This window comes from Herbaspirillum sp. CAH-3 (assembly GCF_009668275.1).
Lineage (GTDB): Bacteria > Pseudomonadota > Gammaproteobacteria > Burkholderiales > Burkholderiaceae_D > Herbaspirillum > Herbaspirillum aquaticum.
The window spans coordinates 1-112,967 of sequence record NZ_VSWE01000018.1 but is presented as its reverse complement, the minus strand read 5'-3'; the positions used below and the strand labels follow the sequence as shown (position 1 = coordinate 112,967).

The 112,967-nt window shown below is 65.0% G+C and carries 102 protein-coding genes (1 of these 102 running past the window's edge); 60 read left to right on the top strand and 42 right to left on the bottom strand.

The features are described 5' to 3' along the window. Both FYB76_RS22070 and FYB76_RS22065 read left to right on the top strand, forming a co-directional pair. On the top strand, positions 1-306 hold the 3' end of the coding sequence (locus FYB76_RS22070) for a PAS domain-containing sensor histidine kinase (protein WP_154135056.1). The gene continues 1,152 nt to the left of window position 1, outside the view; 306 of the gene's 1,458 nt are visible here — the last part of the coding sequence; its start codon lies off the left edge, out of view; the stop codon is at positions 304-306. Continuing rightward, positions 291-1,634, top strand: a complete 1,344-nt coding sequence (locus tag FYB76_RS22065) for a sigma-54 dependent transcriptional regulator (RefSeq protein ID WP_154135055.1) — start codon at positions 291-293, stop codon at positions 1,632-1,634. The genes FYB76_RS22070 and FYB76_RS22065 overlap by 16 nt, the downstream gene beginning before the upstream one ends. Before the next feature lie 22 nt (positions 1,635-1,656). Here the strand turns inward: FYB76_RS22065 and FYB76_RS22060 are convergent, their stop codons facing one another. The 5 genes from FYB76_RS22060 to FYB76_RS22040 all read right to left on the bottom strand — a co-directional run bounded on the left by FYB76_RS22060 (position 1,657) and on the right by FYB76_RS22040 (position 8,390). Further along, positions 1,657-3,468, bottom strand: coding sequence for a sensor domain-containing phosphodiesterase (locus FYB76_RS22060; RefSeq protein WP_229297062.1), 1,812 nt, complete (start codon positions 3,466-3,468; stop codon positions 1,657-1,659). After that, positions 3,461-5,191, bottom strand: a complete 1,731-nt coding sequence (locus FYB76_RS22055; protein ID WP_154135053.1) for a methyl-accepting chemotaxis protein — start codon at positions 5,189-5,191, stop codon at positions 3,461-3,463. Before FYB76_RS22055 ends, FYB76_RS22060 begins: the two co-directional genes overlap by 8 nt. 214 nt (positions 5,192-5,405) lie before the next feature. Further along, on the bottom strand, positions 5,406-6,626 hold the full coding sequence (locus FYB76_RS22050) for an MFS transporter (protein ID WP_154135052.1): 1,221 nt from the start codon (positions 6,624-6,626) through the stop codon (positions 5,406-5,408). A 58-nt stretch (positions 6,627-6,684) separates the two neighbouring features. Continuing rightward, positions 6,685-7,443: an SDR family oxidoreductase gene (locus FYB76_RS22045; RefSeq protein WP_154135051.1), complete on the bottom strand. Its 759-nt coding sequence runs from the start codon at positions 7,441-7,443 to the stop codon at positions 6,685-6,687. Between the two features lie 116 nt (positions 7,444-7,559). After that, positions 7,560-8,390: an SDR family oxidoreductase gene (locus FYB76_RS22040; protein ID WP_154135050.1), complete on the bottom strand. Its 831-nt coding sequence runs from the start codon at positions 8,388-8,390 to the stop codon at positions 7,560-7,562. A gap of 109 nt (positions 8,391-8,499) precedes the next feature. On the opposite strand from FYB76_RS22040, the gene FYB76_RS22035 reads away from it, so the two are divergent. Then, the gene (locus FYB76_RS22035) at positions 8,500-9,441 is read left to right on the top strand and encodes a GlxA family transcriptional regulator (protein WP_154135049.1); all 942 of its coding nucleotides are present in this window, start codon (positions 8,500-8,502) and stop codon (positions 9,439-9,441) included. Here the strand turns inward: FYB76_RS22035 and FYB76_RS22030 are convergent. Continuing rightward, positions 9,438-9,770, bottom strand: a complete 333-nt coding sequence (locus FYB76_RS22030) for a multidrug efflux SMR transporter (RefSeq protein ID WP_145605627.1) — start codon at positions 9,768-9,770, stop codon at positions 9,438-9,440. The genes FYB76_RS22035 and FYB76_RS22030 overlap by 4 nt on opposite strands. 59 nt (positions 9,771-9,829) lie before the next feature. Then, positions 9,830-10,420 carry a spermidine N1-acetyltransferase gene (gene speG, locus FYB76_RS22025; protein WP_154135048.1) on the bottom strand — a complete coding sequence of 197 codons (591 nt, stop codon included), beginning with the start codon at positions 10,418-10,420 and terminating at the stop codon, positions 9,830-9,832. An 89-nt stretch (positions 10,421-10,509) separates the two neighbouring features. On the opposite strand from speG, the gene FYB76_RS22020 reads away from it, so the two are divergent. The 4 genes from FYB76_RS22020 (at position 10,510) to FYB76_RS22005 (ending at position 13,953) form a co-directional block, all read left to right on the top strand. After that, complete coding sequence (locus FYB76_RS22020; RefSeq protein ID WP_154135047.1) at positions 10,510-11,409, top strand: LysR family transcriptional regulator; 900 nt, start codon at positions 10,510-10,512, stop codon at positions 11,407-11,409. 159 nt (positions 11,410-11,568) lie between these two features. Beyond that, positions 11,569-12,300 (top strand): hypothetical protein, encoded by a 732-nt coding sequence (locus FYB76_RS22015; protein ID WP_154135046.1) that lies wholly within the window; start codon positions 11,569-11,571, stop codon positions 12,298-12,300. A gap of 79 nt (positions 12,301-12,379) precedes the next feature. Continuing rightward, positions 12,380-12,727 carry a DMT family protein gene (locus FYB76_RS22010; protein WP_034335429.1) on the top strand — a complete coding sequence of 116 codons (348 nt, stop codon included), beginning with the start codon at positions 12,380-12,382 and terminating at the stop codon, positions 12,725-12,727. Further along, positions 12,724-13,953 (top strand): MFS transporter, encoded by a 1,230-nt coding sequence (locus FYB76_RS22005; protein WP_154135045.1) that lies wholly within the window; start codon positions 12,724-12,726, stop codon positions 13,951-13,953. Before FYB76_RS22010 ends, FYB76_RS22005 begins: the two co-directional genes overlap by 4 nt. A 5-nt stretch (positions 13,954-13,958) precedes the next feature. On the opposite strand, the gene FYB76_RS22000 is transcribed toward FYB76_RS22005, so the two are convergent. Beyond that, entirely contained in the window at positions 13,959-14,702 is a 744-nt protein-coding gene (locus FYB76_RS22000) for a helix-turn-helix transcriptional regulator (protein ID WP_154135044.1), read from the bottom strand. A 202-nt stretch (positions 14,703-14,904) separates the two neighbouring features. Between FYB76_RS22000 and FYB76_RS21995 the strand changes: the two genes are divergently transcribed. The 5 genes from FYB76_RS21995 (at position 14,905) to FYB76_RS21975 (ending at position 18,474) form a co-directional block, all read left to right on the top strand. After that, positions 14,905-15,315 (top strand): hypothetical protein, encoded by a 411-nt coding sequence (locus FYB76_RS21995; protein ID WP_154135043.1) that lies wholly within the window; start codon positions 14,905-14,907, stop codon positions 15,313-15,315. Between the two features lie 21 nt (positions 15,316-15,336). Next, entirely contained in the window at positions 15,337-16,128 is a 792-nt protein-coding gene (locus FYB76_RS21990) for a DUF2145 domain-containing protein (RefSeq protein ID WP_154135042.1), read from the top strand. A 32-nt stretch (positions 16,129-16,160) separates the two neighbouring features. Further along, positions 16,161-16,538 carry a cytochrome c family protein gene (locus tag FYB76_RS21985; RefSeq protein ID WP_195724697.1) on the top strand — a complete coding sequence of 126 codons (378 nt, stop codon included), beginning with the start codon at positions 16,161-16,163 and terminating at the stop codon, positions 16,536-16,538. Positions 16,539-16,645: 107 nt separating this feature from the next. Beyond that, positions 16,646-17,575 (top strand): hypothetical protein, encoded by a 930-nt coding sequence (locus FYB76_RS21980; protein ID WP_154135041.1) that lies wholly within the window; start codon positions 16,646-16,648, stop codon positions 17,573-17,575. Then, the gene (locus tag FYB76_RS21975; protein WP_154135040.1) at positions 17,572-18,474 is read left to right on the top strand and encodes a hypothetical protein; all 903 of its coding nucleotides are present in this window, start codon (positions 17,572-17,574) and stop codon (positions 18,472-18,474) included. The genes FYB76_RS21980 and FYB76_RS21975 overlap by 4 nt, the downstream gene beginning before the upstream one ends. A 7-nt stretch (positions 18,475-18,481) precedes the next feature. Here FYB76_RS21975 and FYB76_RS21970 read toward each other — a convergent pair whose 3' ends face one another. Continuing rightward, positions 18,482-19,360, bottom strand: a complete 879-nt coding sequence (locus FYB76_RS21970; RefSeq protein WP_154135077.1) for an oxygenase MpaB family protein — start codon at positions 19,358-19,360, stop codon at positions 18,482-18,484. A 410-nt stretch (positions 19,361-19,770) separates the two neighbouring features. Here FYB76_RS21970 and FYB76_RS21965 point away from each other — a divergent pair, with 410 nt between their 5' ends. The 4 genes from FYB76_RS21965 (at position 19,771) to FYB76_RS21950 (ending at position 27,397) form a co-directional block, all read left to right on the top strand. Next, positions 19,771-22,959 carry an efflux RND transporter permease subunit gene (locus tag FYB76_RS21965; RefSeq protein ID WP_154135039.1) on the top strand — a complete coding sequence of 1,063 codons (3,189 nt, stop codon included), beginning with the start codon at positions 19,771-19,773 and terminating at the stop codon, positions 22,957-22,959. A gap of 3 nt (positions 22,960-22,962) precedes the next feature. Next, the gene (locus FYB76_RS21960) at positions 22,963-24,186 is read left to right on the top strand and encodes an efflux RND transporter periplasmic adaptor subunit (RefSeq protein ID WP_154135038.1); all 1,224 of its coding nucleotides are present in this window, start codon (positions 22,963-22,965) and stop codon (positions 24,184-24,186) included. Then, entirely contained in the window at positions 24,183-25,667 is a 1,485-nt protein-coding gene (locus FYB76_RS21955) for an efflux transporter outer membrane subunit (protein ID WP_154135037.1), read from the top strand. The genes FYB76_RS21960 and FYB76_RS21955 overlap by 4 nt, the downstream gene beginning before the upstream one ends. Before the next feature lie 179 nt (positions 25,668-25,846). Next, complete coding sequence (locus tag FYB76_RS21950; protein ID WP_154135036.1) at positions 25,847-27,397, top strand: methyl-accepting chemotaxis protein; 1,551 nt, start codon at positions 25,847-25,849, stop codon at positions 27,395-27,397. A gap of 125 nt (positions 27,398-27,522) precedes the next feature. Here the strand turns inward: FYB76_RS21950 and FYB76_RS21945 are convergent, their stop codons facing one another. Both FYB76_RS21945 and FYB76_RS21940 read right to left on the bottom strand, forming a co-directional pair. Next, positions 27,523-28,266: a response regulator gene (locus tag FYB76_RS21945; protein WP_154135035.1), complete on the bottom strand. Its 744-nt coding sequence runs from the start codon at positions 28,264-28,266 to the stop codon at positions 27,523-27,525. Then, positions 28,263-29,717, bottom strand: coding sequence for an ATP-binding protein (locus FYB76_RS21940; protein WP_088755509.1), 1,455 nt, complete (start codon positions 29,715-29,717; stop codon positions 28,263-28,265). Before FYB76_RS21940 ends, FYB76_RS21945 begins: the two co-directional genes overlap by 4 nt. A gap of 226 nt (positions 29,718-29,943) precedes the next feature. Between FYB76_RS21940 and FYB76_RS21935 the strand changes: the two genes are divergently transcribed. Genes FYB76_RS21935 through FYB76_RS21925 form a run of 3 tightly spaced genes read left to right on the top strand, consistent with a single transcriptional unit; the run spans position 29,944 to position 35,890 of the window. After that, positions 29,944-31,224, top strand: coding sequence for an efflux RND transporter periplasmic adaptor subunit (locus tag FYB76_RS21935; RefSeq protein ID WP_229297061.1), 1,281 nt, complete (start codon positions 29,944-29,946; stop codon positions 31,222-31,224). Positions 31,225-31,235: 11 nt separating this feature from the next. Further along, positions 31,236-34,391, top strand: a complete 3,156-nt coding sequence (locus FYB76_RS21930; protein ID WP_154135034.1) for an efflux RND transporter permease subunit — start codon at positions 31,236-31,238, stop codon at positions 34,389-34,391. Then, positions 34,391-35,890 carry an efflux transporter outer membrane subunit gene (locus FYB76_RS21925; RefSeq protein WP_154135033.1) on the top strand — a complete coding sequence of 500 codons (1,500 nt, stop codon included), beginning with the start codon at positions 34,391-34,393 and terminating at the stop codon, positions 35,888-35,890. The genes FYB76_RS21930 and FYB76_RS21925 overlap by 1 nt, the downstream gene beginning before the upstream one ends. 15 nt (positions 35,891-35,905) lie before the next feature. Here the strand turns inward: FYB76_RS21925 and FYB76_RS21920 are convergent, their stop codons facing one another. Continuing rightward, positions 35,906-37,543 (bottom strand): methyl-accepting chemotaxis protein, encoded by a 1,638-nt coding sequence (locus tag FYB76_RS21920; protein ID WP_154135032.1) that lies wholly within the window; start codon positions 37,541-37,543, stop codon positions 35,906-35,908. A gap of 492 nt (positions 37,544-38,035) precedes the next feature. Here FYB76_RS21920 and FYB76_RS21915 point away from each other — a divergent pair, with 492 nt between their 5' ends. From FYB76_RS21915 to FYB76_RS21895, 5 genes are all read left to right on the top strand, one after another. Next, on the top strand, positions 38,036-38,890 hold the full coding sequence (locus FYB76_RS21915; RefSeq protein WP_154135031.1) for an NAD(P)-dependent oxidoreductase: 855 nt from the start codon (positions 38,036-38,038) through the stop codon (positions 38,888-38,890). Between the two features lie 248 nt (positions 38,891-39,138). Continuing rightward, positions 39,139-39,972 carry an amino acid ABC transporter permease gene (locus FYB76_RS21910; RefSeq protein WP_154135030.1) on the top strand — a complete coding sequence of 278 codons (834 nt, stop codon included), beginning with the start codon at positions 39,139-39,141 and terminating at the stop codon, positions 39,970-39,972. Beyond that, the gene (locus tag FYB76_RS21905) at positions 39,969-40,622 is read left to right on the top strand and encodes an amino acid ABC transporter permease (RefSeq protein ID WP_088755514.1); all 654 of its coding nucleotides are present in this window, start codon (positions 39,969-39,971) and stop codon (positions 40,620-40,622) included. The genes FYB76_RS21910 and FYB76_RS21905 overlap by 4 nt, the downstream gene beginning before the upstream one ends. Then, the gene (locus FYB76_RS21900; protein WP_195724696.1) at positions 40,606-41,400 is read left to right on the top strand and encodes an amino acid ABC transporter ATP-binding protein; all 795 of its coding nucleotides are present in this window, start codon (positions 40,606-40,608) and stop codon (positions 41,398-41,400) included. Before FYB76_RS21905 ends, FYB76_RS21900 begins: the two co-directional genes overlap by 17 nt. A gap of 51 nt (positions 41,401-41,451) precedes the next feature. Further along, positions 41,452-42,255: a transporter substrate-binding domain-containing protein gene (locus tag FYB76_RS21895; protein WP_088755516.1), complete on the top strand. Its 804-nt coding sequence runs from the start codon at positions 41,452-41,454 to the stop codon at positions 42,253-42,255. Positions 42,256-42,329: 74 nt separating this feature from the next. On the opposite strand, the gene FYB76_RS21890 is transcribed toward FYB76_RS21895, so the two are convergent. Then, a complete protein-coding gene (locus FYB76_RS21890) occupies positions 42,330-43,052 on the bottom strand; it encodes a FadR/GntR family transcriptional regulator (RefSeq protein WP_154135029.1) in 723 nt (240 codons plus the stop codon). Between the two features lie 448 nt (positions 43,053-43,500). Here FYB76_RS21890 and FYB76_RS21885 point away from each other — a divergent pair, with 448 nt between their 5' ends. Continuing rightward, complete coding sequence (locus FYB76_RS21885; protein ID WP_154135028.1) at positions 43,501-44,757, top strand: MFS transporter; 1,257 nt, start codon at positions 43,501-43,503, stop codon at positions 44,755-44,757. Positions 44,758-44,849: 92 nt separating this feature from the next. Here FYB76_RS21885 and yfcF read toward each other — a convergent pair whose 3' ends face one another. Then, positions 44,850-45,500 (bottom strand): glutathione transferase, encoded by a 651-nt coding sequence (gene yfcF, locus FYB76_RS21880; RefSeq protein WP_154135027.1) that lies wholly within the window; start codon positions 45,498-45,500, stop codon positions 44,850-44,852. A 433-nt stretch (positions 45,501-45,933) separates the two neighbouring features. On the opposite strand from yfcF, the gene FYB76_RS21875 reads away from it, so the two are divergent. Both FYB76_RS21875 and FYB76_RS21870 read left to right on the top strand, forming a co-directional pair. Then, on the top strand, positions 45,934-46,230 hold the full coding sequence (locus FYB76_RS21875) for a type II toxin-antitoxin system MqsR family toxin (protein ID WP_034331747.1): 297 nt from the start codon (positions 45,934-45,936) through the stop codon (positions 46,228-46,230). Between the two features lies 1 nt (position 46,231). Further along, complete coding sequence (locus FYB76_RS21870; protein ID WP_154135026.1) at positions 46,232-46,714, top strand: type II TA system antitoxin MqsA family protein; 483 nt, start codon at positions 46,232-46,234, stop codon at positions 46,712-46,714. A gap of 60 nt (positions 46,715-46,774) precedes the next feature. Here the strand turns inward: FYB76_RS21870 and FYB76_RS21865 are convergent, their stop codons facing one another. Next, positions 46,775-47,509: a GntR family transcriptional regulator gene (locus FYB76_RS21865; RefSeq protein WP_154135025.1), complete on the bottom strand. Its 735-nt coding sequence runs from the start codon at positions 47,507-47,509 to the stop codon at positions 46,775-46,777. 404 nt (positions 47,510-47,913) lie between these two features. Here FYB76_RS21865 and FYB76_RS21860 point away from each other — a divergent pair, with 404 nt between their 5' ends. The 3 genes from FYB76_RS21860 (at position 47,914) to FYB76_RS21850 (ending at position 51,712) form a co-directional block, all read left to right on the top strand. Next, entirely contained in the window at positions 47,914-49,155 is a 1,242-nt protein-coding gene (locus FYB76_RS21860) for an MFS transporter (RefSeq protein ID WP_088755523.1), read from the top strand. Continuing rightward, positions 49,152-49,988, top strand: coding sequence for an amidohydrolase (locus FYB76_RS21855; protein ID WP_370516394.1), 837 nt, complete (start codon positions 49,152-49,154; stop codon positions 49,986-49,988). Before FYB76_RS21860 ends, FYB76_RS21855 begins: the two co-directional genes overlap by 4 nt. A gap of 173 nt (positions 49,989-50,161) precedes the next feature. Continuing rightward, a complete protein-coding gene (locus FYB76_RS21850; RefSeq protein ID WP_088755524.1) occupies positions 50,162-51,712 on the top strand; it encodes a methyl-accepting chemotaxis protein in 1,551 nt (516 codons plus the stop codon). A 104-nt stretch (positions 51,713-51,816) separates the two neighbouring features. Here the strand turns inward: FYB76_RS21850 and FYB76_RS21845 are convergent, their stop codons facing one another. Further along, positions 51,817-52,443 carry a cysteine hydrolase family protein gene (locus FYB76_RS21845; RefSeq protein ID WP_088755525.1) on the bottom strand — a complete coding sequence of 209 codons (627 nt, stop codon included), beginning with the start codon at positions 52,441-52,443 and terminating at the stop codon, positions 51,817-51,819. A 241-nt stretch (positions 52,444-52,684) separates the two neighbouring features. Between FYB76_RS21845 and FYB76_RS21840 the strand changes: the two genes are divergently transcribed. Beyond that, complete coding sequence (locus tag FYB76_RS21840) at positions 52,685-54,352, top strand: phosphoethanolamine transferase (RefSeq protein ID WP_154135024.1); 1,668 nt, start codon at positions 52,685-52,687, stop codon at positions 54,350-54,352. Between the two features lie 79 nt (positions 54,353-54,431). Then, positions 54,432-55,718 carry an FAD-binding oxidoreductase gene (locus FYB76_RS21835; RefSeq protein WP_154135023.1) on the top strand — a complete coding sequence of 429 codons (1,287 nt, stop codon included), beginning with the start codon at positions 54,432-54,434 and terminating at the stop codon, positions 55,716-55,718. A gap of 9 nt (positions 55,719-55,727) precedes the next feature. Here FYB76_RS21835 and FYB76_RS21830 read toward each other — a convergent pair whose 3' ends face one another. Next, complete coding sequence (locus tag FYB76_RS21830; RefSeq protein WP_154135022.1) at positions 55,728-56,258, bottom strand: cysteine hydrolase family protein; 531 nt, start codon at positions 56,256-56,258, stop codon at positions 55,728-55,730. A gap of 168 nt (positions 56,259-56,426) precedes the next feature. Between FYB76_RS21830 and FYB76_RS21825 the strand changes: the two genes are divergently transcribed. Both FYB76_RS21825 and FYB76_RS21820 read left to right on the top strand, forming a co-directional pair. Next, complete coding sequence (locus tag FYB76_RS21825; RefSeq protein ID WP_034331740.1) at positions 56,427-56,606, top strand: hypothetical protein; 180 nt, start codon at positions 56,427-56,429, stop codon at positions 56,604-56,606. Between the two features lie 57 nt (positions 56,607-56,663). Continuing rightward, on the top strand, positions 56,664-59,153 hold the full coding sequence (locus tag FYB76_RS21820) for a DEAD/DEAH box helicase (protein ID WP_154135021.1): 2,490 nt from the start codon (positions 56,664-56,666) through the stop codon (positions 59,151-59,153). Between the two features lie 42 nt (positions 59,154-59,195). Here the strand turns inward: FYB76_RS21820 and FYB76_RS21815 are convergent, their stop codons facing one another. Continuing rightward, positions 59,196-60,629, bottom strand: coding sequence for an MFS transporter (locus FYB76_RS21815; protein ID WP_154135020.1), 1,434 nt, complete (start codon positions 60,627-60,629; stop codon positions 59,196-59,198). Between the two features lie 176 nt (positions 60,630-60,805). Further along, on the bottom strand, positions 60,806-62,005 hold the full coding sequence (locus tag FYB76_RS21810) for an ATP-binding protein (RefSeq protein WP_088755530.1): 1,200 nt from the start codon (positions 62,003-62,005) through the stop codon (positions 60,806-60,808). Between the two features lie 276 nt (positions 62,006-62,281). Here FYB76_RS21810 and FYB76_RS21805 point away from each other — a divergent pair, with 276 nt between their 5' ends. Further along, positions 62,282-62,563 carry a hypothetical protein gene (locus FYB76_RS21805; protein ID WP_154135019.1) on the top strand — a complete coding sequence of 94 codons (282 nt, stop codon included), beginning with the start codon at positions 62,282-62,284 and terminating at the stop codon, positions 62,561-62,563. A 42-nt stretch (positions 62,564-62,605) separates the two neighbouring features. On the opposite strand, the gene FYB76_RS21800 is transcribed toward FYB76_RS21805, so the two are convergent. Further along, on the bottom strand, positions 62,606-64,480 hold the full coding sequence (locus tag FYB76_RS21800) for a sigma-54-dependent Fis family transcriptional regulator (RefSeq protein WP_154135018.1): 1,875 nt from the start codon (positions 64,478-64,480) through the stop codon (positions 62,606-62,608). Positions 64,481-64,775: 295 nt separating this feature from the next. Here FYB76_RS21800 and FYB76_RS21795 point away from each other — a divergent pair, with 295 nt between their 5' ends. The 7 genes from FYB76_RS21795 to FYB76_RS21765 all read left to right on the top strand — a co-directional run bounded on the left by FYB76_RS21795 (position 64,776) and on the right by FYB76_RS21765 (position 69,661). Continuing rightward, positions 64,776-66,245, top strand: coding sequence for a benzaldehyde dehydrogenase (locus tag FYB76_RS21795; RefSeq protein ID WP_154135017.1), 1,470 nt, complete (start codon positions 64,776-64,778; stop codon positions 66,243-66,245). A gap of 64 nt (positions 66,246-66,309) precedes the next feature. Then, entirely contained in the window at positions 66,310-67,077 is a 768-nt protein-coding gene (locus FYB76_RS21790; protein ID WP_154135016.1) for a coniferyl-alcohol dehydrogenase, read from the top strand. Between the two features lie 100 nt (positions 67,078-67,177). Further along, complete coding sequence (locus tag FYB76_RS21785) at positions 67,178-68,140, top strand: transporter (RefSeq protein ID WP_154135015.1); 963 nt, start codon at positions 67,178-67,180, stop codon at positions 68,138-68,140. 155 nt (positions 68,141-68,295) lie between these two features. Continuing rightward, a complete protein-coding gene (locus FYB76_RS21780; RefSeq protein ID WP_195724695.1) occupies positions 68,296-68,577 on the top strand; it encodes a hypothetical protein in 282 nt (93 codons plus the stop codon). A 16-nt stretch (positions 68,578-68,593) separates the two neighbouring features. Continuing rightward, positions 68,594-68,797: a hypothetical protein gene (locus tag FYB76_RS21775; protein WP_088755536.1), complete on the top strand. Its 204-nt coding sequence runs from the start codon at positions 68,594-68,596 to the stop codon at positions 68,795-68,797. Positions 68,798-69,060: 263 nt separating this feature from the next. Continuing rightward, positions 69,061-69,321 (top strand): DUF4148 domain-containing protein, encoded by a 261-nt coding sequence (locus FYB76_RS21770; protein ID WP_088755537.1) that lies wholly within the window; start codon positions 69,061-69,063, stop codon positions 69,319-69,321. 115 nt (positions 69,322-69,436) lie between these two features. Continuing rightward, on the top strand, positions 69,437-69,661 hold the full coding sequence (locus FYB76_RS21765; RefSeq protein ID WP_154135013.1) for a hypothetical protein: 225 nt from the start codon (positions 69,437-69,439) through the stop codon (positions 69,659-69,661). 96 nt (positions 69,662-69,757) lie between these two features. On the opposite strand, the gene FYB76_RS21760 is transcribed toward FYB76_RS21765, so the two are convergent. Continuing rightward, on the bottom strand, positions 69,758-70,420 hold the full coding sequence (locus FYB76_RS21760; protein ID WP_154135012.1) for an NUDIX domain-containing protein: 663 nt from the start codon (positions 70,418-70,420) through the stop codon (positions 69,758-69,760). A 211-nt stretch (positions 70,421-70,631) separates the two neighbouring features. Here FYB76_RS21760 and FYB76_RS21755 point away from each other — a divergent pair, with 211 nt between their 5' ends. From FYB76_RS21755 to FYB76_RS21720, 8 genes are all read left to right on the top strand, one after another. Further along, entirely contained in the window at positions 70,632-71,495 is an 864-nt protein-coding gene (locus FYB76_RS21755) for a cysteine hydrolase (RefSeq protein WP_154135011.1), read from the top strand. Positions 71,496-71,521: 26 nt separating this feature from the next. Next, the gene (gene pncB / locus FYB76_RS21750; RefSeq protein ID WP_154135010.1) at positions 71,522-72,724 is read left to right on the top strand and encodes a nicotinate phosphoribosyltransferase; all 1,203 of its coding nucleotides are present in this window, start codon (positions 71,522-71,524) and stop codon (positions 72,722-72,724) included. Between the two features lie 28 nt (positions 72,725-72,752). Then, entirely contained in the window at positions 72,753-74,450 is a 1,698-nt protein-coding gene (locus FYB76_RS21745; RefSeq protein WP_154135009.1) for an NAD+ synthase, read from the top strand. A 63-nt stretch (positions 74,451-74,513) separates the two neighbouring features. Beyond that, a complete protein-coding gene (locus tag FYB76_RS21740) occupies positions 74,514-75,563 on the top strand; it encodes a bifunctional nicotinamide-nucleotide adenylyltransferase/Nudix hydroxylase (protein ID WP_154135008.1) in 1,050 nt (349 codons plus the stop codon). A gap of 4 nt (positions 75,564-75,567) precedes the next feature. Further along, on the top strand, positions 75,568-76,755 hold the full coding sequence (locus FYB76_RS21735; RefSeq protein WP_229297060.1) for a hypothetical protein: 1,188 nt from the start codon (positions 75,568-75,570) through the stop codon (positions 76,753-76,755). Further along, a complete protein-coding gene (locus FYB76_RS21730) occupies positions 76,752-77,906 on the top strand; it encodes a TRM11 family methyltransferase (RefSeq protein ID WP_154135007.1) in 1,155 nt (384 codons plus the stop codon). Before FYB76_RS21735 ends, FYB76_RS21730 begins: the two co-directional genes overlap by 4 nt. A gap of 200 nt (positions 77,907-78,106) precedes the next feature. Continuing rightward, a complete protein-coding gene (locus FYB76_RS21725; protein WP_088755545.1) occupies positions 78,107-79,045 on the top strand; it encodes a LysR family transcriptional regulator in 939 nt (312 codons plus the stop codon). A gap of 33 nt (positions 79,046-79,078) precedes the next feature. Then, on the top strand, positions 79,079-79,999 hold the full coding sequence (locus FYB76_RS21720; RefSeq protein WP_088755546.1) for an ornithine cyclodeaminase family protein: 921 nt from the start codon (positions 79,079-79,081) through the stop codon (positions 79,997-79,999). A gap of 75 nt (positions 80,000-80,074) precedes the next feature. Here the strand turns inward: FYB76_RS21720 and FYB76_RS21715 are convergent, their stop codons facing one another. Further along, positions 80,075-80,974, bottom strand: coding sequence for a DMT family transporter (locus tag FYB76_RS21715; RefSeq protein ID WP_145605494.1), 900 nt, complete (start codon positions 80,972-80,974; stop codon positions 80,075-80,077). A gap of 204 nt (positions 80,975-81,178) precedes the next feature. Here FYB76_RS21715 and FYB76_RS21710 point away from each other — a divergent pair, with 204 nt between their 5' ends. After that, on the top strand, positions 81,179-81,802 hold the full coding sequence (locus tag FYB76_RS21710) for a glutathione S-transferase family protein (RefSeq protein WP_088755547.1): 624 nt from the start codon (positions 81,179-81,181) through the stop codon (positions 81,800-81,802). A 385-nt stretch (positions 81,803-82,187) separates the two neighbouring features. Here FYB76_RS21710 and FYB76_RS26720 read toward each other — a convergent pair whose 3' ends face one another. Then, on the bottom strand, positions 82,188-82,340 hold the full coding sequence (locus tag FYB76_RS26720; RefSeq protein WP_167386300.1) for a hypothetical protein: 153 nt from the start codon (positions 82,338-82,340) through the stop codon (positions 82,188-82,190). A gap of 179 nt (positions 82,341-82,519) precedes the next feature. Beyond that, entirely contained in the window at positions 82,520-83,608 is a 1,089-nt protein-coding gene (locus FYB76_RS21705; RefSeq protein WP_154135006.1) for an NADH:flavin oxidoreductase/NADH oxidase, read from the bottom strand. A 125-nt stretch (positions 83,609-83,733) separates the two neighbouring features. On the opposite strand from FYB76_RS21705, the gene FYB76_RS21700 reads away from it, so the two are divergent. Beyond that, positions 83,734-84,066 (top strand): helix-turn-helix transcriptional regulator, encoded by a 333-nt coding sequence (locus tag FYB76_RS21700; protein WP_154135005.1) that lies wholly within the window; start codon positions 83,734-83,736, stop codon positions 84,064-84,066. A gap of 15 nt (positions 84,067-84,081) precedes the next feature. Here the strand turns inward: FYB76_RS21700 and FYB76_RS21695 are convergent, their stop codons facing one another. The 4 genes from FYB76_RS21695 to FYB76_RS21680 form a co-directional block, all read right to left on the bottom strand. After that, positions 84,082-84,513, bottom strand: coding sequence for a hypothetical protein (locus tag FYB76_RS21695; RefSeq protein ID WP_154135004.1), 432 nt, complete (start codon positions 84,511-84,513; stop codon positions 84,082-84,084). A gap of 156 nt (positions 84,514-84,669) precedes the next feature. Beyond that, complete coding sequence (locus tag FYB76_RS21690) at positions 84,670-85,953, bottom strand: cytochrome c (protein ID WP_154135003.1); 1,284 nt, start codon at positions 85,951-85,953, stop codon at positions 84,670-84,672. Positions 85,954-85,967: 14 nt separating this feature from the next. After that, on the bottom strand, positions 85,968-87,740 hold the full coding sequence (locus FYB76_RS21685) for a GMC family oxidoreductase (RefSeq protein WP_154135002.1): 1,773 nt from the start codon (positions 87,738-87,740) through the stop codon (positions 85,968-85,970). A 53-nt stretch (positions 87,741-87,793) separates the two neighbouring features. Beyond that, a complete protein-coding gene (locus tag FYB76_RS21680; RefSeq protein ID WP_088755553.1) occupies positions 87,794-88,507 on the bottom strand; it encodes a gluconate 2-dehydrogenase subunit 3 family protein in 714 nt (237 codons plus the stop codon). A 445-nt stretch (positions 88,508-88,952) separates the two neighbouring features. Between FYB76_RS21680 and FYB76_RS21675 the strand changes: the two genes are divergently transcribed. After that, a complete protein-coding gene (locus FYB76_RS21675) occupies positions 88,953-89,474 on the top strand; it encodes a GNAT family N-acetyltransferase (protein ID WP_154135001.1) in 522 nt (173 codons plus the stop codon). A gap of 90 nt (positions 89,475-89,564) precedes the next feature. Here FYB76_RS21675 and FYB76_RS21670 read toward each other — a convergent pair whose 3' ends face one another. Both FYB76_RS21670 and FYB76_RS21665 read right to left on the bottom strand, forming a co-directional pair. Then, positions 89,565-91,241 (bottom strand): DUF3300 domain-containing protein, encoded by a 1,677-nt coding sequence (locus FYB76_RS21670; RefSeq protein ID WP_195724694.1) that lies wholly within the window; start codon positions 91,239-91,241, stop codon positions 89,565-89,567. A 137-nt stretch (positions 91,242-91,378) separates the two neighbouring features. Beyond that, a complete protein-coding gene (locus FYB76_RS21665; RefSeq protein WP_154135000.1) occupies positions 91,379-91,711 on the bottom strand; it encodes a hypothetical protein in 333 nt (110 codons plus the stop codon). Positions 91,712-91,719: 8 nt separating this feature from the next. Between FYB76_RS21665 and FYB76_RS21660 the strand changes: the two genes are divergently transcribed. Then, complete coding sequence (locus FYB76_RS21660) at positions 91,720-92,607, top strand: LysR family transcriptional regulator (RefSeq protein ID WP_088755555.1); 888 nt, start codon at positions 91,720-91,722, stop codon at positions 92,605-92,607. A gap of 9 nt (positions 92,608-92,616) precedes the next feature. On the opposite strand, the gene FYB76_RS21655 is transcribed toward FYB76_RS21660, so the two are convergent. The 7 genes from FYB76_RS21655 to FYB76_RS21625 form a co-directional block, all read right to left on the bottom strand. Further along, entirely contained in the window at positions 92,617-93,627 is a 1,011-nt protein-coding gene (locus tag FYB76_RS21655) for an SIS domain-containing protein (RefSeq protein ID WP_195724700.1), read from the bottom strand. Next, a complete protein-coding gene (gene nagA, locus FYB76_RS21650) occupies positions 93,620-94,747 on the bottom strand; it encodes an N-acetylglucosamine-6-phosphate deacetylase (RefSeq protein WP_154134999.1) in 1,128 nt (375 codons plus the stop codon). Before nagA ends, FYB76_RS21655 begins: the two co-directional genes overlap by 8 nt. Then, complete coding sequence (locus FYB76_RS21645) at positions 94,744-95,661, bottom strand: BadF/BadG/BcrA/BcrD ATPase family protein (RefSeq protein WP_154134998.1); 918 nt, start codon at positions 95,659-95,661, stop codon at positions 94,744-94,746. The genes nagA and FYB76_RS21645 overlap by 4 nt, the downstream gene beginning before the upstream one ends. Positions 95,662-95,664: 3 nt before the next feature. Beyond that, a complete protein-coding gene (locus tag FYB76_RS21640) occupies positions 95,665-96,798 on the bottom strand; it encodes an ABC transporter ATP-binding protein (protein WP_088755558.1) in 1,134 nt (377 codons plus the stop codon). Positions 96,799-96,813: 15 nt separating this feature from the next. Further along, positions 96,814-97,668, bottom strand: coding sequence for a carbohydrate ABC transporter permease (locus FYB76_RS21635; RefSeq protein ID WP_154135070.1), 855 nt, complete (start codon positions 97,666-97,668; stop codon positions 96,814-96,816). Between the two features lie 73 nt (positions 97,669-97,741). Further along, positions 97,742-98,656: a carbohydrate ABC transporter permease gene (locus FYB76_RS21630; RefSeq protein WP_370516393.1), complete on the bottom strand. Its 915-nt coding sequence runs from the start codon at positions 98,654-98,656 to the stop codon at positions 97,742-97,744. Positions 98,657-98,744: 88 nt separating this feature from the next. Further along, positions 98,745-100,052 carry an ABC transporter substrate-binding protein gene (locus FYB76_RS21625; RefSeq protein WP_229297059.1) on the bottom strand — a complete coding sequence of 436 codons (1,308 nt, stop codon included), beginning with the start codon at positions 100,050-100,052 and terminating at the stop codon, positions 98,745-98,747. Positions 100,053-100,466: 414 nt separating this feature from the next. Here FYB76_RS21625 and FYB76_RS21620 point away from each other — a divergent pair, with 414 nt between their 5' ends. The 4 genes from FYB76_RS21620 (at position 100,467) to mgrA (ending at position 105,276) form a co-directional block, all read left to right on the top strand. Next, positions 100,467-101,798: an ABC transporter substrate-binding protein gene (locus FYB76_RS21620; RefSeq protein WP_154134997.1), complete on the top strand. Its 1,332-nt coding sequence runs from the start codon at positions 100,467-100,469 to the stop codon at positions 101,796-101,798. 24 nt (positions 101,799-101,822) lie between these two features. Continuing rightward, a complete protein-coding gene (locus FYB76_RS21615) occupies positions 101,823-102,536 on the top strand; it encodes a response regulator (protein WP_034331706.1) in 714 nt (237 codons plus the stop codon). Next, a complete protein-coding gene (locus FYB76_RS21610; protein ID WP_370516392.1) occupies positions 102,520-104,067 on the top strand; it encodes an ATP-binding protein in 1,548 nt (515 codons plus the stop codon). The genes FYB76_RS21615 and FYB76_RS21610 overlap by 17 nt, the downstream gene beginning before the upstream one ends. Positions 104,068-104,241: 174 nt before the next feature. Further along, positions 104,242-105,276: an L-glyceraldehyde 3-phosphate reductase gene (gene mgrA / locus FYB76_RS21605; protein WP_154134995.1), complete on the top strand. Its 1,035-nt coding sequence runs from the start codon at positions 104,242-104,244 to the stop codon at positions 105,274-105,276. A 59-nt stretch (positions 105,277-105,335) separates the two neighbouring features. On the opposite strand, the gene FYB76_RS21600 is transcribed toward mgrA, so the two are convergent. From FYB76_RS21600 to FYB76_RS21580, 5 genes are all read right to left on the bottom strand, one after another. Further along, positions 105,336-105,782, bottom strand: coding sequence for a YbaN family protein (locus tag FYB76_RS21600; protein WP_088755564.1), 447 nt, complete (start codon positions 105,780-105,782; stop codon positions 105,336-105,338). A 4-nt stretch (positions 105,783-105,786) separates the two neighbouring features. Further along, the gene (locus FYB76_RS21595) at positions 105,787-106,380 is read right to left on the bottom strand and encodes a biliverdin-producing heme oxygenase (RefSeq protein ID WP_370516391.1); all 594 of its coding nucleotides are present in this window, start codon (positions 106,378-106,380) and stop codon (positions 105,787-105,789) included. Positions 106,381-106,608: 228 nt separating this feature from the next. Continuing rightward, positions 106,609-108,405 (bottom strand): methyl-accepting chemotaxis protein, encoded by a 1,797-nt coding sequence (locus FYB76_RS21590; protein WP_154134994.1) that lies wholly within the window; start codon positions 108,403-108,405, stop codon positions 106,609-106,611. A gap of 303 nt (positions 108,406-108,708) precedes the next feature. Next, complete coding sequence (locus tag FYB76_RS21585) at positions 108,709-109,401, bottom strand: GntR family transcriptional regulator (RefSeq protein ID WP_088755566.1); 693 nt, start codon at positions 109,399-109,401, stop codon at positions 108,709-108,711. Positions 109,402-109,490: 89 nt separating this feature from the next. Further along, positions 109,491-110,822, bottom strand: a complete 1,332-nt coding sequence (locus FYB76_RS21580; protein WP_284077897.1) for a C4-dicarboxylate transporter DctA — start codon at positions 110,820-110,822, stop codon at positions 109,491-109,493. A 167-nt stretch (positions 110,823-110,989) separates the two neighbouring features. Between FYB76_RS21580 and FYB76_RS21575 the strand changes: the two genes are divergently transcribed. Both FYB76_RS21575 and FYB76_RS21570 read left to right on the top strand, forming a co-directional pair. After that, the gene (locus tag FYB76_RS21575; protein WP_154134993.1) at positions 110,990-112,243 is read left to right on the top strand and encodes an allantoate amidohydrolase; all 1,254 of its coding nucleotides are present in this window, start codon (positions 110,990-110,992) and stop codon (positions 112,241-112,243) included. Between the two features lie 39 nt (positions 112,244-112,282). Then, positions 112,283-112,967, top strand: a 685-nt coding sequence (locus tag FYB76_RS21570) for an aromatic amino acid lyase (protein WP_195724693.1), incomplete at its 3' end; no start/stop codon positions are given.

Below are 112,967 nucleotides of genomic sequence, written 5' to 3'. Positions count from 1 at the left end.
CGCGCCGTGGACAACCTGCTGCTCAATGCACTGGCCCATTGCACGGCCGGCGGCCACATCGAATTGGGGGCAAGGCGGCGCGAGGACGGACGGCTGCTGCTGTGGGTAGCCGATGATGGTCCGGGCGTGCCGGCCGACTTGCGTGATAGCCTCTTTGATCCTTTCGTCAGCCAGCGCAGCGGCGGCACCGGCCTGGGCCTGGTGCTGGTGCGCGAGATCGTGCATGCGCATGGCGGTGTCATCCACCTGGCCGCCAGTGAGCGCGGCGCCCGTTTTGAGATGGAGTTGCCATGGCGCGCATCCTGATCGTCGATGACGATGCTGCCTTTCGCGGCAGCCTCGCCGAGACCGTCGGCGACCTCGGCCACGAGGTGCTGGAAGCCGGCAGTACCGCTGCCGGCCTGACCCTGCTGGCAGCACATGCGGTCGATGCGGCCATCGTCGACCTGCGCATGCCCGACGAAGATGGCCTGGTCTTCCTGCAGCGCGCCCCGGCCATCGCCGCCATCCCCTGCATCATGCTGACCGCCTACGCCAGCGGCGACAACACCATCGAGGCCATCCGCCTGGGGGCCTTCGATCACCTCACCAAACCGGTGCCGCGTGCGGCCCTGGTGGAGACGCTGGAACGCGCACTGCGCCAGAGTACGGCCGGAACGGCAGATACCTGCGGCACGCAGGATGCAAGCGGCGGCGAACGCAATGCATTGGTGGGCGACAGCGAGGCCATGCGCCAGGTCTTCAAGCAGATCGGGCGCGCTGCCACCAGTGACGCCACTGTACTGATCCTGGGCGAGACCGGCACCGGCAAGGAGCTGGTGGCGCGCGCCCTGCATCGCAATGGCCTGCGCGCCGCACGTCCCTTCGTGGCCATCAATTGCGCGGCCATTCCGGCGGAGCTCATCGAGAGCGAATTGTTCGGCCACGTCAAGGGCGCCTTCAGCGGCGCCACCGCGCCGCGCCTGGGCCGGTTCCAGGAAGCCCATGGCGGCACGCTGTTCCTGGACGAGATCGGCGACATGGCCTTGCCGACCCAGGCCAAGATCCTGCGTGTGCTGCAGGAACGCGAACTGACGCCGGTCGGTGGCCAGCAGGCCGTCAAGGTGGATGTTCGCGTGATCGCCGCCACGCACCGCGATCTGCCGCAGGAAATCAGCGCGGGACGTTTCCGCGAGGACCTGTGGTATCGCCTGCAGGTCCTGCCGATCAAGGTGCCTGCGCTGCGCGAGCGCCCCGGCGACATCCTGGCCATTGCCGAACACTTCCTGCGCCAGCAGGGCGGCGATGCTCCCAAGCGCATCAGCCCCGCCGCCGCGCGGCGCCTGTTGCAGCACACCTGGCCGGGCAATGTGCGCGAACTGCGCAACACCATGGAACGTGCGGCCGTGATGAGCCACGGCGCTTGCATCGAAGCCGAAGACATCGCACTGGCCGACCGCAACGTCGCCGACAGTGCCGGTGAGTTGTCCATCGATTGGGATGGCGAGCTGGCCGTGGCCGTGGCGCAAGTCGAACGCGTGATGCTGCAGCGGGCGCTGGCTGCGGCCAACGGCAACCGTGCCGAAGCCGCGCGCCGGCTGGGCATCTCGCGCCAGCAGCTTTACCGCAAGCTGGACGAAACGGGCAACGGCTGACGCCGCCCCGCGTCCTCACGCATCAGGCCGCGCGCAGGTGTGCGGCGAAGGCCTCCGGGCTCAGCGGGCGGGCCATGTAGTAACCCTGCGCTTCGTCCACGCCCCATTCGCGCAGCAGCGACAGCGTCTGCGCCGTCTCCACGCCTTCGGCCACGATGTGGTACTCCAGCTCCTTGGCCAGGGCGATCAGCGACTGCACGATGCGGCGGTCGCGCGGACTGGTGTCGAGATGGCGCACCAGTGACTGGTCGATCTTGACCACCGAGGCCGGAACCTGCTGCAGGTAGGCGAAATTGCTGTAGCCGGTGCCGAAGTCATCCAGCGCCAGGCCCATGCCCAGCGCGCGGATCTCGTGCAGCAGCTTGAGTACTGCCGGGCTGTGCATCCACAGGCCTTCGGTGCATTCGATCTCGATCATGGACGGGTCGATCCCGGTGTCGCGGCAAGCCGCTTCAAGCCGCTTGATCAGGTCGGCCTCCTCGAAATTGGGCGCGGCCAGGTTGATGGCGAGTTTGACCGGCATGCCCTGGTCCTGCCATGCCGCCATCTGTTGCAGGGCTGCCGCGATGACCCACGCCGACACGGGGCGGATGAGCGCGGTGCGCTCGACCAGCGGGATGAATTCTGCCGGCGAGATCGGTCCCAGTTCGTGGTGCTGCCAGCGCAGCAGTGCTTCGCCGCCGTGATAGCGGTTGCTGCGCAAGTCCAGCTTGGGCTGGTAGGCCAGCGTCAGTCCGCGTCCCTGGGCCTGATTGGGCAGGAGCGCATCCGGGATGTCATTGAGCAGGCGGAAACGCCGCTGGTGCAGCTCATCGGCCTGGGCATCATAGTCGGACCAGCGCTGGCGCCGTGCCAGCGCCTCGTGCAGCGCGGCCACCGCCTTGCGCGGGGCGTCGCGCAGGCTCTCGCGGGTCTGCTCCACGCGGACGATGCCGCCATAGCTGGGCAGGTTCAGCGGAACGGCCATGCTGTCGACCGGCTCTTCCAGCGCCGCCGTCATGCTGCGCAGGTGCGGCCCCAGGGTATCGGCCTTGCCCGCGTGGGAGAGCAGCGCGAAACGCCCGTCACTGATGTGATAGACGTCGGCCTGGCCCTTGAGCAGGGTCTGCAGCCGCTGCCCGACCTTGCGTATCAGTTCGTCATGGATGCGCGAGCCCAGCACGCTGGCGATCTCGAAGGAGGTATGGGCGTCGGGCATGTCGATGTAGGCCAGCGCGCGATGGCCCGCGGGCGTCTCCTGGCCCGGTGCATCGATCGGTGCCAGCGAGACCAGGTCCTCGCGCAGCTGGTACTTGTTGGGCATGGCCGTGAGCGGATCGACCCGGCCGATGGCACGGCGCAGCAGCATCTGTGACATGGCCAGGGCGGCCAGTTGCTGCAGTTGCCGGCGCTGGGCGGCGTCAAAGCTGCGCGGCCGGGTGTCGGTCACGCATAGCGCGCCAATGGCGTGGCCCTCCGGCGTGAGCAGCGGCGCCCCGGCGTAGAAGCGGATGTAGGGCGGGCCTGAAACCAGCGGATTGTCGGCAAAGCGCGCATCGGCGGCGGCATCCTCGACCACCATCAGCGCACGCTGGCTGACGGTATGGTCGCAGAAGGACTGCTCGCGCGAGGGCGCGCACATGTCGGGGCCGCTTTGCGACTTGACCCATTGCCGCTGTGCATCGATGAGCGAGACATAAGCGCCGCTGGCCGCAAACAGCGTATGGCAGAGCCGCGTGATGTTGTCCAGGTCTTCGGAGGCGCCGGTATCGAGCAGGTGCAGGGCGTGCAGTGCGGCCAGGCGTTGCAGTTCGTCGTTGGGCCGGGCCGCCAAGGCGATGTTGTCTTCAGCCATGGGCATGCTCCCGCACATCGGCCAGGCGCGGTGCAGCCGGCGGGACCAGGGCTAGGATGGGCGTGGCGGGCGTGGCAGGCGCGGACACTTCCTGCGTGGCCGACGGGGCGGCCGCCAGGCGCGAGGGCGGGGCCAGTTGGAACACGCCGACGGCCTGGGTCAGGTGCAGCGCCTGGTCCTGCAGGCTGCCCACGGCGGCACCGGCTTGTTCTACCAGGGCGGCGTTCTGTTGCGTGACCTGGTCCATCAGGGCGATGGCCTTGTGGACTTCTTCGATGCCCAGGCTCTGTTCATGGCTGGCGGAGGAAATCTCGCCCATCACGTCGGTGACCTGCTGCACGCTCGCCACGATTTGCTCCATGGTCTCGCCGGCGCGCTCCACCAGGCGCGTGCCGTTCTCGACGTTGTTGACCGAGGCATCGATGAGCTGCTTGATTTCCTTGGCGGCGGCGGCGCTGCGCTGGGCCAGGTTGCGCACTTCGGTGGCCACCACCGCAAAGCCGCGTCCCTGTTCGCCGGCACGGGCCGCTTCCACCGCCGCGTTCAGGGCCAGGATGTTGGTCTGGAAGGCGATGCCGTCGATCACGCCGATGATGTCCACGATCTTGCGCGAGGAGGTGTTGATGGCCGCCATGGTATCGACCACTTCGTCCACGATGGCGCCGCCTTGCTTGGCGATGTCGGAGGCATTGCGCGCCAGCTGGTTGGCTTCGCGGGCGTGGCCGTCGTTCTGCTTGACGGTGGCGGTGAGCTGCTCCATGGCCGAGGCGGTTTCTTCCAGCGAGGCGGCCTGGTCTTCAGTGCGGGCTGACAGGTCGCCATTGGCAGCGGCAATCTGGGCGCTGATGCTGGCCACCCCGGCAGCGGCATCGCGCACCTCGCTGACGGTACTGCGCAGGTTGCCGCTCATCTCGGCGAGCGCGGCCATGATGCTCTGGCGCCGGCCGGACTCGACGCGCCGCAGGGCCACCGTGTGGTACAGCTCGCCGCGATCGACCGCCAGGGCCAGCTGCTTGACTTCGTCCGGCTCGGCGCCCAGGGCGCGGCCGATGCTGCGGGTGATCAGCATGGCCAGCAGCGCGCCGGCGGCCATGGCCGCGGCCAACAGCACCAGCATGAAGGCCTGGAAGCCGCGTGCCGTCGAGCGTGCCTTGGTCGACTCGGCTTGGCTCATGCTTTCCTGCAGGTCGATGAAGGCGTTGACCGCCGCCAGCCAGTCGATGAAGGCCGGCTTGGCCTCGGCCAGCATGAGCCGGCGTGCGCCATCGGTATCACCGCTGGTGCGCAAGGCGATGATGCGCGCCACCAGCGGCATGGTGCGGGCTTCGACCGCCTTGATCCGGGCCAGGGCCGCGCGCTCGTTCGCATTGGGGGCGTGGGCACCCTGGGTGGAGAAGATCGCATCGAGGGGCTTGGCCGACTGCTGGTAGTCGACGTCGAGGCGATTGATCAGGGCGACCACCTCCTTGAGTTCGCTGTCGGCTACCAGGGTCAGGTCGCGCAGGGCGATGGCGCGGTCGTGGACGCTGCCACGGAAGTTGATGGCATAGCGTTGCTTGACGTTGTTGTTTTCGCTCACCGTGGTGAGACTGCCCTCGATGGCATTGACCTTGCTGATGCTCACCACCGTCAGCACCAGCATCATCGCCAGTACCAGGGCAAAGCTCAGTCCCAGTCGTACGGCGACGCTGAGCGATTTTTGTTTCTCATGTGCACTGTTCATCATTTTCCCCTGTTGTATAAATTGTCCGGACATCGGCCGTCCCGGTGGGATGGCCCCCGCCATCCTGTCCGGAACGTGCTTTGTGTAGCGATGAGGCATTGGCCGCCTGCTGCTGCTGGCGGCCGTACTGGAGCTCTGCAGGGCCCGAGCCTTGCATGTCCACGCGGCTTTGTATTGGATATTCCAGCACGGCGCGGCTGGTGTGCTGCGCGACTCAATGCGGGGCGTTCGTGCGTCCTTCCAGCAGCAGCCCGGTCAGTGCGCAACAGCCGGCGAACAGGCCGATGCCCGCGATCCATCCACCGGCCAGGATGCCGGCGCCGACAGCGCTGCCCAGCGAAAATCCCAGGTACATGGTCGACGTATTGAGCGACAGCGCCACCGGTGCCTGCGCCGGCGGACCTGCTGCGATGAGCCGCGCCATCTGCGCCGGGAAGAAGGCCCACACCGCAAAGCCCCACACCGCCACGGCCACCAGCACCGGTACCAGCGCAGTGTGCGGCGCCAGCAGCGTGGCCACACCCAAGGTCCAGAACGCCAGTGTCAGCAGCAGCAGCGACAGTCGCACCACGCGGCGTGAGCCGAAGCGGTCGTTGAGGTGGCCACCTACCGTCACGCCGGCGGCGGCGGCAGCGCCCCACAGGCTGACGGTGAGGCCAATGCCGCGTTCGGCGAATGACAGCGTATGCGCCAGGTAAGGTGCAATGTAGGGATAGGCCGCATACGCACCGACCGACCAGAACAGCGTGATGCCCAGGAGGCGCCGGATCTGCGGTTGCCCGACCACACCCAGCCGCTCGCGCAGGCCGGCGACATGGAGATGTCCCCCGGCCTGGCGGTTCACTCCCATCCAGATGCCGGCCACCGCCACCGCGCCCATCACGGCCACGGCACCAAAGGTGGCGCGCCAGCCGAAGGCATGCCCGACCACCGAGCCCAGCGGCAAGCCCAGCGCAATCGCGATGGTCATGCCGCCGCTGACGATGGCCAGTGCCCGTCCGCGTTGTTCGGGTTTGACGATGGCGCCGGCCAGCGCGCTGGCATTGGGCGTATAGAGCCCGGCGGCCACGGCCATGAGCAGGCGTGAGGCCAGCAGGCTGCCAAAGCCGGTGGAGAACGCCGCCAGCACATTGGCCGCGGTGAAGATGCCCATGGCGCCGATGAGTACCTGGCGCCGGTTGAGGTGGGCCGAGAGCACCGTGGTGATGGGCGAACTGATGGCAAGCACCAGCGTGAAGACGATCACCAGGCTGGCCACGGTGGAGACGCTCATGCCGAAATCGGCCGCCATGCGCGGCAGCAGCGGCGCGATCATGAAGCCTTCGGTGCCGATGGCGAAGGTGCCCAGGGCCAGGAAGCCGGCCGTCAGCAGCGAGCCCGATGGGGAAGACGATGCAGGGGGCGCGGAAGCCGGGCCCAGGGGAGTGGATGTCATGCTGTCCTCGACGATAGGTACGATGCGGTGCGCTGCATGGCAGCGCACCGCAAGACGATCAGACCGGAATGGGATTGGCGATCAGCGCCGCATTGAAGCCGTTGACCAGCGCGTGTTCATTGGCACCGGGGTTGTCGCGCAGTGGCTTGACGGACTCGACGATGATCTCTTCATCATCGCTGGCCAGCTTGGCCATGGTTTCGGCGATGAAGGCATCCAGCGGCATGGCGCGCGGGTCGCCGCTCTTCTTGACCAGGTCGGTATCGACCCAGGGCGGAGCGATCTCCTGCACCCGAACCGAGGTCTCGCGCAGCATGAAACGCTGCGACATCGCATACGAATGCAGCGCCGCCTTGCTGGCCGAATAGACGGCAGTCACGGCCAGCGGGACATAGGCCAGCACCGACGTGTTGTGGATGATGGTGGCGCGCGGCTGGGCCTTGAGCAGGTCGATCAGGGCCGAAGTCAGGCGGATCGGGCCGAGCAGGTTGGTGTCGAGGATGCTGCGGCTGACCTGGTCGTCGATGGTGCCGCCGGCGTCGTCGAAGGGCATGATGCCGGCATTGTTGATGAGCACGTTCAGCGTGGGGAAGCGCGCCTTGATCGTGGCCGCGGCAGCGTCGATGCTGTCCAGGCTGGAGACGTCGAACTCGATGGCCTGCATGCCCGGGTTGGCGGCGGTCACTTCGTCCAGCAGTGCCTTGCGGCGGCCGCCAATGATGACCTGGTTGCCCAGTTTGTGGAAGGCTTCGGCCAGTGCGCGGCCGATGCCGGAGGTGCCGCCGGTGATGAAGATGGTGTTGTCGGTCAGTTTCATGGTATTTCCTTCACTAGGTCAGTAGAGTGGGGCCGCACAGGCCCGCCCGCAGGGGGCCGTGGCGGCAGGTTTCATATCAGGACAAAAAGAACGGGATCCGGGGCCTTGCCTGCCGCTCAGTGCAGTTCGGTACGGACGTAGCGCGGCGCCGGGGTGTTGGCGGAGAGCTGGGTTGCCATCTGCTGGCGCGCGCCTTCGAAGCGGGTCCAGGCCGCTTCGTCATGCAGCGAGGGGATGGTGACCAGTTCGCCGCGCTCGAAGCCGACCAGGGCGGCATCGACCATCTGCTCGGCCGACATCACGATGGCCGGGTCCAGGTGTTCCAGCGGCAGGCCGCCGATGGCCCAGAAGTCGGTGGCGGTGGCACCCGGCAGCACGGCCTGCACCTGTACCCCCTGGGCGCCCAGTTCATGGTGCAGCGATTGCGAGAAGGCCAGCACGAAGGCCTTGCTGCCGCCGTAGACGCCATTGAGCACTTCCGGCGCCACGGCCACGATGGAGGAAATGTTGATCACCGCACCCCGGCCACGGGCCACGAAACCAGGCACGGCGGCATAGGTCAGGCGGGTCGGCGCAGTGACGTTGAGGGCGATCATGTCGGTCATGTGCTCGACCTTGCTTTGCAGCAAGGGGGTGTGGGTGCCGATGCCGGCGTTGTTGACCAGCAGCGTGATGCTGGCATCGCTGCGCAGTTTTTCTTCCACCTGGGCCAGCGACGCGGCCTGGCCGAGATCGGCTTCCAGCACTTCGACGTTGCGGGCGGTCTCGTTGGTGATGCGCGCGGCCAGGGTGTTGAGGCGCTCACGGTTGCGGGCCACCAGGATCAGGTCGTAGCCCAGGCGGGCCAGGCGGTCGGCGTAGATGGCGCCGATGCCGGACGAGGCGCCGGTGACGAGCGCAGTGCCACGATGGATTTGCGACTGGACTTGGGTTTGCGGCTGGTTCATGATGTTCTCCTTCGGTGTGGGTTGTCGATGGAGTGAATCTTAGGCCGCTTGCGGACTTCCGGAATGACGTATATGGTAGTGTTTTAAGACATCGTTACGGAGTCCGGACATGCACCACATCGGCTACCTGCTCACCGAGGGCTTCCAGGTCATGGGCCTGGCCACCCAGTCCGTCTTTGAATACGCCAACAAGGTCGTGGGACACGACTTCTACCGCATGCACAACTACTCGGTTGCAGGGGGCGAGACCATGTCGTCCCTGGGCATGCGCGTGGACACCACCAAGGCGGCTGCCACGGCCACCATCGATACCTGGGTCGTCTGCGGCGTGGGCAATCCGCTGGAGTCGCCAGCCAGCCAGGAGGAGCGCGCCTTCCTGCAGCGCGCGGCGAAGAAGGCCAGGCGTATTGCCGGTATCTGTACCGGCGGCTTCGTGCTGGCCGAGTCAGGCCTCCTGGCCCGCCGTCGTGCCACCACGCACTGGGCGTATGCCACGGCGATGCGTGCGCGCTTTCCCGACATCCAGGTGGAAGACGACCGCATCTACATCGTCGATGGTCCGCTGTGGACGTCGGCCGGCATGACCGCCGGGCTGGACCTGGCGCTGGCCATGGTCGGCAAGGACCTGGGCGAGGAAGTGGCGCGCAGCGTGGCGCACAAGCTGGTGATGCACCAGCACCGCGCCGGCGGCCAGTCGCAGCATTCGGAAATGCTGGCCCTGGCACCCAAGACCGATCGAATCCAGGATGCGCTGAATTATGCGCGCCGCCATCTCAAGCGCGCGCTGACGGTGGAAGAACTGGCCGAGCAGGCCAACCTGAGTGCGCGCCAGTTCACCCGCGTGTTCACGGCCGAGACCGGGCAATCCCCGGCCAAGGCCATCGAGGGGTTGCGGCTGGAGGCGGCCCGCCTGATGATCGAGCAGAGCCGCCATCCGCTGGAAGTGGTGGCGCGCGAGACCGGTTTCCGGGATCGTCGCCACATGCGTGAAGTCTTCCTGCGCGGCTTTGGCGTGGCACCGCAGTCGATGCGGCGTGAAGTGCGCGCCTAGTGCGCCGCGCTGGCCGAGAACAGGTTGATCACCATCACCCCGGCGACGATGAGCGCGATGCCGGCCACGGCCGGCCAGTCCAGCCGCTGCTGATGGATCAGCCAGGCGGCCAGCGTGATGAGCACCAGCCCCACGCCGGACCAGATCGCGTACGCCACGCTGGTCGGCATGGTGCGCAGGGTCAGCGACAGGCAATAGAAGGACACCCCATAGCCCAGCACCACGATGATGCCCGGCAACAGGCGCGTGAATCCCTGTGAGGATTTGAGGGCGGTGGTGGCAATCACCTCGGCCACGATGGCCACCGCCAGGGTCAGGTAAGCGGACATGCTGGATTCTCCTGTGGATAAATCAATTCGACGCACTCATTGAATTCAATGAGCGCAGTTCAATGCACCGCCGTCTCCACGGTGGCGGGTGCGGTGTGTTCCTGCGCCGGTGCGGCCTGCATGCGGCCCAGGTGGTCGCGCTGGAAGATGCCCATGCGGATCACGTCGCGGTACTGGCCGTTCATGAAGAATTCCTCCTTGAGCACACCCTCCGGCCGGAAGCCCGCCTTGGTGTAGACATGGACGGCCTTCTCGTTTTCGCGGTCGACGATGAGGTAGATCTTGTGCAGGTTCAGCACCGAGAATCCATAGTCCAGCGCCAGCCGCGTCGCCTGCACGGCCAGCCCTTGCCCCTGGCAGGCGGGCGCGATGATGATCTGGAATTCGGCACTGCGGTGGACGGTGTTGATCTCCACCAGTTCCACCAGGCCGCTGCTGTCGCCATCGGCATCGATGATGAAGCGGCGCTCGTTCTGCTCGTGGATGTGGGCCTCGAACAGGGCCGAGAGTTCGGCGAAGGTTTCATAGGGTTCTTCGAACCAGTAGCGCATCACCGTCGCATTGTTGTTCAGGTGATGGACGAAGCGCAGGTCCTCGCGCTCCAGCGGACGCAGGCGCACGGTCCGGATCGGTTCATGTGATTTCTGCATGGGATCTCCTTGTGGGAAAACCAGTATGATCCACCGTCAGGACAGATCGACCAAGATAAGGTCTATCGATCATTCAGATGGAGCGCCACATGCAATGGAATCTCGATCAACTGCGCCAGTTCGTCGCTGCTGCCGAACAGGGCTCCATCAGCGCTGCCGCACGTCACCTGGGCCGGGCCCAATCGGCGGTCAGTACGGCCATCGCGCTCTTGGAAGTCGATCTTGGCGTCACGCTCTTTGACCGCTCGGCCCACAAGGCCGGTCTCACCGAGGTCGGCGCGGCCATGCTGCAGGAAGCGCGCGAAGTACTGCGCCAGGCCGATGCGCTGGAAGAACGCGCCCGCTCCTTTTCGGCAGGCGATGAAGCCAGCCTGACCATGGTGCTGGACGAAGCCTTGCCCTATGCCGCCTTGCGCGTGCTGCTGCGGGAATTGTCGGCGCGCGCGCCAGCGCTGGAACTGACCCTGCTCGATGGCACCCCGGCCGAAGTGGTGGCGGCCGTGCAGCAGCGCCGTGCCGACATCGGTTTTCACTTCGACCGGGGACGCGTGGCCAGTGGCTTCGACCAGCGCCATATCGGTTCCGTGGCACAAGGCATCTTCGTCTCGCCGCGCCATCCGCTGGCCGCGCGTGAGCGCCTGCGCAAGACCGACCTGGCGCAATACCGGCAACTGATCCTGCAGGCCGATGGCGTCGAAGAACCGGTGTACAGCCCCAAGCTGTGGCGCTCCGACAATCACTACAGCATCGCCGAGATGGTGGCCGACAACCTGGGTTGGGCCATCCTGCCGGTCAACGTCGCCGAATATTTCGATCACGCCAAGGCGCTGGTGCCGCTGCGCTGTCCGGCGCTGGCCTTGCCGCTGTTGTCGGTGCAGATGCTGTGGCTGCCCGGCCGCCCGCTGGGGAGTACCGCGCAATGGACAGGCGAGCGCTTCGGCCAGTTGTTGAGCAGCCAGGGACAGGCCGTGCTCGGTGAAGACATGTGAGGGCGCCGCGGACGGTGTCCGCCAGCGGACGCCAAGGTGTCACGGGAACGGACACATGTCGGCCTGACGCAATCTGCAAGTCATTGATTTTAAAAGGATTCATGGCAGGCACGGCGTTTGCAAAAGAGGGTGTGCCCCTCTCACCCCAAAGGAGTTGTCATGAACCGTTCCACTTTCCTTCCCCGTTCGCTGGCCGCGATCTCGGCCCTGGCCCTGTTGGGTTCCATGATGGCCACGCAAGCCCAGGCCTTGCCGCCGGCCCCGTCGCCGGGGGCAGCTCCGGCGGCCGGCCCGCTGGCACCCCCGGCTCCGCCCGCCACTTACGACGCCGCCATGACCGCCCAGGCCCCCATCACCGAAGGCCGCGTGAGCCGCTTGTTGATCAATCCCTATGGCGAGGTCGATGGCCTGATGGTGGGCGAACGCACCGTGATCAAGTTCCCGCCGCACCTGTCGCAGACGCTGCAGAACGCGGTCAAGCCGGGCCAGTCGGTGCGCGTCTTCGGCCAGGGTGAAGCGGCCGGCGTGATCAAGGCCGATGCCATCGTCAACCTGGCCAGCGGCCAGACCGTGATCGACCGTCCGCCCGCTTTCGATGCCAATCCGCCGCTGCCGCCCCACCTGCGCGCTGCCCAATTGCGCCAGCTCTCGGTACGGGGCAAGATCGCCATGGTCCTGACCGGCCCGCGCGGCGAAGCCAATGGCGTCATCCTGGATGACGGCAGCATCGTGCGCTTCGCCCCTGACAGTCTGCGCACCCCCCTGGAACCTGGCGCGCCGTTTGCTGCCAATGGCTTGGGGACCCGCAACAGTATGGGGACCGCCATCGAGGCCATCGATGTCGGTGCCAGCGCGGATTCCCTGCAACCCTTGTACAGCCGCGTCCGATAAGGGCTTGCGGCAAGGGCAGGCGGCCGGCCTGCCCGATTTCCCGCGTGTCATTTCATCCACCTGATAAAGAAAAAGAACCATGTCGCCGAAAATCCTTCCCATCGTCTTCCTGATCATCTCCAATGTCTTCATGACCTTTGCCTGGTACGGCCACCTCAAGTTCGAGAACCGGCCGCTGTACCTGGTGATCCTGGTCAGCTGGGGCATCGCCCTGGCTGAATACTGCTTCGCCGTGCCCGCCAACCGCATCGGCCACTCCGTCTACAACGCCGCCGAACTGAAGACCATGCAGGAGGTCATCACGCTGGTGGTGTTCTCGATCTTCTCGGTGCTGTACCTGGGCGAACAATTCACCATCAATCACCTGGTTGGCTTCGGCTGCATCTGCCTGGGCGCCTTCTTCATCTTCAAGGGGCCCATCGGATGAACGCCAAAGCGGGCTCGATCGCCTGGCTGTCCAGGCTGAACTTCTTCCTGGCCGATGTGCGCGACGGGCTCGGTCCTTTCCTCGGTGTTTTCCTGATGGGCCACGGCTGGGCCGCGGACGACATCGGCTACGTGATGACGCTGGGCGGCATCGCCGGCATGCTGGCCACCACGCCCGCCGGGGCGTTGACCGATGCGGTGCGCGCCAAGCGGCTGGTGGTCGGGATCGGATCGGTACTGGTGGTGGCGGGCTCGCTGCTGTTGCTGGTCTCGCCCAGTTTCACGATCACGGCGGTGTCGCAGGTTGGTACCGGCATCGTCGGGGCCATCATCGGACCGGCCATTGCCGGCCTCACGCTGGGCATCGTCGGCCAGCAGGGCCTGCCTTCGCAGCTGGGAAACAATGAGGCCTGGAACCACGGCGGCAATGTCTTCTCGGCGGCACTGGCCGGTGCGCTCGGCTATTTCTGGGGCTTGCCGGCGGTGTTCTTGCTCATGGCGGTGATGGCGGTGGCGTCGCTGCTGTGCCTGTCGCGCATCCGTCCCGAGGACATCGACCACGATGTCGCCCGCGGCCTGGATCCCCAACGCAGCGCTGACCAGCCGCAGGTGTCCACCTGGCGGGTGCTGGCCGGGTCGCGTCCGCTGATGTTGCTGGCGCTGGCGATGATGCTGTTCCACCTGGGCAATGCCGCCATGCTGCCCTTGCTGAGCCAGTCGGTGGTCTCGCGCGGCCATGCCGATCCGGCGCTCTACACGGCGCTCACCGTGATCGTGGCGCAACTGGTGATGATTCCCACGGCGCTGTTGGCGGGCCGTTTCGCCGACCGCAAGGGCTACTGGCTGCTCATCACCGTGGCACTGCTGGCCTTGCCGGTGCGCGGCCTGGTGGCCGGGGTCTGGGATTCCCCCTGGGCGCTGCTGCCGGTGCAGATGCTCGATGGCGTGGGCGCGGGTTTGCTGGGGGTGGCCTTGCCGGGCTCGGTGGCGCGCATCCTGCAGGGCAGCGGCCACATCAACATCGGCCTGGGCGCGGTGACCACGATCCAGTCCATCGGTGCGGCCCTGAGTCCGGCGCTGGCCGGCGTGGTGGCCAAGCATTACGGGTATGGCGCGGCCTTTGCGGCCCTGACCGCGATTGCCTTGCTGGCACTGGTGGTGTGGGGTGTGCTGGCCGAGCGGCGTGAGCATGCGCCGGGCAGCGCTCCGGTGGCCGTGGCGAAATAATTTTCCTAGTCGTCCCCGGCACGGCGCAGGTCGCGGAACTGCGCCGGTACCCACGGCCGCAGTGCCACGATCAGCGCCGTGCCATGACGGCGTTCCAGCGGCAGCGACAAATCCTGCTGATGCGCGCTGAGGAAGTCGGAGGACAGCCGGTTCATGGCGCGTTGCACGGCGGCATTGCTTTCCTCGGAAAGCGTGCCGCTGACCATGATCATCTTCTCGCCCGCCTTGTCGAAATGGGAGTTGAAGAAATCATTGCGTAACTGCGCGCGGAAATACTGCTGGATCGGACCGCCCGGCAGCCACGTGAAATCCGGTGCGACCCGCACGCGAATGCGGTTGTTGGGCAGCAGGTCGAGGATGCCCAGCTTGTCCAGGCGCGCCAGCAGGCGGATGCATTCCGCCTTGCTCATGGCAAAACTGGCGAGGATGTCATCCAGCGTCCACTGGTGCAGGGCATGCACGGCCACCAGCAACAGCTTGGGATCGGCCACCAGTTTCTTTTCCTGTTCTTCCGTCAGACGCGAGGGCACCGGCTGCTCGGCCACCACCATGCGCGCCAGGTCGCTGATCTGGATGCCCAGCAGGGTGCAGACCTGGTCCAGTCGCTCCAATGTGAAGCTGCGCTCGGCGAAGATGCGTTTGACGCTGGCCTCGCTCAGGCCCAGTCCCTTGGCCAGTTGCGCATAGGTGATGCCGCGCGCCTTGAGCAGGTTCTTCAATGCATTGACCAGCGATTCGGCCTGGGCCATGTCCATCCTCCGTGTGATGCGCACTGCGCGTGATGTTAGGCCGGTATTGTATTTCGATACCGGATGCGACAGGAACTGCGCTTTGCGATGCGGTGATCCGCGTTCTGCGGCGGGGTTGCTACAGTGCGTCCCGCTGGCCCGCCGAGGCGGACCGGCAAGCAGGAATCCCATCCATCATCAGTCAAAGAACAAGGAGTCCATCATGAACAGCCCGCTGCTGCATCGCCTCACCTTTTCCTTCGCTTTGGTCGCCGCCCTCCTGGGCGCTCCCGCGCATGCCCAGTCGCACAACAGCAATGCGTCCACCGTCTCGGTGGTCGTCTCGGTGATGCTGCCTGCCGCCTTCGTTTCGGAAGGCGGACGCTATGTGGTCAAGGGCGTGGAAGCCTCGGCCGATGGCACGGTCTATGTGCTGGAAAAAGTCGGCGAGGGCATCCGTGGCTCGGTCACGGTCGGCGCCAACGTCAGCGGTGCGACCTCGGTCGGCCTCGGTGAATCGGTGACCTTCGTGAGCTCTGCTTCGGGCACGCTGCTGGTGGCCTCCGGCAAGGTGCTGGCGATCATTCCCAATGCACTGGGCCGGGCGCTGCTCAAGAGCGAGAAGCTGTCCTGACCGGCAGCAGGGGAGATCGCCATGGCTTTGTTTCAACTTCGTATCAAATGCCTGCTAGCCAGCCTGGCCCTGGCCATCGCTGTACCGCTGGCGGCCCATGCCGGCCAGTCCTGCGAGCAGGCCATCCCTGAGGCCACCGCCGTGCAAGCCCAGCTGGAAATGGCCGTGCGTACCGTCGAGCGGCTCAATGACAGCGGTGCCGACGTGGTCATCATCGGCCGGGTCGGGCAGGACCTGAGCAAGTACAAGCAACGCTATTCGCACCTGGCGTTTGCCTATCGCGAGGGCCAGCAGTGGGTGGTGGTCCACAAGCTCAACGAATGCGGGACGGCCGTCAGCAATCTTTATGAACAGGGGCTGGGGCAGTTCTTCATGGACTCCCCCTTCCTGCTGGAGGCCTATGTGGCCGTGCCGCAGCCGGAGGTGCAACAGCGTTTGCGAGCGATCCTCACGCGGCCGCAGGTCACGCGCCTGCACGAAGCGCAGTACAACATGCTGGCGTATCCGTGGGCGACGCGCTACCAGCAATCCAACCAGTGGGTCAACGAAACCCTGGCCATGGCGCTGGAGCCGCAGATCACCACGCGCGAGCAGGCGCAGGCCTGGCTGAAGTTCAAGGGCTACGTGCCGGATACCCTGAACCTGGGGCCGATGACGCGCCTGGGCGGACGGATGTTCAAGGCCAACATCGCTTTTGACGATCATCCCAACGCCTTGCGCTTCAGCGATAGAATCGAGACCACCACAGCGGACTCCCTGCTGGCCTTCCTGCAGAAAGCCGGTCTCGAAGCCCGCCACTTCGTGATCCAGTAATTTCCTGATGCCGGCGTTGGCCGGAACGACCCATGCGCCTGAATCATTGCCTGGCATTTGCCCTTGTCATTGCTGTTGCTCCCTTGTCCGCACTGGCGGCGGGAGATGTCGCGGCCGGCCGCGCCGCCTTCGCCAAATGCGCGAGCTGTCACGCAGTAGGCCCTTCGGCGCGCGCCGGTTTCGGTCCGCAACTGACCAACGTGATCGGGCGCAAGGCCGGTTCCACCGCTGACTTCAAGTATTCTCCGGCGATGTCCGCGGCCGGTTTCACTTGGACCGAAGACAAATTGCGCGCTTTCCTCAAGGCCCCCAGCGATGTGGTACCGGGCAACAAGATGCGGTTCTGGGGCATCGGCAGCGACAAGCAGATCGACGACATCCTGGCCTATCTGCGAACTTTCCAGCAATAAGCGCGGTCTAGGCGCCAGACGCATCAGCGTCTGCATTGGGGCCTGTTCACATTCAATCCGCGAATGTGAACAGGCACTGGCCATAACGACAACAAGAGCGCTGCGCCATGTCCGAGCTGTTCGTCATCACTACCTATTTCAATCCGGCCGGCTATGCCAGCCGGCGCCGCAATTACGACCTGTTCATGCTGGGCATGCGCCAGGCCGGCGTCGCCTGCCTGACCGTGGAATGTGCCTTTGGTGATGCGCCCTTCGATCTGCCGCCCAGCCTGGACGTCATCCAGATACGCGCCGAAACCCTGCTGTGGCAAAAGGAAAGACTGCTCAACCTCGGCGCGTCCTGGCTACCTGCGAACTGCCGCTATGTCGCCTGGATCGATTGCGACATCCTGTTCGACAATCCGCGCTGGCCGGCCGACCTGGTGCAGGCCCTGCAACGGCATCGGGTGGTGCAGCTCTTCGAGACCTGCACGCGGCTGGATCGTCACGGTCATGCCGGTGCCACGCCGGACCTCTGCCATTCCTTTGCCAGCGTGATGGCCAGGGATCCCGCGACGCTGGATGCCGGGCGCTACGACCTGCATGGCCACACCGGCTACGGCTGGGCCATGCATCGCCAGATCTTTGATCGCGTGGGCCTCTACGAAGGCGCGATCTCCGGCAGCGCCGATCATTTCATGGCGCATGCCATCTTCAACGACTGCAATTTCTGCATCCGCAATGCGCTCAAGCATGAGCCGCGCCAACTGGCACACCTGCGCGCATGGAGCGCGCGCTTCCACGAAGAAGTACGCGGCAGCCTGGGCGTGGTACCCGGCCACATCCGCCACCTGTGGCATGGCGATGCGGTCAATCGCCGCTATTTCCTGCGCATGCACGACATTACCGACCTCGGCTACGACCCCTGGAACGACCTCGCCATCCACCCCGGTCAGCCGCTGGAATGGGCCGCGACGATGGACAAGCCGGGCCTGCGCGACTATTTCGCGCGTTACTTTGCCAGCCGTCATGAAGACGGCGAGGAGCTGGCCGCATGAGCATCCCTCCCTTGACCGACGCCCAGCGCGCCGAATTGCGCGCAGCCCTGCCGATTCTTGAACAGGCCGACGCCGCGCTCACGCCGCGCCTGAAGAAGACCCGGCACGATATCGAGATCGCCGATCGCCAACGCCGCCGCTATCGCATCCGGCTAGTGGAAAAACAATTGCTGCCGGCCATCTCGCGCTCCACGCTGGCGCGCCTGCAGCGGGAAGTCCCCGACTTCGTCGATGAACTCATCCTGGACAGCTTCGCCCGCCATCAGCGCCGCTTCGTGTGGTTCGGCTGGATGGCGTGGCTGGCCGGTCCCGCCTATGGCGAAGCGCTGGCCCTGATGCGCGTGCGCCTGACCCGTCACATCGACCGCAAGCGCCATGGCCAGCTCGCGGCCTTGCGGGCGGAGCTGGATCGTTTGGATGAGCAACGGCGTGCACTGCTGACCGCGTCCCGTGCGCTGGTGGCCCTGGTGCGGCTGATCCGGCAGTCGCTGCACAGCGGTAGCGGGATGGAGGAAGCCCGCTGGACCCAGCTGCGTGCGCTGCTGGCGCAACTGCCGGCAGTGCAGCCGGTGACGCGACGCCGCGCGCAGCGTCGCGATGAGCAAGACCATGCCGCCCTGTTCAGCTTCACGACGTCCAGCCAGGGCGTGAGCCTGTTGCGCGAGCTCAGTGAGCGCAGTCCCGATCCGGACGCCTTCCAGGGGCAGTTCGACGGCGGCGGTGCCAGCGGGGATTGGGACAACGGCGCTGATGGCAGGGGCGACACCAGTGGCCCGGAAGGCCGCAGCGAAGCAGCGGGCAGCCGCAGTCAGCGCGATGCCACCGACCTGGCCCCCGTAGCGGCGGCGGCAGGCGCGGTGGCCATCGCCACCGATGACAGCCTGGGCCTGTTTTCCTGAAGGATGGTCAGGGCTGCGGCGGCAAGCCCATGCGCCTGCGTGCCAGGTGGATGGAGCCGTTGCGCATGGCCCAGCGGATCGGCTGCGCGGCCAGCCATACCGAACGCCGCAGCAGTTCGCGCCGTAGCGGTCCGCGCGGGGTCACGCCCAGCATCTCCTGCGCCCAGGGCGGCAGCAGGTCCACGCCACCGCGCATCATCAACCGCGTCCACGGCTGTGCTACCGCGTTGGGAGCAGGCGCATTCAAGACCAGTTGCAAGGTCGCGCGGGTGCGATCGTCGCAGCGCAATTGCGGCCGCATGCGCTCGATGTAACCGGCGATGGCCGCCCTTGAACGCGGGACCTCGCGTGCGCCCAGCGCTTCAGCCACGCAGGCGATCTCATCCAGGTACTGGTCCTGGCGCGCCGCCGGGAAATCCGGACGGCGATAGCGCAGATAGCCCTGCAGGAAGCAGTGCACCTCGGCCACGTGGACCCAGGTGAGCAGGTCCGGATCGCTGGCCGCATAAGGGCGTCCGTCAGGTGCCACGCCGGTGATGCCAAGATGAATCCGTTTGACGCGGTCGATCAGGCGCTCGGCGTCCCCCCGGCTGCCGAAGGTGGTGCCGGCCACGAACTGCGCGGTGCGGCGCAGGCGGCCCAGCATGTCAGCCTGGAAGTTGGAGTGGTCCCACACGCCGGCCAGGGGCAGGGGATGCAGCATCTGCAGCAGCAATGCAGCGACGCCGCCGGTGAGCATGGCGGTGAAATCGCTGTGGACCTGCCACGCCGCCGAGTCCGGACCGAACAGGCCGGGATCGCCCGGTGGCTGCAGGAAATCGGCACTGCCGTGGCCACGGCTGATGGCGAGGACGTTGGCTTCGATGCGCTGGCGCAGGAATTCCATGATGCAGAAAAAGCGGAAGGGAAGGGCAGTGTGCCATAGCGACTGCATTCCTGCCGGCGCCGCCATGTGGACATTTTTCCGGTTGGGTTTGCAGCCCGCGAGAAGCGTTTCGCTGACATTTCTGTCAGAAAGCGATTTGTCGCAACGCCCCCTGCACGCGGCCTGCGGGGCCGTTACAATAGCCACGCCGTACGGTCCCAGAAGAACAACATCGGGGCCGCAGGACAGGGAACAGGACGGCGCAATTCAGGCAACGCGGTCGGGGCACCGGGGAAGCACGCCAGGCCGCGCAACACGAACTACAGCATTGCGGGAGAGGACGGCAGGCATCGCACGGGATGCCGGTCGCGGGCATGGGTGAGCCACAGCACGCCTGGTCCGGCCTGCCCGTTTCACAGGGATAGCAGTTCATGAACATGGTCGCGCTGGCCTTGCGCCGCCCGTACACCTTCATCGTGATGGCCTTGCTCATCGTGCTGGCCACGCCGTTGACGCTGAAGAACATGGCCACCGACATTTTCCCCGAGATCAATATCCCGGTGGTCTCCGTGATCTGGAACTACAACGGCCTGTCGGCCCAGGAAATGGGCCAGCGCATCGCCGCCCAGAACGAGCGCGGGCTGACCACGGTGGTGAGCGACATCGAACACATCGAGTCGCAATCCCTGGCCGGGGTGGCCGTGATCAAGGTGTTTTTCCAGCCCAAGGCCAACATCCAGACCGCCATCGCCCAGGTGGTGGCCTCGGTGCAGTCGCAGTTGCGCCAGCTGCCGCCGGGCATCACGCCGCCACTGGTGATCAAGTACTCGGCCTCGAGCATCCCGGTGATGCAACTGGCGCTGTCCTCGCCCACGCTGCCCGAGCAAACCGTCTTCGATGCCGCCGTGCAGACGCTGCGCCCGCAGCTCATCACCATCCCCGGCGTGGCCGTGCCCTTTCCCTATGGCGGCAAGACGCGCCTGATCTCGGTCGACCTCGATACGCCTGCGCTGCAGTCGCGCGGCCTTTCGCCCATCGACGTGGTCAACGCCATCAACACCCAGAACCTGATCCTGCCCTCCGGTACGGCCAAGTTCGGGGGCACCGAATATTCGGTCAAGATCAACGGCTCGCCGGAGGCGGTGGCCGGCTTGAATGAACTGCCGGTGCGCACCGCCAACGGTGCCACGATCTACCTCAAGGACGTGGCCAACGTGCGCGACGGCTTCTCGCCCCAGACCAACGTGGTGCGCCAGGATGGCGCGCGCGGCGTGCTGCTGTCCATCCTCAAGAATGGCGGCGCCTCCACCCTGGACATCGTCGACAACCTGCGCAAGCTGCTGCCCACCGCCGCCCAGACCCTGCCGGAAGACATCAAGATCACGCCGCTGTTCGACCAGTCGCTGTTCGTGAAGGCAGCCGTGACCGGCGTCATCAGCGAGGCGCTCATCGCCGCCGGGCTGACGGCCGCCATGGTGCTGCTGTTCCTGGGCAACTGGCGCAGCACGCTCATCATCGGGCTGACCATTCCGCTGTCCATCATGGCGGCCATCCTGATGCTGGCCGCGCTGGGCGAGACGCTCAACCTCATGACCCTGGGCGGCCTGGCGCTGTCGGTGGGCATCCTGGTGGACCAGGCCATCGTCACCATCGAGAACATCGAGCGCCACCTGCACCTGGGCAAGCCGCTGCATGACGCCATCATCGTCGGGGCCGGCGAGATCGGCGTGCCGGCTTTCGTGGCGACGCTGTGCATCTGCATCGTGTTCGTGCCGATGTTCTTCCTCTCGGGCGTGGCGCGCTTCCTGTTCGTCCCGCTGGCCGAAGCGGTGGTGTTCGCCATGGCCGCTTCCTACCTGCTCTCGCGCACCCTGGTGCCGACCCTGGTGATGCTGCTCATGGGCAGTCACGGCCAGGTCGACAGCGCCAAGGCGAGCCTGCTGCAGCGGCTCTATCGCGCCTTCGACAACCGCTTCGAGCGCGTGCGCCATGGCTATACGCTGGTGCTGTCTTCGCTCTTGGCGCACCGTCGCCGTTTCGCGCTGGGCTTCCTGGGGTTCTGCCTGCTGTCCTGCCTGCTCTATCCCTTCCTCGGGCGTGATTTCTTCCCCAACGTGGATGGTGGCCAGATCCGCCTGCACATGCGCATGCCGACCGGTACCCGCATCGAGGAAACCGCGCGCGCCGCCGATGAGGTCGAGCGCGTCATCCGCTCGCTGATCCCGGCGTCCGAGCTGGAGACCATCCTCGACAACCTGGGCGTGCCCAACTCCGGCATCAACCTCTCCTACAGCAACGCCGGCACCATCGGCACGCTCGATGGCGAGATCCTGATGGCATTGAAGGAGGGCCATCGTCCCACCGAGGAACTGGTATCGCTGTTGCGCGAACAGTTGCCGCGCCGTTTCCCGGGCATCGAATTCTTCTTCCAGCCGGCCGACATCGTCACCCAGATCCTCAACTTCGGCCTGCCAGCGGCCATCGACGTGCAGTTCACCGGCCCCAACATGGAAGCCAATGCGCGCCTGGCCGCCGAACTGACCAAGCAGATCCGCCAGATTCCGGGCGCGGTCGACGCCCACGTGCACCAGCGCCTGGATGGTCCCTCGCTGGACCTGCGCATGGATCGCACGCGCCTGCAGCAGTTCGGCCTGTCGGCGGCCAACGTCGGGCAGAACCTGCTCATTGCCTTGTCCGGCAGCTCCCAGACACAGCCGGCCTTCTGGCTCAATCCCAACAATGGCGTGGTCTACAGCATCGCGGTGCAGTCGCCGCAATACCAGGTCGATTCACTCGATGCCCTGCTCAACATCCCGGTCGGTGCCGGTGCCAACGCCACCACTCCGCCGCAGCTGCTGGGCAACCTGGTCGATGTGCATGCCGGACGCCAGATGGCGGTGGCCTCGCGCTACAACATCTCGCCGGCCATCGATGTCTATGTCAGCGTGCAGGGCACCGACCTGGCCAGCGTGGCCGGCAAGGTCGCCAAATTGGTGGAGGAGATCAAGCCCAAGCTGGCGCGCGGCAGCCAGGTGGTCATCCGTGGCCAGGTGGAGACCATGCAGTCCTCCTTCATCGGCCTGGGCGTGGGGCTGGCCATGGCCATCGTGCTGGTCTACCTGCTGGTGGTGGTGAACTTCCAGTCGTGGATCGATGCAGCCATCATCATCGCCGCCTTGCCGGCCGCCCTGGCGGGGATTGCGTGGATGCTCTTCATTACCGGCACCACGCTGTCGGTACCGGCCTTGACGGGCGCGATCATGACCATGGGGGTGGCCACCGCCAACAGCATCCTCATCGTCGCCTTTGCCCGGCAGCGCCGCGAGGAGGGCGCGACCCCGCTGGCCTCCGCCCTGGAAGCGGGTTCCACCCGTATCCGTCCGGTGCTCATGACCGCGCTGGCGATGATCATCGGCATGATCCCCATGGCCCTGGGCCTGGGCGAGGGGGCCGAGCAGAACGCGCCGCTGGGGCGCGCCGTGATCGGGGGCCTGCTGCTGGCCACCGTATCGACCTTGTTCTTCGTGCCGGTGGTGTTCGCCGGTGTGCATCAGCGGCTGGCCCGCCGCGCCGAAAGGCGACGTCATCTGGCGGGCGGGCCCGCACATCAGGAGTCTTGAACCATGTCGCATGACCGTCATTCCGAACTCGGTATCCACCCCCTGGGCGAGGGCGAGCCGCAACAGCGCCAGCAGATGATGAAACGCGCCCGGCTGGTGCTGGTCGTGGTGCTGGTATTGCTGGCCGCCGGTGCCGCGCGCACCCTCATCAGCCGCGCTGCCAACGCCCGTGCGCTGGAGGCCGGCACCGCTGAACGCGCCAAGATCTTCGTGCGGGTGGCGCCGGCCCGCAGCAGCGCCGACGGCCAGACGCTGGCCCTGCCGGGCAGCCTGCAGGGCTTCGTGCAGTCGCCCATCTCGGCACGCTCGGGCGGCTACCTCAAGCGCTGGACCAAGGACATCGGATCGGAAGTGAAGAAGGGCGAACTGCTGGCCGAACTCGATACGCCTGAGATCGACCAGCAACTCTCGCAAGCCCTGGCCGCACGCCAACAAGCGGCCTCCAGCATGGAGCTGGCAAGGAGTTCGATGGCGCGCTGGGAAGCCCTGCGCAAGAAGGACGCCGTCTCCCAGCAGGAACTCGATGAACGCCGCAGCGCCTTTGCCCAGGCCAGTTCCAACCTGGCGGCGGCCGACGCCAACGTCGAGCGGCTGCGCCAGGTGGAAGGGTTCAAGCGCATCGTGGCACCGTTCTCGGGCATCATCACGCGCCGCAATGTGGATGTGGGCGACCTGATCGACCCGGGCGCGGGCCGTGCGCTGTTCGTGCTGTCGCAGACCGATCCGCTGCGGGTCTACGTCAATGTGCCGCAGGCCTACGCCAACCTGGTCAAGACGGGCCAGCAGGTGACGGTGACCCAGTCCGAACTGCGGGGACGCAAGTTCGAGGGCAAGGTGGCACGCACCGCTGGCTCCATCGATGCTGCCACGCGCTCGATGCAGATCGAGGTCACGCTCTCCAATGCCGACAACGCGCTGCTGCCCGGTGCCTTCGTGCAGGTGCAGCTGCCGTTGAAGCCCAGCGGCACGCTGCTGGTAGCGGCCGATACGCTGATGTTCCGGCGTGATGGCTCGCTGGTGGCGGCCGTGGATGAGCAGAACAATGTGCGCCTGAAGACGGTCAGGCTGGGGCGCAATTTCGGCCTGACGGTGGAAGTGCTGGAGGGCTTGAAGGGCGATGAAAAACTGATCCTCAATCCTTCCGATTCGCTGGCTGAAGGCGACCAGGTCGAGCCTACACTGGAGCAGCCCAAGGACAAGGCCGCCGACAAGAAGGCCGCCTCATGAGCCTGCCGCGCCGCCACAGCATCGCTCCAGCCTTGGCCCTGGCCAGCACCCTGCTGCTGGCCGCCTGCGCCAGCGGTCCGGACTACGTGCGCCCGCAGCTCGACATGCCCGCCGCCTGGACCCCGGAAGCCCCGTGGCGCGCCATGCAGCCGCAGGACGCCGCCCCGCGCGGGCCGTGGTGGGAGCGCTTCAACGATGCGCAACTCAATGCCCTGCAACAGCAGGCCCTGGCCGGCAACCAGACGCTGGCCATCGCCAGTGCGCGGCTGGCGCAGGCGCGTGCGCAGCTCGATGTGGCGGGCGCGGCGCAGTCGCCCCAGCTGGGGATCAATACGCGTGCGGCACGCGCCCGCATCTCGGCCAACAGGCCGCTGACCAACTACAACTCGCCCAACTTCTCGACCGTACAAAACGATTTCGCGCTGGGCTTGAATGTCAGTTACGAACTGGATTTCTTCGGACGCGTGCGGCGTTCAGTAGAAGCGGCCACGGCCTCGGCCCAGCAATCGGCAGCGGACCTGGAAAATACCCGCCTGCTGCTGACGGCTGAACTGGCCAGCAATTACTTCAACCTGCGCGAGCTGGACATCGAGCTGGACGTGGTCAGGCGTGCCATCGCGCTGCAGCGCAAGGCCCTGGAACTGGCTACCTCGCGCCACGACCTGGGCGCCACCTCGGGGTTGGACGTGGCCCAGCAGCAAGCCCTGCTGGACAACACGCTGACCCAGGTGGACCTGCTGGGCCGCCAGCGTGCGCAATACGAGCATGCCATCGCCACGCTGACCGGCACGCCGGCACCCGCCTTCAGCCTGCCGCCGTCGCTGGCGCCCATCGCGCTGCCCGACATTCCGCTGGGCATCCCGTCGGACGTGCTGGAGCGCCGCCCGGACGTGGCTGCCGCAGAGCGCTCCATGGCCGCGGCCAATGCGCAGATCGGGGTGGCCAGCGCAGCCTTCTACCCCAGTTTCATGCTGCAGCCCGGTTATGGCGTGGACAGCCGCAACTGGGCCACGCTCTTCAATGCCCCCAGCGTGCTGTGGTCGCTGGGCGTGTCGGCCTCGCAGAGCCTGTTCGATGCCGGTCGCCTGCGCGCCGGTGTGGACTTCACCCAGGCCGGCTACAACGCCACCGTGGCGACCTATCGCCGCACCGTGCTGACCGCGATGCAGGAAGTGGAAGACGGCATCACCGGTATCGCTTCACTGGACCGCGCCTGGCGGCAATCGCAATCGGCCATTGCCAGTGCCCGCCGCGTGCTGGACATCGCCACCAGCCGTTACGAAGGCGGTGCCACGCCTTATCTCGATGTCATCACCGCCCAGCAGGCCCTGCTCAACAGCGAACGCCAGGCCGCGCAATTGATGGGGCAGCGGCTGCTGGTGTCGGTGTTCCTGATCAAGGCGCTGGGCGGGGACTGGCATGAGCGCCGTGAGCAAACGCCTCTTGTGCAATCGAAAACTTTATCGCCTGAAGAGAGGTAGTGATCAGGTGGCCTGACCAGTTTGCACCATGAGCTATGCCTTTGCTGTCTGGCTTGTCAGCTTCAGGCAGGAAGCGGGCAATTGCCCCGTAAACGCCCGTGTAATCGGCGTTATGGCCGCTTTCAGACCTGCCTAGAATCGCTGGTGGAATCCATCACCAGCAGAACAACGAGGCAGACATGAACTGGTTCAACAACCTGAAGATCGCCAAGAAGCTCATTCTTTCCTTTGCGGCCGTCATCATCCTGACGGTCATTCTCGGCGTGTTTGCGATTCGCGAGTTGAAGGCGGTGAACCAGGCTTCCACCGACATGGCCACCAACTGGCTGCCCACGATCAAGGCGGCGCAGTCGATCCAGGCCTCGCTGCCGCGCATGCGCATTTCCGAGTTGCAGATGATCACGGCAGCCACTCCGGCCGAGCGTGAAGATGCGCTCAAGGCCATCAAGTCGCGCCTGGAGATCCTGGCCAAGCAGCGCGCCACTTACGAAGCCCAGATTTCGGAAGCGGAAGAGAAGCTGGCCTACGAAAAGTTCTCCAAGAGCTTCGCCACCTACCTGGAGATCGACAAGAAGCTCGCCGAGATTTCCGGTGAGGGCAAGGAAGAAGAAGCGCGTGCGATCTTCAAGGGCGACTCCAACAAGACCTTCCGCAGCATGCTGGAAAGCATGGACGAGATCATCAAGATCAACGACGCCGGCAGCACGCGTTCGGACCAGGCTGCCACCGATGTCTTCAATGCTGCGCGTGCCTGGATCATCGGCCTGCTGGCCGCCATCGTGGTGATCGCCTTCGGGCTGGCGCTGGCAGTGGCCCGCGCGGTGTCGCGTCCGCTCAATGAGGCGGTGAGCGTGGCCGAGCGCGTGGCACAGGGTGACCTGACGGTGGACATCCGTTCCGACAGCAAGGATGAAACCGGCATGCTCATGCATTCCCTGCGCGCCATGAACGACAGCCTGCACAAGATCGTCAGCGAGGTGCGCTATGGCACCGATGCCATCACCACGGCCTCGCAGGAGATCGCCACCGGCAACCTGGACCTGTCCTCGCGCACCGAAGAGCAGGCCGGCTCCCTGGAAGAAACCGCCTCGGCCATGGAAGAACTGACGGCCACCGTCAAGCAGAACGCCGACAACGCGCGCCAGGCCAACCAGCTGGCCGCCTCGGCCTCGGACGTGGCCAGCCAGGGCGGTGAAGTGGTGGGCCAGGTGGTGCAGACCATGGAAGGCATCACCGAGAGCTCTAACCGCATTGCCGACATCATCACGGTGATCGACGGCATCGCCTTCCAGACCAACATACTGGCCTTGAATGCCGCCGTGGAAGCGGCCCGTGCCGGCGAGCAGGGACGCGGCTTTGCGGTGGTGGCCTCGGAAGTGCGTTCACTGGCGCAGCGTTCGGCGTCTGCCGCCAAGGAGATCAAGCAGCTCATCGACGACTCGGTACAGAAGGTCGGTGCCGGCAGCGAGCTGGTCGAGCGTGCGGGTGCCACCATGAGCGAGGTGGTGGCCAGCGTCAAGCGCGTCACCGACGTGGTGGCCGAGATCAGCGCGGCCAGCAGCGAGCAGAGCACCGGCATCGAGGAAATCAACCGCGCCATCACCCAGATGGATGAAGTGACCCAGCAGAATGCGGCGCTGGTCGAAGAAGCCGCCGCCGCCGCGCAGTCCTTGCAGGACCAGGCCGGGCGCTTGTCGCAGGTGGTGAGTGTGTTCAAGATCCAGCGTTGAGGCGGGTTCGGCGGGGCGTGCTTCAGCAGGCTCCGCCAAACGTATTTTATGGTTACGCCGTCCATATATACCGTATATGCCGCACCCTCCATTCATTCCAATCCGGAATGAATGGAGGGTGTCTTTCATTCCGGTGGAAACGCGAAGCAATAACCCACGCCATACACCGCCTGGATGGCATTGTGTCCGGGGAAGCAGGGTTCGAGCTTGCGGCGCAGGTTCTTGATGTGGGTGTCGATGGCGCGATCGGTGACTGAGCGGTCGTCATCGTGCAGGTGATTGAGCAGCTGTTCCCGCGAAAACACCTGGCCCGGCGCGGCGGCGAAGGTCTTGAGCAGCCGCAGTTCCAGCGGCGTCAGGTTGAGCGGCTCGCCGCGTACGCTGGCCTGGTGGCGGGTCTCGTCGATGACCAGCGGCGAGCTGCCCTGCGGCGGCGGTTCCGCTTGTGCTGAACGCTGTACGGAGGCATTGCGCCTGAGCATGGACTTGACCCGTGCCACGATCTCGCGCGGCGAAAACGGTGTCTTGCCGATGTAGTCATCGGCCCCCAGCTCCAGGCCGCGCAGGCGGTCTTCTTCCTCGGCGCGGGCCGTCAGCATCAGTACCGGCACGTCCGAGAAGGTGCGCAACTGGCGGCAGATTTCCCACCCATCCATCCCCGGCAACATGATGTCGAGCAGGATCAGGTCCGGCCGCTGCGCCCGGACTGCATCCAGCGCCGCATCCCCGCGCGCCACATGGCGTGAGTCATAGCCGGCCACCGCCAGGTATTTCTGCAGCAGTTCAGCCAGCTTGGGCTCGTCCTCGACGATGAGGATGTCGGCCCGCTCGGGCGCGGTGAACAGGAAATCTTCGTTGGGCCCGCTCATGCCATGTCTCCCTCATCGTCCAGGCGGGCCGGCAGCACCACCGCGACCCGCAGTCCGCCCAGGGGGGATGCCGTGGCCCCGATGGTCCCCTGGTGCGCATCAACGATGCGGCGGCAGATCGCCAGGCCCAGCCCGGCGCCGCCACTGGCACGGTTGCGCGAGGCCTCGACCCGGAAGAAGCGCTCGAACAGGCGCGCCATCACCTCAGGGGGCACGCCCGGTTCGCTGTCATCGAAGACCAGGTGCCAGTGCTGTTGCAGCAGTTGCGCATGCACCTGCAGGCGGCCCCCGCTGTCGGTGTAGCGCAGGCTGTTTTCGAAGAGGTTGTTGAACAGTTGCTGAAGACGCGCCGCGTCGGCATGCACCGGCATGGCGGCGGGCAGGGTGCAGCTCAGCGTCATGCCGCGCTGGCTGAAGCGCTCGGCATAGATCGCCGCGCTGTCGCGCAGCAGCGGCGCCAGGTCGATGTCGGTGCGGCGATAGGTGAGGGCACCGGCATCGGCCAGCGACAGATCGTAGAGGTCGCCGACCAGCTTGTTGAGATGTTCGACTTCGCTCTTGAGCGAGCGCAGGGTTTGCGCATCCGGCTGCAGTACGCCATCTTCCAGGGCCTCGAGCTGGCCGTTGAGGATGCCCAAGGGGGTGCGCAATTCATGCGAGACATCGGCCATGAACTCGCGCCGCAGTTTCTCGTTGCGTTCCAGGGTCATGGCCAGCTGGTTGAAGTCCTGGGCCAGCATGCCCACTTCGTCGCCCGATTCCACTTCCACCCGGATCGCGTAATCGCCGCCGGCCAGCCGGTGCGTGGCACGCGCCACACGGGTGAGGGGACGGGTCAGCACCCCCGAGATGCGCACCACCAGGAAGGCGGCCAGCATCACGGCTACCACCGCAATGATGATCTGCGCCAGGAACTGGCTTTGCTGGAACCGCAGGTCGATGGAGCCGATGACGCTCTCGAAGGGCGTCTGCGCGACCCAGCCGACGATGACGTCATCCTGCAGCAGCGGGCTCAGCCGCGCATCAGGACCGACCGCGGGATAGCCGATCACCAATTGGCGGCGGGCATCAAGCAGCGAAAAGCGCAGGGTTGCACCGGTCAGGTCGGAGGGGGTGAAGGTGGGGCCTGAAGCGCGTACTGCACCGCCATGTTCGACGATGGCCGGCTTCATCAATTCGAACCAGGCGCGCGGATTGTCGCGCAGGAACTCCCAGTTGCCGTGCTCGCGATAGGCCTGCTCCAGGCGCGGCACCATGTCTTCCATGCGCTGCTGGGCCTGCTCGTTGAGATAGCCGAGGAAGTCGCGGTTGAAGATGTAATGCCCCGCGCCATTGATGGCTGCGATCACCACCACGATCAGGGCCAGCATCGCATAGAAGAGCTTCAGGCGAATGTTGGCGCGATAGAAGAAGCGGTCGGTCAGCTCGGCGATCGAGTGGGCGATGGACATGGGATGCAGCAGGCGGTCGGTGGAATCAGGCCAGAGCTTATCAAGAACGGGGCCGGTGGTGGTGCATCAGGGGCCGATGTGACGCGCGCTGTTGCAGGGCGGACATACTGCCGCGCTTGCTCATTTTTCCCTCACATTTGTTGCCGATAATCGCAGGTCCGATAGCTCATTGCGCCCGGAACCCGCGCCCATGGCGGCTGGCGGACGGGCAGAAAGCCACCCGATCATGCAAGAAAACCTCTCACTTCCGCGTCGTCCGGGGCGCAGTTCCTCCACCGCAGCCCGCCTGGCGCTGTCGCTGGTGCTGGTGGCCGTCCTTGGCGCCTGCTCCAAATCCGGCGACCAGCCCAAGCCTGCCGCCCAGTCCGAAGTCGGCTACATCGTCGTCAAAGCCCAGCGCCAGGCGCTGACCACCGAGCTGCCCGGCCGCACCACGGCCTACCTGGCGGCCGATATCCGTCCGCAGGTCGGCGGCATCATCCAGAAGCGCCTGTTCAAGGAAGGCAGCAACGTCAAGGCCGGCCAGCCGCTGTACCAGATCGATCCGGCCAGCTACCAGGCCGCCTACGACAGTGCCAAGGCTTCCCTGCTCAAGGCACAGGCCACGCTGGCTTCCTCGAAGCTGAAGGCAGACCGTTATGCCGAGCTGAACAAGATCGACGCCGTCTCCAAGCAGGACAATGACGACGCCCAGAGTACGTTGCGCCAGAACCAGGCCGACGTGGAAGTGCAGAAGGCCGCAGTGCAGACGGCGGCCATCAACCTGCAATACACGAAGATCCTCTCGCCCATCTCGGGCCGCATCGAAAAATCCAGCGTCACCCCCGGCGCGCTGGTGACGGCCAGCCAGACCACCGCACTGACCACGGTGCAACAGATCGATCCGATCTACGTCGACGTGACGCAATCCACCGTGGACCTGCTGCGCCTGCGCCGCGAACTGGCCAGCGGCCAGATCAAAAGGAGCGGTGACAATGCCGCCCAGGTCAAGATCCTGCTGGAAGACGGCTCCACCTATGAGCGCACCGGCAAGCTCGAATTCACGGGCCTGTCGGTCGATACCGGCACCGGCATGATCACGCTGCGTGCGGTGGTCCCGAATCCGGACGGGGTGCTGCTGCCCGGCGCCTACGTGCGTGCGGTGCTGGAAGAAGGCGTGGATGAACACGCGCTGCTGGTGCCGCAGAAGGCCGTCAGCCGCGACCAGACCGGTGCGGCGACGGCCCTGGTACTGGGGGCCGACGGCAAGGTTCAGCAGCGCCTGGTGACCGTGGCGCGTGCCGTGGGCAACAACTGGTGGATCAGCCGTGGCTTGCAGCAAGGCGACAAGCTCATCGTCGATGGCTTGCAGAAGGTACGCACCGGCGACACACCGCGCGCCATCGACATCACCGACAGCCTGCAAAAGGACCTGGCGCGTGAAGCCGCTGCGGCGGCCGCCGATCCCTCGCTGGGCGGTGATGCCGACCCGGCCGCTGCCCCGGCCACCAGCGCCCCGGCGAAGTAAGCGAGGCACACATGGCACGTTTCTTTATCGACCGGCCCATCTTCGCGTGGGTCATCGCCATCATCATCATGCTGGGCGGGATGATGTCGATCCGCTCGCTGTCGCTGGAGCAATACCCGGACATCGCCCCGCCCAAGGTCAACATCAAGGCCACCTACACCGGTGCCTCGGCCAAGACCCTGGAAGACTCGGTGACCCAGGTCATCGAGCAGCAGATGAAGGGCCTGGACAACCTGCAATACATGTCGGCCAGCTCCAGTTCGGCCGGCAGCGCCACGGTGGCGCTGACCTTCACCGCCGGTACCAATCCGGACGTGGCCCAGATGCAGGTGCAGAACAAGCTGCAGCAGGTCACGGCACGCCTGCCGCAGGCGGTGCAGAACAATGGCGTGACCGTCACCAAGGCGTCGACCGACATCCTCATGGTGCTGTCGCTGACCTCGGATGATCCGCGCATCACCAGCATCGACATCGGCGACTTCATCAGCAGCACGCTGACCGATCAGATCAGCCGCGTGGAAGGCGTGGGCGACGTGACCGCCTTCGGCACCAATTACGCGATGCGCATCTGGATCGATCCGGCCAAGCTGCAGAAGTACGCGCTGATGCCGTCCGACGTCACCAGTGCGCTCGAAGCGCAGAACACCGAAGTGTCGGCCGGCGAGATCGGCGCATTGCCGGCGCAACCGGGGCAGCAGATCAATGCCACCATCACGGCGCGCAGCAAGCTGACCACGCCGGATGAATTCCGCAACATCATCGTCAAGTCCTCCGCCGATGGTTCGGTGGTGAAACTCTCTGACGTGGCCCGCGTGGAGCTGGGTGGCGAGAGCTACCAGGTGGCCTCGCAGCAGAACGGCAAGCCGTCCTCGGCGCTGGCGATCCAGCTGGCCACGGGCGCCAATGCACTGGCCACGGCGGATGCGGTCAAGAAGAAGATGGCCGAGCTGGAGCCCTACTTCCCGGCCTCCATGAAGCTCAAGACCAACATCGCCTACGACACCACGCCCTTCGTGCGCGTGTCCTTGGAAGAAGTGGTCAAGACCCTGATCGAAGCCATCGTGCTGGTGGTGCTGATCATGTACCTGTTCCTGCAGAACATCCGCGCCACCTTCATCCCGGCCATCACGGTGCCGGTGGTGCTGCTGGGGACCTTCGGCATCCTGGCCATGTTCGGCTATTCCATCAACACCCTGACCATGTTCGGGATGGTGCTGGCCATCGGCTTGCTGGTGGACGATGCCATCGTGGTGGTGGAAAACGTCGAGCGTCTGATGAGCGAAGAAAAGCTCAGTCCCAAGGAAGCCACGCGCAAGTCCATGCAGGAAATCACCGGTGCGCTGGTGGGTATCGCCATGGTGCTGTCGGCGGTGTTCATCCCGATGGCCTTCTTCGGCGGATCGACCGGCGTGATCTATCGCCAGTTCTCCATCACCATCGTCTCGGCCATGGCCTTGTCGGTGATGGTGGCGCTGACCCTGACGCCGGCCCTGTGCGCCACGCTGCTCAAGCCGCATGCGGCTGGCCATGTGCAGCAGGGAAAATTCTTTACCTGGTTCAACCGCACCTTTGACCGCAGCGCGACCCGCTACCAGGGCGGCGTCGGCGGCCTGCTCAAGCGGGGCAAGCGCGGCCTGCTGATGTATGCCTTGATCGCCGTGGCGATGGCGGTGCTGTTCATGCGCCTGCCCACTTCCTTCCTGCCGGAAGAAGACCAGGGCGTGCTGATGGCCCAGATCCAGCTGCCCACGGGCGCGACCGCCGAGCAGACCGCCACCGTCGTGAAGACCGTGCAGGAATACTTCATGAACAAGCCCGAGTCGGTCGAATCGGTACTGGCCATCGTCGGTGCCGGTGTGGGCGGCAACAGCCAGAACGGTGCGCGTGCCTTCATCCGCTTGAAGGAGTGGGACCAGCGTACCGGTACCGGGCAGTCGGCTTCCGAACTGGTGCGCATGGCCAACGCCGACTTGTCCAAGATCCGCGGCGCGCGTGTGTTCCTGATGAACCCGCCTGCGGTGCGCGGCCTGGGACAGAGTTCCGGCTTCGACCTGGAATTGAAAGATGTGGGCGGTGTGGGCCACGATGCGCTGTTGAAGGCGCGTGACCAGTTCCTGCAACTGGCGCGCGGCAATGCGCTGCTGGCCAACGTGCGCACCACCGGCCTGGACGACACGCCGCAATTGCGCGTAGCCATCGATGATCGCAAGGCCGATGCGCTGTCGATTGCGACCGCCGACATCAACTCGACCTTGGCCACCGCCATGGGCGGTACCTACGTCAATGACTTCCTCAGCAATGGACGCGTCAAGAAGGTCTATGTGCAGGGCGACTCGGCCTTCCGCATGCAGGCCGAAGACCTGAACCGCTGGTACGTGCGCAACTCGGCCAGCCAGATGGTGCCTTTCTCGGCCTTCATGAGCAGCAAGTGGACCTATGGCCCGTCGCTGCTGGAGCGTTACAACGGCGTATCTTCCTTCGAGATCGTCGGTGAACCGGCAGCGGGCGTGAGCTCGGGCACGGCCATGGCCGAAGTGGAAAAGCTGGTGGCGCAACTGCCGGCCGGCATCGGCTTCGAGTGGACCGGTTCGTCCTACCAGGAGCGGCTCTCGGGCAACCAGGCGCCGATGCTGTATGCGATTTCCATCCTCTTCGTGTTCCTCTGCCTGGCCGCCCTCTATGAGAGCTGGTCGGTGCCCTTCGCGGTGATCCTGGCGGTGCCGCTGGGCATCGTCGGGACGGTGCTGCTGACGGGCATTTTCGGCATGTCCAACGACGTGTATTTCCAGGTGGGGCTGCTGACCACCGTGGGCCTGTCGGCCAAGAACGCGATCCTCATCGTGGAATTCGCCAAGCAATTGCACGAGTCCGGAAAGAGCCTGCGGGACGCGACCCTGGAAGCGGTGCAGCTGCGCCTGCGCCCCATCCTGATGACCTCGCTGGCCTTCATGTTCGGCGTGCTGCCGCTGGCCGTGGCCAGCGGTGCCGGCTCGGCCAGCCGCCGCGCCATTGGTACGGGCGTGCTGGGCGGCATGTTGTCGGCGACCTTGCTGGGCATCTTCTTCGTGCCCCTGTTCTACTACCTGATCGGCACCTGGCTGGATCGCCGCGCGGCGAAGAAGCCACGCCGGGATGACGATCACGCGACACAAAAGGAGGGCGTGTGATGACCCGGCCCGCACAACAGTCTTCGATTCCCTGGACCCGTACGGCCATGTTGCTGGCGCTTGCTGCAGCGCTGTCCGGCTGCGCCAACCTCGCGCCCGATTACGCGCAACCGGCCGCACCGGTACCTGCCAGCTGGAGCCAGCAGGTCGACGGCAAGCCGGTCGGCGGCAGTGCCGGCAAGGCCGCTGGCGAGATCGATGCCGATCAGCTCGGCTGGCGCGAATTCTTCCTTGATCCCCGCCTGCAGCAGGTGATCGCCGCCGCGTTGGAGAACAACCGTGACCTGCGGGTGGCGGCCTTGAACATCGAGAAGGCGCGCGCGCAATATCGCATCACCGATGCCGATCGCTATCCGGCCATCTCCGCCACGGGCACCAGCACGGCCAGCCGCACGCCGGCCGAGTTGTCCACCAGCGGCCGCGCCGCGGTGTCACGGCAGCAGAGCGTGACGGTGGGAGTGAGCGCTTACGAGCTGGATTTCTTCGGCCGCCTGAAGAACCTCTCCGATGCAGCATTGGAAACCTACCAGTACCAGGTCGAGACGCGTCGCAGCACCCACATCAGCCTGGTGGCCGAAGTCGCTACCGCGTGGCTCACGCTGGCGTCCGACCGTGAGTTGTTGAAGCTGGCGCAGGACACCTATGCCAGCCAGTCACGGACCTTCGAACTGAGCCAGCGCAGCCACGATATCGGTACCGTCTCCGGAGTCGATCTTGCCAGCCAGGAAGCCACGGTGCAAGCGGCACGCGCCGATGTGGCCAGCTATACCAGCCAGGTTGCGCAGGACATCAACGCGTTGCGCCTGCTGGTCGGGGCCGATGTGGATGCGGCGCTGTTGCCGGCCGGTTTGCCGGACACCGCCAGCGTATTGCCTGCCACGCCTGCGGGCTTGCCCTCGCAAGTATTGCTGCGTCGCCCGGATGTGCTGGCGGCCGAACATACCTTGAAGTCCGCCAATGCCGACATCGGTGCGGCGCGCGCGGCCTTCTTCCCCAGCATTTCGCTCACGGCCGATGGCGGAACGGCCAGCCGTACCCTGGGCGGCTTGTTCAAGGCGGGCAGTGGCAGCTGGAGTTTCGTGCCATCGATCAACCTGCCCATCTTCAATGCGGGCAGCCTGCGCGCCAGCCTGGATTCGGCCAAGATCACGCGCGATATCGATGTGGCCAATTACGAGAAGGCGATCCAGACCGCCTTCCGGGAAGTGGCTGATGCGCTGGCCGTGCGCGCCACGCTGGACCAGCGGCTGGATGCGCAGGGCCGGGCCACGGCGGCCAGCGAAAAGGCCTTCCGCTTGTCCGAGGCGCGCTACAAGAATGGCATCGACAGCTATCTCACCACGCTGGTGGCGCAGCGTACGCTGTACTCCGCACAGCAGACGCTGATCTCGCTGCGCCTGACCGAGCAGAGCAATCGCATCACGCTCTACAAGGTCTTGGGCGGCGGCTGGAGTGAAGAGACGGCACAGCCTGGGGCGGCAGCGCACAGTCCGTCCTGATGGTGGCAGCAGTGCTCAGCGCATCGCAATGCGCGGCGGTGCCGGCGTGATGTCGATGGTGAGCGTGCCGTCGTCATTGGCAGCCGGATCGGCTTCCATCTGCGCCGCACTGAGCTTGAAGGCGCCCACCAGATGGCTCAGGTGATCGGCCTGCTGGCTCATCGATTGCGATGCTGCAGCGGCTTCTTCCACCAGGGCCGCATTCTGCTGGGTATTCTCGTCCAGCCGTGCGATGGCGTCATTGACCGCGAGGATGCCCTCGGTCTGCGCCTGGCTGGCATCGCTGATCTCGGCCACCACCGCCGTCACGCGCTGCACGCTGGCCACCACTTGCTGCATGGTCCCGCCTGCCTGCTGCACGAGGCGGCTACCGTCGCTCACGCTGGCCACCGAAGTGTCGATGAGCTGCTTGATCTCATGCGCGGCCGCTGCCGAACGCTGCGCCAGTGAACGGACTTCCGCGGCCACCACGGCAAAGCCGCGGCCCTGTTCACCGGCTCGCGCCGCTTCCACCGCGGCGTTCAACGCCAGGATGTTGGTCTGGAACGCGATGCTGTCGATCACGCCGATGATGTCGACGATCTTGCGCGAGGCCGCATCGATCTGGCCCATGGTGGAGACTACCTGCTGCACCACCGCGCCACCTTGGCTGGCGATGTCGGAGGCCGAGCCGGCCAGTTCGTTGGCCTGGCGCGCGTTGTCTGCATTGCGGCGCACGGCGGCGGTGAGTTCTTCCATGGCGGCCACGGTTTTCTCCAGGGTCTCGGCCTGTTGCTCAGTACGCTCCGACAGGTTCTGGTTGCCCATGGCGATTTCGGAAGAGGCCCCCGCAATCGTATGGGTGCCGGTGCGCACCTGCTGGACCAGCGAGGCCAGCTTGTCGCGCATCACGCGGATTTCATACAGCAGGCTGGTGCGGTCACCCGCCTTGGTGTCGACCGGCGTGGAGAGTTCGCCATGCGCGATGCGTCCGGCAATTTCCACTGCATAGCGCGGTTCGCCGCCCAGCTGGCCCAGCAGGCTCCTGCGGATCATCCACGCCGTTGCCATCGAGACCACCAGGATCACGGCACCACACAGGATCACCAGCCGCAGCGAGCTGTCGAAGAGCGCATCCGCCGCAGCACTGGCTTGCTGGTTCTCGCGTTGTACGGACTTGAGCAGCACGTCGATGTCGGCCACGATCTGGCGGCGCAGCGGGCTGCACTCCTTGACCAGGAACTCACCGTAGGCTTCCATCTGGCCGCGTTCACGATAGTGGCGCGGGCGCTTCAGTTCTTCCGCCATCGCCAGCAGCCCGGCCTTGGCCTTCTCGAACTGGGCATTGCCGGCCATCGCCGGCTCCAGCTGGCGAAGGGCGGACAGGTACAGGGCTTTCTGCTCATCGACGATGGCCAGCTCGCGCGCCGCATCAGCGTCGTCACGGAAGATGTAGGCGTTGCGCGCGGACATGCCGGTCTGGTCCAGCGCCTCGCGGGCCACATACAGCGGCTCCAGCCTGGTTTCGGTCACCTGGTCCTGGTAGCGCATCGCGCCGGAAATGGCGTGCATGCGCAGCAGCGCGATGGAAATCAATACCAGCATCAGTGCGATCACGATGCCGAAGCCGATACGCAATTGCGTACCGATCTTGAGTTTGCTCAGGGAATGCATGGTCTCTTGCTTTTCTTGGTCATGGGTCCGGCGGCGCGGCGTAGCGGACGGGGAAATGGACGAAGGGAACCTGCCGCAATGGCCGCGCATCGATCTGGCGGCCGGACCGTCGCAGGGACGTGGTGACAGGCTGCTTTCCTTCTGGCAAGCAGTGTAAATGAGAAGAATTTCGCGGCCAAGTCATTTCGGCGTTTGGCGCATATTTGTCTCATTTGATGGAATATGGCGTGGTTTTGGAGTCAGATGAGCGCAAAATCGCGTGAGATTCCTGAGAGGATTTCCTACGTGAAGCTTCATATCCCTCCGCCGTAATTGCCCCCGAATCCGGTTGACAAGCCGTACCTCGCCGGGAATAATCCGCCCAGTGATACGACGACGTACAAGCTCTGCCGACCCGATGCAGGCACAGGGCGATCGGCGACATCACCGCCTTTGAATGCAGCACCCGATCCGACAACAACAACGATGAGCAACCATCAGGAGACAGCCCGCATGAGCGCAGACACCGACCGTGATGCGTGGCAGACCGCCCGTTTTTCCCGCCTCCTGCTGACCGGCGCTGCCGGTGGCGTGGGCCGGCAATTGCGTGGCCGCCTGGCGTCTTTCGCCGAGCATGTGCGGGTAGCGGATCTGGCTGTGGCCATGGAGGCCGCCGGCCCTGCGGCCGCGCATGAAGAAGTGCTGGGCTGCGACCTGGCCGATCGCGCTGCGGTCGATGCCATGGTGGCGGGCTGCGAGGCCATCATCCACCTGGGTGGCGTGTCGGTGGAGCGTCCCTTCGAAGAGATCCTGGAAGCCAACATCAAGGGCGTCTTCCACATCTACGAGGCCGCACGCCGGCGTGGCGTCAAGCGCGTCATCTTCGCCAGCTCCAATCACGTCACCGGTTTCTATGGACAGGATGAGCGCATCGATGCGCACGCCATGAAGCGGCCCGATGGCTACTACGGCTTGTCCAAGTCCTATGGCGAAGACATGGCGCAGTTCTACTTCGACCGCTATGGCGTGGAGACGGTGAGCATCCGCATCGGTTCGATCTTCCCGGAAGCGACCAACCGCCGCATGCTGGCCAGCTGGATGAGCATGGACGATTTCGAGCAACTGCTGCGCCGTGCGCTGTTCATCCCTGGCGTGGGCCACACCATCGTCTACGGCATGTCGGCCAACGCCAAGACCTGGTGGGACAACCGCCACGCCGCGCACCTGGGCTATGCGCCCAAGGACAGTTCGGAGATCTTCCGCGCCAAGGTGGAAGCGCAACCGCAGCCGGCTGCCGATGATCCGGTTGCGACGCTGCAAGGCGGCGCCTTCACGGCCGCCGGACCCTTTGATCCGCTGGCGAACTAACTTAAGTTGTCCACAGCATTTTCCCGTTTCATCGCGGCAGTCCCGTTGTAGTCCATCGCCGCAGTTCATTGAATTTCCCGCGCGCTACGCCCTTCTCCAGCGCGCGGCATGGCAGCACCGCACGCAACAGCTTGACCTGAATCGCAGCAAGGCAGCACCCGGCACACCGGGCCGCTCGCACGCAGCAGGATCGCGCCCGCGCCGCACCGATGTCCGGTTCCCTGAAACCTTGATGGACCCGGCAGCCCATGAACTTCTCTCTCGACTTCACGCCACTGGCGCCGTACTGGCCCGTGTTCCTGCACGGTGCCTGGCTGACGCTGAAGATGACGACGCTGGCTGTCATCGTGGGCGTAGCCATCGGCATCTTCGTCGCCTTCGCCAAGAACAGTCCCCATCGCCTTGTAGCCCGCACCTGCAGCGGCTACATCGAGGTGGTGCGCAATACCCCGTTCCTGGTGCAGATCTTCCTGCTGTATTTTGGTCTGGCCAGTCTCGGTATCCGCATGCCGACCTTCGCGGCAGCGGTGCTGGCGATGATCATCAACATCGCCGCCTATGCCGCCGAGATCATCCGTGCCGGCATCGATTCGGTCCCGCGCGGACAGATCGAGGCCGCCGAATGCCTGGGCCTGTCGGTCTGGCGCATCCGCTGGCACGTGATGCTGCAGCCGGCCATCGAGCGCGTCTATCCGGCGCTGACCAGCCAGTTCCTGCTGATGATGCAGGCCTCGGCGATGGCCTCGCAGATATCGGCCGAGGAGCTGACGGCCATTGCCAATACCGTGCAGTCCGATACCTTCCGCTCACTGGAAACCTATCTCGTGGTGGCTGCCCTGTATTTGGTGCTGGCCGTGCTGGTCAAGCTGGTGGCTTATTCCATCGGTGAAACTATTTTCAAGCGCCGCCGCACCTTGCGCCGCGCGGCCGCGCAGGGCAGACGCAGTCCGGTGTCGCGCTTGCCCGCCAGCGATCCGGCAGGGATGGCGCCGCTGGCCCATATACCGTATGTGCATGGCGCGGCACGACCGGTAGCCGTCAACACCGCAGCTGCGCTGCGCATCGAAGGGAGCACATCGTGATGGGCAACTTCAGCTGGACCTATTTCTTCTTCATGGTGCAGTCCATCGGCTGGACCCTGGTCTTGTCGCTACTGGCCTTCGTGCTCGGCGGCATCGGCGGATTCCTGGTGATGCTGGCGCGCATCTCGCCACGCGCCTGGCTGCGGCGACCGGCCCTCCTTTTCATCGAATGCGTGCAGGGCATTCCCTTGCTGATCCTGCTCTTCATCGTCTATTTCGGACTGTCGGTCTACGGGCTGGTGCTGCCGGCGCTGGTGGCGGCGGGGCTGGCGATGATGATCTATGCCAGCGCCTATCTGGGCGACATCTGGCGCGGTTGCGTGGAAGCCATGCCGCGCCCGCAGTGGGAGGCCTCCGAATGCCTGTCGCTGACGCGCTGGCAGACCCTGCGCCTGGTCATCATCCCGCAGGCCACGCGGCTGTCGCTGCCGCCGACCATCGGCTTCCTGGTGCAGTTGATCAAGATGACCTCGCTGGCCTCGGTCATCGGTTTCGTCGAACTGACCCGGGCCGGGCAGATCATCAACAACTCCATCTTCCAGCCCTTCCTGGTGTTCCTGCTGGTGGGGTCGTTCTACTTCCTGCTCTGCTATCCCTTATCGCGCTGGAGCGCATCCATGGAGAGAAAGCTCAATGTCAGCCATCGCTAAGCCCGAATCCGCACCGCATCTGCGCGCCGTGGCGGCGTCACCGGAACCGCAGCCGGTCATCGTCCGGCTGGACCAGGTCTACAAGAGTTTCGGCGACAACCAGGTCTTGAAAGGCGTGTCCTTTGAAGTGGCGCGCGGCGAGATGATCGCCATCATCGGTGCCTCCGGTTCCGGCAAGTCCACGGCACTCCGTTGCATCGACCGGCTGGAGACCATCGACTCCGGCAGCATCGAAGTGGCCGGCATCCGTGTCGATGATCCACACGTGGACCTGCACCAGCTGCGGCGCGAGGTCGGCATCGTGTTCCAGAGCTACAACCTGTTCCCTCACCTCAACGTGCTGGAAAACGTCATGCTGGCCCTGCGCCACGTCAAGCAGCAGGACAAGGCCGAGGCGCGCCGCGTGGCCCTGGCCGCGCTGGCGCAGGTGGGGCTCGACGAAAAGGCCCATGCCTATCCCGAGCAGCTCTCCGGCGGGCAGCAGCAGCGCGTGGCCATTGCGCGCTCGCTGGCGATGTCACCCAAGGTGATGCTGTTCGATGAAGTGACCTCGGCACTGGACCCGCAACTGACCGGCGAAGTGCTGCGCGTGATGGAAGACCTGGCCGCCAATGGCATGACCATGCTGCTGGTGACGCACGAGATGAACTTCGCCAAGCGCGTGGCCGACCGCATCATCTACATGCACCAGGGCCGGGTCTGGGAAGTTGGTCCCGGCGACATGCTGGACCATCCGCACACCCCCGAACTGCAAGCCTTCCTGGCCGCCGACCTGTAGCGCAAACGCTGTTGCCTGACCTGACCATTCCTAAAATAACGGAGACACAAAATGCAACTAACCCCATTACGCCACCTCGTACGCCCCGCCATAGCGGCCCTGGTCCTGGGCCTGGCCGCCCATGCCGCGCACGCCGACCAGCTCGACGATATCAAGAAGGCCGGCAAGATCCGCATCGCCACCACATCCAGTACGCCGCTGTTCGGCTACAGCGACGACAAGCTGCAACCGGCCGGCTCCGACGTCGATGCTGCGCGCCTGCTGGCGCAGGACCTGGGCGTGCAGCTCGACCTGATCCAGGTGGCCAATGCCGCGCGGGTGCCGACCCTGCAATCGAATCGCGCCGATATCGTGGTGGGTTCGCTGTCGATCACGCCGGAGCGCTTGAAGGTCATCGATTTCTCCACGCCCTACGCTGTGATCAGCCTCATCATCGGTGCGCCCAAGAGCATGGCCATCAAGGACTATGCGGACCTCAACGGCAAGCGCATCGGCGTCACCCGCGCCACGCCCAACGATACGCTGACCACGCAGAACGCCAAGGGTGCGGAGATCATGCGCTACGAAGATGATGCAACCCTCATCACCTCGATGGTCACGGGCCAGGTGGAAGTGTTCTCCAGCACGCCTTCGAACCTGCAGGAAATGCAGAAGAAGGCGCCGGGCAAGAACCTGGAAATGAAGTTCGAACAGAAGGCGTTTGACCTGGGCATTGCCATCAACAAGAACCAGCCGCGCCTGAAAGAATGGATCGACAACTGGGTCAAGACCAACCAGAAGAATGGCAAGCTCAATGCCATCTACAAGAAGCATCACGGCCGCGACCTGCCGGCCGCCGTGCAGAATCCCGCTTAAGCCGTCTTTGATCCAGCCACGCCGGGCGCAACATGGCCCGGCGTTGTTGCGTCACCTGCCGTCTTGTGCCGCCTTCAGCCGCCTTCGAAGATGCGCTGGCGCGCATGCCCGATGTGGGCGCGCATGGCCGCCTCGGCGTCTGGCGCCGAACCTTGGGCGATGGCATCGATGATGGCCTGGTGTTCGTCATCGATGACCTGGATGCGCTCACCCTCCTGGGGTGAACCCAGGTTCTGTGCCAGTTCCATGCACTGGCGGATCGGGCCCAGTGCATGTTCGATGGTGGAGATGAAGAAGGGATTGCGGGTGGCCCGGGCGATGGCCATGTGCAGCGCCAGGTCTTCCTCCACGCCGGTCTGTCCTTCCAGTTGCGCGCGCCGCAGCGCTTGCAGGCAATGGCGCATCAGGGCGATGTCCTCTTCCTCGCGGGCGGTGGCCGCAATGCCTGCCGCACCGACTTCCACGCACTGCCGAAACGCGTAATAGCGCTCCACGTCAGGGATGCTGGCAATCTGCGCCGGCGCGCTGCTTTGCAGGACCGGCAGCCGCTGCACATAGTTGCCCGAGCCCCGGCGCGAGACCACGATGCCTTCCGAACGCAGGCGCGTGAGCGCTTCCCGTACCGTCGTGCGGGAAGCCTCGTAGCGCTGCGCCAGTTCCACTTCGGTGGGCAGCTTGCGGTTCTCACCCAGTTCCCCGCGCAGGATGGAAGCGATGATCTGCTTGCAGATGTGTTCGGACCGGCTGAGCTGGCCGCGACGTGAAGAATCAGGGGAGGGCGGGTTGAATGCTGACATGTACGATGACTGCTGCCGAAGAGTTCGTCTGCGGTCACTATGAAGGGTTCTGCGCCGGGGCGCAAGCCTGGGGCGTCCGGCGCGCGGGAAGATTCACCTTGCTCCTCCGAAATCGGCCTGCCAAGCCCATTCCAGGAAGGAATCTGCATTTAATTCGGTTGACTTCCCGAGCCGCGATCATTAGAGTTGTCCACCTGCATGAAGAATTAGTCCGACTAATCGCAGCTTAACTTATACGACATCGTATAAATGAAATGATAAAAAAGATAATAAAACTTCATCTGGAGACAGGCATGCATTCCCGATCTGCCTGACACCAGGCGGCCCCGTGCCGCCCGGGGATGCCGGCTGTGCGCCATCCACCGCGAGAGCGGGCGCGCAACCGCACCCCCAGGCGACGGGCCGCGCATTGCCTGCCCTTTGAAGAACTATCCATTTTGGAGACGCCATGAAGTACGTAAGAGGAATCCGCTGGTACATGGTGACGCTGGTCACCCTGGCCCTGATCGTCAATTACCTGGCCCGCAACACGCTATCGGTGGCCGCCCCGACCATGATGAAAGAGCTGGACATGAGTACCCAGCAGTATTCCTACATCGTGGTGGCATGGCAGATCTGCTATGCGGTCATGCAGCCGGTGGCCGGCTACGTTCTCGACGCGGTGGGCACCAAGATCGGCTTCGGCATCTTCGCCCTGGCCTGGTCGCTGGTGTGTGCCGCCGCCGCCCTGGCGACCGGCTGGCAGAGCCTGGCCTTCTTCCGCGCGCTGCTGGGCATGACCGAGGCGGCCGGCATTCCTGGCGGCGTGAAGGCGTCCACCGAGTGGTTCCCGGCCAAGGAACGGTCGGTGGCCATCGGCTGGTTCAACATCGGCTCGTCCATCGGCGCGCTGTGCGCACCACCCCTGGTGGTATGGACCATCCTGCACGGCGGCTGGAAGATGTCCTTCGTGGTGGTGGGCGTGCTGGGCGTGTTGTGGTTTTTCCTGTGGATGCTGTTCTACAAGAGCCCGCGTGACCAGAAGCTGCTCTCGCCGGAAGAGCGCGCCTACATCCTCGACGGCCAGGAAAAGACCCCTGAAAAAGTCGTGCGCGAAAGCTGGACCAAGATCGTGCGCAGCCAGAATTTCTGGTCGATCGCCATCCCGCGCTTCCTGTCGGAACCGGCGTGGCAGACCTTCAATGCCTGGATCCCCTTGTACATGGCTACCGAGCGCCACATGAACATCAAGGAAATCGCCATGTTCGCCTGGCTGCCTTTCCTGGCGGCCGATATCGGTTGCGTGCTGGGCGGCTACCTGAGCCCGTTCTTCCACAAGCACCTGAATGTGTCGCTGTTCACCTCGCGCAAGCTGGTCATGCTGGTGGGTAGCCTTGCCATGATCGGTCCGGCCTGCGTGGGTTTCGTTGATAGTCCGTATGTGGCCATCGCCTTGCTTTCCATCGGCGGCTTTGCGCACCAGACGCTGTCGGGCGCGTTGTATTCGATCACTTCCGACGTCTTCACCAAGAACCAGGTGGCCACCGCCACCGGCCTGACCGGCATGAGCGGCTACCTGGGCGCGACGCTGTTCACGCTGCTCTTCGGCATTCTCGTCACACAGATTGGCTATGGTCCCTTGTTCGTGCTGCTGGCGGCATTCGACCTGGTGGCCGTGGCGGTGGTGTTCGCCATTGCCCGTCCGCGTCCCGAGGCGATCGCCTGATTGCCCTCGCGCGCGGGTAGCTTCGAAGGGGCGGCGTCTTGGGACGCCGCCCTTTTTCATTGGGATCACCGATCAGTGATCACCGATGCTGTTCATGCCGTCAGCGGCGGGCGCTGCATCGCAACCCACTCCTGCACCGAGGGCCGCTGCCACTGTGCCTTGGCATAGGCGGCCAGACGCGGCGGTACCGGGTCGCCATGCAGTGCCAGGCGATTGATCATCAACGCCAGGTCGGTATCGGCGATGCACCACTGGCCGAAGAGGTGCTCCGCTCCCTGGGGCAGCAGCGCTTCGGCGAAACGGAACAGTCGTTGCGCTGCGGCCGCTGCCTGTGCCGACAGGGGCGGCTTGCGCGCGCCATAGAAGAGCACTTGGGTATTGCGCTCTTCGCGGATGGGCAGCAGGTCGCTGCGCAACCAGGCTTGCACCTGGCGCGCGCGTGCGCGTGAGGGGAGATGGGCGGGATAGACCGGCGACCCGCCGAAGACCTCTTCCAGGTATTCGGTGATGGCCGAGGATTCGGACAGCGCCAGCTCGCCATGCTGCAAGGTCGGCACGCGTGCCGTCAGGGAGAGTGCGGCATAGGCGGGATCGTGATGGGCGGCGGCGTCCAGATCGACCGTGTGCAGCGCGAAGGGCAAGTCCTTCTCGCGCAGGGTGACGAAGACCGACATGGCGTAGGGGCTGGTGTATTGGGCGTCGACGTGGAGTTGGAGATCGATCGGGGGACGAGCAGTTTGCATGTGTACCTCATGAAAAACGGTTGAAGAAAGCCGTTCCACCGGCAGCGCGCCGGGCGAGGTCTGGAAGAAGGGTGTGTTGCGATCCAGTCCCGCCAGGCATTCCGCCGGACGGGACGTGACATCCCCGTCAGCGGAGATGCCGTTTTTTGGTGTTCAGCCCATGCATGCAGGCGCCAGCGGCCGGGAGGGCAGCGGGTGTCTGGATGCGGGATCGCTTCAGGTGCATGGTGTGGGAAGTGATGGGCTGAGCGACGATAGTAAACGAGTTTCGCGCGACATTTCCATTCGTATGCATCAAAACCACAGAGTGCGTTTCAGAATCGCGGCTTCGCATCGGGCATCAGCCTCGCCCGGTGAACCAATTTCCTCCCGTTTCTCAAACCTCTTCGCTATCACCCGCTTGGCGATCATAACCAAGATGGTTATCATGCAAATGGAAAAGCACACGCCTCACTGCAAGCTGGAAGTCGTTCATTCATTGGTTCGCCAAGGGCGGGTGCGCAAGACGGCGTCGGCACTGCTGGGGGCAGCCGCTATGGGTATCGACGAGATGGGCATGGTGGCCATCGTGGCCAGTCTGGGCAAGCGCGACTTCTACAAGAGCATGACTACGCATGACGATCATCGCATCTGGCAGGACGTGTACCGCCCGTCGACACGGCATGGGGTGCTCTATCTCAAGCTGACCGTGGTCGATGATGTGCTGATCGTATCCTTCAAGGAGAAATGACATGAAATGCCCCCAATGCGGAGGTGCTACGCTGGTACGCGACAGGCGCGACCTGCCGTATGCCTACAAAGGCGAAACCACGATGATCGCTGCCGTCAGCGGCCAGTACTGCCCGCGTTGCGGGGAATGCCTGCCGGATCCCGACGAAGAAGAAAGGATCTCGGCCGAAGCCTTGGCTTTCAACAAGACGGTCAATGCCGGACTGATCGATCCGGAGGAGATCATTGCCGCGCGCCAGGCATTGCAACTGGGCCAGCGCGAAGCCAGTCTGCTGTTCGGCGGGGGCGTCAATGCCTTCAATCGCTACGAGGCCGGCAAAATCAAGCCGCCTCGCGCGCTGGTGTTGCTGCTGCGGCTGCTGCGCAATCATCCGGGTTTGCTGCGTGAATTGCGCAATGAATCACCTCGCGCGCCGCACGCAGTTTCGGTGTGCGCCGTGCAGGAACCCGCCCGGCCTGTGCGTGCGCGAAGGCCCGCCAAGTAAAGCAAGCGCTCCAGAGGGAGCGCCAAAGTCCCTCCTGGCTTGGTTCGCGCGTACGCTGTTTCAGCGAATCTCCGCGCTATACCTGAACTTGCTCGCCGCCCCGCGCGATTGCCGCCATTCCAGCGGCGCACCATCCGAACCGAAAGCCACCCGTTCGATCACTACTACCGGCGTTTTTTCCTTCAGACCAAGCAGCCGGGCCTGCGCCGCCGTCACCGTTTCCACCGTCAGGGTCTCGCGTGCCGAGGCGACGATGAGTCCGCATTCGCGTTCATAGAGCGGATAGAGCAGGTCGCCGAAATCCTCCGGTGCCTTGTCCGCCAAGGCCTTGAAGCGCTGGGCGCAGAGGTAGATGTTCTCCGCCAGCACCGGCTGCCCATCCACCTTGCGCAGGCGCAGCAGTTCGATCACCCGGGCATGCGCTTTCAGGTGCAAGGCCTCGGCCGCCTGGCGTGGCGCTTCGATGACCTTGCGGCTGACGATGACGCTCTTGGGTGCCAGCGGGCGGCCGTCGGGCGATTCAAAGCGGAAGAAGCGGAACAGCGAGTTGTCGAAACGCGCCTTGCGTACGAAGGTGCCGCGCCCATGGGTGCGTTCCACCAGGCCTTCGCTCATGAGCGTCTCGATCGCGCGGCGCACCGTTCCTACCGCCACCTGGAAAGACTGGCTCAGTTCGGCCTCGGAGGGAATGGCCTGGCCCGGTTGCCACTTCTGGGCACGGATCTGGGCCGCGAGCTGATCGCGCAATTGCAGGTACAACGGCAGGCGCGCATCGGCGCGGTTCTGGTCAAGCATGGAGGGAATGGCCTTGCAAACGGGAAAGTGCCCAGTCTACCTGTGGCGGGCGAGCTTCACAACGACAGGGTGAACAGTGCCGGCCTCCAGCGGGCGGCACAGTGCGCCTTCCCTTGTCCGGCACTTGCGCCCGGTGGATGATGCGCCCAACCCATGTCATGCCGGCCGGACTTTCGCGCCGGGCGATGCAGCGTGGTTTGCCGTAAAGACAAGCAGCCGATGAGGATTGTTGAGTCACCGCAGCTGTGTTATCGTGCGACAACTCATATATATGACTATATGAGTAGTCAACCAGATAAATCAATCAGCTTCGCGCCACCATCGGTTTTCCCCATGCTCCGGCACCGCTTGACGCCGGCGCGGGAACGCCGTAGTTGCGCGCCTTCAGCTTAGAGGACGAGACAATGTTTTCATGGTATCGGCAGGTCACTGCCAAGGAACGCAAGACTTTCTGGGCCTGCTTCAGCGGGTGGGCGCTGGATGCACTGGATGTGCAGATGTTCAGCCTGGCCATCCCCGCGCTGATCGCGGCCTTTTCACTCTCCAAGGCGGACGCCGGCATGATCAGCGGCGCCACCCTGGTGGCGTCGGCCATCGGTGGCTGGTTCGCCGGCGCCCTGTCGGATCGTTACGGGCGCGTCAAGACCCTGCAGATCACCATCATCTGGTTTTCCTTCTTCACCTTCCTGAGCGCCTTCGCCCAGAGCTATCCGCAGCTGCTGGTCCTCAAGGCGCTGCAAGGCTTCGGCTTCGGCGGTGAATGGGCGGCCGGTGCAGTGCTGATGGCCGAGACCATCCGTGCCGAACATCGCGGCCGTGCGATGGGTACCGTGCAGAGCGCCTGGGCCGTCGGCTGGGGCGGTGCGGTGCTGCTGTTCTCGGTGCTCTTCACGATGCTGCCGCAGGAAATGGCGTGGCGCGTGATGTTCGTCATCGGCCTGCTGCCCGCACTGCTGGTGGTCTACGTGCGCCGCTCGGTGCCCGAGACCGATGCCTTCCTGGCCGGCCGCAAGGCCGTCGCCGGCAAGCCTGCGGCCAGTACGCTTCTGGGCATCTTCCGTCCCGACGTGCTGCGCCTGACCCTCATCGGCAGCCTGCTCGGCGTGGGCGCACACGGTGGCTACTACGCGCTGATGACCTGGCTGCCCACTTACCTGAAGACCGAGAAGCACCTGTCGGTGCTCTCCACCGGCGGTTACCTGGCCGTCATCATCATCGCCTTCTGGTGCGGTTGCATCGCCAGTGCGCAATTGCTGGACCGCATCGGCCGCCGCCGTACCGTGGCGTCCTTCGCGCTGTGCTGCGTGGCCACCGTGCTGTGCTACATCTTCCTGCCGCTCACCGATACCCAGATGCTGATCTGCGGCTTCCCGCTGGGCTTCTTTGCTGCCGGCATCCCGGCCAGCCTGGGTGCGCTGTTCAACGAGCTCTACCCGAGCGGCATCCGTGGCACCGGCGTGGGCTTCTGCTACAACTTCGGGCGCGTGGCCTCGGCCGGCTTCCCGGTGCTGGTCGGCCACATGAGCGACTCCATGCCGCTGGGCCAGGCCATCGGCATCGATGCCGCCATCGCTTATTCGCTGGTGGTGATCGCCGTGCTGATGCTGCCCGAAACCAAGGGCCGCCAGATGGAAACCGGCGCATGAACACCACCCCCGCCATGGCCCTACCGGCGCAGCGCATCGACACCCATGCGCACGTGTTTGCGCGCAGCCTGCCGATGGCCGACGCGCGCCGCTATACGCCTGCCTACGACGTCACCGTCGAGGAGTACCTGGCGCGCCTGGATGCGCATGGCATGAGCCACGGCGTGCTGGTGCAGCCCAGCTTCCTGGGCAGCGACAACAGCTACCTGCTGCAGGCCATCGCCCGCGCGCCGCAGCGCCTGCGCGGCATCGCCATGATCGATGCGCAGTGCGAGGACACGCAATTGCAGGCCCTGCATCAAGGGGGCGTGGTCGGGGTGCGTTTCAACCTGGTCGGCGGCGCACCGCTGCCCGATTTCCAGGGCGCGTGGCGCGACACGCTCACCCGCGTTGCCGCCCTGGGCTGGCAGGTCGAGATCCATCGCGAGGCAGGTGATTTGCCGCTGGTGCTGGAGCCCTTGCTGAAGTTGGGCCTGAAGGTGGTGGTCGATCACTTCGGCCGGGTCGACCCGGCATTGGGTGTGGACGATCCGGGATTCCGCTACCTGCTCTCCACCGGCGCTTCGCGCCAGGTGTGGGTCAAGTTGTCGGCGCAGTACCGCAATGGCGGCAGCGAGGGGGGCGCACATTTCGCCGGCCAGGCATGGCCGCTGCTGCGCCAGCACCTGGGGACGGATCGGTTGCTGTGGGGCAGCGACTGGCCGCATACCCAGCATGAAAGCATGACCAGCTATGCCGACAGCTGGCGGCGCTTTGAAACCCTGGTCAGCGACGAGGCAGATCGTCGTCGCATCACTGGCGAGACGGCGGCGCAGCTGTTCCAGTTCGCCTGAGCCTGCAACAGGCTGGAGGGCGGCCGCCTTGGGCCATGGCATTCCGGACCCGGTTCGCATGACGAGCTGGGTCCTTTGTTTTTGCGGGAAAGGAAATGGCGGATTGCCAATCTTCCTGCGTGATGGAAATGCCGCATCGGGCGGCGCAAGCAATGAGGGAAAGGGGTATCACCATGAAATGGTTCATGAACAGGAAGATCGCCACCAAGCTGCTGCTGTCCTTCGTGACGGTGCTGGGGCTGATGAGTGCACTGGGTCTGTTTGCGGTCTACCAGATGGACAAGGTCAATGACGCAGCCACCGAAATCGCCCACAAATGGGAACCCGGCATCCGTATCAGCCTGATGCTGGAACGCACGCTGGTGCGCGTGCGCTCCACTGAATTCCAGCACATCCTGGGCAATGAGCAGACCATGGCCACGCTGGAAAAAGCACTCACCGAGCGCTATGCCGAATTTGCCACGCTGGAGACGCAGTATCGCCAGCTCGGTCTCACCGCCGAGGAAGCCAGCGCCTTCGACCAGCTCAGCAAGACGCTGGCGGCCTATCTGGTGGAACACAAGAAAATCATCGCGCTGTCCCGGGACAATCACAAGGAAGACGCCCTGGCCCTGACCAAGGGCGATTCGCTCAAGGCCTATCGCGCCATCGAGAAGCAATTCGCCACCCTGCGCCAGGCCAACATCGACCACAAGGAAGAAGCCAACACCCGCGCCGACCAGGTCTTCGGGAGTTCGCAGCGCTGGATCATCGGGCTGTTGGTGGCCGGCATCCTGATCGGCCTGGTACTGGCCATCGCCATTGCCCGGGTGGTCTCGCATCCGCTGGCCGAAGCGCTGACACTGGCGCGGCGCGTGGCCGCCAATGATCTCAGCGGCCAGGTCAGCGTGCGCAGCCGTGACGAAACCGGCCAGCTCATGCAAGCGTTGAATGACATGACGGCAAGCCTGGGCAGCATGGTGGGTGAAGTCCATCGCAGCATCGCCATCATCAACACGGCGTCCGGCGAAATCGCCAGCGGCAATGCCGACCTGTCTTCCCGCACCGAATCGCAGGCCTCCAGCCTGGAAGAGACGGCCTCGGCGATGGAGCAGCTGACCTCCACCGTGCGCCAGAATGCCGATCACGCGCACCAGGCCAACGAACTGGTGAACACGTCCTCGCGCCTGGCCAGCGAAGGGGGTGCCGTGGTGGACCGCGTGGTGCAGACCATGGGCGAGATCCGTACCGGATCGGCGCGCATTGCCGACATCATCGGGGTCATCGACGGGATCGCCTTCCAGACCAATATCCTGGCCTTGAACGCCGCCGTGGAAGCGGCGCGTGCCGGCGAACAAGGGCGTGGCTTTGCCGTGGTCGCCACCGAAGTGCGCAGCCTGGCCCAGCGTTCGGCCGCCGCCGCGCGCGAGATCAAGGAGCTCATCGAGGGATCGGTACAGCAGGTGGCCACCGGCGCGGACCTGGTCGACCAGGCCGGGCGGACCATGCACCAGATCGTCGATTCAGTGGCGCGCGTGGCCACCCTGATGAGTGAAATTGCCGTGGCCAGCCGCGAACAAAGCCGCGGCATCGAAGAGATCAACAACGCCGTCACGCAGATGGATGAAGGTACCCAGCAGAACGCCGCGCTGGTGGAACAGGCCGCCGCAGCCGCTCATTCCCTGCGCGACCAGACGCACCAGCTGGCGGGCCTGGTCGCTCGCTTCCAGCTGCGCACTGCATGAGAAACAGCCACTGCGATTGATGCATGGCCTGCATCAACACCCATCATTGATGCATCCGCTGCACCATCGCTCCAGCGGATCATTCCTGCAGCGCGCCGCCGGCCTTACTCGATCCAGCTCAACTGCGTGAGCTTGACGCGCTCGCCCAGGCGCGGCGCATTGACCAGGTGCCACGCCGTGTATTGCTCGGCATAGGCGGTGTCGGAGGCCATCAGGTCGACCGGCACCACCACGTCAAAGCCACGGAAGGCGGCGCTGGCCGCCGTATGCAGCACTGCGCCGTGGGCGGCAGCACCGATGCAGACCACGGTCTTGATACCTTTTTCGCGCAGCATCTTTTCCAGGTCGGTGTTGACGAACTTGTCCGGGCCGGATTTGAACAGCGGCTCGCCGCCCTGCATGGCGGCTTCAGGCCAGATGTCGGCCGGGGTACTGTTGCCGCCCAGGGTGTAGATCACCGGAACCTTCTTCTCGCGTGCCATGGCCAGCAGCTTGGCCACGCGCGGCAGCATGGCCACGCAGCGCGGACGCGTATCCGGATGGCAGGTCTGGCGGGCGATGTCGAGCACCAGCACGGCGGTGGTGGCCGGGTCGATGACCACGTGCGACAGCGCCGGCGCGGCCGGGGCCTTCACCGCCGACCAGTCGTCATAGACGCCTTGGGCCGCAGCCGGGATGCTTGCCGCGAGGCCCATCAGGGCTGCCAGGAGGGCGTGGGAAAAGAGGCGCATGGGTTTCCTTTCAGGAACAGGGGGAGCCTGGAGAATCGGTATGGTTGTTCATTTCGTGCTCACTTCCCGCAGCGTGCGATACTCTGCCCGCCACGCGGAAACAAATTATCGCTGAGCTTGTCCTATCGCGCAGGCCAGGCAGCGCATTTGTGCCACCGGGGACAAGCCGCCAGGGAAGCGGCGCGACGGATAATATTTCACCAGGACAACATCTTGCCGATGGGGCGGCTGAAAGACAGCATTGAACAAACTGCTTGCGCGACTCGGGCTGGGTTTGACCGGCCTGGTCTTCTTCTGGGCACTGGAGTGCATCAGCACCAACGAACTGGCCAAGAGCGGCGTGCTAATGGCAGCCGCCTTGCCGGGCATCGCCGGGCTGTTCCTGGTCTTGCCGTGGCTGCGCGAGCGTCCGCGCTGGTTCTCGCGCACGGCCCTGGCCATCATCGGGCTGTTCTTCCTGGATGCAGCCATCAAGGGGTTCCTGCGCGACTACTTCGGCCTGCGCCCCAATCCCATCCTGGTGCTGCAAGCCATCTTCAACACCAACCCGGCCGAGAGCAGCGAATTCTTCCGTCATAACGGCCGCGACCTGGCCGAGTCACTGGGCCTGCTGCTGGTGGCCTGGACCGGGCTGTGGCTGGGCGAACGCTGGCTGCTGCGCCGTGAGCAGGCACGGCCAGCCGCGCCGTGGCGCTGGCGCGGCCGGGTGGCCGTGGGCAGCTTGCTGGTCGTGTTCGTGGCATTGCATTTCAATCCCACCATGGCCAAGGAAAATCCGCTGCTGTTCTGGCCCATCCGTTATCTGGACTATCGCGAGCAACTGGCCCAGGCTGCCCACATGGAAGCGGATGTGGCCCGCAACATGGCGCATCGCTCCGACTGGCAGGTGCGTTATGCGGGGCCCGAGCGCAACACCGTGGTGTGGATCATCGGCGAGAGCCTCAATCGCGCCAACATGTCGCTCTATGGCTATGAGCGCCCCACCTCGCCCACGCTGGAATCGATGCGCAAGGAGCTCATCGTGTTCCGTGACGTGGTCTCCTCGGCGCCGGCCACCATGGACTCGCTGATGAAGATGCTGACGCCGGCCGACCTCAACGATCCCCAGGCCTGGAACCGCAAGCCCGATGTGCTGATGCTGGCGCGCGAAGCAGGGTTCCGGATTCACTGGCTCTCCAACCAGCCGCCCAATGATGGCTGGCTGGGCCTGGTCTCGCGCCGTGCCGACGAGCAGGTGTTCATCAACAAGGGATCCGGGCGCGGCGAAAACAATTTCGACGGCAACCTGCTGCCGGCGCTGGAGACCGCCCTGCAGGACCCGGCCCCGAAAAAGCTGATCGTGGTGCACCTGCTGGGCGCGCATCCTACCTACGACATGCGCTATCCCAGCCAGTACGCGCGCTTTGACACCGTGCGTGATGGCGTGATGGAAAAACTGGAGGGGGCCGATCGTTCGGCATGGATACGCCAGCTGCGCAATGAATACGACAACGCCATGGCCTACAACGATTACGTGGTCGGCAACATGGCCAGGCTGACCATGAATGCGGCACGTGAAGACAATGCCAGCCTGCTCTTCAGTTCCGACCACGCGCAGGAAGTGGGGCACACCCGCAATCACGCCGGCCAGTCCGTCGCCGACGCCACCGGTTATGAAATCCCCATGCTGGTCTGGACCCGCTCCTTCACCGGCAAGAGCCCGGAAGACAAGGCCCGTCTCGAATACCGTCCCTACCAGACCGACCAGCTGGAGCATACGGTCATGGGTCTCATGGGCGTGCGCTCACGCTATTACGATGCACGCCATGACATCTTGAGCGAGGACTTCACCAGCGGCGTGTTCCACCAGCAGCGACGCATCAACGGCCAGCCTTACCAGCCGCGCACCGTGGCCTACAACCAGAATTGACGCAGCCAGCGCAGGCCTTCGGCCTGCCGCAGGATCCCGCCAGTTCTCGTATCATGCTGCTTTCGTCGCAGATCCCGCCATGTCCACTTCCCCCGAAATCGCCTTTCCCCGCCACGCCGTGATCATCGGCACCGGCGCCGTCGGCCTGATGAGCGCCATCCACGCACTCGACCAGGGCTTGCAGGTGACCCTGCTCGATTTCAACGAGGCCGGCAGCCAGGAGGCGTCCAGCTATGGCAATGCCGGCTGGCTGTCCTCGCACTCGGTGATCCCGCCGGTGGAGCCGGGCATGTGGAAGAAGGTGCCCGGCTACCTGATGGATCCGCTGGGTCCCTTGTCGATCCGCTGGCGTTACCTGCCGCGCCTCACCCCCTGGCTGGTGCGCAATCTCGCCAGCGCGCGCCGTGATCGCATCCGCACCACCGCACGCGCCCTGCGCACGCTGGTGGCCGACGCCCGCAGCCTGCATCTGGAAGTGGCGCAGCGTGCCGGTGTGGCGCACCTGATCGATACCTCGGGCGTGCTGCACGTCTACCGTTCGCGCCGGCATTTCGACAATGACGCCTTCGGCTGGGGCGTGCGCCGCGAGCTGGGCATCCAGTGGCAGGAAGTGGAGGGCGCGGCCCTGCGCGAACGCGAACCGGACCTGGATCCGGCCTTCGGCTTTGCGGTACAGGTCGACGAGGCCGGCCATTGCCGCAATCCCGGGGCTTACCTGCAGGCCTTGCAGGCCTATGCGTTGGCGCGCGGAGCGTGCCGGGTCGAGGGACGGGCCACCGGTTTCCGCGTGGAGAGCGGTCGCTTGAAGGCGGTGCTGACCGAACACGGTGAACTGGCCTGCGACGCTGCCGTCATCTGCGCGGGCGCACGCTCCAAGGCGCTGGCCGCCGCCGCCGGCGATCACGTGCAACTGGAGAGCGAGCGCGGCTATCACGCCGTCATTGGCGGGCACGAGCATGCAGCGCGTGTCCGCACCCCGATGATGGTGTCCGAATTCAAGATCATCGCCACGCAGATGGAAACGGGCTTGCGCATCGCCGGCCAGGTCGAGTTCGCGTCCTTCGAGGCGGCGCCTGACTGGCGGCGCGGCGAGATCATGCGCGACATCGCCCTGAAACTCTTCCCCGGCCTGCCGCGCACGCTGCCGGCGGAAGACGTGAAATACTGGCTGGGCCGCCGTCCCAGCACCCCCGACGGCATGCCCTGCATCGGCCCGGCCAGCGCCAGCGGCGACATCATCCACGCCTATGGACACGGTCACATCGGCCTGGGCTGCTCGGCGCGCACCGGGCGCATCGTCGCGCAGCTGCTGGCGGGGCAGGCGCCGGAAATCGACCTGGCGCCGTTCAGCCCGCAGCGCTTCTGAGGTCCGGCTTCAGAAAACGATATCGGCCGCCGCCGTGATGGTGGTGCGCACGCCATACGCCCCCAGGTTGGACAGCGTGGCCTGGTGGTGGGCCACCACCTGCTCCACCGACAACACCCCATTGGGCGCGGTGGTGTGCGCCCCGGCCGCCAGCGTCACCGGGAAGCCCAGCGCCAGCGCGCGGCGTACGCTCGATTCCACGCAGAACTCGGTCTGCATGCCGCCGATCACCAGGCGCGTTACGCCACGTTCGCGCAGCAGCGATTCCAGTGCCGTCTGGTGGAAGGCGTCCGAGCCGCGCTTGCGCAGGGTGAGGTCATCGTCCTGGTGTTGCAATCCCTGTGCGAGTTGCCATCCGGCACTGTCGTGTTGCAAGCTGCCACTGTCCTCATGCTGCACGAAGATCACCGGGGCACCCGCTGCGCGCGCACGGGCCGAGAGCAGGTTGATGTTGGCAATGGTGGCCGCGCCGTTGGCGACCGGCTCGGGGCCGGTGCACAGGGCTTGCTGGACGTCGATGATGAGCAGGGCAGTGGTCATGGTGGCGAACGCGTGGACAAGAGTGCGCTAGGGTAACAGAGCCCCGGCCAAGCGGCCCCGCAAGGATCTTGCCAGCCTGACACTGCGGCAATTTGTCCCATTACATCGGCCCCGGTGCTTGGCTACAATGAGGTCTCCCGAGCTTATTCCGTTTTTGCAACAATCTCCATGACTGCCCTCTTTGACCGCGTTGAAGGCTTCCTGCGCAAGGCATCCGGACTGCATATCCTGCTGGCCCTGCTGCTGGTGTGCGGCCTGCTGTGCTGGGCAGTGTGGGTATGGGCCACCGGCGAGGGCCGCACGCCCTTCGGCATGTTGGACTTCTGCATCACGCCGCCGGCGAAGTAAGCCTCCCGTCGCCCGGTTTCCCCGCCTTCCTGCACGCCCGGCCTGAAGCGCCCTACAATGGCCGCTTCCCCGTTTTTCATCGGCCGCATGCCTGCTTCGCCTTCCTCCAGTGCATTCCATCCCCGCCTGACCCTGCAGACGCTCACCCGTGGTGAGGGCTTGCTGGGCATGCGCGCGCACGGCCTGTTCGGGCCGCGTGGCGGCATGGTGACGGTGGCGCAGATCGACTGGGTCTATGGCGAGGGGGCACAGCGCTGGAGCATGCCGGCCCCTGTGGGCCACCCCGATGACGAGGCCGGTTACACGCCCGCGCATGTCGTGCGCGATCACGCCGCCGAGGCGGCAGCACTGGAGAGCATTCGCGAGATGGGCCTGCTGCCCCTGCGTGAGGATGCCCTGCAGTGGCGTGCCGAGAATCCCCTGCATGACGCCGGTCCGCTCTGGACCCTGATGCTGGAAGAATCCTTCGGTGATTTCTGGGCCGACCAGGCCCCGCGCCTGCAGCAGCAGGGCTGGACCTTGCGCGTGCATCCGGGTTTTGCGCATGAGAGCGTACCGGTGACCGCCTGGCGCTTCATCGTCAGCAGCCCGGCCGGTGAGGCCGGTGCGCGCGAGGTGGCCGCGCCCCTGCAGCCGCGCGCCTTCTCCAGCGAGATCTTCGATGGCCTCGACCCCAGTGGTCGCTGGCTGCTGGCGATGGGCATCGAGGTCGATGGCCAGACCCTGGATGTGGCGCCGATGGTGGCCGACCTGTTGCGGCGCGACCCGCGCTGGGCCGATGCGCAACAGGTGGAGCGCATGGATCCGCATGCCGTGATCTCGCTGCGTGCACCGGGCGGCCGCCGCATCGATGCCATGGCCGGTCCGCTCAAGGCGGTGGTGCTGTCCTTGCTGGATCTGCTGGTGGACCTCAAGCGCAAGGACGGTCAGCTGCAGCTCTCGCCCTGGGATGCCCATCGTCTGGATAGCCTGCAGACCGACCTGCAAGCACTGCAGGGTGGCGCGTCCTGGCACATGAGCGGCGCTGCCGGCGTACTGCAACTGGCCCGGCGCCTGCGTGCGGCCGGCAGCGTCCAGCCGGTGGCGCCGCCCGCAGGATTGGGCCTGACCCTGCGCGGCTACCAGCTGCAAGGCGTGGCCTGGATGCAGTACCTGCGCCAGCATGGCCTGGCCGGCATCCTGGCCGACGACATGGGCCTGGGCAAGACGGCGCAGGTGCTGGCCCATCTGCTCATCGAACAACAGGAGGGTCGGCTCGACCTGCCCGCGCTGGTGGTGGTGCCGACCTCGCTGCTGTTCAACTGGCGGCAGGAAGCCCAACGCATCGCCCCGGCCCTGCGCGTGCAGGTGCTGCATGGCCAGGACCGCGCGCGTCATGCCAGTGCCATCGCGCAGGGGCAGGCCGACCTGGTGCTGACTACCTATCCGCTGCTGTGGCGCGATCTCGACCTGCTGCTGTCGCTGCGCTTTCACCTGCTGGTGCTGGATGAGGCGCAGACCATCAAGAACGCCGCCGCCCGCAGCACTGCCGCCGCACGCCGCCTGCACGCACGTCATCGGCTTTGCATGACCGGCACGCCGCTGGAAAACCATCTGGGCGAATTGTGGAGCCAGTTCCATTTCCTCATGCCCGGCTTTCTCGGCGATGCGCGCAGCTTCGCGCGGCTCTGGCGCAAGCCCATCGAGCAGCAGGGCGAGACCGTCCGTGCCCGCCTGCTGGCCCAGCGCGTGCGCCCCTTCATCCTGCGCCGGCGCAAGGAGGATGTTTTGCAGGAGCTGCCGGCGCGCATCGAGATCGTCGAGCGCCTGCAATTGCAGGGCCGCCAGCGCGAGCTCTACGAGAGCGTGCGCATCGCTGCCGACAAGCAGGTTCGCCGTGCGCTGGAACGGCGCGGCCTCGGCAGCAGCCAGGTCTCGGTGATGGATGCGCTGCTCAAGCTGCGCCAGGTCTGCTGCGATCCCTACCTGTTGAAGCAGGGCCGCATGCCGCGCGGGCTGGAGCGCGCCAAGATCGAGTGGCTGCGCGATACCCTGCCCGCGCTGGTGGAGGAGGGGCGGCGCATCCTGCTGTTCTCGCAATTCACCAGCATGTTGGCCTTGATCGAAGCAGAACTGCAGGCGCTGCAACTGCCCTGCCTCATGCTCACCGGCGACACCGAACCGGCCGCCCGCAGCGGTGTAATTGAACGCTTCCAGCAAGGTGAAGTGCCGCTGATGCTGGTGAGCCTGAAGGTGGGGGGCGTCGGCCTGAACCTGACCGCTGCCGATACCGTGGTGCTGGCCGATCCCTGGTGGAACCCGGCCGTGGAAGAGCAGGCCATTGCCCGCGCGCACCGCCTGGGGCAGACGCGCCAGGTGTTCGTCTACAAGCTGGTCATCGAGGGCAGTATCGAAGAACGCCTGCTCGAACTGCAGACGCGCAAGTCGGCGCTGGCCGAGGGCATGCTGGGGCGCGATGACACCGCCACCATCAAGTTCGGCGAGGAGGAATTGCAGGCCTTGCTGGCGCCGCTGGGGGCGGGCATTGCGGAGAAAATCCTGTCATAAGCCCGGCTGATGACTGAACGGTATCGTCATCAGCTCAGGCATTCAGGATTTCCACTCCGCCACCTCTTCCAGCGTGCGCCGTTCCGCATCCACCGCAAAGCGCAGCGCACACCCCCCGGCCAGCAGCGCAAGGCATGCGCCCAGCGCATAGCCTGCGGCCACCGCATGGCGGTCACCGCTGGCGATGAGCCAGCCCAGCAGCACCGGCGCGACGAATCCGCCCACGCCGGTCCCGATGGCATAGAAAATCGAAATGGCCATGGCCCGCATGCGCAGCGGGAATACCTCGCTGGCCGTCAGGTAGGCCGAGCTGGCGGCCGCCGAGGCCACGAAGAACACCGCGCTCCAGCACAGCGCCAGTGAACGCGCATCCAGCAACCCGGCATTGAAGGCCCAGGCCGTGGCGGCCAGTCCCGCACCAGAGAGCAGGTAAGTGGCCGCGATCATGCGGCGGCGGCCGATGCTGTCGAACAGATGGCCCAACAGCAGCGGCCCGAGCACATTGCCCAGTGCAAAAGGAAAGATGTAGAGCGCCACGCGATGGTCCGGCACCTGGAAGAAACGCGTGAGCACCAGCGAATAGGTGAAGAAGATGGCGTTGTACACGAAGGCCTGCGCCACCATCATCAGCGCCACCATCACGCTGCGTTGGCGATAGCGATGCAGCAGCACGTGGGCGATCTCGCGCCAGGGCAGCATGCCGCTGCCTGCCGTGCCACCCTGGATCGACGCGCCGGGCGCGTGGTCCACGGCGGGCAGGGCTCCGTGTTGCTGCTCGACTTGCGCTTCGATGCTGCGCACCACCGCTTCGGCTTCTGCGTGGCGGCCATGCATGAGCAGCCAGCGCGGACTTTCCGGCACATGCCGCCGTACCAGCAGCACCGCTACTGCCAGCACGGCCCCCAGCAGGAAGCAGACGCGCCAGCCCAGTGCGGCACCCATCACCTGCGGGTCCAGGATCACCAGCGACAAGCCTGCACCCAGCGCTGCCCCGATCCAGAAACTGGCGTTGATGATGAGGTTGACCCGTCCCCGCACGCGCGCGGGCACCAGCTCATCAATGGCGGAATTGATGGCCGCGTACTCTCCGCCGATGCCAAGGCCAGTCACGAAGCGGCACAGTGCGAGGAACAGGAAATCCTGCGCAAAGGCGGTAGCCAATGTCGCCGCCATGTACAGCATGAGCGTCAGCATGAAGAGCCGCTTGCGACCCAGGCGGTCGGTGAGGCGGCCGAAGATGAGCGCGCCCAGCACGGTACCGGCGATGTAGAGCGAGCCGGTCCAGCCGACCTGCGCCGCATCCAGCGCCAGCGTATCGCTGCGCTCCAGCACGCTGCCCAGCGAGCCGACCAGGGTGACTTCCAGCCCGTCCAGCACCCAGGCCACGCCCAAGGCGATGACCACGCGCCAGTGCCAGCGCGACCAGGGCAGGCGGTCGAGGCGGGCAGGAATGGTGGCGGATGGGATGGCAATCATCGAGGGCTCCGTGGGCGAGACGAGGCGCACCGTGCAGCCTGCGCCTGAACGGCAGACCGCCCGCTGGCGGCGGGGGTTCCTGTGGATGAGCTTGGACGGCCAAATGCGATGATGACGTTATTTCTGGATTGGGTGACGTCCATGCCGCCCCTGTGGGAGCTCATGCCGAGGCACCGTTAAACCTCCGCATTGAGCCAGTCGCGGCCCGGCATGATTCGCTTCATGAAGTCATCAAACAAGGGAACGGTGAAGGCGGTGTCCCCATGTGTCGGACTCCAGATCATGCCTTTGGCAATCAGGCTGCTTCGTACCGGTCCCAGGGATGAGCTCTCTCGTCCCAATTCGGAAGCAATGTCTCCGGAGCGGTGAGGCCCCTGACCCAGCTCCGCCATCGCACGCAGGTATCTTTTTTCGGTGGGAGTGAGTCGGTCAAAACGTACGCGGAAGAAGCTTTCATCCAAAGCCGCGATAGCTTCGGTGGACGCTTTCTCGACATCTGCTTTGGTGATCGGACTTTTTTCGGCGACATCCCAAGCGTGTTTGCCCCATTCCTGCAGGAAGTAGGGATAGCCTTGGGTGTATTGAACGATCAGCTTGACTGCATCCTCGTCAACCGCGACGTTTTCGCTTGCAGCGGGTTTGACGATCGCATCAGTCGCATCCTCCTCTCCCAGAGGACCGATGGGAGGGAAAGCGAACAGTCGCTCTGCGTACGACTTCGCTTCACCCATGCGCCCCCTGAGCTGGGGCAAGCCGGCTCCAGCGACGATCAATGGCAATTTCTGCTGAGCACAACGGTGCAGCGCGGAGATAAGCGCTGCCATCTGAGGTTCGGGAACGTACTGCAGTTCGTCGATGTAGATGACCACTACTGTTTCTGCTGATTGAGCGGCTTTTCCAACTTGTTCGAGCAGCGCTGTCAGGTCGCCTTCCAGATCGCCGTTGTCGGCCAGACCGGGTTCAGCTTCGTAATCAAGACCGACTTCGATGTCGTTGAAGGTGACTTTCAGTTTCCCTACAAAGCCGGCCAATGCGCGCAAACCGCGCACCGCATAATCTTTCGACTTCTCCAGTCTGCTCAGGCGAAGCAAGCCCAGTCTCAACTGCGGCAAGAGCGCTGCGGGAAGGGATCTGCCTTCCGGTGCCTCGATGCGGATGGCCACAACGCCTTGTGCCTCTGCATCACGCATCATCTGGTCAAGCAGGACCGTCTTGCCTACCCCCCTCAGCCCGACCAGCATGATGCTCTTGTCGGCCTTGCCCAGACGCACACGCTGGATGCAGATGCTCATCTTTTCGCGAACCGCATCGCGACCTGCCAATTCAGGTGGTGGACTGCCCGCGCCGGGAGCGTAGGGGTTCGTGACCGGGTTCATATCTATCCTTTTTATGCATTTTATGTTGTAAGGATAAATTAGCTAAAGTCAGTAGACTCGTCAACCCGGCCGCCCGAAGCCTTGCCAAATACATTTGCATTCTAGAAAAATTTTGGCTTGTATTTCCGTGGGGCAAATTAATGAAAAGTCTGCAAATCCGCTGCATGTCATGTCAGCTCTGCACTGCTTTTTGCCTCAGTCATTTCCTGATGGGCGCGGACAGGGCCCCACGCTACCATCGCCGTATTGCCACCAACCAACCAGAGCGGGGAGGACATGGACTGGTTCGATACCATCATGCAGTACGTCATCTATGCCGCCCTGGCAGTGTGTTCGCTCGGGCTGGTGGCCTCCATTGCACTGTTCATCGCGCTGGAACACCGCTGGCAGGACCGCGTGCAGCAGGATGTAGAGGACCTCGCGCAGCATCTGCGACAGGCCCATCACGAAGCCAGCTTGCCCACGCATCCCTGGGAAGAACTGCGCAATCGCATCGGCGAGATGCAGATCGTGGCCGAGGAGAGCGACCGGCCCAGCCCCTACAAGAACGTCGCCTGACGGTCTTCGATGAATCGCCTGCCCGGCAGGCGATTCGTGCGTCTATCCCTGGCTTTCCTTTTTCTGCTGCCGGTACGCCAGCTGCGCACGCGTGATGCCCAGCAGGCGCGCCGCCGCCGACAGGTTGCCGCCGGCCCGTTCGATGGCCTCGGCGATCAGGGTCTGCTCAAGCGCTGGCAGGGAGAGCGCGGCGTCTTCTTCCTGCCGGCCGCTGCGCCATTGCTGCACCGTCTCCAGCAGGCTGCCTCCCGGTCCCGGCAGCTGTGAAGCTTTCTTCCCGCGCTCCTCCTGCCGCCCTGCGAGCGTGCCGGTCTCGCCTTCCCCTTCGCCCTGCAGCGCCAGCGACAGGACCTCGTCATTGAGCGTCTCGCCGCTGATGAACATGTGCGGCAAATCCAGCGGATGCCCTTGGGCCAGGATCACGCCACGCTCGATCAGGTTCTGCAGTTCGCGGATGTTGCCGGGGAAGCTGTAGTTGAGCAGCGCCTGCACGGCGCGCTGCGTGAACCCGCGTACCGCGATGGCGTGGCGTTGCCCGTAGAACTTGAGGAAGTGATGCATCAACAGCGGAATGTCGTCGCGCCGCTCGCGCAGCGGGGGCAGGTGGATCGGGAACACGTTGAGGCGGAAGAACAGGTCCTGCCGGAAGCGTCCCTCCCGGACCGCCACGGCCAGATCTTCATTGGTGGCGGCCACCACCCGCACCTTGACCTTGCGCGGACGGGTCGAACCGACGCGCTCGAATTCGCCCTCCTGCAGCACCCGCAGCAGCTTGCCCTGCGCTACCAGGCTCAAGGTCCCCACTTCATCGAGGAACAGCGTGCCGCCATCTGCCAGTTCGAAGCGGCCGGCGCGTGACTGCGTGGCCCCGGTGTAGGCGCCGCGTTCCACACCGAACAGTTCGGTCTCGATCAGCGTCTCGGGAATGGCTGCGCAATTGATGGCCACGAAGGGTTGGCGTTCGCGCCGACCGATCTGGTGCAGCATGCGCGCAAAGCGCTCCTTGCCCACCCCCGACTCGCCCGTGAAAAGCACGGTCGCATCAGTCGGTGCCACGCGGTTCAGCAGATGGCAGGCGGCGTTGAAGGCAGAGGAGGTACCCACCAGCGCACGCGTGAGATCGGCCTCCATGGCTTCCACCGCTTCGGCACTGAGCCCGCTGGCGCCGGTGGCGGCCGCTTCGCCATCGGTGGCCAGCATGCCGCTGCCGACGAAGTCCTGGGCATTGAGGTAGCGCAGGTCGTCTTCGGCATCGCTCCACAGTTCGGCCGATTTGCCGATCACGCGGCAATGGGGTGTGCCCATGGCGCGGCACTCCACCTCCCGGAAGATCACCAGGTGTCCCAGCAGCGTGCTGACGTAGCCGATGGCATAGCCGATCTGCTGCCAGCACGAGGGCGCGGTGGCAATGCCATAGGCGGCCAGGTGCTCATCGGCTTCGCTGGAGTTGTGCCAGAGGAATTCGCCCTCGTAGCGGCCACTGTCGGGGTCATAGCTGAAGCTGACCGGGATCACCTTGACCACCCCCTCCAGCGTATGCAGCCGGGTCCCGGCCATGAGGATGGTGGAGGGGTCGGCATCGGGCCAGCGTTCGCGCACCAGCTGCGCGTCGCGCGCGCCGGAGATGTAGCCGGCGCGGGTCAGCAGGCCGCGTGCCTTGTCGATGCCGAGATTGTCGATCAGCTCGCGCCGCAGCGTGCCCATGCTGCGGCTGTGGATGAGCAGCATGCGCTGGTCATTGAGCCAGATGCGGCCGTCGCCCGGCGAGAAGAACAGGCATTCGCCCAGGTCTGCCAGGGTCGGATGGGCATCCACGCTCCAGCGGTCGGTACTGGCAGAACTCAGCTGCACCGGGGCCGCGGCGCTGCCTTGGCTACGCACCATCTCGGCAAGGGAAATACGCTGGGATGGCGGCATGGGCAGGCTCCTGGCGGAAGGGGATAGCGGGGCGCGGGGGTGGGCGAGTTTCATCAAATGATGAAAGTTCAGTGGACTGATGGTTGGCGAATTTGCGCAATTGCGCAAGCTGCAGTGCATCAAGGATGTCGCTCCCCTGCAGCAAAATTTTCCCCCTGAAAGCTGCCCTGGCTTTCCCCGTGACGGATGGATGAGCTTGCTGCAAAGCCGCATGGGATGGCGCGCAGCGCGGTGGCACAGGCTTTGCAGAATGGCTGCTGATCCGGATTCACCGGCCATTACAAAGGAGACCCGCATGTCCGCCCCACCGACCCCCTTGCTCGATCCTGCCCGCTGGCAACGCCACCTGTTCCGTGGCCGCTGGGAAGAAACCGCACACGGCACCACCGTCATCGAACCCGCCACCAGCGCACCGCTGACCGATGTCGGCCTGGCCAGCGCGGATGACGTGGCCACCTCCGTCCAGGCTGCCGTGGCCGCGCAGGCCGAATGGCTGGCGGTGCCGCCGCGTGAGCGCGCCGACATCTTCCGGCGTGCGGCCAGCCTGTTCCAGCAGCACTTCGATGAACTGGCGCGCATGGTGGCGCGCGAGACCGGCGGCGTGCTCTTCAAGGGCGAACACGAGGTGCGCGAAGCCATCGCCCTGTGCCACCTCGCGGCCGGCATGCCGCTGCAGGCGCAGGGACAGTTGCTGCCCAGCGCGCCCGGGCGGCTGAGCATCGCCAAACGTGCGCCCCTGGGCGTGATCGGCGTGATCTCGCCCTTCAACTTTCCGCTGATCCTGACCTTGCGCACCGTCGCGCCTGCCCTGGCGGCGGGCAATGCGGTGGTGGTCAAACCGGATGTGCGTACGCCCGTTTCCGGCGGCTTCATGCTGGCGCGCGTCTTCGAGGAAGCGGGTTTGCCGGCCGGTTTGCTGCACGTCCTGCCCGGGGGCGCGGAGGCTGGCGAGGCGCTGGTGACGGCGCCGCAGGTGCCGATGATCGCCTTCACCGGTTCGCCCGCCGTGGGCCGCCGCATCGGCGAGCTGGCCGGACGGCATCTCAAGAAGGTCTCCCTGGAACTGGGCGGGGCCAATGCGCTGGTGATCCTCGACGATGCCGACCTTGATGTCGCCGCCAGCAATGCGGCCTGGGGTGCGTGGCTGCACCAGGGGCAGATCTGCATGGCGGCCAATCGCATCCTGGTCCACGCCTCGCAGGCAGCGGGTCTGCTGGAACGCCTGGTGGACAAGGCGCGTCACCTGCCCGTGGGCGATGGCGCCAGCGGCCAGGTGGCGCTGGGCCCGCTGATCGATGCGCGCCAGCTGCAGCGCGTGCACGGGCTGGTGCAGGACAGTGTGGCGGCCGGCGCACGCTTGCTGGCGGGAGGCTCCTATGAAGGGTTGTTCTATCAGCCGACGGTGCTGTCCGGCGTGCGGCCCGGCATGCGCGTATTTGATGAAGAAATCTTTGGTCCGGTGGCCAGCGTCATCACGGTGGATTCCGAGGAAGAAGCCATCACCCTGGCCAACCAGAACCAGGGCGGACTGGCCGCCGGCGTGATCTCCGCTTCGCTGGCCCGCGCCATGCGGGTGGCGGGGCGGCTGCGCCAGGGCATGGTCCATGTCAACGACCAGACCGTCAACGACGAGTGCGTGAACCCCTTCGGCGGCCCCGGCATCGCCGGCAACGGCACCAGCGTGGGTGGACCGGCCGACTGGGAAGAGTACACGCAATGGAAGTGGATCACGGTCAAGGAGCAGGCCACGCCGTATCCCTTCTGACGCCATCGCATGCGTGCCGCTGCAAAAAACCAAACGATATCAATCATTATTCAAGGAGACCAGCATGACACTGCAAGACAAGACCATCGTCGTCACCGGCGTTTCTTCCGGCATCGGTGCCGAGACCGCACGGCTGCTGCGGGTACAGGGTGCCCGCGTGATCGGGGTGGATCGCAATGCGCCCATCATCAGCGTGGAGGGCTTCGTGCAGGCCGATCTTTCCACCGCCGATGCCATCCATGACGCCGCCGCGCAGTTGCCCGAGAAGATCGATGGTCTCTGCAACGTAGCCGGTGTGCCCGGCACGGCCCCGGCTGACTTGGTTGCACGCGTGAACTATCTCGGCTTGCGCCATCTCACCGAGCTGCTGATTCGCCGCATGCCGCCGGGCAGCGCCATCGTCAATGTCGCCTCCATCCTGGGTGCGGAATGGCCCAAGCGGCTGGAGCAGCACAAGGCGCTGGCCCAGACCGCAGGTTTCGCGGCGGGCGCCGAGTGGCTGGCACGGAATCCGGTCGCGCAGGAGAGCTGCTACCAGTATTTCAAGGAAGCGCTCATCGTCTGGAGCATGGCCCAGGCCCAGCCCTGGTTCCTGAAGCACTCGATCCGCATGAACAGCGTCGCGCCCGGCCCGGTGCTCACGCCCATCCTGGGGGACTTCGTGACCATGCTCGGCCAGGAGCGCGTACAGAAGGATGCCCATCGCATGAAACGCCCGGCCTATCCCGACGAGATCGCTGCGGCCATCGTCTGGCTGTGCAGCGACGGCAGCCGCTGGATCAACGGCGTGAACCTGCCGGTCGATGGCGGACTGGCCTCGACGTATCTCTGAATCGCAAGCGCGGCAAGCGATCCACTCCACAACACAGCCGACAACAACCACCGGCAACAACCACCGGCAACAACAACCGAGAACAACACAAGGAGACAACATGAGAGAGCATCGACAGCCCGCCGGCCGGCGTGCGGCGCGGCTGGCCCTGTGCCTGCTGCCCGCGCTGGCCAGCGCCTACGACCAGCCTGCCGTCAACATGGGCGGTACCAGCTTCTTCGATGGCGCACCGCTGCCCGGCGGTCCCGGCTTTTATTTCGTCGAATACCTCACCTACACCAAGGCCACCAGGCTGGTGGACAACAACGGCAACCGGCTGGGCTTTCCTGCCACCCAGGACATCAGCGTGTTCGCTCCCATCAGCCAGTTCATCTACGTGCCACCGGGGGCCAAGTTCGGCAACAAGCAACTGGGCTTCCAGGTGCTGGTGCCGTGGGTGGCCCATGCCAAGGTCGACGATGGCGCCGGCAATGCCATCCTTCGCGGCAATACCGGCATTGGCGATATCAGCGCCGGCGTGTCTGTGCAGGTCGATCCCGTCATGGGGGCGCAAGGGCCGCTTTATGCGCAGCGGTTCGAACTCCAGTTCATCCTGCCGACCGGGGCCTATGACCGCAATGCCACCGTCAATCCGGGCAGCAATACCTGGTCCTTCGATCCCTATTGGGCCGGGACGCTCTGGGCCAGCCAGAACCTGAGCTTCAGCTGGCGCCTGCACTATCTCTGGAATGCCCGCAACAACTCGCCCAATGCAGCCTTCGGCAACAACGTCAGTTCCACGCAGGCGGGGCAAGCGGTGCATGCCAACTTCTCCGCCGAGTACGTCCTCAATCCCAAGCTGACCATTGGCGCAGCCGGCTACTGGCTGCAGCAGGTCACCGATACCAAGGTCAACGGCAGCGATGTGAGCGGGCGGCGCGAGCGCGTGGTCGGACTGGGGCCGGCGGCCATGGTGAGGTTGTCCGAGCGCGACCTGCTGTTCTTCAACGTCTATCAGGAATTTGCCGTGCGCAACCGTGCCGAGAACAGCAAGTTCCAGGTCCGCTACGACCATCACTTTTGAGCCGGTCGCATTCGGCCCTGCCGTCGCTTACGGCCCTGCCTGCTTTCCTACAGCAGGCAGAGCCGTTGTCCGCTTAACGGCTGCGGCTGGCGCAGGGATACTCCTTCTCCAAGATGGCACGTACGCGTGCCGCCACAAGAAGGGAGACCCGCATCATGCCAGCCGCCAATCTAGCCGGAACCGACCCCATCGCCGACGATGCGCTGCGTCTTCGTTCGCGCAAGACCCTTGCGGGCGGGCGCATGCCGCCGGTGGAGCGTCCGCCGCAGCAGCTAAAGCGCACTTTGCAACTATCTCCCCAGCCTTGCGCGGCGGACTGTCGTGCCGTCCGCGAGGCCGGCCACGCCAGGCCTGTGATGAAGCAGGCCGTGGTCAAGCAAGTCCAGCATGAGGAATACACCCGGCCCCTGCGCGTGAGCCAGCGCCAGTGGACCTGATCCCGAGGAGCCCACCATGACCCGCCCTGATCCGCAAGTCCGTCCTGCCGACAATGCCCTGGACGATCATCCCGATGCCCGCCACACCCCGCCCCGCGAGATCGTCCCCGATCCGCTGGCCGGTGCGCCTGCCAAGGGCCGCACGGTGCTCAAGCCTGGCGGCCTGTCCGAAGCTGAACAATTGCTGGAACAGCAAAAGCTGGACCGCCAGGGACGATGATCGCTGTCCTGCGGCCGTAGCCTATTGGCTTGATAGTCCCTGACGATTGTTCCAGAACCCGGAACACTCAATTCTTTCCAGCATGGTTTTTCTCTTTCGCGCTCTTCCGTAGACTTCAGTCCATCGATGAACGACATCGCAACGCAAGAAACGATGCGGTTCTAGAGAGTGGCATGAGCCGACCGACATCCCGGCCACATGCATCACTGAACTGTAAGCACAACCCTACTGAAGTCCACTTAACGCATTCAAGGAGAAACATCATGTCCGCAAAGACCATCATCGCCGCCGTCCTGGCCCTGTCCGCTTCGTCCGTCGCATTCGCTGAAGCCCAATACCCGGTCGACCAGCCTTTCGTTTCGCACACCACCCGCGCTGCAGTGAAGGCTGACCTGGCCCGCGCCCAGGCACAAGGCATCGCCAACCAACCTGACTCGGTGTTCCCGGCCGTCAGCAATGCACCCGCCAAGAGCGCCGTGCAAACCGCCGGCAGCGCCGCTGATTCGACCTACGCTGGTGCCTGATGCAGGGTGATCCGATGCGTGGGCCGGATTGATCGGCCACGCATCGCGGTTCGCTGCATCGTCACTGGTGTGAAGCAGAACCCCCGGCACGTAAAACAAGAAAGAGGAATTCATCATGCTGCATCAACTGTTCTCGCGTAGTCTCTCCGTGTATCCACGGATCTACCTGCAATTTGCCGCTCTGGTCGGTTTGCTCATTGCCGCCGAGTTCAGCTTGAGCACCCTGTCCATGATGTTGACCCAGCGCGCGGTCTATCGCGTCTCGCAGCGCGTGCGCCACCGCCGCGAATTGCAGCGTCGTGAACGCTGTGCCGATACCGGCGGCAATTGCTGTGCCTGAGCCTGGCTCAAGAATTTCGATATGAAGAAAAGCGGCGCACCCATCGGGGTGTGCCGTTTTCGTTTGCGCCGGTGCGGTTTCGAAGCGTCATTGGCCTCAAAGCCCGCGCTCCAGCAACTGCAACTGTTCACGGAAGGCCGGTTTCAGGCGATACAGCTGCGCCGGACGATGCGCCCCGCTCTCGAACTGTCCGTCGACCGGATCGAGCATGTCCATTTCCGTCATCTTGCGGCGAAAACTCACCTTGTTGATGCTTTCGCCCATCAGCATCTCATAGACCCGCTGCAACTGCGGCAAGGTGAAGACATCGCCCAGCAGATGGCAGGGCAGTGACGAATACTGGCTCTTGCTGCGCAGGCGCGAGACGGCGGTGCCGATGATGTCGCCATGGTCGAAGGGCAGCGGCGGCAGCCGGTCCACGCTGTGCAGGCGGACCTCGTCCCGCTCGGCCTGGGCGATGGTGGTGGCCGGCACCAGCGCGTAATACGCGATCGATATCGACCAGCCGCGCGGATCACGCGCCGCGCCGGAGAAAGTGGCCAGTTGTTCCAGGTAGGGCGCGGCGATGCCGGTCTTGTCCAGCAGTACGCGGCGCGCGGCATCGCGCGCATCGACGTCAGTGCGCGCATGGATATAGCCGCCCGGCAGCGCCGCTACCCCCTTGAAGGGCGCATGTTCGCGCTTGAGCAGTGCTACCTCCAGTCCCTCGGCTGTGAGCGTGAGCAATGCCACATCGACTGTACAGATCACCGGATCCATTTTTATCCTCGCCTTGTCCAAGTGCGAGAAGTCTAAAGGTACTTAGTGTCATTGTGAATCTATTTGTTGCAATTGACACCATAGGCCCGCTACGAAACCCATTTTAAGCGCACTTCCAGAAAATTTACGATCTCCAAGTTAGTTGCAAAAGTAAATTAAGTGGTCTACACTGGCCTTACCGTAACCCGACGCACTCCGAAAGGTGGACACCATGAAGCGCTCGCTGCATCTCCTCGTGATCGATCCGCAAAACGATTTCTGTGACCTGCCGGCGGACTGGCTGCCGGTGGATCCGGCTACCGGCGGGGTACTGCGGCCGGCGCTGCCGGTGGCGGGCAGCCATGCCGACCTGCAACGCGTGGCGCGTCTGATCGAACAGGGCGGTACGGGCCTCTCGGCCATCAGCATCACCCTCGATGCGCACCACAGGCTGGACATCGCCCACCCCACGTTCTGGCAGCAAGCCGATGGCGCGGCGGTCACGCCCTTCACCCAGATCGAGGCCGCGCAGGTGCGTGCCGGTACTTTCCTGCCACGCGATCCGCAAGCGCTGCCGCGCGCACTGGCCTATCTCGATGCCCTGGAAACCGCCGGGCGCTACCGCCTCATGGTCTGGCCGGTGCACTGCGAGATCGGCAGCTGGGGCGGTGCGGTCCACGCCGGTGTACGCGCCGCCTACAACGGCTGGGAAGAGCGTACGCTGGGCGTGGTCACCAAGCTGGGCAAGGGCAGCAATCCGTGGACCGAGCACTATTCGGCAGTGATGGCCGAAGTACCGGATGAGGACGATCCCGCCACCCAGCTCAACCGTGGCTTCATCGCTACCCTGGCGCAGGCCGATACCGTCTACATCACCGGCGAAGCGGGCAGCCACTGCGTGCGCGCCACCACCGAACACATCGCTGCCAACCTCGATGCCGCCGGCCGTGCCCGGCTGGTGCTGGTGACCGATTGCATGAGTCCGGTGGCCGGCTTCGAGGCGCAGTACCAGGATTTCCTGGTCGCCATGTCGCAGGCCGGCGTGCGCCTGGCCACTTCGGAGCAGGTGCTGCAAGAGCTGCAAGCCAACGCCTGACCCATCTACGGAAAGGACTGCCCATCATGGCACCCGTCGTTCGCAGTCTGCTGGAAACCGATCTCTACAAGTTCACCATGTGGCAGGCGCTGCTGCACGGCCATCCCGGTGCCCAGGCCGAATACACCTTCGTATGCCGCAACCAGCCGCAATTCCCGCTGGCCGAACTGAAAGACGAGGTGGAACGCGAACTGGATCACCTGTGCAGCCTGCGCTTTGGCAACGATGAGCTGGCCTACCTGGCCCAGCTGCGCTACATGAAGAGCGACTTCATCGATTTCCTCGCGCTGTTCCGTTTCCAGCGCAAGTTCATCGAGGTCAGCACCGAGGGCGAGCGCCTGAGCATCGTCGCGCGCGGTCCGCAGGTGCATGTGATGGGCTTCGAGATCTACGTGCTCTACATCGTCAACGAGCTGTATTTCCGCCGCATCGGCACAGCAGCGGCGGTGGAAGAGGCGCGCCGCCGCCTGCAGGACAAGATCGCACTGCTGCACGCCTTCGCCACCGAAGTGCCGCGCCGCCATCCCTTCGAATTCTTCGACTTCGGCGTACGCCGCCGCTACAGCGGTGCTTGGCAGGAGGAAGTGGTGGCCACGCTGGCGCGCGAGGTCCCGCAGTATTTCAAGGGCAGCTCCAACGTCTGGCTGGCCAAGAAGTACCAGCTGGTACCCATCGGCACCATGGCCCACGAATACCTGCAGTCCTATCAGTCCTTCGGCGTGCGCCTGCGCGATTTCCAGAAGGCCGCGCTGGAAGACTGGGTACAGGAATACCGGGGCGACTTGGGCGTGGCCCTGACCGACGTGGTCGGCATGGATGCCTTCCTGGCCGACTTCGACCTGTATTTCGCCAAGCTCTTCGATGGCCTGCGGCACGATTCGGGCGATCCCTTCGAATGGGGCGAGAAGGCGCTGGCGCACTATCGCAAGCTGCGCCTGGATGCCAATACCAAGCGCCTGGTGTTCTCCGATGGACTGGACCTGCCGCAGGCGCTGCGTCTGTATCGTCATTTTTCCGACCGTGCCATGACCGGTTTCGGCATCGGCACCAACCTCAGCAACGACACCGGCATCGCGCCGCTGAACATCGTCATGAAGCTGTCGTCCTGCAATGGCCAGGCCGTGGCCAAGCTGTCCGATTCGCCGGGCAAGACTTTGTGCAAGGATGAAACTTTCCTGGCCTACCTGCGCCAGCTGTTCGGCATCGCCGCGCCGGCCACCCCTGCCTGAGCCACTGCGGCGGCAGAAAGGATGCATCATGCTTCGCATCGCCATCGCCCAATGCAACCCCACCATCGGTGACTTCACCGGCAACCTGGCACTGCACCTCGATGGCCTGCAGCGCGCCGCCGGGGCCGGTGCCGACCTGGTGGTCTTTCCCGAACTCTCCCTCTGCGGGTATTACCCCGGCGATTTGCTGGAAGAAGCGCGCTTCCTGGCGCAGGCCGAAGAGAGCTTGCAATCGGTCATCGACGCCACCCGCAGCCTGCCCGGGCTGACGGCCGTCATCGGCGCGCCGCGCCGCAATCCCGGTCCGGGCAAGCCGCTCTTCAATGCCTTGCTGGCGGTGCGCGAAGGCCGCATCGTGGCCGAATATCACAAGCAATTGCTGCCGGTGTATGGCGTCTTCGATGATGGCCGCCATTTCGAGGCCGGTCCCGAGACCGCCTGCGTGTTGCCCATCAAGGGCATGCGGGTCGGCTTCCTGATCTGCGAGGACGGCTGGAACGATGACCTGCGCAGCTACCGCGTCAATCCCTTCGAGAAGCTGGCGCAGGCCGATGCGCAACTGGTGGTCTCCATCAATGCCAGCCCGTCGGATGTGGGCAAGCGCAGCCAGCGCCACGCCCTGTTCCAGGCCGCCTGCCTGCGCCGCCAGATGGCGCTGCTCTACGTCAACCAGGTGGGCGGGCAGGACCAGCTGGTCTATGACGGCGGCTCCTTCGCCATGTCGCCGCTGCAGGGACTGGCCTTCGAGGCGGCGCGCCTGGCCGAAGATTTCCAGGTCATCGCCTTCGAGAGCGGACGCTTCCTGCGCAGCGACGGTGTGGGCGAACCGGTCCGGGAAGACCAGACCCTGGCCACGCCCGAATTCCAGCGCCGCCAGATCCTTCTGGGCCTGCGCGACTATGCGCGCCGCTGCGGCTTCGGCAAGGTGGTGGTCGGTTCTTCCGGGGGCATCGATTCGGCGCTCACCATCGCGCTGGCCGTGGAGGCACTGGGTCCGCAGAACGTGGTGGCGGTGACCATGCCCTCGATGTTCTCCAGCACCGGTTCGGTCGATGATTCCGAAACGCTGTGCCAGGCCTTGGGCGTGACGCTGTTCCGCCACCCCATTTCCGACCTGGTGCGCGAGTTCGAGGACGGTTTTGCCAAGGCCTTCGGCGCTCCCCTGCGCGGCCTGCCGCTGGAGAACCTGCAGGCCCGCGTGCGCGGCGCCATCCTCATGGAGTATTCCAACGGCTATGACGCGCTCCTGCTGACCACCGGCAACAAGAGCGAAATTTCCGTGGGCTACTGCACCCTGTATGGCGACACCAACGGCGGCCTGGGCCTGATCGGCGATCTCTACAAAACCGAGGTCTATGCCCTGGCGCGCCACCTCAATGCGCAGGCCGGCCGCGAGATCATTCCCGCGGCCATCATCGACAAGGCCCCCTCGGCTGAACTGGCGCCCGACCAGCGCGATACCGACAGCCTGCCGCCTTACGAGGTGCTCGACGAGATCCTCAAATGGCACATCGAAGGCAGCCGCCTTCCCGCCGACGAAGCCCGGGCGGCCAGCCGTGCAGTCGAACAGCTCAGCGGAACCGAAACCGGGGCCGCACTGGTCGAACGCATCTGCCGCATGGTGGCGCGCAACGAGTACAAGCGCCGCCAGTCGCCGCCGGTGATCCGGGTACGCGCCCGCGCCTTCGGCAGCGGACGGCAGATTCCGATCGCGGTGCGCTATTGAGGCGCTGGCCGTCATCAAGGTGACTGGCCGTTCGACCCTGTTGATAAAAATAAAGGAAAGCGCATGCCCGTCCTGACTCCGCAATACGATGCCGCCGTGGTGATCGGCCGCTTCCAGCCCGTGCACAACGGCCACCTGCACCTGCTGCATCACGCGCTGGAGCGCGCGGCCACGGTGATCGTGGTGCTGGGGTCGGCCTTCCACGCCCGCAACACCAAGAACCCCTTCACCCGGGAAGAGCGCGCTGCCATGATCGCCGGCGCCATGCCGCCCGGCCAGCGCGAACGCCTGCGCTTCGTAGCCACCCGCGATTACTACGACGATCGCCGCTGGTCCGCCGAAGTGCGCCGCCTGGTCGCCGCCGAGACCGATCCCCAGGCAAGGGTGCTGCTGGTCGGCCACTTCAAGGATGCCTCCAGCTACTACCTGCGCCACTTCCCGCAATGGCAGCTGGAAACCCTGCCGCGCGCCGGCGACATCGATGCCACCGACATCCGCAACGTCTGGTTCGAGGCCGAGGACCTGGAAGTGAGCCTGGACGTCCTGGACACGATGGTGCCGCCCAGCGTACGCCACTACCTGCGCGCCTGGTCATTGCTGCCGCATTACGCCGCGCTGGTGGAAGAACATCGCCAGTTGCGCAAGTATCAAGCGGCCTGGGCGGCGGCACCTTATCCGCCCGTCTTCACGACAGTCGATGCCGTCATCCGTGCCGCCGACCACGTGCTGCTGGTACAGCGCAAGGGCTTTCCGGGACGCGGCCTGTGGGCCATCCCCGGCGGCTTCCTGGACCAGCGCGAGCGCCTGATGCAGGCCGCCCTGCGCGAACTGGCCGAGGAAACCAACCTGGCCGTGCTGGACGTGACGCTGGAAGAGGCCCTGGTGGACGTCAAGATCTTCGATCACCCCGACCGCAGCGCACGCGGCCGCACCATCACCCACGCCTACTACTTCGACCTGCGGCTGGAACACCTGCCCGAGGTTGAGGCCGCCGATGATGCAGCCCAGGCGGTGTGGACACCCATCGCGAACCTGGCGGCGATGGAAGCGAGCTTCTTCGACGATCACTTCCATATCCTCGATACCTTCCTCAACCTCACCGGCAGCCAGTGAGACCATGGCCATCCCCGACACCGTCGACAGCACCGAGGCCATCGCGCCGCATGGGCCAGCGCTGCCGGACCTGATGCCCGCCGCCCTGCAGCAGCTGCTGGAAAGCCGCCTGCCACGGGTGATCCGGCGCGAACCCGGCCAGGACGATGCGACGCGCTGGCGCCGCTGGGAGATCGGCGGGCGCACCGTGCAGATCGCCCAGCCGGTGACCTTCACGCCCTATGCCTCGGCGCGGCCTTGCTCGGCACGCTGCCGCTTCTGTTCGGAAACGCTGGACGATGGCGGCCCCCACGCCGCCGCACTGCGCCCCGGTCCGCAGTACGGCGCGCAGCTTCGGCAGGCGCTTGCCGCGCTGCGCGGGCTGCCGCTGTCGTGGTCGCTCTCAGGACTGGAGACCACCGATGACGCCGGCTGGATGCTGTCCATGCTCGATGCCCTGCAGGAGCACGCGCGCCAGTCGCCGGTGCAGGGCAGCGTGCTCTACACCAATGGCGCCGGCCTGGCCTCGCCGCAGGGCGCGGAGTTGATCACGCGCCTGCAGGCTTTTGATCTGGGCTGGGTGGAACTGTCGCGCCATCATCATGAGGCCGGCGCCAACCAGGCCATCATGCGCTTTCGCAGCGGACAGACGGTTGCCACGCAGATCGGCATCGACGCCACGCTCACGCAACTGGTGCCGCAGTTGCCGGTGAAGCTGGTGTGCATCGTGCAGCAGGGCGGCATCGATGGCGTCCTGGCGCTGAAAGCTTATCTGCGCTGGGCCCGGCAGCACGGTGTGAAGGCGGTGATCCTGCGCGAGTTCTCGCAACTCGGACCGCAGTACCGCAACAACGTCACGGCCCGCTACATCGGCGGCGCGCGCATCGATGTCGCGGCCTTGCTGGCAGCCTGCCTGGCCGATCCGGAATGGAGCGCGGAAGCGCAACTGGCACACGCCACCTCCGGCTACTATTTCTGGAACGTGGTGCTGCACTGGCGCGGCATGCAACTCACCTTCGAAGCCTCGGATTACGTGCGCATGCATGCGCGCCATGCCAGCGGACGGATCTACAAGCTGGTGTTCCATGCCAATGGCCGCCTGTGCGGCGGCTGGAATGCCGAACAGCACGTGCTGCTGGAAACCGCCGGCGCCGCGCCCATGCGCAGCCGCGCGGTGCAGCCGCTGCGCCCGCTGCTGCGGAGTCCGTCATGAACGACAACAGCTGGCTGCACCTCAGCAAGCAAGACCCGGCCTGGACCCTGCCGCAGGCGCTGGCCGATACCGACCGCTTCGGCGCGCGCGATTGCGGCTGGGTGGAGCAGATGCAGCCGTTCATTGCGCACCTGTGCCCGCCGGGTGGCACGGTGCTCGATCCCTTCTGCGGATTCGGCAGCACGCTGGTCGCCGCGCACAGCGTGGGCCGCGCGGGCATCGGCATCGAGATAGATGGCCAGCGGGTGGCATTGACGCGCCAGCGGCTGCAGCGTCTGGCTGCAGGGGGCCCGCCACAGCAAGTGCTGCAAGGCGATGCCACGGCGCTTGCGCATTCAATGCCGCCGGTCGACCTGGTGTTGAGCAACGTACCTTACTTCGGCTGCCGGTGGCCGGACACAGCCGATGCCGCCCAAGATGGCCAGCTCTACGCCAGCCAGACCTACGCCGCATTCCTCGGCATGCTGGAGCGTCTGCTACGCGCGTTGCGCGATTGCCTGCGACCCGGCGGCTGGCTGGTGCTGTGCGCCGAGAACCTGCGTGTGGGCGAGCAGTTCGTGCCGCTGGCCTGGGACCTGGCGCGGCTGATGGCGGACCGCTTCCGATTCATCGAAGAGCGCATCCTGCTCTATGACCGCGCCAGCCTGCCCGAGAGCCCGGGCCAACTGCACAGCAACCGTTCGCATGAATATGCGCTGATCGCGCGCCATCTTCCGCACGCCATCGATACGGACCAGACCCTCGCCGTGCTGCAAGCGCTGCAGGCGGCGCATCCGGGGTTTGTCCTTTACGGCAGCTTTGCGCGGTGGCTGCAGGATCTGCCGTTGTCGCAGGCGCCTGCCGATGCGGATCTGTTGTTGCCCGACAACCCGTCACTGCTCGCTGCCCTGTGCCACTGGCTGGAACAGCAGGGCTTCGCGCTCACCTGCTGGGGCGCGCCGTTCTCGGCTGCCATGACCGGCCCTGCGGCGGCCGTGCTCCCGCAGCGCCACTACCTGCGCGCCGTGCGGCTTGACCGTACGGGCCGGCAGGTGCGACTGGACCTGTGCCTGCGCGATGCCCGGTACGACGCGGCAGACATTCTCGGACAAGCCGTTTTCCGTCACGGCTTGCCGCTGATGCCGCCGGCGCTGTTGCAGGCCACCGTCTGAGCTGCCACTGCGTCTCATCGTTTATTCATCGACTGTTCACCCGCTTTTCCTGCGCCCCATGCCAAAATGGCATGGGGCGCTGCCCATGCCATTTCGGTATAGTGGCTGGCGTTCCAAGGGAAGGTCGCGGCCAGGTACAACGTGGCAGGCGCCAAAGACAAGCCGCCGGACCAGCGCGGCACGCCAACGGGGTAGGGAAGATGGAAATCAAATGGGTGGAGGACTTCCTCTCGGTCGTCGATACGCTGAACTTCAGCCGCTCGGCCAAACTGCGCAATGTGACGCAACCGGCCTTCGGTCGCCGCATTCGCTCGCTGGAAACCTGGCTGGGTGCCGAACTGTTCGATCGTTCGTCCTATCCCTGCACGCTCACGCCGGCCGGTGAATCCTTCGTCCCCATCGCCAAGGAGATGCTCAACCAGTCCATGCAGGCCAGGCTGGTGCTGCGCGGCCAGCTGGCCGGGGCGCAATCCTCGGTACGCTTTGCGATGCCGCACACGCTCTTGCTGACGGTGTTCCCCAAGCTGCTGTCGGAAATCGAAAAGACCATCGGCGCCATCGCCACCACCGTCATGGCCGGCAACGTGCACGATGCCGTCATGGCCCTGGTGGAACGCAACTGCGACCTGCTGCTGTGCTATGACCATCGCCAGCAGGGCATCGCCCTCGATACCGAACGCTATGCCGTGCTCTCGCTGGGCAAGGAGCCGCTGCGTCCCTACGTCAAGACGCTGCCTGGCGGCCAGCCCAAGTACGTGTTGCCGGGCACGCCCAACGATCCGCAACCTTTCCTCAGTTATTCCCCGTATTCCTCGCTCTCGCGCATCGTCGAGAAGGCCCTGCATTCCAGCCCGCGCCGCGTGCACCTGTTCCGCCGCTTCGAGACCGACCTGGCCGAAGGCTTGAAGAGCATGGCCGTCGAAGGCCACGGCATCGCCTGGCTGCCGGCCAGCGCGGTCTCGCGCGAGATCGCCGAAGGCAAGCTGACCCTGGCCATCGCCCCAAACGACAGCGAAGCGCTGGAGCAGGGGCTGTGGTGCGACGAGATGGATATCCGCGTCTATCGCCGCCTCGATGGCGCCAATCCGGACATAGACCGGATTTGGAACTATCTCAAGGCCGAGCACGGCACGCCGTAATTTCTCCTGCATTTTTTGAAGCCAAGGTCCCGCATGAAATTTCTTACCAACCAGCAGGTCAGCGAACTGCTGACCACCGAAGACGCCATCGCCTCCATGCGCGAGGCATTTGCCCACGCCGCCGAGGGTGCACACCAGGGGCGCGTGCGCACCAGTGCTGCCAATGGCGTGATGCTGTCGATGATGGGGGCAGTCATTCCCTCGGCCGGTATTGCCGGGGCCAAGGTCTACACCACCATCAAGGGCCAGTTCAAGTTCGTCATCCAGCTGTTCTCCAGCGAGACGGGCGCTCCGCTGTGCACCCTCGAAGGCGATGCCATGACCGGCCTGCGCACCGCCGCTGCCACGGCCGTGGCCTGCGACGCGCTGGCCCGCAAGGACGCCGCCACCCTGGCCGTGGTCGGCACCGGCGTGCAGGCGCGTTCGCACATTCCGGCGCTGCTGCAGGTGCGGCCGTTCAAGGAAGTATTGATCGCCGGCTTGTCGGGCCGCGAAGCCCTGGCCGAGGAGGTCACGCGCACCCTGGGCGTTCCGGCGCGCGTGGTGAGTATCGATGAAGCCGCTGCCGCAGCGGACGTGCTGGTGACCGTGACTCGGTCAGCCACGCCGCTGTTCGATGGCAAGCTGCTGCGTCCGGGGGCGTTCGTCGCCGCCGTCGGTGCCTCCAAGGCCAACGTGCGCGAGCTGGACGATACCGCCATCGGCCGTGCCGCCGCGCTGTTCGTGGAATGGAAGCCGCAGGCGCAGCAGGAGGCCGGCGACCTGGTGCAGTGCGCGCCGGGCGTGTTCGAGTGGGACAAGGTGATGGAACTGGCGCAGGCTGTCGATGGCAGCATGCCTTATCAGCGCCAGGACGAGGACATCGTCATCTACAAGGCCATCGGCATCGGGCTGGAAGATGTGGCGCTGGCAGGGCTGGCGTATCGCAAGGCGTGCGTGCAGTACGGCTGGTAAGCCGAACCTGGATGGCATGAAAAAAATGCGCTGCGGATTTCCCCGCAGCGCATTTTTGTTTGGGTCAGCCTCGAATCAGGCCGCCACTTTCTTGTCCTTGGCGGCCGCTGCCGGTTTGGCCCGCAAGGCGGTGGCGGTGGCGATGAGCACGACGGCGATGCCGGTCACGGTGCCCACGGTCACCGGTTCATCCAGCAGCAGCCAGCCCCACAGCGAAGCGGTCATGGGCACCAGGAAGGTCACGGTGATGGCCTTGGTCGCCCCTTCAGCGGCAATCAGTTGGAAGAACAGTGCGTAAGCGATACCGGTACAGACCACGCCCAGCACCAGTACAGATAACAGCGCAGGCAGGGTGCCGGCCTGCAGCGCATGCGGCATCGACGGCGCAGCCAGCGGCAGCAGGCACAGGGCCGCGGCGAACTGGCTGCCGGTGGCCATGGCGATGGGCGGGATGCCGCCGGCGCGCATGCGCGTGAAGGTGGCCGCAAAACCATAGCTGACCGCCGCACCCATGGCCGCCAGCACTCCGGCGATCACCAGCGCATCGACTGGTGCCGGGCCGATGCCGACCAGCACCGCCACGCCGACCAGGCCCAGCACGAAGGCTCCGGTACGCACCAGGCTCAGTCGTTCACCCAGGAGCAGGAAACCGAACATGGCCGTGAAGATCGGCGCCAGCGAGTTCATGGTGGCCATGTAGGCCGAGGGAATGTGCAGCGCGGACCAGGCAAACAGCGCGAAGGGCAGGGCGGTATTGAAGATGCCGATCACCAGGTAGGGCAGCCAGTTGCGGCGCCACTGCAGCGGTACCCCGCGCACGCGGGCAAAGGCCAGCAGCGACAGCGTGGCCAGCGAGGCACGGCCGAAGGTGGTCAGCATGGGACCGAAGACCGGTGCGGCAATGCGCATGAGCATGAAGCTGGTGCCCCAGATGGCAGCGAGCAGCAACAGCTTGGCAATGTTGGAGGAAGACATGGGCGAGGGCGGCAGGAATGGCCAGTGGGAGGACGATTGTACGGCCACTTCCGCGAGCCGTCCCGGTACAGTTGGCAGCTTTGTACCGGGCCACTTGACTGCAGCGCAACAGTCACCGGGGAGAATGAGGAAGAACTGTGCATGGCACCGTACCGGGCCACCTGCTAGGCTTGCCACCCTGACACTTACTGTACAGGAGCCCGCATGCTGACGATCTACGGCCGCGACAATTCCATCAACGTACGCAAGGTCCTGTGGGCCTGCACCGAGCTGGGCATTGCCTTCGAGCGGCAGGACTGGGGCATCGGTTTCAAACCGACCAGCGAGCCTTCCTTCGTTGCCATGAATCCCAATGCGATGGTGCCGGTGATCGATGATGAGGGCTTCGTCCTGTGGGAGTCCAACAGCATCCTGCGCTATCTCGCCGCGCAGTACGGCGGCACCGCGCTGTATCCGCAGGAACCCCGCCTGCGCGCGCGCATCGACCAGTGGATGGACTGGCAGGCCAGCGACCTCAACCGCAGCTGGAGCTATGCCTTCATGGCGCTGGTGCGCAAGTCGCCCGAGCATGGCGATGCGCAGCAACTGGCGGCTTCCATCGCCGGCTGGACACGCTTCATGCAGGTGCTGGAGCAGCAGTTGCAGCACAGTGGCGGTTTCGTGGCGGGGCCTGCATTCACGCTGGCCGATATTCCGGTCGGGTTGTCGGTCAATCGCTGGTTCGGCACGCCCTTGGAGCATGCGCCCTTGCCGGCCGTGGCAGCGTATTGCGAGCGCCTCAGCGAGCGGCCCGGCTTCCGTGCCTACGGCCGCAACGGCATGGCCTGATGGCGGCGGGCGCGGTACACTGCGGCCTTGCGCACGCGCGCCCATTTCCGTCCTGCAGGTTCACCATGGCCACCCGAAAGAAAAAACTGCTCTTCCTTGCCGCTTTCCTTGGCTGTCTGCTGCTGGCCAGCGTTCCCTTGTGGGCTTTGCTGTTTTACTGATTTTTTTGGTCACTTGCGCCTGGCTCGAAATCGTATCAGGCGTTACAAAAAAGTGTTGATGGTTCGCTCTTCCTGGAAGTCCGGTACGCCTTGCCCCGACAGGTAGCACGCAGCTCACGCAAAAAAAATCCCCCGGGTCCAATGACCAGGGGGCCAACATCATTTCATCGCGATTCAGGCAGACACACACCAGGCGGCACCGGAGACGGTGCCGTCCCGCTCGCTCAATACGGCAGCCGATGAGGCGGCAGGCTGGCACGGCCGGCCAGCGGATGATGCCGCCAGCGCGCTTCGGCCAACAGGTAGATGCCCGTTGCCGACAACGCAACGGTCACCAGCGTAGAGAGAACGGCAGTCAGCAGGAAGGTGGTGAACATGATGATCTCCTCAAGACGACTTCATCTTAGGAGAAAGCACCTTGCCTGGCTCTAGTGATTTTCCCTAGAAAACAAACAAGCCGCTCAGGGAATCCCCGAGCGGCTTGCAGGCTGGCAATGCTGTCATCCTGCCAAGCAGCAAGTCGCAGCAAGTCGCAGCACGCCGCCGCATCAGCCCATCAATAACGTTCCAGCCAGTGCGCGTAAGGTGCCGGCAGCGTCCAGGAAGGGCGCTCCACGCCCAGTTCCTTGGCGGCCTGGTAAGTCCAGTGCGGATTGACCAGGTGCGAGCGGCCCACCATCACGAGGTCGAGCTGGCCCTCCTTGACGGCGCGCTCGGCCAGTTCCGGCGTGCCGAAGCCCCAAGCGGAAGAGACCGGCACTCCCGCTTGCTCGCGCACGCGCTGGGCGATCGGACCGAGGAAGGCCGGGCCCCAGGGGATCTGCACGTCCGGAATGGTGAAGCCGATGGTCACGCTGATCATGTCCATGCCGATCTCCTTGAACTGGCGCACCACGCCGATGGAGTCGACCAGCGTCTGCTCGTCGCGGCCATCGTATTCCAGCACGCCGAAGCGCACCGTCAGCGCCAGGTGTTCCGGCCACACTTCACGCACGGCGCGCAGGGTTTCCAGCAGGAAGCGGGCGCGGTTTTCGACGCTGCCACCATAGATGTCATCACGCTGGTTGGAATGCGCCGAGAAGAAGCTCTGGCCCAGGTAGCCATGGGCGAAGTGCAGCTCCAGCCATTCGAAGCCGGCGTCACGGGCGCGGATGGCCGCATCGACGAAGTTCTGGCGCACGCGGGCGATGTCGTCCAGGCTCATGGCCTTGGGGACCTTGGGCAAGCCCTTGCCGAAAGCAATCGCGGAGGGGGCGATGGTGTCCCAGCCGCGGGCATCGTCGGCAGCGATATGGTCGTCGCCTTCCCAGGGACGATTGGCGCTGGCCTTGCGACCGGCGTGACCGATCTGGATGCCGGGCACGGCACCGGCGGCCTTGATGGCTTGTACCACCGGCACGAAGGCTTGCGCCAGTTCGTCCGACCAGATGCCGGTGCAGCCCGGCGTGATGCGGCCTTCGGGCGCCACGGCGGTGGCTTCCACGATCACCAGGCCGGCGCCGCCTCGGGCAATGCTGGCGTAGTGTGACAGGTGCCATTCGTTGGCCTTGCCGTCCACCGCCATGTACTGGCACATGGGCGGGACGGCGATGCGGTTGCGCAGGGTCAGGTCCTTGAGCTTGAAGGGAGTAAAGAGAGCAGACATGGGTGGCTTCTTGTCAATGATGAAAATGAAATCAACAAGCACTGCACTGGCACAGCACTCGCTTCGGTTGTTCGTAAATATTCGAACTATGGAAGGAGTATAACCCAGGGTGTATCATCTTGCAGATGCGTCCCTACAAACATCCCGAGATTGCCGAGTTCGTGCTGGAGCGCGTGCTCTACGCGCTGAGCGATTCGATCCGCCTGGAGATCGTGCGCCACCTGGCGCGCGTGGAATGTGCGACCTGCGGTGAGCTCGATGGCGGGCGTCCCAAGTCCACCGTCTCGCATCACTTCAAGGTCTTGCGCGAAGCCGGCCTGGTGCGCACCGAGAGCAATGGCACCGCCCACATCAACACCTTGCGCCACGCCGAAATCGAGCAGCGCTTTCCCGGACTGCTGTCGGCCATCCTGGCCCAGCACGACAAGCTGCCGGCCCGCCGCAGGAAAGCGGCCTGAAGCCTTTCCGTCCGCTCAGAGCTTGCCGGCCTTGACCTCGGCGTCCACTGCCACGAAGGCCGTGGCCATTGCATACTGTTCTGCCTCTACCGAAGTATTGCCGCGAAAGTCCTCGCACACCACGCGCCGGAAGGCGACCGGGTTGTCATTGCGATGCAGCTGGTAGCTGCCGACCCAGGTGCCGTCGATCTGTTCCCTGCTGCTGACCCGGATGAAATAACCGTGGTGCTCGGCCACGTCATTGTCGAGCTGGGTATCGATCACCGCCCGCGCGTAACCCACGCCAGCCACTTGTGCCGAGGCCACCGAAGCGAAGGGATTGCCGCGCAGGCCGGGGGCCGGTTCGCCGTCGACCTGCACGGTGCAAAGGACGTCGCCATCGCGTTGCTGCGTGCAGGAGACGCTGATGTGCTTGCCGCGATAGGTGGCGCCATAAGTGAGGAGCATGCGTGCTTTCAAGAAGAATTGCCTGGGCGCTATAGTGGCGCGATCGCTCATCGTGGTCAATCGTCGTGCGGCCGGCATGGCGTGAGCGCGGCGTAAAAAAGGCCCGCATGTTGCCATGCGAGCCTTCTCCTTCACAGCGGCAATGGGCGCAGGAAATCAGGACCCGTGCTTGGCGAGGCCTTCCCGCATCCGCTTCACTTCCTTCTCCGACACCGCCCCTGCCTGGTTGCTCCAGCCCTGGCGCACGAAGCTGGCCAGTTCTGCCGCTTCCTTGTCCGAGAGGCGATGGGCAAAGCCCGGCATGACCAGGATCGACGGTGCCTTCTCGGTGGAGGGCGTGCGCGCGCCAGCCAGGATCACGTGCAGCAATGCGCTGGGATTGTCGGCATTGACCACGGTCGCGCCATCGAGTACCGGGAAGATGCCCGGCGCGCCCTTGCCGTTGACGAAGTGGCAGGCCGCGCAATTGTCCAGGTACAAGCGCTCGCCCAGGCTCAGGTCCTTGGCGGCCGTGAGCTTCTTCGTGGTCGCCTCGGCCCCTTGCGGGGTGACGCGGCCGCTGCTGGCCGAGGCCACCGGCGAGAGCGTCTTGAGGTAAGCCGCGATGGACTGCAGGTCCTCCGGCTTGAGGTGCGCGGTGCTGTGTTCCACCACCAGGCTCATCTCGCCGGCCACCGAGGCGGTCTTGTTGCGGCCGGTCTGCAGGTAGTCGACGATGTCCTGCGCGCTCCAGTGCGGCATGCCGCGCAGCGACGGTACCGCCCAGCCGTTGAGGTCGCCGCCCGAGAGGAATTGCGCCTGGCTGCTGTCGCTGGCCTTCTCGTTCATGGCGAACCCGCGCGGGGTGTGGCAGCTGCCGCAGTGGCCCAGGCCCTCGGCCAGATAGGCACCTCGCTTGATCTCGGCGCTCCAGCCGTCCTGCTCCTTGAACGGTTTGTCATTGGCGAAGAAGACATTCCACAGCTTCATCCCCCAGCGGATGTTGAAGGGGAAGCTCATGCTGCTGGCCGGCGGCGTGGCGGCCACCGGTTTCACCCCTTGCATGAAGTAGGTGTAGAGGGCGTGGATGTCCTCGTCACTCACCTTGGCATAGCTGGGGTAGGGCATGGCCGGATAGAGCTGCGTGCCATCGGCGCGCACGCCATGGCGCACGGCAGCGGAGAACTGGGCTTCGCTGTAGTTGCCGATGCCATGTTCCTTGTCCGGCGTGATGTTGGTGGAATAGATGATGCCGTGGCCGCTGTCGATGGCCAGTCCGCCCGAATAGGCCGGCTTGCCGGCGGCGCTGTGGCAGGCCATGCAGTCGCCGGCACGGGCCAGGTACTGGCCGCGCGCGACCACATCCTGGTCGGCCGCCTGCGCTGCATTGCAGGCACCCAGCCCACCCAGCACACTCAGAGACAAGGCCAGAGCGGCCAGCAATGAAGTCATTTTTTTCATGTTCTCTCCCCCCTTCATGCCTGGACCAGCGGGCCGGGGTTCTTCAGGTACTGCGTCTTGATGGCGTGCGCGGCCATGAGCGTGATGGCGCCGATGGTGGCCGTCGGATTGGCCTGGAAGTTCTGCGGGAAGGCATTGCCGCCGGGGACGAAGACGTTGTGCACATCCCAGGATTGCAGGTACTTGTTCAAGGCCGAATCGCGCGGCGAATCACCCATGATGGCGCCGCCCACGTTGTGGGTGGACACGTACTTGGTGATGTCCCAGTGCGAATCCAGGGCCAGGAAGCTCTCCGACATGTGGTCCGGATTGAGCTCCTTGGAAATCTTGAGCACGATGTCGCGCAGGTAGCGCTGCAGCTTCAGTTCGTTCTGGCGCCAGTCGAAGGTCATGCGCAACAGCGGCTGGCCCCAGGGATCCTTGTAGTTCGGATCCAGGTCCAGGAAATGGCCGCGATAGGACATGCAGGTGGTGGTGATGCTGATCTTCATGGAATGGTCGTACCAGTCGATCATGCCTTCCTTCCAGCCGCGTCCCCAGCTCGGTGTGCCTGGCGGCAGGGCTGTGCCGATGGGCGCGCCCGAGGCTTGCGAGCTGTGGATCTTGGCACCGCCGATGAAGCCCAGCTTGATGCCGTCGTCGAAGTTGCCGGGCGAGATGTCGTTGAACATTTCGCCGGTGGCACCGGCCGTGGCAAAGGAATTGAAATGCTTGTCCTTGAAGAACAGCGTCGCCCCGCCATTGGAGAGGAAGGCATAGTTGCGGCCGATGACGCCAGTCTCGGTGATCGGGTCATAGGGCTTGCCGATGCCCGACAGCAGCATCAGGCGCACGTTGGCGAACTGGAAGCTGGAGAGGATCACGATCTTGGCCGGCTGGAACACTTCCTTCATGTTCTCGTCGATGTAGGTCACGCCGCGTGCGGTCTTCTTGTCGGCGTGCAGGTCCACGCGGATGACGTTGGCGTTGACCTTGTAATCGAAGTTGGGCAGGCGTTTGACCACATCGAGGATGGTGGTCTGCGGCGAAGCCTTGGAATAGTTCAGGCAGGGATACTTGCTGCAGAAACCGCAATAGTTGCAAGGTGCAATTTGTGCGCCATACGGATTGGTCCAGGCCTGCGAGACATTGGCCGAGGGATTGGGGAAGGGATGGTAGCCCAGCTTGCGCGCCACGTCGGCGAACAGGGTGTTGTTGTAGGTGTCGTGCAGCGCCGGCAGCGGATAGGGGTTCGAACGCGGTCCCTCGAAGGGATCGCCGCCCGGCTGGATCTGGCCGCGCAGGTTGCCGGTATTGCCCGACAGGCCGCAGACCTTGTCGAAGAAATCGTAGTGCGGCTCGATCTCGTTCCAGGTGAAGGGGAAATCCTTGATGCGCATCTCGGGGTCGAGATTGCTGTGCTTGTAGGCCTGGTCGGCGTAGGTCTTGAGCTTGAGGTCGGTGGGCGTGGCGCGGATCAGCACGGCGGTCCAGTGCAGGCCCGAGCCGCCCACGCCGGTACCGGGTGCGAAGGCGCCCCACTTGCGGGTCGGCAGCGCCTGCTGCGCGGTGTTGTAGCGCACGGTCAGCGCGGCATCGCGCGGCGTGGCGAAGACCTTGTTGCGGGTGGCGTAGCCGTACTGGTCGGCTGGCTTGGGATAGGCGAAGTCTTCGGGCGGACGGTCCGGGCCGCGCTCCAGGGCGCGTACCTTCAGGCCGGCCTGGGCCAGTTCGATGGCCATCAGGGAGCCGGCCCAGCCGAGGCCGACGATGACGACGTCGACGTCGTCGTTGGTAATGTTAGGCATGGAATCAAGTCAGTAAGAGGTTGCAGGCGTGAACGTGGAGACGGGGCCGCGCATCAGGCGCGCTTGCCCGACAGGCTCACGGGCCCCAGCGGATACTTCACGTTGTGCTGGTCCACCCATTCGGTATAGGCCGCACGCGCGCCGGGGAAGCCGATGGCGACCCAGGCCTTCATGTCCTTGTTGCCGCCGTACATGGGATCGGCCAGGTAGCCGTTCTTGGTATCGCCCAGCAGCTGGCCGAAGAATTGCGATGGCTTCATCGCCTTCTCGCCCAGCGCGGCGAAGTCCGCACCATTCTTCTGCAGCGAGGTCAGCAGGGCATCCTTGTCCTTGGCCTCCAGCTGCTCGAAGCGCTTGCCGTGCTGTTGCTGGCTGATCTGCTGGGTCAGCTCGATGCCGATGCGATAGACGTCCTGCGGCGCATAGGGGATCTGGAAGCCCAGCGTGGCCGGTGCATCCGGCTGGTGCGGACCCTGCTGGTAAATGTCGCTGCCCAGGCCGGCGTGCAGTTGCTGGTCGATGAAGACCGGCACATTGGTTTCCAGCGCGCCGGGCCCGCGCCCTTCGGCGGGGATCAGGCGGTCGCAGGCGGCCAGGATGAAGAGCCATTGGGCGGCATTGAAGAACACCGGCTTGTAGTGCTGCAGCTCGATGCCTTCCAGGCCATCGGCCCGGGCCTGCTTGAGCAGGGGCAGCGAGACTAGCGGCACCGCCGCTGCGGTGGCCGTGAGGACGGCACGCCGCGAGGGACTGAACTTGGTGGTCATGATGGGAGCAATAAGGAGTAGGTGGAAAACAAGCTGCGCGAAGCGCCGGCACACGGACGCCTCAGGCAGGACTGCGCCTGCCAGGATCGATGCACGGCACGCGCGCCGGCACCCGCGCCGCCGCGGGGAGCGGTGTACGCAGGATGAGGCGTCGGGACAATGGAATCGGTCATGGGTCGCAATCTCAGAGTGCGTCAACTCGTCTCCGATCTTGCGTCCAGCCTGCGGGGCTGGCATTTCTTGTGGTTCCCGGTCCTGGCCATGTTCAATCAGGCAAGGCGGGTTGCTCTATGGATGAGCGCACGCATTCTAACACCTCTAGTTGTCGGATGTCTTAAGACACTGCCGCGCGGCAAGATCCGCCCCTCCCCGTCTTCGGCTACACTGCTCACCCACACAATTGTTCCCGTAGAACCCCATACCTGATACCCGAGACCGAGACACCATGCAGATCCGCGACGCTACCCCCGCCGACATCCCAGGCATCACCCTGATCTTCAACGACGCCGTGGTCAATACCACCGCCATCTGGAGCGACAAGCTGGTAGACGACCAGAACCGCCAGGACTGGCTGGCCGCCCGTCGCCAGCTGGGCTATCCGGTGCTGGTGGCGGTGGAGGGCGACAAGGTGCTGGGCTATGCGAGCTTCGGTGACTGGCGACCCTTCGATGGTTTCCGCCATTCGGTGGAGCATTCGGTCTATGTCCACAAGGAGCACCGGGGCGAAGGCCTGGGCGTGGCCCTGATGCAAGCGCTGATCCCGCGTGCGCGCGCCGTCGGCAAGCACGTGATGGTGGCCGCCATCGATGCCAGCAATGTGGGCTCCATCGCCCTGCACAAGAAGCTCGGCTTCGAGCAGGTCGGCCACATGCCGCAGGTGGGTACCAAATTCGGCAAGTGGCTGGACCTGGCCTTCCTGCAGCTGACGCTGGACCAGCGCACTGATCCGGACAACATCGGCAACTGATTGCCGCAGCGTCAAACACAAAGACAAAGGGCCGCATGGAAGCGGCCCTCTGTATTGGTACCCGGCGATGGGAGGCGGGCGCTGGCGGCCTCAGCCGTTATGCTTTTCTCCCTCGTGCTTCTCGCCTTCATGCTTGTCGTTGGCGTGTTTGTCTGCCTCGTGCTTGGCAGGTTCATGCCTGGGCTCGCCATGCGTCTCCTGTGCATGGGGCGCCACCTTCTGTTCGTGCGATGCCGGACGTTCTTCACGCGCCGCCGGTGCTGGGATATGGGCCTGCATCTGCGGACGGGCATTTTCCTGCTTCATCGCCTGCACCTTCCTTTCTTCGGCCTGCTGGCGGGCTTGCTGGGCCTGCTGCTCATGTTCACGCACAGCCTGCTGCTCCTTCTGCGCGCGCTGCTCCTGTTGTTGCTGCAGCTGATGTTGTTCCTGCTGCTCACGCTGGGCCTGCTGCGCCTGCAGTGCCGCTTGCTGGTGTTGCCGCGCCTCCTGTTGCTGCGCCGCTTCCTTCTGCTGTACCTGTTGCGCGTGCAGATTGGCTGGCTCCGGCTTCTGCTGTGGCACCAGGGCATGCTGTACAGGCATCGCGCCGGGTCGTGCGTCGCTGGTGGTGAAGTGCGGCATGCTCATGGCGGCCGGTGCCACCGCTTCGCGGTGATTGTCGATGCGGGTCTGGTTGATGAGGTTGCGCTGGTCGACGTTGCGCACGTTGTTCACGTTGCTGACGTTGCTCACATTGTTGACGTTGTTCACGTTATTCACGTTGTTGTTGACCACGCGCGTATTGTTGACCGTCACGTTGTTGTTGGTGACGCGATTGATCACCGTGGTGGAGTGCGACACATAAGTGGTGTTCTTGTACACCACGGCCGGACGCTGCCAGTCGCCGGACGGCCGATCGCCGCCACCGCCGCCCCAGTGCATGCCCCAGTCATGCCAGCCCCAGTCACCGTGGTGGCTGATGGCTTCGCCGACGAACACGCCCACGCCAAAGGACAGCGCACCCACCACCACTTCATTGGCCACCGGGCTGGGCGGACGATACGCATAGCCCGGATAGACCGGTACCGGCGGACCGTAGACCACGGCCGGGTTGTAGGCCGGCACATAGACCCGGTCGGGCTGGCTGGATTCGATCACGATGGTCTGCGGCGGCGGCGGGATCACTGGCGCACCGGCATAGACCGGACGCGGTTCGGGCGGGTTATCCACCCGCACGGTCTCGCTGCTGCGGGCGGTGCTGACCACCTTCAGCTGCGAGGAACTCTTGAGGTTGCCCGCCTGCTGCGCGCGCAGGCGCAGGGCCTGGATGGCGTTCATCACGTCGTTGGGATCATTGACGAAGGCGTCTCCCAGCGAGCGGGTCCAGTCCGGGTTGGCGGCCATCTGTGACAGCACCGCCGGGAACATGGTGAGCGACTTCACGCTCACGTCCCACGGTTGCTTGTCTTCGGCGGCCTGCAGGATATCGCCCTTGAGGGCGCCGTTCTGGCCCAGCCACTGGTTGGCCGCGACGATCTGGTCAGGGTAGGTGGCCCCGGCCAGCACCTGCGCCACCAGCTTGTCCGGGAACAGGGCAATGGGCGCCACCATCTGCGACAGTTGATCTGCCGTGGGCGGCGTGTAGGGCGGCGTGACCGGTGCTGCCGGTGCGGCCGCGGCCGTGGGCGGCGTGGCGTCCTGCTTCTGGCAGGCCGAGAGGGCCAGCACTGCACCGAGCAGTGAAGCCGAGACGATGAGGGCGGAAGATCTGTTTCTTGTTGTCATGATGAAATCCTCGATCCGTGCCGAAGCAGGAAAATGACGTTGCGATAGCCTGGCTAACGGCAGGCGCGGCTACCCAGTTGACGCAAAAATTGTGATGGGATGTAACCGTGCGATGCCAGCCAAGGCCTCGCACACTGTTAGGATTCGAGCACGGTCAAGTTGAAAGGTTCGACGCGAAGTGTTTCAGAATGCAGAGATCGCGTGATACGGGAAACTGACAAAGCACTGACTGAAAAGCCGCACCAGAAAAGAACGTCCGGGCAATGAGCTCTGTCAGCATTTTGCAAGAAAGTGGCATTCTTCCAGCTAAATGCAACGATGCAACAAACGAACAAGGAAATAAAAAGACTTAGTTTTTGGAGTCGCTGGAAAGAATGATCCGGCATCGGACTATCTACCGCCCGCGAGGATTTCATGCCGGAATGCACATGACTTAAAATGATGGAATCGCCATCAACCATGAGTTCCATTCAACATCATGCTGGACCGCATCCACCTCTCCATCGTGCAGGAAGTCGAACGCCAGGGTTCGCTCACGGCCGCAGCCGGCGTGCTGCACGTCACCCAGTCGGCGCTGAGCCACAGCATGAAGAAGCTGGAGCAGCAACTCGGCACCGACATCTGGCTGCGTGAAGGCCGCCACCTGCGCCTCACGCAAGCCGGCCAATACCTGCTGGCGGTGGCCAACCGCGTGCTGCCGCAGCTGAACCTGGCCGAAGAACGCTTGCGCCAGTTTGCCCAGGGCGAGCGTGGCGCGCTGCGCATCGGCATGGAATGTCACCCCTGTTACCAATGGCTGTTGAAAGTGGTGTCGCCCTACCTGGCCGCCTGGCCGGATGTGGATGTGGACGTGAAGCAGAAATTCCAGTTCGGCGGCATCGGTGCGCTCTTCGGTTACGAGATCGACCTGCTGGTCACGCCCGATCCGCTGGACAAGCCCGGCCTGGTGTTTGAGCCTGTGTTCGATTATGAACAGGTGCTGGTGGTGGCGGCCGACCATCCGCTGGCCGGCGTCGATTACGTCAAGCCCAAGCAATTGAACAACGAGGTGCTGGTGACCTATCCGGTGCCGGTGGACCGGCTCGACATCTACACCCAGTTCCTCGCGCCGGCCGGCATCGTGCCGCGCCGGCACAAGACCATCGAGACCACCGACATCATGCTGCAGATGGTGGCCAGCGGACGCGGCGTGGCGGCCCTGCCGCGCTGGCTGGTGCTGGAATATGCCGAGCAGATGGAGATCGTGCCGGTACGCCTGGGCAAGCAGGGCATCGCCAAGCACATCTACCTGGGTGCGCGCGAGAGCGACGTGGAGATCGACTACCTGCGCGCCTTCATTGAAGAGGCGCGGCAGGCACAGGCATGAACGGCGGACTTAGTTCGTTTTTGTGACTTTGTTGAGATGCCGCGGCCGGTCCGCATCCATCCCGCGCGCGGCGGACAATTGCGCCGCCATCACATAGAAAGCCTGGATTGCCACGATGGGATCGAGGTCCGGCGTGGCCGCTACCGGCAAGGTGAGGTCGCGCTCGATCACATCCCCGGGGGCCGCCAGCAAGACCTTGGCCCCGCGTGCGCGCATCTCGGCTGCCAGCGCCAGCATGCCGGCCTGCGAGGGTCCGCGCGTGGCGAACATGAGCAGCGGATAACCTTCCTCGATTAAGGCCATCGGCCCGTGCTTGATCTCTGCGCCGCTGAAGGCCTCGGCCTGGATGGCGCAGGTTTCCTTGCATTTGAGCGCGGCCTCCAGCGCCAGCGGGAAGCCGATGCCGCGCCCCACGATCATGAGGCGATCGGCCGGGACCAGGGCTTCGACCGCCGCTGACCAGTCGGATTCGCACGCTGTCCGCAGCGCCTGCGGCAACTGCACCAGGGCATCCAGCAACGCGGCATCATCCTGCCAGTGTGCCGTCAGCAAGGCCCCCGCCACCAGGCTGGCGATGAAGCTCTTGGTGGCTGCCACGCTGGCTTCCACGCCCGCATGCAGCGGCAGGCTCCACTGCGCCGCGCTGGCCAGTGGCGAATCGGCCTGGTTGACCAGCGCCACCGTGCTCGCCCCCTGCGCCTGGAAATAGCGGATCGGCTCCACCACATCCGGACTCTGCCCGGATTGCGAAATGGCGATGGCCAGCGCATCGCGCACCTGCAGGGGAGCCCGGTTCAGCGTCACCAGCGACATCGGCAGCGAAGCCACGATGCGGCCCAGCCGGGCCATGATGAGATAGGCGCAATAGGCGGCCGCATGGTCGGAGCTGCCGCGCGCCACAGTGACGATGGACGCCGGAGGCGCCGCGCGCAGTTGCGCGCCCAGGGCGGCATAGCGGTCCTGGTCGCGGGTCAGCTGTACGGCCACGTAATCGGCCGCAGAGCGGGCTTCCTTAAGCATCAGCGAGGTCAATCTCTTCTCCTTCCACATAGACAGCCTTGAGGGCAAATTGCCGGTCCAGCACCACCACGTCGGCGTAGTGGCCGGTGGCCAGGCGGCCGCGGTCGGCCAGGCCCAGGTAATCGGCGGCATAGGTCGAGGTGCGCAGCGAGGCTTCGGCCACGTCCATGCCCAGTGCGATGAGGTTGCGCAGCGCCTGGTCCATGGTCAGCACGCTGCCGGCCAGGGTGCCATCGTCAAGCCGCACGCCGCCTGCGCACTTGTGCACCACCTGCCGGCCCAGCGCATAGTCGCCATCGGGCATGCCGGCCGCCGCCGTGGAATCGGTCACGCAGAACAGGCGCGGGATGGAGCGCAGCGCCGCGCGGATGGCACCGGGGTGCACGTGCAACAGGTCCGGAATCAGTTCCGCATACTGCGCGTGGGCCAGCGCCGCACCGACCATGCCGGGCGCACGATGATGGAAGCCGCTCATGGCATTGAACAGGTGCGTGAAGCCCGAGGCGCCATGTGCCAGCGCGGCCACGCCATCGTCATAGCTGCCGGCGGTGTGGCCGATCTGCACCTTCATGCCGCGATGGGCCAGCTTGCAGACCAGCTTCAGGTGGCCGTCCACTTCCGGGGCGATGGTGATGAGCTTGATGGGGGCCAGGCCGTCGAGATAGTCCACCTGCTCAAGCGAGGCCGCGATGGCGAAGTCGGGCTGCGCGCCCAGCTTGCCGGGGTTGATGTAGGGCCCTTCCAGGTGCACCCCCAGCACGCGTGCGTGGCCGGGCAGGCGCTTGTCGGTGGAGGTGCGGATGGCTTTCAACGCCACTTCCAGTTCCTCCAGTGGCGCGGTCATGGTGGTGGCCAAGAGACTCGTGGTGCCATGCCGCGCATGCAGGCGCGAGAGCACCTGCACGGCGTCGCCGCCTTCCATCACGTCGCGTCCGCCGCCGCCATGCACGTGCAGGTCGATGAAGCCGGGCAGGATGTAGTCGCCTTCATCGATGACGCGCGGCTGCTGCCGCAGCGGGCGGCCGTCGATGGAGCGGATGCGCTGGTCGAAGACCATGCTGCCATGGGTCCAGCCTTGGGGAGTGAGCACGTTGCCGTGCAGTTGGGTCAGTGCATTCATGCCGGGGTTTCCTTGGGTTGCAGGGCGCGTCGTACCAGCAGCAGGGCACCGTCCACCGCATCGGCTTGCGGCAGGACGATGCGCGCCTGCTGGCGCCGTTCCAGGTAGGGCTGCAAGGCAGCGGCCAGTCCGCCGCACAGCGCCAGCGGCAGGCATTGCGCGGGGTCGAGGGTATCGATCATGCGGCCGATCTCGGCGGCCGCTGCCTGCAGGATGCTGCGGGCGGCGACATCGTCATGGGCGTGCGCCACCACCGGCCGCGCGGCACGGGCGAAGGCAGCCTGGTCCGCTTGCGCCAGCCAGTCCAGCAAGGTGGCGCGCTCATCGCGTGCGGTATTGGCAGGCAGTTCACTGCGGCACAGCGCCAGCACGGCGTCGGCCAGCGGGCCACGATGGCTGCGGCCATCCAGGGCCAGCTGCGCATGGTGCAGGGCGCGCAAGCCCATCCAGCCGCCGCTGCCATCATCGCCGCTGGGAAAGCCCCAGCCATCGACCACGCGGCGGCTGCCATCCAGGTCCAGCGACAGGCCGATGGTGCCGGTGCCCACGGCGATGATGGCACCGGGCGCGCCGCCATGCGCACCCAGCAAGGTGGCCACGCCATCGTTGACGATTTCCAGCACGCCGAAGGCCGGGGCCTGTGCACGGAAGTCGGCCGACCACTGCGCCACGTTCTCGCCCGCGATGCCGATGCCAACCGCCAGCGTCTCATCGGCGGGACGCTGCAGCCCGGCGCTGGCAAAGGCGGCGTCGATGGTCTGGCCGATGACGCGCCATGCCTGCGCCGCGCCAATCCGTAACGCTGAGCCCGGGCCGCTGGCCTGCGCCAGCACCTGCCCTTGCAGCGAGGCCAGACGCACCAGGGTCTTGGTGCCGCCGCCATCGATGCCCACCAGATAGGCGATCGCGTCCATGGATCACTCCTGCGCGAGGCGACGTGCCGCCTGCAGGTTGCCGGGGTTGCGCCGGCGCAGCGCCTGCCCCTGCGCATCGAAGAGATGGAAGGCGTGGCTTTGTACGGAGAGCGCGATCAGCTCGCCGATGTGCACGCTGCGATTGCCATCGCCGCGCACCACGATGTCGTGGCCGCCCTCCAGGGTCACATAGAGGAAGTTGGCTTCACCCAGGTGCTCCACCAGGTTGACCACGCCACGCAGCGGCTGGCCATCGCCCAGCCCTTCGCGGATCTGTTCGGCACGCAGGCCCAGCGTGACGGCTGCACCCGGCGCGACACCCTGCGGATCGACATCGGCCAGCAGCCGCAGTCCGCCAGCGATCTCGACCTGCACGCCGCTGTCGTCGCAGCGTGTGACCACGCCGGGGAAGAAATTCATTTTCGGTGAACCGATGAAGCCCGCCACGAACAGGTTCTGCGGCTGCTGGTACAGCTCCAGAGGTGTGCCCGCCTGCTGGATGCGGCCCTCGTGCATGACCACGATCTTGTCGCCCAGGGTCATGGCCTCGACCTGGTCGTGCGTCACGTAGACGATGGTGGCCGCCAGTTGCCGGTGCAGCTTGGCGATCTCCAGCCGGGTCTGCACGCGCAGCGCCGCATCCAGATTGGACAGCGGTTCGTCGAAGAGGAACAGGCGCGGCTGCCGCACGATGGCGCGGCCGATGGCCACGCGCTGGCGCTGGCCGCCCGAGAGTTCGCGCGGCAGGCGCTGCAGCAGGTGATCGATCTTCAGGATGGAGGCCGCATGGCGGATGCGCGCATCGATGTCGCTCTTGCTGCTGCCGGCCACCTTCAGTCCAAACGCCATGTTCTTGTACACGTTCATGTGCGGATACAGCGCATAGCTCTGGAACACCATGGCGATGCCGCGTTCGGCCGGCGGCAGGTGATTGACCACCTCGCCACCGATGGCCAGTTCGCCGCCGCTGATCTCTTCCAGCCCGCACAGCATGCGCAGCAGGGTCGATTTGCCGCAGCCGGAAGGCCCGACCAGTACGCAGAATTCGCCATCGCGGATATCCAGGTTGAGCCCGGCCAGCACATCGGCGCGGCCATCGTAAGTCTTGCGCAATTGCTTGATGTTGACGTGTGCCATGAAGTCTCCTTTGAATTATTTGACGGCGCCTGAGGTGAGGCCACGGATGAGCTGGCGCGAGAAGGCCATGTACAGGACCAGCACCGGGATGACCGCCATCGACAGCGCCGCCAGCACCGAATTCCAGTCGGTGGCGTATTGCCCGATGAACTGCTGCACGCCCAGCGTGACGGTGCGGGTGTCTTCACCGGGCGCGAGGATGAGCGGGAACCACAGGTCGTTCCAAGCCGGGATCATGGTGAACACGGCCACGGTGGCAATGGCCGGACGCAGCAGCGGCAGGATCACGCGGAAGAAGATGCTGAGTTCGCCCACGCCATCGCAGCGCGCCGCGTCCTTCAGCTCGCCCGGGATCTGGCGCATGAATTCGGACAGGATCATCACCGCCAGCGGCAGCCCTTGCGCGGTATAGACCAGCACCAGCGCGGTACGTGTATTGATGAGATCCAGCGCCACCACCAGTTGCAGGATCGAGACCGTGCCCAGCCGGATCGGGATCATGATGCCGATGGCGATGAAGAAATTCAGCGCGCGGTTGCCGAAGAAGCGGTATTCGGTCAGCGCCCACGCCGCCATGGCACCGAAAAGCACGATCAGCAGCAGGGCGGCCAGGGTCACGGCCAGGCTGTTGCCGAAATAGAGCAGGAAGTGGGTGCCTGCCAGCACCTTCTGGAAACCGGCGAAGGTCAGCGTCTCGGCCGTGGGCAGGGCCATCGGGCCTTCGAAGATGGCATTGCGGGTCTTGACCGAATTGATGAGGATGAGCGCAATCGGGAACAGCGCGATCACCGCATACAGGCACAGCACCGCATGCACCCAGAGATGGCCGGCGGGGCCGAAGCTGCGTTGGATCAGCGAGGGTTTGCGCATGGTGGTCGGGTTAGTTGCAGTAGTGGAAGAAGTGCCGACGGAAGAGGAAAGCTGCATGCCGTTCTCCTGGTCGTCACAGGGCGTAGCGCGTCAATCGACGCTGCACCATCACGAAATAGGCCCCCACCCCCGCCAGGATCACCAGGAACATCAGGGTCGCCACCGCCGCGCCCATGGTCGGGCTGCCGATCTGCGCCTGGTAGCCGAAGAAGGTGCGATAGAAGTAGGTGCCCAGCAGGTCGGAGGCATAGTTGGGGCCGGCCAGCGCGCCCTTGACCGAATAGATCAGGTCGAAGGCATTGAAGTTGGCCACGAAGGTGAGGATGGTCACCAGGCCCAGGGTCGGATAGATCAGCGGCAGCTTGATCTGCCAGAAGATGCGCAGCCCGCTGGCGCCTTCCGCGTGCGCCGCCTCCAGCACTTCTTCGGGCACCGCCAGCAGGGCGGCGTAGATCAGCATCATGGGAATGCCCACGTACTGCCACACCGAAATCAGCGACAGCGTCAGCAGCGCCGTCGATTCCTGCCCCAGCCAGGGTGCGAACCAGTCGGCCAGGCCGACCAAGCCCAGCAGTTTCTCGCCCACGCCCCACAGCGGCGAGAGGATCAGTTGCCAGATGAAGCCGATGATCACCACCGACAGCAGCGTGGGCAGGAAGATCAGCGTGCGGTAGGTGCGCGCACCGCGCAGGCCCTTGAGGCTGAACAGCGAAGCCAGCAACAGGCCGATGGGATTCTGCAGGGCCATGTGGATGCAGAAGAACTTGAGGTTGTTCCACATGGCATTCCAGAAGGCGGCCGACCAGTCGGGATCGAACAGGATGGTGCGGTAGTTGTCCAGTCCCACGAAGCTGCGTACGCCTGCATCATTGGCGGTGTAGAAACCGAGGCGCAGGGTATCGAGCAGGGGCAGGGCGCTGAAGAGCGCGTAGATCAGCACGGCGGGTGCAAGCAGCACCGCCAGTTGCCAGGCGCGGATGGTTTTCACGGGTGTCTCTCTTCCTGAAGGGGAGGGAGCGGACCTCTTGGCGGGTCCTTGGCTCCGGGGTAATGCCTTGCTTGGCCAGGCCGTCAGGTCATTGTTGCGGCTTGTACCATTTGGCAAAGCCGGCCTGGATCTTGGCCGCCGCATCCTGCGGACTCATCTTGCCGTTGAGCACCTGGGCATTGACGTTCCACATCTCGTTTTCCATGCTGGGGGTGCCACGGTTGAGGATCTGCGAATTGACGCGGATGGTGGAAGCGCAGTTCTTGCGCCAGCCCATCATCTGCTTGGCAATCGGGTCCTTCACCGAGATCAGGTGGTTCGACAGCGAGAAGAAGCCGGTGACCTTGTTGGTGTAGAGATCGGCAAACTCCTGCGAGCCCAGCCAGGCCAGGAACTTGTAGGCGTCGTCCTTGTTCCTGGACTTCTTGTTGATGCCCATGCCGATGTCGTTGTGGTCCGAGATGTAGCAGGCATCGCCATTCTTGGGGACCGGCGGCGGGAAGGCGGCAAAGTCCATCTTGCCGTTGAAGTAGGCAATATCCCAGGAACCGGCCGGATAGACCGCGCCCTTGCCCAGCGCGAACATGTTCTGGCTGTCGCTGTAGGTTTGGGCCGACGCGCCCTTGGGCAGGTACTTGCCGAGCTTGGCTTCGTATTCCCATGCGGCCACGAATTGCGGATCGGTGAATTTGGCCTTGCCGGCGATGAGCGCCTTGCGGCCTTCTTCACCCTTCCAGTAATTGGGACCGATGCCGGTGAAGAGCACCTGGTGCGATTCCCACTGTTCGGAAGTGCCCATCACCAAGGGGGCGTACTTGCCATTGGCCTTGACGGTATCGAGCAGCTTGAAGAATTCTGCTTCCGTCTTGGGCGGCTCCAGGTTCAGTTCCTTGAAGATCTTGGTGTTGTAGAAGAAGCCGTGGATCACCGAGGCCATCGGCATGCAGAAGGTATCCTTGCCGTCATCGGTCTGCCAGGCGGCCTTGGCCGCAGGCGCGAAGAATTCCATGCCGGGCTTGCCGTCCAGCTTCTCCAGGTGGCCCTTGTTGTAGAGCGAGAGCGAGACATCGAAGGGGCGGCAGGCCACCAGGTCACCGGCAGTGCCACCGGCCATGCGGGCGGCCAGGCTGGAATCGTATTCGGTGGGGGCGGTGGGCGAGAACTTGACGGTAATGCCCGGATTGCTGCGCTGGAAGGCCGGGATCAGCACTTCCTGCCACAGTGGCAGGTCATCCACGCGCCAGCTTTCGATGGTCAGCGTGCCTGCCTGGCTGGGAGCGGCGGCCAGGCCCGTGAGGCCCAAGGCCAGGGCACAGGCGGCCAGCAGGCGGCGACGCGGCAATGCCGGGAGGGAAGGGATGAGGGGAAAACGACCAGCCTTTTGTTCGGTCTGCATCTTGGGTCTCCTTGGTTTTTGTGGGGATCGCAGCAGCCGTGCGCCACGAAACGCCGTGACAGTAGCAGCGGCCAGCATGTGATGCGAGCCCGGGCAGCGGCCCGGCGGAGAGTGCCGCAAGTGTTTGATTCAAAAAGAAATTAAGTCATTTCGCCGGGCCCGCCGGATTACATATCCTTACAGGACCCGCAGCATGGCGCGGCCGGATTTTCCGAGGCGGCGGGAGGGGAGTGTGGTGCAGCATCGCGCAGCGCCTGTGGATAAGATAAGCAGAACCAGTCTTACATTTATTAACAAGAGCTAAACCGAGTTCATCGTTTTCAAGATGCGTGCGGCGGCGGCGCGCCGCTGCACAAATTGCACAATGGCAGTCACCCGGCTATAGTCTCTTCCGGTTTGGAGACAGCACCCCCCATGATAAAAACGAAACGGCCCGCGAATGCACGCGTCGGCCCGGCCCGCTTCGGGCTGGCCGTGCTGTGCCTGCTCGCGCTGGCGCTGGGGATGGCGGGCCTGCCGGCCCGCGCACAGTCGCCGGTGCCGCCGGCCGGTGGCGGGGGTTCCCTGCAGGTATTGCACTGGTGGACCTCGACCAGCGAGCGCCAGGCCATCAACGTGGTAGTCAATCAATTGGCCAAGCAGGATATCCAGTGGCGCGACGTGGCCATCCCCGGCGGGGCCGGCATGGGCGCGGCCAAAGTATTGAAGAGCATGGTGCTGGCCAACCGCGCCCCGGAAGTCACGCAGTTGAATGGCGTGGTCTTCGGCGAGTGGGCCGACCTCGGCCTCTTGCTGGAGCTGGACAATGTGGCCGTGCAGGGCAACTGGGAAAAGCAGATGTTCCCCACCGTCTGGTCGCTGCTCAACAACCACGGCCACGTGGTGGCCGCGCCCCTGGGCATCCACCGCATCAATTCGCTGTTCTACAACACGGCTATCTTCAAGCGCTACAACCTCACGCCACCCAAGACCTGGGACGACTTCGACCAGATCGTCAAGAAGCTGCAGGGCACCGGCATCGTCCCGCTGGCGCAGAGCGCCGAAGCCTGGCAACTGGCCACGCTCTTCGAGAACCTCGCCCTGGCCGAGAGCGGGCCCGCCTATTATCGCCGCCTGTTCGTGGAGATGAGCCCGGCCGCCTTCCTCGATGCGCGCATGCTGCATATCTTGAAGCGCCTGCGCAGCCTGGCCGCCGCCATGCCGCAGCCGGTGCGCGAACGGCCCTGGACCGAAGTGGCGCGCAGCATGGTCAGCGGCGAAGCCGCCATGCTCATCATGGGCGATTGGGCCAAGGGCGAGCTCAATGCCTGGGGCATGGAAGTGGACCAGCAGTTCGGCTGTGCACCGGCGCCCGGCACGGGCGACTTCCACCTCTACAGTACCGACACCCTGGCCATGTTCGCCGGCAATTATGCGCACCAGCCGATGCAGGAAACGCTGGCGCGGCTGACCATGTCGCCGGCCGTGCAGTCCGAATACAATAGGATCAAGGGTTCGATTCCCGTGCTGCGCGCGGCCGATCCGCACATGGACCGCTGTGCGCGTGACTCCTGGCGCGCCTTCAGCAAGGGTCCGGCCTGGCAGGCCCCCAGCCTGGTACACCGCATGGCCACCGACGATACGACCAAGGACGCCATCGTGGCCGAGGTGCAGCGCTTCTTCCTCGACCGCAACCTGAGCGAAGAACAGACCCAGAAACGGCTTGCAGCGATTGCGCGTACACTCGCCCGCAATCGTAACGATTAAGAATTTCGGAGATGGAGCAGCAACATGACGCGCAAGATATTGATCGTCGACGATGACCAGAAGACCCGTACCCTCCTGAAGGCCTACCTGGAAAAGAACCAGTACGAAGTGCGCCTGGCCCATGACGGCGCGGCCTTCCTGACCGAGTTCCAGCGTTTTGCCGATGAGCTCTCGCTGGTGATCCTCGATGTGATGCTGCCGGATACCGACGGCTTTGCCCTGTGCAAGGCGGTGCGCCGCAAATCCAACGTGCCGGTCATCATGCTCACCGCCAGCTCCGACGAGACCGACCGCGTGGTGGGGCTGGAGCTGGGTGCGGACGACTACATCGCCAAGCCCTACAGCCCGCGCGAACTGCTGGCGCGCATCAAGGCCATTCACCGCCGCATCGGCATCGACAACAGTGCGGCGCCGCGCTACTACCGCTTCGCCGGCTTCTCGCTCGATACCGTGGAACGCACCCTCACCGACAGCGCCGGCGAGGTCGTGCCCCTGACCGGCATGGATTACCAATTGCTGAAGTATTTTGTCGAACATCCGGGCGACGTGCTCGATCGCAACGTGCTCTGTGAAGAAACCCGCGGACGCGATGCCGGCCCGCTGGACCGCTCGCTGGATGTGCAGATCAGCAAGCTGCGCCTGCGCCTGAACGATGGCGGCCGCCAGCCGCACCTGATCAAGACCGTGCGCGGTGCCGGCTATGTCTTCTCGGCCGACGTCAGTGCCGCAGCCGCCTGAGAGCCTGGCACCGGAGACGGCGCCGCTGGCCGTGCCCGCTGCCGTGCGTCCCCCCAGCCTGCGCCGCCGCCTGGCCGCGCTGCTGGACTGGATGCTGCCGGATTCCCTGCTGGGCCGCCTGTCGGTGGTGATGATCTTTGGCGTGCTGGTCACGCAGGTGGCCGGCGGCCTGATCTGGGCCGTGCAGCTGCGCAGCAAGTCCGAGGCCGAGACCCGCACGGCCGCCCAGCATCTGGCCCACAGCGCCGCCTCGGCGATCCGCTACTTCATGACCCTGCCGCCCAACTATCGCCCGCTGATGATCCAGCAGCTGCGCGAGATGGGCGGTACGCGTTTCTTCATCAACGCCAACAGCAGCGCGGTGCCGGTCAAATCGATCGGCGACAGTCACCTGGCCAACCTGGCCATCGATGTGGCCGCCCAGACCCTGCGCGAAGACCTGCCCTTCCTGCCGGAAGCGCGGCTGGCCTTCGCCTGGCCGGATGGCCTGCCGGTGGCCAGCGATGGCCTCACCGTCAACGACCTGCCCGACAACTGGGTGCAGCACATCCTGCTGACCAAGCCCAACTCGGCCCCGGTGCTGGTGATCCAGATGCAGGTGGAAAGCGGCCGCTGGATCTACCTGGCCGCGCTCATGCCCAACCCGTATTTCCTCGACAGCGACAATCCGCTCTGGCTGGACCGCCTGGTGCTGCAGGGTTTGTCGCTGGCGGCGATCCTCTTGCTGACCATCCTCGTGGTGCGCTGGACCACCCGTCCGCTGGCCGCCCTGGCCGATGCCGCCGAAGCCTTCGGCAAGGGCGAGACCGTGCCCAGCCTGCCCGAGACCGGCAGCCGCGAATACGTCAAGACCGCGCGCGCCTTCTCCGGCATGCGCGAGCGCATCAAGCGCTACCTGGAAGACCGCGAGCGCCTGTTCGTCTCCATCTCGCATGACCTGCGCACCCCCATCACGCGGCTGAAGCTGCGCACCGAACTGATGGATGACGACGCCATGCGGACCGATTTCCATGATGACCTCGATGAGCTGGACATGATGGTCAAGGGTGCCCTGCAATCGGTGAAGGACAGCGACATCCACGAGAACCGCACCGAAGTGCGCCTCGATGCGCTGGTACTGCGCATGATCCGCGATGCCCGCCTGGCCGGCCATGAGATCGCCTTCACGCCCTCCGGCATCAACGTCATAGCCAAGCCGCTGGCCTTGAAGCGCGCCATCGGCAACCTGTTCGACAATGCGCTGTACTATGGCCAGAAGGTCGAGATCAGCATCCGCCCCTCGGCCGGGGCCGGCGGCGACCTGGTGGAAATCGAGATCCGCGACCATGGTCCGGGCGTACCGGAAGATGCCATGGGCACGCTGTTCCAGCCCTACGTGCGGCTGGAACACGGGCGCGCCCAGAACAGCGGCGGCATGGGTCTGGGTCTCGGCATCTCGCGCAATATCGTGCAGGCCCATGGCGGCGAACTGCTCTTGCGCAACCATCCGGAAGGCGGCCTGATCGCCACCATCATCCTGCCGGCGCGCTGACGATCCGTCGGGAACGGGCCGCGAGATTCATCTGTCAGACAGATCAATCGCATCAAAATTTTGCATTTAAATAATAAGTGGCGGAAGCGTAGACTTCTGCACACCACCCAGGAAGTGGCAGTTCAGGCAGTTCCCCCTCGATTCTTCCCGCAGAACATTTCTCCAAGGAGACCCATGAGCTATATCGCCGAACCCTCCCGCTACGATGGCAGCATGCCCTACCGCCGCACTGGCCGCAGCGGCCTGCTGCTGCCCGCCGTCTCGCTGGGCCTGTGGCAGAACTTCGGTGGCGTCGACAACTTCGAAACCGGCCGCGCCGTGCTGCGCCGTGCCTTCGACCGTGGCGTCACGCACTTCGACCTGGCCAACAATTACGGTCCCCCGGCAGGTTCCGCCGAGGAAAACTTCGGCCGCTGGATGGCCAAGGATTTCCTGCCCTACCGCGATGAGCTGGTCATCTCCAGCAAGGCCGGCTGGCAGATGTGGCCCGGTCCCTATGGCGGTCCCAGCGGCGCGCGCAAGCACCTCATCGCCAGCTGCGAACAGAGCTTGAAGCGCATGGGCCTGGACTATGTCGACATCTTCTATTCGCACCGTGTCGATGCCGACACCCCACTGGAAGAGACCATGGGCGCGCTGGCGCACCTGCATCGCCAGGGCAAGGCGCTCTACGTGGGCATCTCGTCCTATTCGCCCGAGCTGACCCGCAAGGCCGCGGCCATCCTCAAGAGCGAAGGCGTGCCGCTCTTGATCCACCAGCCCAACTATTCCATGCTCAACCGCACGATCGAAACCGGCCTGCTGCCGGCGCTGGAAGAACTGGGCGTGGGCTGCATCGGCTTCTCGCCGCTTGCGCAAGGTCTCCTGACCAGCAAGTACCTGGGCGGCGTGCCGGAAGGGGCCCGCGTGACGCGTGCGCCTTCGCTGCCGCAGCGCATGCTGTCCGACGACAACCTGGCGCGCATCCGTGCCTTGAACGACATTGCCGCCAAGCGCGGACAGACCCTCGCGCAGATGGCCATCGCCTGGGTGCTGCGCGATGCGCGCGTGACCTCGGCACTGATCGGTGCGCGCACTGTCGAGCAGCTCGATGATTCGCTGGATGCGGTCAAGAAGCTGGACTTCACGCAGGAGGAACTGGCCAGCATCGACAAGCACGCCACCGATGGCGATGTGGATCTGTGGAAGGTGTCGTCGTCGATCACCTGAAGCCGGTCGGCGAGTGCCTCAACGAAGAGCCTGTCCCGTTTGCGCGGGACAGGCTTTTTTCATGAGCGCTCGCCGGGGTCGGCGTCCTCCACCCGCTCCGGACGCGACCACATCCAGGCTGCACCCAGTGCCATGCCCAGCGTGGCCAGCACGATCACCCAGTGGCGCTTGACGGTGAAGAGCATGATGACCAGGCACAGGCTCATCATGAGCGACGCGCTGATCTTGGCACGCCGCGCCACCACGCGGCCATGGCGCCAGTTGTGGATCATCGGGCCGAACAGGCGATGCTGTTCCAGCCAGCGCTGCAGGCGCGGCGAACCCTTGCCGGCGGCCCAGGCGGAAAGCAGCACGAATTCGGTGGTGGGAAGGCCGGGAATGAAGATGGCCACGATGCCGATACCCAGGCTGGCATAGGCCAGCAGCAGCCACAGCCAGCGCGTGCGGCGCGGGGCCAGCTGGCTGGTCTGCAGCGGCAGGGGCGGTTGGGACGGACTGTCCGCCATGGTCTCAGTCCAGCGCGAAGTGCCGTTTCAACAGCACGCCGAAACGTTCGAAGGCCGCACGGGCACCGGCGACCACCGCATCCTGTTCCTGCGCCGAAAGGCCGGGCGCATCGAGGAAGCTGACGAAGCGTCGCCACACCACCGCGCGTCCTTCCGGATAGGCCGCCAGGTTGCGCGCGCCGAAGGTCTCGCTCAGGCCCAGCTTGTCCTTGACCTCCTTGAGCAGGAAGGCCGCGCCCAGGGTCGAACCTTCCGAGACGTAGAGCCAGCCCAGGGCTGCGGGCATGGCCACCTTGCCGGTGGCAATGGCGGCGTCACCCGGTGCGGCATCCAGGTCGGCCAGGTCGGCCAGCGCGGCGGCTTCGCGGCCGCGCACCTGCAGGTCGGGCACGGCGGCCTGGATCGCCGGGTCCTCGAAGAGATGTTCGACATCGCGCTGGAAGTGATACTGCGCCGCCACGAAGCGCACGTACTGCGCACGGCTGGCGAAGGGTTGCGCCTGTTCCATCAGGGCATGCATCTGTTCGTGCAGCGTGGCCGTTTCATCCTTGAGACGGGCCGAGAGCAGGGCGGGGGTGGTAGAGAGAGGATTCATCATGGTCGGGACGGGTCATCATGTTGCCGCCCGGGAGATCCGGCGGGCCGATCATCTCGATGGCCCAGGGCGGCGCGGCTGGCAGACCCGGCCTGCGGGAGGACGGAAGAGGTTGACTGCGTCGGCCATTTTAACGCAAACGGCCGGAGCCGCTTGCGTGCGGGGCCGGCCGTGGGGTGTGTCATTTCGTCATTCTGACGAGGCGGGCACGTCAGAATGACGAAGGTGGCGCTACATCTTGAAGCCGCCCACCAGCACCGACAGCCGGTGCGCCTCATCCTGCAAGGACTTGGCGGCGGCCGCCGCCTGTTCGACCAGCGCTGCATTCTGTTGTGTGCCTTCGTCGATATGCGTGATGGCCAGGTTCACTTCCTGGATGCCGCCATTCTGTTCGCTGCTGGCATGGGCGATTTCGCTGACGATCACGCTGACGTCCCGGATGCTGGCCACGATCTGTTCCATGGTCTGCCCGGCCTGGGCCACCAGCACGCCGCCATCGGCCACCTTGGCCACCGAGGTGTCGATGAGCTGCTTGATCTCCTTGGCGGCCTGGGCGCTGCGCTGGGCCAGCGAACGCACTTCGGAGGCCACCACCGCGAAGCCGCGTCCCTGCTCGCCCGCCCGCGCTGCTTCCACTGCGGCATTCAGGGCCAGGATGTTGGTCTGGAAGGCGATGCCGTCGATGACCGTGATGATGTCGGCGATCTGGCGCGAGGAAGCATTGATGGCCTCCATGGTCGAGACCACGTTGCCGACCACTTCACCGCCTTGCGCGGCGATCTTCGACGCATTGCCGGCCAGTTCATTGGCGCGGCGCGCGTTCTCCGAGTTCTGCTGTACGGTCGAGGTCAGTTCTTCCATGGCCGAGGCGGTTTCTTCCAGCGCACCGGCCTGCTGCTCGGTGCGGGCCGACAGGTCCTGGTTGCCGCTGGCGATCTCGGTGGAAGAAATCTTGACGGTATCGCTGCTGCGGCGCACGTCCTGCAGGATGCCGGTGATCTGGTTGACGAACTGGTTGAAGGAACGCGAAATCTGCGTCAGTTCATCCTTGCCATCTTCGGCCAGGCGCAGGGTCAGGTCGCCATTGCCGGAGGACAGGCTGTCCATGGCCCGGCGTACGCGCGACAGGCGCAGGAACACGGCAGTGGTGATCAGGCTCATGATGCCGGCCGCCACCAGTGCCACCAGCACCAGGGCGATCAGCGCCGAGCGGGTGGCATTGCGCATGCCGGCGGTGACGTCGGCCTTGTCCATGGCCAGCATCAGGGTCCATTCGGTGCCCTTGATGGGGATGCCCTTGATGAGCTTGACCGAGCCCTCCAGCGTCAGCGCGCTGACCTTGTCGTCGCCGCCCAGGCTTTGCAGGCGTTCCGGGGTGAGTTCGGCATTCCATTCCTTGGCCGGCTTGTTGACCCACTGGCCGTCAGGGTGAGCCAGCATGAGGCCGTCACGGTCCACCAGGAAGGCATAGCTGGCCGGGGTCGGGTGAATCGAGCGCACCACCTCCGAGACCCCGTCCAGGAACATGGCCGCCGCCACCACGCCCACGCGCTGGCCGTTCTGCATCACCGGCGCGGTGAAGGAGACCATCGGCTTCTTGGTGGCCACGTCGGTGTAGGGCTTGGTCAGCACCGGCTTGCCGGCGGCCACGGCCTGCTTGTACCAGGGGCGAGCGGTCGGGTCATAGCCGGCCGGCAAGCCTTCTGCGGCGGAAGTGAAGGCGGTCTTGTCCTCGCGGCCCAGGGTCGTGACGTAGAAGCCGCCGCTCTTTTGCAGCAGCTTGATGACGAACACCGGGTCGGCCCCCTGCACGCCTTCGGCAGCCGCTACCGTCATGGCGGTGCGGGCGGCCACCCATTCATTGATGGTGGAGCCGAACCCGGTGGCCACCGCTTGCGCATTGCGCTCGATGGCGCGCTCGTTGTCGGTCTGGATGATGAAGAAGGACACCGTGCCGACCACCGCCAGGCTGGCGACGAGCAGGGTGATCGTATAGAACAGGATGCGGGCTTTGATGGAGTTGAGCATGTGGAATCCCTGGAATCATTATTGTCTTGCGGTAACCCAGCCCCGTTCAATGGCGATGGACGGCATCCGGACCGGTGCATGAGTGTGGCCCTCGCAGCGCTTGCTGCAACCGGGGAATACAGCGGGAATTCACCGTCTGATGCAGGCTTGGCCGGTTCTCCGGCGGTTGCGGGGCGAGATGAAAAAACTTAGTCCTTACGAAGCAGGTCAGGCCGCTATCCCTTGCGGGAAGCGGTCATGGATGAATGAAAATGATTTTTTACTAAGTTTTTTCCGGGATGGGTGTGGCCCTTGCTGACAAATTCATGACAGCAGTTCACGCAACAGGTCCTTGCGCGGGCCGGACTTGGGCTCAAAGGCCAGCGCCTGCTCCACATGCAGCAGGTGGTGCTCCATCAGTTCGACGGCCTTCTCGACATCGCCCGCCCGCGCCGCTGCGATGAATGCGCCGTGTTCCTCGCTGGAGCAGGCGGCATCGCGCGTGGACTGGTAGAGCATGGTGATGAGGGCACTGCGGCCGGCCAGCTTTTCCAGGATGTCGGTCAGTACGTCGTTGCCCACGATGCGGGCCAGCAGGATGTGGAAGTCGCTCAAGAGCGAAGAGCGCACCTGCATGTTGTCATCCTTGACGGCCTGGCGTTCCTGTTCCAGGTGCGCTTCCAGCCGGGCGTAATCCTCTTCGGTGGCGCAGGCCACGAACTGGCGCACCATCGCCGCTTCCAATGCCCGGCGCACGAAGAACAGGTTGCGCGTCTCCTCCACCGTGGGTTTGCTGACGAAGGCGCCCTTGTCGGGGATCAGGTCCACCAGCTTGTCCTTGGCCAGCATCACCAGTGCCGCGCGGATCTTGGTACGGCTGACCTGGTAGACCCGCGCCAGCGCTTCCTCGGGCAGCTTGGCGCCGGGCGGCAGGCGCTGCGCGGCGATATTGGCGGCGATGTCGCTGGCGATGGCGTCGGAACTGTCGGGCGCGGGGGCAGGGGCGGAAGCGGTCATGGCTGGCGTGGACGGGTGGCTGTGAGGGCCGCCATGCGGCGGCGCTCCATTGTAACCAGTGCAAGCAGGTGCAGCCATGTCTCTCGTGCTCAGGCCTGGGCCGGCTTGGCCATCACGCCGGGCAGGTCGATGACGGGCAGTTCCTCGGCCAGCGGCGTCACGTGTTCGCCATTGAGGACGGCGCGGGCGCGCTGCTTGTCGATATCCTTTTCCCAGCTGGCGATGACCACCGTGGCCACGCAGTTGCCCAGCAGGTTGCCCAGCGCACGGGCGATGCCGATGAACCAGTCGATGGACAGCACCAGCACCAGGCCCACCACCGGAATGGCCGGGATGGTGGTCAGCGTGGCCGCCAGGATCACGATGGCCGAGCCCGGCACCCCGTGCGCGCCCTTGGAGGTCACCAGGGCAATGGCCAGGATCGCCGCCAGGTCGCCCCAGGACAGGTGCGTGTTGGTAGCCTGGGCGATGAAGAGCGCGGCCATGGTCAGGTAGATCGAGAAGGCATCCAGGTTGAAGGAATAGCCGGTCGGGATCACCAGGCCGACGGTGGATTTCTTGATGCCCATGTGTTCCAGCTTCCTCATGATCTGCGGCAGCACGCTGTCCGAGGAGGTGGTGGCCAGCACCACCACCAGCTCTTCGCGCAGGTAGCGGATCAGCTTGAAGATGGACAGCCCGCTGGCGCGCAGGATGCCGCCCAGCACCACCAGCACGAAGAAGATCACCGCGCCGTAGAACAGCAGCACCAGCAGCGCCAGCTGCTTGAGCGAGCCGATGCCGTACTTGCCCACCGTGAAGGCAATGGCCCCCAGCACGCCCAGCGGTGCCAGGCGGATGAAGAAGGACATGCACTTGAAGAAGGCATCCGACAGCGACGACACCAGGGCCACGACCGGTGCCCCCTTCTCGCCGATCAACAGCAGCGCGCAGCCGAAGGTCACCGAGATCAGCAGCACCTGCAGCACGTCGCCGGAGGTGAAGGCGCTCACGGCGGTGGCCGGGATCAGCTTCATGATGAAGTCGGCAAAGCCGGTTTCCTTGACCTTGCCGGCATTGGCCATGTAGCCCGACAGGCTGCTGGCGTCCAGGTTGCTGGGGTCGATGTTCATGCCCGCGCCCGGCTGTACCACCAGGGCCAGCACCAGGCCCAGCAGCAGGGCGATGGTCGTGACCACCTCGAAGTAGATGATGGCCTTCACGCCCACGCTGCCCACCTTCTTCAGGTCGCTGGCGCCGCAGATGCCCTGTACCACCACGCAGAAGACGATCACCGGAATGATCATCTTGATCAGCTTGATGAAGCCGTCGCCCAGCGGTTTGAGGCTCTGGCCGAAGTCGGGCCAGAACAGCCCGATGACGATCCCGGCCACCAAGGCCAGCACCACCTGCCCGAACAGGGACTTGAATACTTTGCTCACCGTTGTCTCCTCGTCTTGTCTTATTGAAATGTTGCCAACGCTGGTGATCTTTTTTGTCGCGGTGGCGCCAGATCACTATATTGCATACAATTTTTGAATACAATAAAAAAGACGAAAATTTTCGAGTCCCGCTCCATCCCGGAGCCGGTCGATCACGAGGAGACGCGATGAAAGCCATGGACCCGTCCAGCCAGCAGGCTGGCCGACAGGCGATGCAATGGGCCGAGCTGCTGGCGCAGCACACCGAAGCCGCCGGCATGCTGACCCGGACCTACCTGACGCCCACGCACCAGGCGGCGGCGGCCGCACTGACGCAATGGATGGAGCAATCCGGCCTGCGCGTGCGGCGCGACAATGCCGGCAACGTGATCGGCCGCTACGAGGCCGCGCCGGGCTGCGAGCATCGTCCTGCGCTGGTGACCGGTTCGCACTTCGACACGGTGCGCAATGCCGGGAAGTACGACGGCAACCTGGGCATCGTGCTGCCGCTGGCCTGCATTGCCCAGTGGCATCGTGCCGGCAAGCGCTTTGCGTTTCCCATCGAGGTGATCGGCTTTGCCGAGGAAGAGGGCGTGCGCTTCAAGGCCACCCTGCTGGGCAGCCGCACCGTGGCCGGGACCTTCGACCCGGCCGTGCTGGAGAACCTGGATGGCGAAGGCATCAGCATGCGCCAGGCGATCCGCGCCGCCGGACTGGACCCGGCGGGCATCGCGGGCGACGCGTGGTCTCCCGCCTCGGTGGCGGCGTTCGTCGAGGTCCATATCGAACAGGGTCCGCTGTTGCTCAACGAAGGCTTGCCGGTGGGCGTGGTCACCGCGATTTCCGGTGCCAGCCGCTTCATGGCCGAGGTGCGCGGCCTGGCCGGGCATGCCGGCACGGTGCCCATGCACCTGCGCCGCGATGCCGCGATGGCGGCGGCCGAGATCGGGCTTTACATCGAACGCCGCTGCGGCATCAAGCCGGGGCTGGTGGGCACCATGGGCATCCTGGAAGTGGTGCAGGGCGCGGCCAACGTGGTGCCGGGGCTGGCCAGTTTTTCCATCGATATCCGCGCTGAGGAAGATGCGGATCGTCTGGCTGCAGTGGCCGACGTGCGCGCCGAGATCGAGCGCATTGCCGCGCGGCGCCAGGTCAGCATCGATGTGCGCCAGACCCATGAGGCGGCCAGCGTGCCCTGCGCGCCGCGCCTGCAGGCGGCCCTGGCGCGGGCCATCGAGCGCGCCGGCCTGGCGGTGCGCCACCTGCCTTCCGGGGCCGGCCACGACGCCATGGCCATGGCAGCGCTGGGCGAGGTGGCCATGCTGTTCGTGCGCTGTGGCAACGGTGGCATCAGCCATCACCCCGACGAGACCATGAGCACCGAGGACGCCTGCATCGCCGCCGAGGTCTTCAGCCATCTGGTCGAACAATTCCAGCCCTGAGCGCGCTCAGGCTTTTTACTGAAAGATTACGGAGTTCCCATGTCCACCATCACCATCGACGGATTCAAGCTCACCGCCGCGCAAGTCGTCAGCGTGGCCCGTGCACCGCACCTGCAAGTCGCCCTGGCCGATTCCTCGCGCAGCGCCCTCAAGCAAAGCCGGGACTACATCGAATCCACCTGGATGCACGATGAAGCGCCCATGATGTACAGCTTCAATACCGGTGTCGGTTTGCTCAAGGACACGCGCATCAAGGTCGAGCATATCGAGCTGTTCCAAACTCAGTTGATCCGCGCCCACAGTGCGGGCATCGGCGAGCCGTTCTCGGAAGAAGTCAGCCGCGCCACCATGCTGTTGCGCGCCAACGCCTTCGCTTCGAATTATTCCGCGCCGCGCGTGGAAGTGGTGGACCGCCTGCTGGCTTTCATCAATGCGGGCATCCACCCGATCATGCCGCAGAAGGGATCGGTCGGCGCTTCCGGCGATCTTGCACCACTGGCTTATCTCGCAGCGGCCATCGCTGGTTTCGATGAGGCAGAAGTGATGTATCAAGGCCAGCGCATGCGCGCCACGCAGGCCATCGAGCAAGCCGGCATTGGTCCGGTCAAATTTGATCTCAAGGCCAAGGATGCCTCAGCCCTCATCAATGGCTGCACGGCTTCCCTTGCGGTGGCCATCCTCGCTGCGCACGATGCCCGCAACCTGCTGACCGATGCCTGCCTGT

What these genes read in the sequence shown, in the direction of transcription:
- FYB76_RS21690 (WP_154135003.1), bottom strand. Translation starts at nt 85,953, where the DNA reads ATGAAAAAAATGACTTCATTGCTGGCCGCTCTGGCCTTGTCTCTGAGT.
- FYB76_RS21770 (WP_088755537.1), top strand. Translation starts at nt 69,061, where the DNA reads ATGTCCGCAAAGACCATCATCGCCGCCGTCCTGGCCCTGTCCGCTTCG.
- FYB76_RS21945 (WP_154135035.1), bottom strand. Translation starts at nt 28,266, where the DNA reads ATGAGCGGGCCCAACGAAGATTTCCTGTTCACCGCGCCCGAGCGGGCC.
- mgrA (WP_154134995.1), top strand. Translation starts at nt 104,242, where the DNA reads ATGAGCTATATCGCCGAACCCTCCCGCTACGATGGCAGCATGCCCTAC.
- FYB76_RS21910 (WP_154135030.1), top strand. Translation starts at nt 39,139, where the DNA reads ATGAACTTCTCTCTCGACTTCACGCCACTGGCGCCGTACTGGCCCGTG.
- FYB76_RS21930 (WP_154135034.1), top strand. Translation starts at nt 31,236, where the DNA reads ATGGCACGTTTCTTTATCGACCGGCCCATCTTCGCGTGGGTCATCGCC.
- pncB (WP_154135010.1), top strand. Translation starts at nt 71,522, where the DNA reads ATGGCACCCGTCGTTCGCAGTCTGCTGGAAACCGATCTCTACAAGTTC.
- FYB76_RS21795 (WP_154135017.1), top strand. Translation starts at nt 64,776, where the DNA reads ATGTCCGCCCCACCGACCCCCTTGCTCGATCCTGCCCGCTGGCAACGC.
- FYB76_RS21900 (WP_195724696.1), top strand. Translation starts at nt 40,606, where the DNA reads ATGTCAGCCATCGCTAAGCCCGAATCCGCACCGCATCTGCGCGCCGTG.
- FYB76_RS21970 (WP_154135077.1), bottom strand. Translation starts at nt 19,360, where the DNA reads ATGGAATTCCTGCGCCAGCGCATCGAAGCCAACGTCCTCGCCATCAGC.
- FYB76_RS21575 (WP_154134993.1), top strand. Translation starts at nt 110,990, where the DNA reads ATGAAAGCCATGGACCCGTCCAGCCAGCAGGCTGGCCGACAGGCGATG.
- FYB76_RS21805 (WP_154135019.1), top strand. Translation starts at nt 62,282, where the DNA reads ATGGACTGGTTCGATACCATCATGCAGTACGTCATCTATGCCGCCCTG.
- FYB76_RS21865 (WP_154135025.1), bottom strand. Translation starts at nt 47,509, where the DNA reads ATGCTTGACCAGAACCGCGCCGATGCGCGCCTGCCGTTGTACCTGCAA.
- FYB76_RS21600 (WP_088755564.1), bottom strand. Translation starts at nt 105,782, where the DNA reads ATGGCGGACAGTCCGTCCCAACCGCCCCTGCCGCTGCAGACCAGCCAG.
- FYB76_RS21860 (WP_088755523.1), top strand. Translation starts at nt 47,914, where the DNA reads ATGTTTTCATGGTATCGGCAGGTCACTGCCAAGGAACGCAAGACTTTC.
- FYB76_RS21940 (WP_088755509.1), bottom strand. Translation starts at nt 29,717, where the DNA reads ATGTCCATCGCCCACTCGATCGCCGAGCTGACCGACCGCTTCTTCTAT.
- FYB76_RS22000 (WP_154135044.1), bottom strand. Translation starts at nt 14,702, where the DNA reads ATGGCCCAGGCCGAATCGCTGGTCAATGCATTGAAGAACCTGCTCAAG.
- FYB76_RS21645 (WP_154134998.1), bottom strand. Translation starts at nt 95,661, where the DNA reads ATGGACGCGATCGCCTATCTGGTGGGCATCGATGGCGGCGGCACCAAG.
- FYB76_RS21815 (WP_154135020.1), bottom strand. Translation starts at nt 60,629, where the DNA reads ATGATTGCCATCCCATCCGCCACCATTCCTGCCCGCCTCGACCGCCTG.
- FYB76_RS21625 (WP_229297059.1), bottom strand. Translation starts at nt 100,052, where the DNA reads ATGCAGACCGAACAAAAGGCTGGTCGTTTTCCCCTCATCCCTTCCCTC.
- FYB76_RS21875 (WP_034331747.1), top strand. Translation starts at nt 45,934, where the DNA reads ATGGAAAAGCACACGCCTCACTGCAAGCTGGAAGTCGTTCATTCATTG.
- FYB76_RS22035 (WP_154135049.1), top strand. Translation starts at nt 8,500, where the DNA reads ATGCACCACATCGGCTACCTGCTCACCGAGGGCTTCCAGGTCATGGGC.
- FYB76_RS22015 (WP_154135046.1), top strand. Translation starts at nt 11,569, where the DNA reads ATGAACCGTTCCACTTTCCTTCCCCGTTCGCTGGCCGCGATCTCGGCC.
- FYB76_RS21680 (WP_088755553.1), bottom strand. Translation starts at nt 88,507, where the DNA reads ATGACCACCAAGTTCAGTCCCTCGCGGCGTGCCGTCCTCACGGCCACC.
- FYB76_RS21740 (WP_154135008.1), top strand. Translation starts at nt 74,514, where the DNA reads ATGCCCGTCCTGACTCCGCAATACGATGCCGCCGTGGTGATCGGCCGC.
- FYB76_RS21715 (WP_145605494.1), bottom strand. Translation starts at nt 80,974, where the DNA reads ATGTCTTCCTCCAACATTGCCAAGCTGTTGCTGCTCGCTGCCATCTGG.
- FYB76_RS21950 (WP_154135036.1), top strand. Translation starts at nt 25,847, where the DNA reads ATGAACTGGTTCAACAACCTGAAGATCGCCAAGAAGCTCATTCTTTCC.
- FYB76_RS21955 (WP_154135037.1), top strand. Translation starts at nt 24,183, where the DNA reads ATGAGCCTGCCGCGCCGCCACAGCATCGCTCCAGCCTTGGCCCTGGCC.
- FYB76_RS21705 (WP_154135006.1), bottom strand. Translation starts at nt 83,608, where the DNA reads ATGTCTGCTCTCTTTACTCCCTTCAAGCTCAAGGACCTGACCCTGCGC.
- FYB76_RS21735 (WP_229297060.1), top strand. Translation starts at nt 75,568, where the DNA reads ATGGCCATCCCCGACACCGTCGACAGCACCGAGGCCATCGCGCCGCAT.
- FYB76_RS21825 (WP_034331740.1), top strand. Translation starts at nt 56,427, where the DNA reads ATGACTGCCCTCTTTGACCGCGTTGAAGGCTTCCTGCGCAAGGCATCC.
- FYB76_RS22050 (WP_154135052.1), bottom strand. Translation starts at nt 6,626, where the DNA reads ATGACATCCACTCCCCTGGGCCCGGCTTCCGCGCCCCCTGCATCGTCT.
- FYB76_RS21845 (WP_088755525.1), bottom strand. Translation starts at nt 52,443, where the DNA reads ATGCGCCTCTTTTCCCACGCCCTCCTGGCAGCCCTGATGGGCCTCGCG.
- FYB76_RS22005 (WP_154135045.1), top strand. Translation starts at nt 12,724, where the DNA reads ATGAACGCCAAAGCGGGCTCGATCGCCTGGCTGTCCAGGCTGAACTTC.
- FYB76_RS21655 (WP_195724700.1), bottom strand. Translation starts at nt 93,627, where the DNA reads ATGCTTAAGGAAGCCCGCTCTGCGGCCGATTACGTGGCCGTACAGCTG.
- FYB76_RS21960 (WP_154135038.1), top strand. Translation starts at nt 22,963, where the DNA reads ATGTCGCATGACCGTCATTCCGAACTCGGTATCCACCCCCTGGGCGAG.
- yfcF (WP_154135027.1), bottom strand. Translation starts at nt 45,500, where the DNA reads ATGCAAACTGCTCGTCCCCCGATCGATCTCCAACTCCACGTCGACGCC.
- FYB76_RS22045 (WP_154135051.1), bottom strand. Translation starts at nt 7,443, where the DNA reads ATGAAACTGACCGACAACACCATCTTCATCACCGGCGGCACCTCCGGC.
- FYB76_RS21760 (WP_154135012.1), bottom strand. Translation starts at nt 70,420, where the DNA reads ATGGATCCGGTGATCTGTACAGTCGATGTGGCATTGCTCACGCTCACA.
- FYB76_RS21870 (WP_154135026.1), top strand. Translation starts at nt 46,232, where the DNA reads ATGAAATGCCCCCAATGCGGAGGTGCTACGCTGGTACGCGACAGGCGC.
- FYB76_RS21980 (WP_154135041.1), top strand. Translation starts at nt 16,646, where the DNA reads ATGTCCGAGCTGTTCGTCATCACTACCTATTTCAATCCGGCCGGCTAT.
- FYB76_RS22010 (WP_034335429.1), top strand. Translation starts at nt 12,380, where the DNA reads ATGTCGCCGAAAATCCTTCCCATCGTCTTCCTGATCATCTCCAATGTC.
- speG (WP_154135048.1), bottom strand. Translation starts at nt 10,420, where the DNA reads ATGCAGAAATCACATGAACCGATCCGGACCGTGCGCCTGCGTCCGCTG.
- FYB76_RS22030 (WP_145605627.1), bottom strand. Translation starts at nt 9,770, where the DNA reads ATGTCCGCTTACCTGACCCTGGCGGTGGCCATCGTGGCCGAGGTGATT.
- FYB76_RS22060 (WP_229297062.1), bottom strand. Translation starts at nt 3,468, where the DNA reads ATGGCTGAAGACAACATCGCCTTGGCGGCCCGGCCCAACGACGAACTG.
- FYB76_RS21855 (WP_370516394.1), top strand. Translation starts at nt 49,152, where the DNA reads ATGAACACCACCCCCGCCATGGCCCTACCGGCGCAGCGCATCGACACC.
- FYB76_RS21800 (WP_154135018.1), bottom strand. Translation starts at nt 64,480, where the DNA reads ATGCCGCCATCCCAGCGTATTTCCCTTGCCGAGATGGTGCGTAGCCAA.
- FYB76_RS21785 (WP_154135015.1), top strand. Translation starts at nt 67,178, where the DNA reads ATGAGAGAGCATCGACAGCCCGCCGGCCGGCGTGCGGCGCGGCTGGCC.
- FYB76_RS21745 (WP_154135009.1), top strand. Translation starts at nt 72,753, where the DNA reads ATGCTTCGCATCGCCATCGCCCAATGCAACCCCACCATCGGTGACTTC.
- FYB76_RS21820 (WP_154135021.1), top strand. Translation starts at nt 56,664, where the DNA reads ATGGCCGCTTCCCCGTTTTTCATCGGCCGCATGCCTGCTTCGCCTTCC.
- FYB76_RS21810 (WP_088755530.1), bottom strand. Translation starts at nt 62,005, where the DNA reads ATGAACCCGGTCACGAACCCCTACGCTCCCGGCGCGGGCAGTCCACCA.
- FYB76_RS21670 (WP_195724694.1), bottom strand. Translation starts at nt 91,241, where the DNA reads ATGACAACAAGAAACAGATCTTCCGCCCTCATCGTCTCGGCTTCACTG.
- FYB76_RS21640 (WP_088755558.1), bottom strand. Translation starts at nt 96,798, where the DNA reads ATGGCACACGTCAACATCAAGCAATTGCGCAAGACTTACGATGGCCGC.
- FYB76_RS21775 (WP_088755536.1), top strand. Translation starts at nt 68,594, where the DNA reads ATGACCCGCCCTGATCCGCAAGTCCGTCCTGCCGACAATGCCCTGGAC.
- FYB76_RS21895 (WP_088755516.1), top strand. Translation starts at nt 41,452, where the DNA reads ATGCAACTAACCCCATTACGCCACCTCGTACGCCCCGCCATAGCGGCC.
- FYB76_RS21585 (WP_088755566.1), bottom strand. Translation starts at nt 109,401, where the DNA reads ATGACCGCTTCCGCCCCTGCCCCCGCGCCCGACAGTTCCGACGCCATC.
- FYB76_RS21830 (WP_154135022.1), bottom strand. Translation starts at nt 56,258, where the DNA reads ATGACCACTGCCCTGCTCATCATCGACGTCCAGCAAGCCCTGTGCACC.
- FYB76_RS21725 (WP_088755545.1), top strand. Translation starts at nt 78,107, where the DNA reads ATGGAAATCAAATGGGTGGAGGACTTCCTCTCGGTCGTCGATACGCTG.
- FYB76_RS21890 (WP_154135029.1), bottom strand. Translation starts at nt 43,052, where the DNA reads ATGTCAGCATTCAACCCGCCCTCCCCTGATTCTTCACGTCGCGGCCAG.
- FYB76_RS22055 (WP_154135053.1), bottom strand. Translation starts at nt 5,191, where the DNA reads ATGAACAGTGCACATGAGAAACAAAAATCGCTCAGCGTCGCCGTACGA.
- FYB76_RS21915 (WP_154135031.1), top strand. Translation starts at nt 38,036, where the DNA reads ATGAGCGCAGACACCGACCGTGATGCGTGGCAGACCGCCCGTTTTTCC.
- FYB76_RS26720 (WP_167386300.1), bottom strand. Translation starts at nt 82,340, where the DNA reads ATGTTCACCACCTTCCTGCTGACTGCCGTTCTCTCTACGCTGGTGACC.
- FYB76_RS21920 (WP_154135032.1), bottom strand. Translation starts at nt 37,543, where the DNA reads ATGCATTCCCTGAGCAAACTCAAGATCGGTACGCAATTGCGTATCGGC.
- FYB76_RS21665 (WP_154135000.1), bottom strand. Translation starts at nt 91,711, where the DNA reads ATGGAACTCATGGTTGATGGCGATTCCATCATTTTAAGTCATGTGCAT.
- FYB76_RS21730 (WP_154135007.1), top strand. Translation starts at nt 76,752, where the DNA reads ATGAACGACAACAGCTGGCTGCACCTCAGCAAGCAAGACCCGGCCTGG.
- FYB76_RS21850 (WP_088755524.1), top strand. Translation starts at nt 50,162, where the DNA reads ATGAAATGGTTCATGAACAGGAAGATCGCCACCAAGCTGCTGCTGTCC.
- FYB76_RS21925 (WP_154135033.1), top strand. Translation starts at nt 34,391, where the DNA reads ATGACCCGGCCCGCACAACAGTCTTCGATTCCCTGGACCCGTACGGCC.
- FYB76_RS21755 (WP_154135011.1), top strand. Translation starts at nt 70,632, where the DNA reads ATGAAGCGCTCGCTGCATCTCCTCGTGATCGATCCGCAAAACGATTTC.
- FYB76_RS21615 (WP_034331706.1), top strand. Translation starts at nt 101,823, where the DNA reads ATGACGCGCAAGATATTGATCGTCGACGATGACCAGAAGACCCGTACC.
- FYB76_RS21695 (WP_154135004.1), bottom strand. Translation starts at nt 84,513, where the DNA reads ATGCTCCTCACTTATGGCGCCACCTATCGCGGCAAGCACATCAGCGTC.
- FYB76_RS21995 (WP_154135043.1), top strand. Translation starts at nt 14,905, where the DNA reads ATGAACAGCCCGCTGCTGCATCGCCTCACCTTTTCCTTCGCTTTGGTC.
- FYB76_RS21885 (WP_154135028.1), top strand. Translation starts at nt 43,501, where the DNA reads ATGAAGTACGTAAGAGGAATCCGCTGGTACATGGTGACGCTGGTCACC.
- FYB76_RS21835 (WP_154135023.1), top strand. Translation starts at nt 54,432, where the DNA reads ATGTCCACTTCCCCCGAAATCGCCTTTCCCCGCCACGCCGTGATCATC.
- FYB76_RS21635 (WP_154135070.1), bottom strand. Translation starts at nt 97,668, where the DNA reads ATGCGCAAACCCTCGCTGATCCAACGCAGCTTCGGCCCCGCCGGCCAT.
- FYB76_RS21780 (WP_195724695.1), top strand. Translation starts at nt 68,296, where the DNA reads ATGCCAGCCGCCAATCTAGCCGGAACCGACCCCATCGCCGACGATGCG.
- FYB76_RS21675 (WP_154135001.1), top strand. Translation starts at nt 88,953, where the DNA reads ATGCAGATCCGCGACGCTACCCCCGCCGACATCCCAGGCATCACCCTG.
- FYB76_RS21765 (WP_154135013.1), top strand. Translation starts at nt 69,437, where the DNA reads ATGCTGCATCAACTGTTCTCGCGTAGTCTCTCCGTGTATCCACGGATC.
- FYB76_RS22040 (WP_154135050.1), bottom strand. Translation starts at nt 8,390, where the DNA reads ATGAACCAGCCGCAAACCCAAGTCCAGTCGCAAATCCATCGTGGCACT.
- FYB76_RS21985 (WP_195724697.1), top strand. Translation starts at nt 16,161, where the DNA reads ATGCGCCTGAATCATTGCCTGGCATTTGCCCTTGTCATTGCTGTTGCT.
- FYB76_RS21935 (WP_229297061.1), top strand. Translation starts at nt 29,944, where the DNA reads ATGCAAGAAAACCTCTCACTTCCGCGTCGTCCGGGGCGCAGTTCCTCC.
- FYB76_RS21965 (WP_154135039.1), top strand. Translation starts at nt 19,771, where the DNA reads ATGAACATGGTCGCGCTGGCCTTGCGCCGCCCGTACACCTTCATCGTG.
- FYB76_RS21990 (WP_154135042.1), top strand. Translation starts at nt 15,337, where the DNA reads ATGGCTTTGTTTCAACTTCGTATCAAATGCCTGCTAGCCAGCCTGGCC.
- FYB76_RS21590 (WP_154134994.1), bottom strand. Translation starts at nt 108,405, where the DNA reads ATGCTCAACTCCATCAAAGCCCGCATCCTGTTCTATACGATCACCCTG.
- nagA (WP_154134999.1), bottom strand. Translation starts at nt 94,747, where the DNA reads ATGAATGCACTGACCCAACTGCACGGCAACGTGCTCACTCCCCAAGGC.
- FYB76_RS22020 (WP_154135047.1), top strand. Translation starts at nt 10,510, where the DNA reads ATGCAATGGAATCTCGATCAACTGCGCCAGTTCGTCGCTGCTGCCGAA.
- FYB76_RS22065 (WP_154135055.1), top strand. Translation starts at nt 291, where the DNA reads ATGGCGCGCATCCTGATCGTCGATGACGATGCTGCCTTTCGCGGCAGC.
- FYB76_RS21720 (WP_088755546.1), top strand. Translation starts at nt 79,079, where the DNA reads ATGAAATTTCTTACCAACCAGCAGGTCAGCGAACTGCTGACCACCGAA.
- FYB76_RS21595 (WP_370516391.1), bottom strand. Translation starts at nt 106,380, where the DNA reads ATGATGAATCCTCTCTCTACCACCCCCGCCCTGCTCTCGGCCCGTCTC.
- FYB76_RS21710 (WP_088755547.1), top strand. Translation starts at nt 81,179, where the DNA reads ATGCTGACGATCTACGGCCGCGACAATTCCATCAACGTACGCAAGGTC.
- FYB76_RS21660 (WP_088755555.1), top strand. Translation starts at nt 91,720, where the DNA reads ATGCTGGACCGCATCCACCTCTCCATCGTGCAGGAAGTCGAACGCCAG.
- FYB76_RS21620 (WP_154134997.1), top strand. Translation starts at nt 100,467, where the DNA reads ATGATAAAAACGAAACGGCCCGCGAATGCACGCGTCGGCCCGGCCCGC.
- FYB76_RS21975 (WP_154135040.1), top strand. Translation starts at nt 17,572, where the DNA reads ATGAGCATCCCTCCCTTGACCGACGCCCAGCGCGCCGAATTGCGCGCA.
- FYB76_RS21685 (WP_154135002.1), bottom strand. Translation starts at nt 87,740, where the DNA reads ATGCCTAACATTACCAACGACGACGTCGACGTCGTCATCGTCGGCCTC.
- FYB76_RS21790 (WP_154135016.1), top strand. Translation starts at nt 66,310, where the DNA reads ATGACACTGCAAGACAAGACCATCGTCGTCACCGGCGTTTCTTCCGGC.
- FYB76_RS21700 (WP_154135005.1), top strand. Translation starts at nt 83,734, where the DNA reads ATGCGTCCCTACAAACATCCCGAGATTGCCGAGTTCGTGCTGGAGCGC.